The sequence below is a fragment of the Geodermatophilus sp. SYSU D01045 genome (assembly GCF_054050295.1).
In genome coordinates this window covers 113678-221355 of record NZ_JBJGZB010000005.1, presented here as the reverse complement: position 1 = coordinate 221355, position 107678 = coordinate 113678, and the positions used below count along the sequence as shown (strand labels likewise).

The following is a 107678-nucleotide window of genomic DNA, read 5'->3' as shown; positions in this document are numbered from 1 at the left end:
CCCCCCCCCCCCCCCCCCCCCCCCCCCCCCCCCCCCCCCCCCCCCCCCCCCCCCCCCCCCCCCCCCCCCCCCCCCCCCCCGGGTGTGTCCCGATCCCCAGCAGCCGCCGTGCGCGGGTGCCGGGGAGCGGTCAGGGCGTGGAGGGGTCGAGTGTCGGCCACCGGTCCATCGCCCAGGCGAGCCAGGTCGACCGACCGGGTGGCGGGCAGGGGACGTCCTTCCCCGCGATCTCTGCGGCATCGGGCGCCTGGAACCGGTCGCGCCACGAGCGGACGTCGGCCTCGGGCATCGGGAACGTCGCCCGAGGGGTCGTGTCCTGACGGTGCGCGATGCGGGCGAGCTGGGTGGCCAGGTCGACGGGGAGGTACACGACCTGGCAGTGCGCCCCGGCTCCGCCGGCCAGCCAGCGCAGTGCCGACCGCTCGTCCCGGGTCCAGAGTCCGAAGTCGAGGACCACGCTGGTCCCCAGCTGCAGCGTGCGGAGCGCCACCGTGATCAGCCGGCCCTCCAGGACGTCGCGCTTGCCGTCGGCCGTCAGCGACGTGCCGAAGAGGGGGAGGTGCCACTCGTCCGCGGTCAGCCGCAGAGCGCGGTGCGACGTCGCCAGCTCCCGGGCCCTGCTCGTCTTGCCGGCGCCCGGGAGGCCGACCATCAGGAAGAGCGTGGGAACAGCGGGCCCGAGGGGCGGTCCGGACACCTCGTGCTCGTGTGCGGGCATGCGGGACTCCTGGTTGCCGGCAGGGGCCGGGCGCCGTCAGCGAGAACGGCCGGGACGGGTCACGGAGGCGCAGGCGCGCACGGGAGCGACCGTACCGACGGCGGGGACCGGGTCCCGTCGTGCGCCGCCCGTGACCGGGTGCCGTGGGGTGGTCACGCTGCAGGCGACCTCCGGCCACACCGCCGGAGCCGGACGGGACACCCCGGGTCAGAGCCACACGCCGGGCAGGACCCGCCAGATCCGGTCGACGTCGGCCACCCCCGGCTCCTCGCCGTTGCAGGCGACCGCCACCGCGGTGTGCCGGTCCGCCGAGACGCGGAAGGCGCTGCGGAACCCGGCCCAGCTCCCGCCGTGCTCGAGGTCCCCGGCCCGCGTGAGGAAGAGGCCCGCGGCGTAGTCCCGCGCCGCGTTGACCGGGGCGGGGTCGGCGAGCCGGGCCGCGAGCAGGGCCTCGCCCCCGAGCCGGCCGGTGCGGTACTCGTCGGCCCAGCGGACCAGCTCCGACGGCGTCGTGCGGACCGCGCCGTCGCCGACCTGCTCGAACCGCGAGCCGGCCGGCCGCCACGGTCCGGTGGCGGTGTCCTTGACGTGGCCGCGCGCCGAGGACGGGTCGGCAGCGTCCGGGGCGGACGCGGACGGGTCGACCGCCACGGCCAGGTCCAGGGGCTCGAACACGCGGGTGCGGAGGAAGTCCGCCAGGTGCTGCCCGGACGCCGCCCGCACCACCTCGGCCAGCAGCACGTAGTTGGAGTTGGAGTAGGCGAAGCCCTCCGCCGGCGGCAGCTCCGGGTGGGCGGCGATCGCCGCGACCGCCTGCTCCTGCGTGGTCCGGTCGGTGACGGCGATCCCGGCCGCCTCGAAGTCGGCGAGGTAGTCGGGGATGCCGCTGGTGTGGTGCACCAGCTGGTCGAGGGTCACCGTGTCCGCCCAGGCCGGGAGGCCAGGGAGCCACCGGGAGACGGGGTCCTCCAGCGACAGGACCCCGTCCTGCTCGAGCAGGAGCACGGCCGTGGCGGTGAACTGCTTGCCCACCGACGCGACGTCGAACGTGGTCTCCGGGGTGAGCGGGCGTCCCGTCGCCGTGTCGGCCAGGCCCCGGGCGCCGGCCCAGACCACCTCGCCGTCGATCCCGACCGCCGCCGAGCAGCCCGGCTCGTCGGCCGCGAGGACCTCCTCGAGCAGCGCGTCGCTGCGGGCGACCCGTTCCTCGGGGCCGGGCGGGGTCGTCGCCGCGGCCCCGTCCCCGCCCGTCCCGTCGGAGGAGGTGCACGCCGCGAGGACCCCGGCGGCGGCCACGAGGGCCGCGACCCTCAGGAGCGGTGGTGGAGCCCCCGGGGCTGCGGGGCGAGCCGCCAGCCCGCCGCACCCGTGAGGGCGATCGCGGCGGCGACGGCGACGTACAGCCAGGCCGCCGGCCGGTCCCACGCGACGTCGCCGCGGTGCAGCAGGACGACCACGAGCTCCAGGACGCCGAACACGGTGTAGGCGATCGCCGCGGTGCGCAGCCGCTCGAGGTCGCCGGCCAGCGCGGCCAGCGCCGTGGCGACGCCGAAGGCGACCAGCCAGGCGCCCACCACCCGCGCGGTGAGCGGCGTGAGCGTCCAGGGCCACAGCGTCGTCGCCGACGACGGCGCGACCGAGATCGCGGCGCCGACCGCCAGCAGCACCAGCGACTCCACCGCCAGCGCGGTCCGCAGCACGACCGGCACCGGCCGGACGCGCGGCGGGTCGGTGCCCGGCGCCCGCTCCTGGACGGGCAGGACGACGAGCATCGCCAGCGGGATGACCACGTAGACGGCGGTCCAGAACCAGGCGGCACCGCGGGCGAGGAGCGGCGCCGCGGCGAACTCGGCCTGGAAGTGGAACCGGTCGACGTGCACCAGCGTGGCGACCAGCGTCAGCAGGGTGAACACCAGGATGGTGAGCACCGGCACCCGGCTGTGCGCCCACACCGGGTCGCGCAGCGACAGCACCACGAGGGTGAAGCCGGCCGCGTAGCCCGCGCCGAGGAAGGCCGCGGTCGCCGGCGGCTGGATGGTCCAGGCGAAGCTCTCGCTGGTCCGCGTCGACAGCACGAACAGCGCGACGAAGCCGAGCGCGGTGAGGACGCTGAAGGCCACCAGCAGCGCCCGCATGGCCGGCAGCAGCTCGCGCCGGCCGGTCGAGGGCCGCACCGCCGTGGGGACAGGGTCCACCGCGGACCTCCGTGGTTCCTCGGCCCCCGTGCGCGCCCCATTGGAGCACCGGCCCCGGGGGACTGTCACCGGACTTCCTCCCCGTGCCGGTACCGCCCTCGGGACCTTGGCCTCTACGGCCGACCGGCCCGCCGTGCCGATGCTCGACGCGGCAGTGCTCCACCCGTGCAGCGGCCCGGTGGGCGCCCAGCAGCCGGGCTCCGCTGCCGGCGACGGACCAGCGAGGCGTGCTCCATGACCCGACCGGTCTCCCCTCCCCCGGGCGGACGGGCGTGACCGCCGGCGTCGCGCTGTCGGCCGAGACCCGGCTGGCCCGGCTGCTCGAGCGGCTGCTCACCGCCGCCGAGGCGTCGCTGGCGGCCGGCGACCTCGAGCCCGCGCGCGCCACCGCCGAGGAGGTACGCGCCGTCGACCCCGGGAACCGGCGTGCCGCCCTCCTCCTGCAGCGGGTGGCCGGCCGCCAGGTCGGCGCCGTCGGCGAGCGGGCGCTGATGACCCTGCTCTTCTCCGACCTGGTCGGGTCCGCGCAGCTGTCCGAGCAGGTGGAGCCCGAGCAGCTGCGGGACCTGTTCGCCTTCTACCGCGCGGCGGCCCGCGACGCCGTCGACCGGTACGGCGGCACCCTCATGCACTACTCCGGCGACGGCGTCCTCGCCGGGTTCGGCCACCCGGTCCCGCACGAGGACGACGCCCGGCGGGCGGTGCTGGCGGGACTGGACCTGGTCGTCGCGCTGCACGACGCCCGGGCGCGGCTGGCCGACCGGTTCGGGGTGGCGCTCGAGGTCCGGGTGGGGATCCACACCGGGCGGGTGGTGGTCAGCGACCTGGTCGACGACGGCGCCGTCGCCGAGCGGGACTCCGTCGTCGGCCTGGTGCCCAACCTCGCCGCGCGGGTCCAGAAGGCCGCGGACCCCGGCACGGTGGTGATCAGCGACGTCACCCAGCAGCTGGTCGACGCCGACTTCTACCTGCAGTCGCTCGGCGAGCGCCGGCTCAAGGGGATCAGCCGCCCGGTCGAGGTCTTCCGCGTCGACCGGCCCCGCTACGCCGCGGCCCGCTTCCAGTCCGAGCGGTACCGCAAGGCCGGGCTGGTCGGCCGGGACGGACCCCGCGCCCGGCTGCTCGAGGCGTGGGACGCCGTGCGGCAGGGCGACGCCGGCGCCGCGTTCCTGGTGGCCGGCGAGCCCGGCATCGGCAAGTCGCGGCTGGCGGCGGAGGTCCTCGACCGGGTGGAGTCCAGCGGCGGCCGGGTGGTCGGCGCCGCCTGCCTGCCGTACCACGCGAACGTCTCGCTCTGGCCGATCGCGCGGATGATCGAGCGGCTGGTGAGCCGGGCGGGCGAGGGCGGGGACCGGCTGCGCCCGCTGGTCGCGCACCTGGAGTCCCTCGGGCTGGACCCGGCGGTGGTCGTCCCGCTGGTCGGCCCGCTGGCCGGGCTGCCCGAGACGCCCGAGTACCCGGCGCCCGAGCTGGACCCGGGTGCACTCCTCGACGAGACCCTCGACCGGCTCGTGGACTGGATGGCCGCGAGCGCCGCCCGCCGCCCGCACCTGCTCGTCGTCGAGGACCTGCACTGGGCCGACCCCTCCACCGTGGACCTGCTCGGCCGCCTCGCCGCGCGCCGCCCGCCCGGCCTGCTGATGGTCACGACCAGCCGGGACGAGACCGTCGTCCCGTGGCGGGACGCCGTCGAGGTGCTCCCGCTCGGCCGGCTGGACGCCCGGGCGGCCGACCGGCTGGTCGGCAACCTCACCACCGGCCGGGACCTCGACGGCGCGGTGCGGGCCGCGATCGTCGAGCACGCCGAGGGGATCCCGCTGTTCGTCGAGGAGCTGACCCGCGCCGGCCTCGACGCGCAGCGCTCCGAGCCGATCCCGCTGCGGCTGCAGGAGCTGCTGACCTGGCGGCTCAAGGCGCCGGGGGTCGACCTGCGGGTGGTGCAGACCGCGGCCACGATCGGGCCCACCTTCGACCCGGCCACCGTCGCGGCGGCGGTCGGCGACCCGGACGCCGTGGCCGAGCAGGTCCGGGTGCTGGCCGACCTCGGCGTCGTCGAGCCGGCGGGGCTCGCGTCGGGGACGTATCGCTTCCGCCACGCGCTGATGCGCGACGCCGCCTACGAGACCCAGGTGCTCGACGTGCGCCGCCGGACCCACGCCGCCGTGGCCGAGGCGCTGGCCGCGCGCGGCGCCGAGCCGGCGCTCGTGGCCCAGCACCTGGACCTGGCCGGTGCGGCGATGCCCGCCGAGGGCCGCTACCTGGAGGCCGCGCAGGCCGAGCAGGCCCGGGGTGCCCACGCCGAGGCCGTGCGGCTGCTCTCCCGGGCCCTGGAACTGCTCGAGCCCCTCGCCCCGTCCGAGGAGCGCGACCTGGCCGAGCTCACCGCGCGGATGCTGCGCGGGTTCTCGGTCAGCGCGATGCGCGGCTTCTCCTCCCTCGACGTCGAGGCCGACTACCGGCCGGCGCAGGAGCTCGCCGCGCGGCTCGGCCGCCCGGAGGCGCTGCCCGCGCTGATCGCGCTGTGGGCGTACTGGCTCACCAGCGGGCGGCTGACCACGGGGCGCGGCGTGCTCGACCAGCTGACCGCGATGGTCCGCGAGCCCGCCTTCGCCGCCTTCGGGCCGGAGGTGGACGCGGTCACGGGCGTCCACGAGTTCCACCGGGGGCACCTCGTCGCGGCCCAGGAGCACCTGGAGCGGGCGCTGGCCGGCTTCGCCGCCCGCCCCGCCGGAGGACCGGTCTCCCCCCTCTGGCCGCTGCCCAACGAGCCGGTCTCGGGCGTGACCGCCGCCCTCGCCGCCGTGCTCACCGCGCGCGGCGAGGTGGGCGAGGGCGAGCGCCTGCAGGAGCGGGCCCTCCGCCTGGCCGAGGCGATGGACTCCCCGCACGCGCCGTACAGCCACGCCTTCGCCCGGGTGGGCTGGGGCGCCTGGGTCCGCCGCCTGCTCGGTGACGAGGAGGGGACCCGGCGCCTGGGTCAGGAGGCCGCCGCCATCGGCCGGGAGCACGGCTACGCCTACTGGACGGCGCTCGGCTCCGCCTGGGCCGCCACCGACAGGCCCGGCGGCCCGCCGGACCGGGGGTTCCTCGAGCAGGCCCTCGAGGCCCTGGCGGTCATCGGCCAGCGGGCCTTCGTCGCCTGCCACCTGGCCCTCCTCGCCCGGCTGGACGAGGAGGCCGGCGAGCCGGACCGGGCCGACGAGCACCTGGCCGCGGCGTTCGCCGCGGCCCGGGACAGCGGCGAGGACCTGCACCTGCCGGAGCTCCTGCGCCAGCGGGCCCGGTCCACCCTGACCCGCGGCGGGGACCCCGCGGCGGCGGCGGCCGACCTGACCGAGGCGCTGTGGACGGCGACGGCGCAGAGCGCCCGGCTGTCCCGGCTGCGCGCCGCCCTCGACCTCGCCCGCCTGCCCGCGGAGGTCCGGCCCGGGGACTGGCGGGCCCTCCTCGCGGAGGCGCGGGCGGACGTGCCGGCCTCGACGACGACCGCCGAGACGGTGGCGGCCGACGAGCTGCTGGCCGGCCGGCCGGCGCTCAGCGGCGGCGCGGCAGCACGACCCGCGCCCGGGTGACGCCGTCCTCGGAGGTCAGCGTCAGCCGGCCGCGGTGCTTCTGGGCGACCACCGCCAGCGACGTCGCCAGGCCCAGCCCGGTGCCCGAGCCGACCGGCTTGGTGGTGAAGAACGGGTCGAAGGCGCGCGCGAGCACCTCCGGGGGCACCGGCGGCCCGGTGTCCTCGACGTCGACCACCACGGCGTCGTCCTCCCCGCGGGTCCGCACCGTCACGGTGCCGTCCCGGTCCACCGCGGCGAGCGCGTTGTCGAGCAGGTTGGTCCACACCAGCGCCAGGTCCGCGGCCCAGCCCTGCACCGTCTGCGGCCGCGGGTCGAGGTCCAGGACGACCCGCACGCCGGGCGGCACCGCGTGGCGCAGCAGCACCAGCGCCTGCTCCAGGCTCGCGTGCACGTCGACGTCGGCCAGCGACTGGTCGGAGGAGTAGGCCAGCGGGCGCACCCCGGACACGATGCGGGACAGCTGGTCGGCGCCGGCCGAGACCTCCTCCAACAGGGCGGCGACCTCGGCCGAGCGGGCCAGCCAGCGCACCGCCGGGCCGCGCTCGGCGGCGGGCAGCCCGGCCAGCGCGCCGGCCAGGCCCGCCGGGTCGACGCCCAGGCGCACCAGGTCCGCGGCGACCGACCACCCGCGGTCGACCTCCGCCGCGGCGAGGACGTCGGCGAGCGCCCGCTCCGCGTCGCCGCGGGCGAGCGGGTCCTCCGGGACGGGCACCGCCCCGGTGAGCGCGCGGAGCGGCGCGTCCGGGGCGTCGTCGCCGGAGAGCAGCGCCCGCAGCCGTGCGGCGCCGCGCTGGACGGCGGCCGCCGGGTTGTTCAGCTCGTGCAGCAGGCCCGCCGAGAGGGCACCCAGCGCGGCCATCCGCTCGTGCTGGCGGACCAGGCCCTCCTCCCGGTCCAGCCGCCGGGTGGCCGCGACCAGCATCGCCCGGGCCGACGCGGGGTGGGTGAGCAGCCGGTCCAGCGCCTCGGCGCCGATCCGCTGGACCCGGCTGCGGGTCCGCGCCCGCACGGTCGCCGAGCGGGGCCGGCGGTGGGCCAGGCCGAGCTCCCCGACCAGGTCGCCGGTGCCGCACACGTTGAGCAGGACCTCCGAGCCGCCGACGTTGCGGCTGACCTCCAGGTCGCCGTCCAGGACGACGTACATCGCCTCCGGCGGCGAGCCCTCGGCCATGAGCACCTCGCCGGGGGCCAGCTCGACGGCGCGGCTGGTGGCGGCCAGCGCGGCGAGGTCCTCCTCCGGGAGGTGCTCGAACAGCCGCGAGCGCCGCAGCGCCGCCGCGACGTCCCGGTCCGGGGTGACGGTCACCCCGCGCCCAGCCGCTGGTGGGCGAAGCGGACCGCCATCGCGCCCTCCCCCACGGCCGCGGCGATCCGGTTGCCCGACCCGTGGCGGACGTCGCCGGCGGCGAACACCCCGGGCACGGAGGTCTCCAGCGGCAGCGGCGGGACCGGCAGCGGCCACTCCGGCGTCGGGCCGAGGTCCCCGCCGGTGAGCACGAACCCCCCGGCGTCGCGGCGGACCAGGCCGTCCAGCCACGCGGTGCGGGGTGCCTGCCCGATGAAGACGAACAGCGCGTCGGCCGCCACCTCGCGCTCCGCGGTGCCGGTGCGCAGCCGCAGCCCCTCCAGCCGCCGGGTGCCCAGCGCCCCGGCCACCTCGGTGTGGTACTCGACCGCGATCTTGTCCGAGGCGGCGATCCGGTCGAGCAGGTAGCGGGACATGGAGGCGGCGAGGTCCCCGCCGCGGACCAGCAGCGTGACCGAGGAGGCGAACGTGGCGAGGAACAGAGCGGCCTGGCCGGCGGAGTTGCCGCCGCCGACGACGAACACGTGCCCGCCCGCGTGGTCGACGCCCTCGGCGCGCCCCGCGCCGTAGTAGACGCCGATGCCGGTGAGCCCGGCGGCGCCGGGGACGTCGAGGGTGCGGTACTCGACGCCGGTGGCGACGACCAGCGTGCCGGCGCTGACCTCGCCGCCGTCCTCCAGCCGCACCACCGTGTACGGGTCGGCCCGGTGCACGCCCACCACCTCGGCGGGCACCAGGATCTCGGCGCCGAAGCGGACGGCCTGCTCGCGGGCCCGCAGCGTGAGGTCGGCGCCGGAGAGCCCGACCGGGAAGCCGAGGTAGTTCTCGATCCGGCTGCTGGTGCCGGCCTGCCCGCCGGGCGCGTTGCACTCCAGGACCAGCGTGGCCAGCCCCTCGGAGGCGCCGTAGACCGCGGCGGCCAGGCCGGCGGGTCCCGCACCCACCACCACGAGGTCGTAGGCCGCGCGCTCGGCCCGCGCCCGCAACCCGATCCGCGCCGCGACCTCGTGCAGGTCCGGCTGCACCAGCACCTCGCCGTCGTCGAGCACCAGCGCCGGCAGCGAGCCGGCGTCGACCCCCGCCACCTCGAGCAGCTCCCGCGCCTGCGGGTCGGCCTCGACGTCGAGCCAGCGGTAGGGCACCAGGTTGCGGGTGAGGAACTCGCGGACCGCGTGGCTGGACCGGGACCAGCGGTCGCCGACCAGACGGAGGTTGGCCGCCGGCGGGGGGCGGCGCCAGGTCTGCAGCAGGTCGTCGAGCACCGGGTACAGCCGCTCCTCCGGCGGGTCCCAGGGCTTGAGCAGGTAGTGCTGCACGTCGGCGTCGTTGATCGCCTTGATGGCGGCGTCGGTGTCGGCGTAGGCGGTGAGCAGCACCCGCCGGGCGTCGGGGTACAGCCGGCGGCTGGCCGCGAGCAGCTCGACGCCGCTCATCCCGGGCATCCGCTGGTCGACCAGGAGCAGCGCGACCGGCTCCTCGCGCAGCCGCAGGCGGCGCAGCAGGTCCAGCGCCTGGTCCCCGGAGGAGGCCGCGTACACCTGGTACCGCTCGCCGTACCGCTCCCGCAGGTCGCGCTCGACCGCGGCCAGCACGGGGGCGTCGTCGTCGACGGCGAGCAGGGCGGGCCGGCTCACGGCGCGTCCCGGAGGACGGGTTCCGCGGGCGCGCGGCGGCTGGTGACCGGGCCGGACGGTGCGTCCACGGGCCCACCTCCCGGCGGCGTGGCTGGTGGCCGTAGGGCGCGGAGTCTAGGGCGACCGGTCGGTGCCCGACCAGCGCCGCCGCCGTCCGGTCAGGTCACGGTGAACGTGCCGTGCATGCTCGGGTGCGGATCGCACATGTAGCGGTACTCGCCGGGCTCCAGGGTGACCACCCAGGTGGTCTCGCCGGTGTCGCGCACGCCCGTCTTCTCGTCGACCGCGCCGTCGCCGCCGTCGAGGTGGAAGTCGTGGACGCCGCTGTGGTCGGTGACGACGACGTTGTACCGGCCGGCCGGCAGTTCGGTCACCGGCGCGCCGGCCTCGTCGACCAGGGCGATCTCGAAGGCGTCCGGCGAGTCCTCGGTCCCGACGCTGCCCTGCAGCGTCGGGGCGCCGGCCACCGTGGTGGCCGCGGCCTCCGTGTCGTCCTCCCCGGAGCCGCCGCACGCGGCCGACAGGAGGAGCACCGTCAGGAGAGCTGCTGCTGGAGCCCTCATCGCCATCACCGGGCACCCCGCCCGGCACCGGGGCGGTCCTGCGTCCCGACGTGGTGCCGTGCGCAGTCGCAACGGTAGTACGCCCGCGACCGCCCGAGGGACGACGGCGTCCCGCCTCCGCCGGCGCGCGGCGGGCCACACTGTGGCCCGCCGCGTGCCCTGCCCCGATGCGCAGAGGAGCCAGCGATGCCCGGTCCCGGCGCGTCCCGGACGGGCGGCCCGACGGCACAGGTGCCGACGCCTCCCCCCGGACCGGCGGCGCCGGGACCGGCCGCCCGCGGCGGGGGCGCCTCCGAGGAGGAGGTCACCGGCTACGAGCGGTCCCCCAGCGACGTGCTGCGCACCGGGGTCCTGACGCTGGTCACGCTGCTGCTGGTGCCGGTGGCCGCGTGGTCGCGCGAGGCGGCGGCCGCGCTCGACGCCGGCCTGGTGGCGCGGCTGTCCGCGGCCGCGCCGACCCTCGAGCGGTTCCTGACCGGGGCCGTGACCGTGCTGCTGGCGCTGTCGCTGGCCGCGGCGGGCACCGCCCCACTGCTGCTCCGCCGCCCCCGCCTGTTCGGGTACCTGCTCGCCGGCGGCGCCACCGCGGCGCTCCTCGCACGCCCGGTCGAGGCCTTGCTCGGCGGGCGGCCGGCCGGCCTGCGCGGCGCGCTGGGGGTGGACGGCCTGGCCGTGGCCGCCGCCGCGTTCGTCGTGCTGGCCCCGTTCGTGTCCCGGCGGTGGCGGCGGGCCGGGGCCCTGGTCCTCGCGGCCACCGCGCTGCTGCAGCTGCTCGCGCCCCGGACGTCGCCGGCCACCCTGGCGGTGTCCCTGGCGCTCGGCGCGGCCGCGGGCTCCGCGACCCTGCTGGCGTTCGGCCGTCCCCTCGCCCGGCCGACCCGGGCGGCCGTGGCCGCGGCCCTGGCCGGCGGCGGCCTGGACCCCGTCGAGGTGGCGCCGGCGGTGGTCGACGCCCGCGGCTCGGTGCCCTGGACCGCGCGGCTGCGGAACGGGGACCGCGTGTTCGCCAAGGTCATGGGCGCCGAGAACCGGGCGGCGGACCTGCTGTTCCGCGCCTACCGGTTCCTCCGGCTCAAGGACGTCGGTGACGAGCGCCCCTTCTCCTCGCTGCGCCGCACCGTGGAGCACGAGGCGATGGTGTCGCTGCTGGTCCGGGACGCCGGTGGGCGGACGCCCCGCCTCCGGACCATCGCCCCCGTCGGACGCGACTCGTGGCTGCTGTCCTACGACCTCGTCGACGGCGCGACGCTGGACCGGGTGCCCGACGCGGCCGTGACCACGCAGGTGCTCCGCGGCATCTGGGAGCAGGTGGCCGTGCTGCGCCGGCACGGGGTGGCGCACCGCGACCTGCGCCGCGCCAACGTCCTGCTCGACCCGTCGGGCCGGCCCTGGCTCATCGACTGGGGGTTCAGCGAGGCCGCCGCCGCCCCCGGTCTGCTCGACGCCGACGTCGCCCAGCTGCTGGTCGCCCTCGCGCTGCAGGTCGGTGTGGACCCCGCGGTGGACACCGCGGTCGCCGGGCTCGGGCCGGAGGCGGTGGCCGCGGCGCTGCCCCGGCTGCAGCCGGACTCGCTGAGCGGCGCCACGCGCGACGCGCTCCGGCACGACCGGCACCTGGCCGCCCGGCTGCGCGCCGCCGTCAGCGAGCGGTGCGGCGTCCCGGAGCCGCGGCTGGTGGACCTGGAGCGCGTCCGTCCCCGGACGCTGCTCGTCGTCGGCGTGCTCGCCCTCGCCTGCTACCTGCTGCTCCCACAGCTCGGCGACGTCGCCGGCATGGCCGAGCGGGTGCGGGACGCGGACTGGGCGTGGGTGCCGCCGGTCCTCGCGACGTCGCTGCTGACGTACGTGGGCGCGGCGGCGAGCCTCGCGGGGGCGGTGGCCGTGCGGCTGCGGGCGGTCCCGACCTTCGTCGCGCAGCTGGCCTCCTCGTTCGCCGGCCGGCTGGTGCCCGCGGGGCTGGGCGGGATGGCGTTGAACGTGCGCTACCTGCAGCGCTGCGGTCTCGACGTCGCGGTCGCCACGTCCGGCGTCGGGCTCAGCTACGCGGCCGGGACCGTCGTCCACGTGGTGTTGCTGGTGGGGTTCGGGATCTGGGCGGGCCGGTCGCTGCCGGATCTCGCCCGGCCGGTCGAGTCGCCGGCCGTCGTGTGGGGCGCCCTCGCGGTGCTCGTCCTCACCGTCGCCGCCGCGGCGGTCCCGGCCGTCCGGCGGTTCACGGCCGCGCGGCTGGTGCCGCCGCTGCGTCGCTCGGCCCACGGCCTGGCCGGCGCGCTGCGCAGCCCCGGCCGGGTGGTGCTGCTGCTGGGCGGCTCGGCGCTGACGACGCTCGGCTATCTGTCCTGCCTGTACCTGTCCACGCGGGCGCTGGGCGGCGACGTGGGCGCGGTCGCCGTGGGTGCGGTGTACCTCGCCGGTGCCGCCGTCGCCGCGGTGGCGCCCACGCCCGGCGGGCTCGGCGCGCTCGAGGCCGCGCTCATCGCCGGGCTGGTCGGCGTCGGGATGGACCACACGGTGGCCGTCCCCGCCGTCTTCCTCTACCGGATCGCCACCTTCTGGCTGCCGATCCTGCCCGGCTGGGCCGCGTTCGCGTGGCTGCGCCGGGAGCACTACGTGTAGGCCCTCAGAGGCCGAGCGCGCCGGAGGCGGGGTCGGCCCACCGGCTGGAGTCGTCGTAGGTGCGGACGACGAGCGACCGCCACCGGCCGGTGCGGCTGATCTCCTTCTCCGGCACGCCGCGGGCGTAGGCGGTCGTGGCGAAGCCGCGACGCAGCGAGTGCGGGGACAGCCCCTCGGTGGGCACCCCGGCCCGCTCGGCCGCGCGCTCCAGGACCAGGGCGACGCTGCGGGTGGTGAGCGCGCCGGCGCCCAGCCGCGGGGCCCGCCCCTTCCCCACCGACCGGAACAGGGGGCCGGAGGTCACACCCTGCTCCGCCAGGGCGGCCAGCCAGGCCCGGGCGGCGCGCACCGGGCAGGTGGCCGCGCGCACCCCCGGCGCGAGGGCGAGGGTCTCCCCCGCGCCCTCCTGGTCGGTCTTGGAGTACCGGAGGAGGACGTCGAGGCCGCCGTGCCCGCCCGGGGTGAGGTCCTCGACCCGCAGCCCGACCAGGTCGGAGGCGCGCAGGCCCAGGGCGTAGCCGACCAGGACCAGCGCCCGGTCGCGGACGCCGGCGAGGGTGCCGGGCAGGTCCTCGACCAGGGCCCGGACGGTCGCGGTGTCCAGCGCACGGGCCCGCCGCGGCCGGACGCCGGCGCGGGCGGCGGTGCGGCGGATGCCGCTCAGCGTGCGGCGCACCCCCTCGCTGTCGCCGGGCGCGGGGTGCCCGGCGGTGCGGGAGGCGTCGTTGAGGGCGGAGAGCCGGCGGGCGACGTAGCGCGGGCTGTGCCCGTCGTCGGCCATCGCGGCGAGCCAGGCGGCGACGGCCAGCGGGTCGGCCGGCAGCGCGGACGGCAGCGACCGGCTCCGGCACCAGGCGGCCCACGCGGCGAGGTCGCGGGCGTAGGCGGTCCGGGTCGATCCGGCCAGCGATGCGGCGAGGTAGGTGCCGACCGCCGTCAGGTCCGTCGTCGGGACGACGCTCCCCCGGTGTCCGTCCCCGGGGCGCGGATCGGCCGGTGAGGCCATGCGGGGCACCTCCGTCGGCTGCCGGATTCCACTTCGCAGAGTAGGGGCTTCTCGGAAGTGATGCCGTCTTGCTCGCTCGTCGGACAGATACATGGATGGGCGCCGTCCATCTATCGTTTCTGGGTATGGCGACGCCCTCCGGCGAGACGGTCCCCATGACGTGCGCCTATCCCGGCTGCCCGGCGCCACCGCGGCCGCGCACCCCCGGGCGCAGCGGCCCGTCGCCGCGGTTCTGCGAGCGGCCCGACCACAACCCCGAGTCCGCCCGTCAGGCCCGCGCGCGGGCGGCCGGCTCGGCGACCGCCCGGCTGGCGGCGACCACCGCCGCCCTCGTCCAGGACCTGCCGCCCGAGGGCCGGGTCCGGCAGCTGGTGGGCCGCTGGGCGGAGGTGACCCGCGAGGCCGCCCGGACCGCCGAGGCCCAGGCCGCGCTGCTCGCCGCGACGGCGGAGGCGCTGGAGCAGTACCGCGACGAGGCGTCCGTGGAGGCCCGGCTCGCCCGCGCCTCGGCCGACGTCGACGCCGCGCACGCCGCCCGCCTCGACGCCGAGGAGCACACCCGCGCCGCCGAGGCGCAGCGCGCCGACGCCGAGGAGGCGCGCCGGGCGGCCGAGCGCGACGCCGCGGCCGCCCGCGCCGACGCCGACGACCGGATCGCCGCCGCGGAAGCGGAGGCCGCACACCGGGTCGGGCGGGCGGACGGGGCACGCCGGGCGGCCGAGGCCGCCCGGGAGGAGGCGGAGGCGGCGCGCGACCGGGCCGATGCGGAGCGCGCCGCCGCCCGCGCGGAGGCCGAGGAGGCCGCGGGCCGGCAGCGAGCGGCCGAGCGGGAGGCGGAGGCGGCGCGGGAGGACGGGCGCCGGGCCCGCGAGGCCGCCACCCGGGAGCACGACGCGCTCGTCGAGGCCCGCGCGCGGTGGGACGTCACCGAGCGCGCGCTGACCACCGACCTGCAGGTGCGGACGCGGGAGCGCGACGCGGCGGCGGCCGCCCGGGACGAGGCGCGCGCCGCCGCCGCGACCGCCCGGGAGCAGGCCCGCGACGCCGAGCGGGACCGGGACGCCGCCCGGCGCGCCGAGCGGGACGCCCGGACCCTCGCGCGGGAGGCGGCCGACCGCGCGGCCGCGGCCGAGGGCGACCTGCGCGAGGCGCTGACCGGGGCAGCGCGCGGCGCGGAACGCGCGGAGGCCGCCACCCGCCGCGCCGCCGAGGCCGAGGCCGCGGCGCGGCGGACCGCGGAGCAGCTCGGCGCGCTGACCGCCGAGGTCGAGGAGCTGCGCGCGCGACTCGCCGGACGGACCGAGGAGAGCGACGGGGACCAGGGACCTCGGACCGGTCCGCCCGGTCCCGGTGGCGCGTAGCCTCCCCGGACACGGAGCCGCGCGGGCAGCTGTCGTCGGGGAGCCCGCGTCCCGGCTCCGCTCCCCCGGCCGAGCACCCGGCCCCATCTCCCGTCCCGGTGGACCGCCGGGCGGCGACCGAGGGACCCGCGCCATGAGCGACCAGCTGCCGTACCCGGACACCACCGCACTCCCGGTCCCCGGAGGGCCGACGGCCGGCGTCGCCGGCCCGAGCACGGACGAGCTCGCCGACCTCGAGGAGGACCGGCGCCTGCTGCAGGACCTCGAGTACGCCGAGCTGGGCGGCGAGGGCTGAGGCCGGCGCCGTCAGGGCCGGGCGCGCAGCCCCTGGAACGTCGTCCGGACCAGCGCGTCGGCCAGCGCGTCGGCCGACAGGCTGCCGCCGGGGCGGTACCACTCGGTGAGCGAGTTGACGGTGCCGAACAGCAGCCGGCTGGTGACGGCGGGGTCGACGTCGGGGCGCACGTCGCCCTCCTCCTCCGCGGCGCGCACCAGGTCGGTGACGATCCGGTCGAACTCGCGGCGGCGCTGCAGCGCGGCCTGCTCGACCGGGGAGTTGCCGCGCACCCGCAGCAGCAGGGTGACGAACGGCAGCTCGGCGGCCAGCACCCGCACCGACCCGCGCACGACGTGCTCGAGCCGGTCGATCGCCCGGCCGGTGCGCGCGCCGGGCTCCTCGGTGACGGCGAACAGCGCGTCGAGCGCCCGGTCCAGCGCCAGCCGCAGCAGCTCGACCTTGCCGGGCACGTGGTGGTAGATCGCCGACTTGGTGACGCCGAGCCGGCCGGCCAGCTCGTCCATGCTGGTGGCGTCGTAGCCGCGTTCGTTGAACACCGCCACCGCGACGTCGAGCAGCGAGTCCAGCGAGTGCCCGGGGCGGCCCCGGCGGGCCCGCGCGAGTTCCGTCACGGACGGTCGCGGTTGTCGGTCATGCGCTGCAGTTTGCCCATCGAGCGCGGCAGCGTCTCCGGGTCGACGACGAGCACCTCGATGCTGCACCCCACGGTGTCCTTGACGCCCGTGGCGACCTCCGCGGCCGCGGCCTCCCGGCGCTCCGGCGGGCAGTCCGGGCGCGCCTCGACCCGGCAGACCAGGTGGTCCATCCGGCCGCGGGTGACCAGTTCGAGGGCGAAGTGCGGCGACAGGCCCGGCGTCCGCAGCACGACCTCCTCGATCTGCGTGGGGAACAGGTTCACGCCGCGCAGGACGACCATGTCGTCGGTGCGGCCGGTGACCTTCTGCATCCGCCGCATGCCCGGCCGGGCGGTCCCCGGCAGCAGGCGGGTGAGGTCGCGGGTCCGGTACCGGACGACCGGCATGGCCTCCTTGGTGAGCGAGGTGAACACCAGCTCGCCCTCCTCGCCCTCGGGCAGCACCTCGCCGGTGATCGGGTCGATGACCTCCGGGTAGAAGTGGTCCTCCCACACGTGCAGGCCGTCCTTGGTCTCCACGCACTCCTGGGCGACGCCGGGACCCATCACCTCGGACAGCCCGTAGATGTCGACGGCGTGGATGCCGGCGCGCTCCTCCATCTCCCGGCGCATCTGCTCGGTCCACGGCTCGGCGCCGAAGACGCCGATCTCGAGACTCGAGGCCCGCGGGTCCAGCCCCTGCTTCTCGAACTCGTCGAGGACGGTGAGCATGTAGCTCGGCGTCACCATGACCACCCGGGGCGCGAAGTCGGTGATCAGCTGCACCTGGCGCGGCGTCATGCCGCCGGAGACCGGGACGACCGTGCAGCCCAGCGCCTCGGCGCCGTAGTGGGCGCCGAGACCGCCGGTGAACAGGCCGTAGCCGTAGGCGTTGTGCAGCACGTCGCCCGGCCGTCCGCCGGCGGCGCGGATGGAGCGGGCCATGACCGCCGCCCACGTCGCCAGGTCGCGGTCGGTGTAGCCGACGACGGTCGGCTTGCCGGTCGTCCCCGACGAGGCGTGCACGCGGCGCACCTGCTCGCGCGGGACGGCGAACATGCCGAACGGGTAGTTCTCGCGCAGGTCGGCCTTGCTCGTCGTCGGGAAGCGGGCGAGGTCGGCGAGCTCCCGGCAGTCGTCGGGGTGCACGCCGGCGGCGTCGAAGGCGCGGCGGTAGTGCGGCACGTTGTCGTAGGCGTGCCGCAGCGACCAGCGCAGCCGCTCGAGCTGCAGCGCCCGCAGCTCGTCGGCGCCCATGCGCTCGGCGGGGTCGAGCGTCGCGGGGTCGGGGGTCTCGCCCAGCCGCTGCGCCGTGGTCGTCGTCGATGCCGCCATGACTGCCGTCCTCGTTCCGCGCTTGTCTCTCCCGGTGCCGTGGGTCACACTATTCCTGACCGCTTGGTCAGTAAATGGGAGGAAGTCAATGGCCGCACCCGTCGTGGACCGCGCCGCCGTCGACGAGACCGCGTTGCAGGAGCAGTTCGAGGCGACGATCGCCGCCGACCACCGGATCGAGCCGCGCGACTGGATGCCCGAGGGCTACCGGCGGACGCTGGTGCGCCAGATCGCCCAGCACGCGCACTCGGAGATCATCGGGATGCAGCCCGAGGGCGACTGGCTGCTCGCCGCCCCGAGCCTGCGCCGCAAGGCGATCCTGCTGGCCAAGGTGCAGGACGAGGCCGGCCACGGGATGTACCTGTACGCGGCGGCCGAGACGCTCGGCGCCGACCGGGCCGACCTCACCGACAAGCTGATCGAGTCCAGGCAGAAGTACAGCTCGATCTTCAACTACCCGACGCTGACCTACGCCGACGTCGGCGTGATCGGCTGGCTGGTCGACGGCGCGGCGATCTGCAACCAGGTGCCGCTGTGCCGCTCCTCCTACGGGCCCTACGCCCGGGCGATGATCCGCATCTGCAAGGAGGAGTCCTTCCACCAGCGGCAGGGCTACGAGCTGCTGATGACGATGATGCGCGGCACCGACGAGCAGCGGGCGATGGTGCAGGACGCCGTCGACCGGTGGTGGTGGCCCTCGCTGATGATGTTCGGCCCGCCCGACGACGACAGCCCCAACACCGCGCAGTCGATGGCGTGGGGCATCAAGCGGCACACCAACGACGAGCTGCGGCAGCGCTTCGTGGACATGACCGTGCCGCAGGCGCTGGCCCTCGGCGTCACGCTGCCCGACCCCGACCTGGCCCTCGACGAGGAGACCGGGCACTGGCGGTACGGCCCGATCGACTGGTCGGAGCTCAAGCGGGTGATCAGCGGGGACGGGCCGATGAACGCCGTGCGGATCGCCCGCCGCCGCGCCGCCCGCGACGACAACGCGTGGGTGACCGAGGCGGCCACCGCCTACGCGGAGAAGCACCGTGTCCACTGATCTCACCGCCGAGGGCGGGCACGGCGCGGTCCCCACCGGTCCGGAGGTGCCCACGACGCCGGCGCCCTCGGTCAGCCGCCGCGACTGGCCGCTGTACGAGGTGTTCGTGCGCGGCAAGCGGGGCCTCAACCACGTGCACGTCGGCTCGCTGCACGCACCCGACGACGAGATGGCCGTGCACGCCGCCCGCGACCTCTACACCCGCCGCAACGAGGGCGTGAGCATCTGGGTGGTCAGGGCCGCCGACATCACCGCGTCGAGCCCCGACGAGAAGGACCCGATGTTCGCCCCGAGCGGCGACAAGGTCTACCGCCACCCGACGTTCTACGAGATCCCGGAGAACGTCCCCCACATGTGAGCGGGCCACCATGGCCGCTGTCGCGCCATCGGCTCCCCGGGAGGGACAGGTCGTGCACGAGGAGACCGTCTACGACGCGCTGACCAACGCGCACGACGACGCCGGGCACTGGGCGTTCGGCACCGGGTTCGACGACCCGCTGGCCGGGGTGGACACCACCGTCCCCGACGGCGTCGACCCCGCCGACCTGGGCGCCTACTGCCTGATGCTCGGCGACGACGCGCTGGTGCTCGCCCAGCGGCTGACCCAGTGGATCACCGCCGCGCCCGAGCTCGAGGAGGAGGTCGCGTTCGGCAACGTCGGCCTGGACCTGCTCGGCCAGGCCCGGCTGCTGCTGGCCCGCGCCGGGTCGGCCGGCGTCCTCGGCCGGTCCCGCGAGCGGGCGACGGCGTCGATCCCCGACGAGGACGCGCTCGCCTACTTCCGCGACCCCGGCGAGTTCCGCTGCACCGGCCTGGTCGCGGCGGAGAACGGCGACTTCGCGCGCACGATGGTCCGGCTGCTCGCGGCGTCGGCCGTCCGGCTGGCGGTGTCCGCCCGGCTGCGGGACTCCCGCGACCCGGTGCTCGCCGCGATCGCCGCCAAGGGCGTGCACGAGCTGACCTACCACCGCGACCACGCCGCCCGCTGGGTGCTGCGCCTGGGCGACGGGACGGCCGAGTCGCACCGCCGCGCGCAGGCCGGCGTCGACGCCGTCTGGCCGCACCTCGCCGACCTGTTCACCGCCACCGACGTCGAGACCCGGCTGGTCGCCGCCGGGGTCGCGGTCGACCCGGCCGCCGTCCGCGACGAGGTGCGCGGCGTGCTCACCACCGTGCTGGAACGGGCGACGCTGACGGTGCCGGCCTGGCCGGCCGACGCCGCCCCGCGCGGCCGGGCCGGCGTCCACGGCCCGGAGCTGACCGAGCTGCTCGGCACCCTGCAGGGCCTCGCCCGGCAGCACCCGGCGGCCACCTGGTGACGGAGATGGCCATCGCTGCCGGCCCCGACCCGCGGGCGGTCGCCGAGACCGTCACCGACCCCGAGCTGCCCACGCTCACGCTCGCCGACCTCGGCGTGCTGCGCGACGTGCGCGTGCACGAGGACACCGTGGTCGTCGACATCACCCCGACCTACACCGGCTGCCCCGCGATGGGCGTCATGCGCGCGGACCTGCTGCACGCGCTGCACGCCGCCGGGTTCGACGACGTCGAGGTGCGCACCGTGCTCTCCCCCGCCTGGTCCACCGACTGGATCACCGAGGAGGGCCGCCGCAAGCTCGCCGCGGCCGGCATCGCCCCTCCCGGCAGGGCGCCGGTCCGCCCCGAGGGGCCGGTCCCGCTGCAGCTCGGCCCGACCCGCCGGACGGCGGCCTGCCCGCTGTGCGGCTCCCCCGACACCGTCGAGATCAGCGAGTTCGGCGCGACGGCGTGCAAGGCGCTGCGCCGCTGCCGGGCCTGCGGCGAGCCGTTCGAGCACGTGAAGGAGATCTGAGTGAGCGCACCGGCCCGCCGCCGTCCGCGGTTCCACCCGCTCCGGGTCGCGAGCGTCGAGCGGCTCACCGACGACGCGGTCGCGGTCACCTTCGACGTCCCCGAGGACCTCGCCGACGACTACGCGTTCCGGCCGGGCCAGGCGCTCACCCTGCGGCGGGTCGACGGCGACCGCGACGAGCGCCGCTCCTACTCGATCTGCGCGCCGGTGGGCGCCCCGCCGCGGGTCGGCGTCCGCGAGGTGCCCGGCGGCTTCTTCTCCTCCTGGCTGGTGCACGAGGTGCGCCCCGGCGACGCGATCGAGGTGCTGCCGCCGTCGGGCACCTTCACCGCCGACCTGTCGCAGCCGGCCGACCACGTGTTCGTCGTCGCCGGCTCCGGGATCACCCCCGCGCTGAGCCTGGCGAGCACCGTGCTGCGCGACGGCGCGTCGACCGTCACCGTGTTCTACGGCAACCGGCGCACCAACACGGTCATGTTCGCCGACGAGCTCGCCGACCTGAAGGACCGCTTCGGCCCCCGGCTGCAGCTGGTGCACGTGCTCTCCCGCGAGCCGCGCGACACCGAGCTGACCAGCGGCCGGCTCGACGGCGACCGGCTGCGCACGCTGGTCGGCGCCCTCGTGGACGCCCCGCACGTGGACCACTGGTGGCTGTGCGGCCCGCACGGGATGGTCACCGACGCCCGCGCGCTGCTGGCCGAGCTCGGCGTCCCGGACGAGCGGGTGCACCAGGAGCTGTTCTACGTCGACGAGGTCCCGCCCGAGCCGGTGCGCGGCGACGAGGAGACCGTCGCCGGCCCGAGCGCCCAGGTCACCGTGGTCCTCGACGGCCGCTCGACGACGCTGGCGCTGCCCCGCGACGTCCCGGTGCTGGACTCCGCGCAGCGGGTGCGCTCGGACCTGCCGTTCGCCTGCAAGGGCGGCGTCTGCGGCACCTGCCGCGCGCGGGTCACCGACGGCGAGGTGGAGATGCGGCGCAACTACGCGCTGGAGCCCGCCGAGGTCGACGCCGGCTACGTCCTGACCTGCCAGACGCTGCCGCGGTCGGACGCCGTCACCGTCGACTTCGACGCCTGACGCCCGTGCGCCCGGTCGCCGTCGGCGAGACCGCGGTCCTCGACGTCGTCGTCACCGCGGCGATGACCGTCGACTTCGACGAGCTGGGGCCGGTGCACCCGGTGTACGCGACCTACGCGATGGCGAAGCACTTCGAGGAGGCCGGCCGGAAGCTGCTGCTCGGCCACCTCGAGCCGGGTGAGGCCGGCGTCGGCACCGCGGTGTCGGTCGAGCACCGGGCACCGGCGTGGGTGGGCGACCGCGTGCGGGTGACCGCCCGCTGCACCGGGGTCCGCGGCAACCGGCTCACCTGCGCGTGCGTCGCGGTGGACGCCGCCGGCCGGGAGCTCGGCCGCGGCACGACCGAGCAGGCGGTCCTGCCCGAGGAGGCCCTGGCGGCGCGGCTCCGGACCCCGGCGCGGGACCGGAGCCCGTCCGGGCCCGGTGGTGCCTCCCGAGATCAGGAGGGTGACTCCGGGTCCTGACATGCCAGGGCAGGCCCTTCGTCCCTGCTGCCTCGTGGTGACCGCGTCCAGGGTGGAGGCCGTCCCGGGGGGGTCCGGATCGCGCCCGCGCGGCGTTCGACCCACCGCATCCGTGACGCCGTCGTCGGTCCGCTCCAGGAGGACGTGTGATGCCCACACAGACCACCGACCTGTTCCTCCTCGAGGACCTCGAGGACGCCGGGAGGACGAGTCGGCTCGCGCAGGCCGACCTGGACGCGCTCCGCGCCGTCGCGCAGTGGATCCGGGCCTTCGTGGCGAACCCCCACGAGGACCTCGGCCGCCCCGGGCCCGTGTGTCCCTTCGTGCCCGGAGCCCTGTCGCGCAGGACGCTGTGGCTCGCTCCCGAGCGGATCGCCGACCGGGACGGGTCACGGGTCGTCGAACTCCTGGACGGCTACAGGAGACGGTTCCTGGAGACCGACCCCACGGACGGCGACGAAGTGGAGCAGAAGGTGATCGTCGTCGTCTTCCCGGACCTGCCGGCGGACCGTGCGGGGAGCGTCTTCGACGACGCCCTGCGGCAGATCGCCGTCCCGGCGTACACCCAGGACGGGATCGTGTTCGGCCCGTTCCACCCGGGCAACGAGGGGACCGCGATCCACAACGCCGACTTCCGCCCGTTCCGGTCGCCCGTGCCGTTCGTGTTCGTGCGGCAGGGGGTCGTCGGCGACTGGAAGTTCTTCCTGGACGACCACGACTGGCTCGACCGCTGGGCGCAGCGCTTCGGACCGTCCGCGGTGCACGCTCTCGCCGAGCAGCTGCGCCGGTTGCCGTGGCGCGAGCTGGGTGAGCAGGGCCCGTCCCGGGGACCTGCGCGCGCAGTGACACCCGAGCCGAGGAGCGGGACGTAGGCCGGACGAGGGGTCCGGCGTCGGGAACCGGCGCCGGCCCGTGCCGACGGCACCCTGACGCCCGGGGCCGGAGCCGCCCCGAGGGCCCGGGCAGCGCCGCACGCGAGGCGCTGGACGGGCGCTACTCGTCCCCGCGGCGCACCAGGTGCACCGCCGCCTCCTCGGCCGACGCCGCCCCGCCGTCGATGCCGAGGTCCTCGCCCAGCAGCTCGTCCTCCCGGTCGACCACGCCGTCGTCGCCGACCTCGGCCAGCCGGCCCGCGCGGGCGTCGCCGACCTCGTCGTCGAGCAGCTCGCCGTCGCTGCCCGTGAGGTCACCGAGGCCGTCGCCGTCCTCGTCGTCCCAGGACCGGTCGGGCAGCTCCCGGGCGAGCCGCCCGGCGAGGCCCTCGCCGGTGGCCTCCTCCCGCTCGGTGGTGCCCCACTCGTCGACGCCCCAGGGCCGCTCCGGCGGCGACCAGCCGGTGTCCAGGTCACGCGGGCGGCGGGGGTCCTCGAGGGTGTCCTCGGCCTCGAGCAGGCCGGTGGCCTCCTCGGGGTCGGTGCCGTCGGTGCCGTACAGGTCGCGGTCCACGGTGGGCTCCTCGGGTGCGGGCGGGACGGACGGCGCTGTCCGGGGCGAGCTCACCCTGCCACCGTGCCGGGCCGGGCGGGAGGGCCGCGCGTGTGACCGAACGAGCAGTCCCACCTGCGACCACGCCGTCACCCACCGGCGGACACTGGAGGCAGCCGACCTCCAGGGAGACCGCCGTGGACACCTCGATGACCACGCTGCACGAGCACTACGTCCGGCGGGTCAACGCCGCCGTCGCCGAGGACCGCACCGACCTCGTCCGCGACCTCTACGAGGAGTACTTCGAGGAGGCGCTGCGGCGCCTGCTCGAGACCAGCACCGCCGTCTGACGCTCAACCCGCGTCGGCCCAGGACCGCACGACCGCGACGTCCAGCGGGAAGTCCAGCGGGAACCCCCCGAACAGCAGCCGCCCGGCGGTGACCGCGGCGGCCCGGACCTCCGCGACGACGGCGTCGGCGAGGCCGGCCGGGGTGTGCACGACGACCTCGTCGTGCAGGAAGAACGCCAGGTGCGGCCGCTCCTCCAGCCGGCCCCCGCCGAGCTGCCACAGCCGGTTGCGCAGGTCGGCCAGCCAGCACAGCGCCCACTCCGCCCCGGTGCCCTGCACCACGAAGTTGCGGGTGAACCGCCCCCACGCGCGGCGGGCGCGGTCGGAGTCGCGGCCGCGGGGCTCGGGCGCCTCGCCGAGGTCGGCGTCCCGCTCGGCCCACGCGGCACCCGGCGGCGGGGAGCCGCGCCCGAGCAGCGTGGACACGACCGCGCCGCGCTCCCCCGCCCGCGCCGCCTCCTCCACCAGCCCGATCGCCCGCGGGTAGCGGCGCGCCAGTCGCGGCACCATCCGCCCGCTCTCGCCGCGGGTGCCGCCGTACAGCGCGCCCAGCACCCCGACCTTGGCCTCGGCGCGGGTGGCCACCACCCCGGCGTCGACCATGCCGGCGTACAGGTCCCGCGAGCGGGCCGCGGCGGCCAGCGCGGTGTCGCCGCTCATGCCGGCCAGCACCCGCGGCTCGAGCTGGGCGACGTCGGCCACCACCAGCTCCCACCCGTCGTCGGCCACCGCGGCCGGGCGCACCTGCACCGGCACCGACAGCGCGCCCCCGCCCGAGGATGCCCACCGGCCGGTGACCACCCCGCCGGGCAGGTACACCGGGCGGAACCGCCCGCCACGCACCCAGGCGTCCAGCCAGCTCCAGCCGTTGGCCGCCAGCAGCCGGGCCAGCCGCTTGTACTCCAGCAGCGGCGCGACGACCGGGTGCTCGACCCGCTCCAGCGTCCAGGAGCGGGTGTCCTCGACCGGCAGGCCGGCGGCCTGCAGCGCCCGCAGCAGCGCGGCCGGCGAGTCCGGGTTGAGCTCGGGGACGCCGAGCGCGGCGCGGACCTCCCCGGCCAGCGCCTCCAGCGCCGCCGGCCGCAGGCCCGCGGGCGGGCGCGGGCCGAGCAGCCCGGCGAGCAGGCGGTCGTGGACGTCGGCCCGCCACGGCATCCCGGCGTGCGTCATCTCCGCGGCGGCGAGCGCGCCGGAGGACTCGGCGGCCAGGAGCAGGCCCAGCCGCGCGCGCTGCGGGGACGCGGCGAGCACGGCCTGCTGGCGGCGGTCCTCGGCGACCGGGTCGAGGGCGTCGGCGGGGTCGGCGAGGTCGAACAGCGCCGGGTCGTCCGCGGTCACCGGCTCCAGCGCCGCCCAGCCCGGGTCCGCCGCCGGGCCGGGGCCGGCGTACGGCGAGCCGCGCAGGACGTCGGCGCACAGCCGCAGGTCGGTGCAGCGCGCCACGCGGACGCCGGCGGCCAGTAGCCCCGGGTACCAGCGCGTGGTGTCGTCCCAGACCCACCGGACGCCGCCCCGCTCGCGCTCCCGCACCAGCGCCACGAGCCCGTCCGCGGGGACCTCGGCGACGGCGCCGTCGGCCTCGTGCACCGCCACCGCGTCCCCGCGGCGGCGCAGCAGGACCCGGTCCACCGCCGCAGTCTGCCCGACCGGGCCGACGGTCCCGCGGACCGCCGCGGAGGTCAGGACCGGTCGCCGGCACCCTCCGCGGCCACCTGGGCGGGCGCGCCGTCGGCGGACCCGGGTCCCAGCGACTGCTCGCCGAGCAGCACCGCGGCGGCCTCGACCGTGGGTGGTTCCTGGGCCGGGGCGGACCCGGCCCCGGCCGCCGGGGTCCTGGGTGGCGGGGCCGGCCGGGTCACCGGGGCCCTGGAGTCCAGCACCGGCACGGCCGTCGGGTCGGCGTGACCCCAGGCCCGCTCCACCTCGCCGATCAGCGCCTCCAGGTAGGACCGCAGCTGCGTCCGGCACGCCTGGCCGAACGCCTGCAGGTAGGCCACCTGCTCCTGCAGCTCCTCGGCGGTGCGGGCGTCGCCCGCGGCGGCCGGCGCGCCGCCCTCGGCGACGATCCGGGCCGCGGCCTCGTGGGCGGCCTGGATCATCGCGCCGACCTTCTCGCGCGCGGACTGCAGCTGCTCGTCGTACTGCTGCTGCGCCTCGCTGACCATCACCCGGCTGAACGTCTCCGCCTCCGCCACGTACTGGTCCGCGGTCTGCTGGGCGACCGCGAGCAGGCTCACCGCCTGCGCCGTCGGCTCCTCCCGGGGCCTCTCCTCGCCCACCTGGGCCTGCAGCTCCTGCACCCGGCCGCGCAGCTCGACCTTCTCCGCGTGCAGGCGGGCCAGCTCGTCGCCCACCCGGTCCAGGAACCGGTCGACCTCGGTGTTGCTGTAGCCCGGGTTCAGCATCGACGACCGGGGGAACCGCACCTCGCGCACGTCCGCGGGCGTCAGCCGCCGGCCGCCGGGGGCCACCTGCTCGGTCGTCATGACGTCACCTCTCCATCGACATCGGGTCCGGGACGGCTGGGGGCGAACACCTCGGTGCGGATGCGGCCCCGGGGCAGGCCGTGCCGCAGCAGCCGCTCGACGGTGTCCTCGACCATCGGCCGGGGACCGGCGACGTAGGCCTCCCGACTGCCCCACGGCCCGGAGTGCGCCACCACCTCGCCGACGTCGCCGTGCGCCCACTGCGAGTCCCCGTCCTCGGAGACGGCGACGGTCACGGTGAGCCAGGGGTTCTCCCGCTCGAGCCGCTCCAGGTCCGCCCGGTCGTACAGGTCGCTCTCGGCGCGGACGCCGACGAAGAGGTCCACCCGCCGAGGCGTGCCGTTCCGGGCGACGTGGTCGACGATCGCCTTGAGCGGCGCCAGCCCCGTCCCCCCTGCCACCAGCAGCAGGTCGCGATCGGAGTCGGGGTCGAACTGCATGTGGTCCACCGGGGGCCCGAGCCGCAGGACGTCCCCGACGTCGACCTGCCGCACGAGGGCGGTGCTGACCGGCCCGCCGGCCTGCGCCCTGGCGTGGATCTCCAGCTCGCCGTCGGGCCGGCAGGCGTTGGCCGGCGAGTAGTAGCGCCACAGCCGCGGCCGCAGCTCGGTCTCCAGGGAGATCGACTCCCCGGGGCGGTAGGACAGCGGGACCTTCGTCCGCAGTCGCAGGACGGCGGTGTCGACGGTGCGCCGCTCGTGCGCCACGACCTCGGCGTCCCACCACGGCGGCTCGTCGGCCGTCTCGTCGGCGGCCGCGACCATCACCGAGGCGACCAGCTCGTAGGCCGCCGTCCAGTCCGCGGCCAGCGCGTCGTCCCAGTCCTCGTCGAAGTGCGCGAGCGTGGCCAGCAGGCTCGCTCCCACCGCGGGGTAGTGCTCGGCCACCGTCCCGAACTTGCGGTGGTCGCGCCCGAGCTGCTGCAGGATCGGCACGAGCGAGTCGAGGTCGTCGACCCGTGCCACCACCTCGCCGAGCGCGGCGAAGAGCCGGTCCCGCTGGTGTGCCATCGAGACCGGGAACATCTGCCGGGTCTCGGGATGGGCGAGGAACAGGTGCGAGTAGAACCAGAGCGGCGCCTCGTCCCCGGCGGCCGCGGCCTTGGCGAAGCTCGCTCGCATGGCTGGGATGTCCACGATCGCCCCCCGTGGGCCGTCGGCTCGGCCGTGTGACCTGGCGCACACTAGCGAGGCCTCCGGGCGGCGGCTAGACCTCTCCGGCACCGCTCCGGTCGATTTCCCGAGCCGCTCCTGGCAGGGTCGGTCGCGGGGGCGCGCCGGTGGGGCACCCTCCCCCGCGGACGGCGACGACGGGCGGGCGCGGACACGGGGAGCCCAGCAGGCCACTGCTCGCCCGTCGGCCGGCCGAGGAGGACCGCATGCTGTCTGACCGCTCCCGTCCCGTGATCGAGGCGACCCTGCCCGTGGTCGCCGACAACGTCCAGGAGATCGCCCGGCGCTTCTACAGGCACCTGTTCGGCGCGCACCCCGAGTTGTTCGACGGCGTCTTCAACCGCGGCAACCAGGCCACCGGAGAGCAGCAGGTCGCGCTGGCCGGCTCCGTCGCCGTGTTCGCCAGCACCCTGGTGAAGACACCGGAGCAGCTCCCCGAGCAGCTGCTGTCGCGGATCGCGCACAAGCACGTCTCGCTCGGGATCACCCCGGCCCAGTACGACGTCGTCCACGAGCACCTGTTCTGGGCGATCGCCGACGTGCTCGGGGACGCGGTCACCCCCGAGGTGGCCGCGGCCTGGGACGAGGTCTACTGGCTGATGGCCTACGCGCTGATCCACCAGGAGCGCGGTCTCTACAGCGCCCGGGGGGTGCGCCCGGAGACGGTGTGGCGGGAGTGGGAGGTCGCCGAGAAGGTCCAGGAGACCGCCGAGGTCGTCACCTTCCGGGTGCGGCGGGTCGACGACCGGCTGGTCAAGACGTCGCTGCCCGGCCAGTACGTCACCGTGCAGGTGCCGCTGCCCGACGGCGTCCGCCAGCCGCGCCAGTACAGCCTCACCCGCGCCGACGACGGCGAGCACCGCCACTTCTCGGTCAAGAGGGTGCGTGGCGGGGAGAAGCCGGACGGCGAGGTCTCCAACCACCTGTGCGACCGGGTGCGGGTCGGCGACCGGCTGACGCTGTCGGCGCCCTTCGGGGACGTCGTCCTCGACGACTCCGGCCGCCCCGTCGTGTTCGCCAGCGCCGGCATCGGCATCGCCCCGATGGCCGGGATGCTGTCCCACCTGGCCGCGGCCGGCTCCTCGCTGCCCGTCACGCTGCTGCACGCCGACCTCGACGAGGCCTCCTTCGCGCTGCGCGCCCAGGTGCTCGACGACGTCGCCCGGCTGCCGAACGCGACGGCGCACGTCTGGTTCGAGCGGGGCGCGCGGACCTCGCTGCCCGTCGACGGCGTGCACGAGGGGACCATGGACCTCGACGACGTCGAGCTGCCCGAGGACGCCACCTACTACCTGTGCGGGCCGTTGCCGTTCATGCGCGTGCTCCGCAGCGCCCTGGTCGACCAGGGGGTCGCTCCCCGCGACGTCCAGTACGAGGTCTTCGGCCCCGACCTGTGGCAGGCCGACTTCGCCTCCGAGCCGGCGCCCGGAGCCCTGGCGGAGCCGGCGGGGGCGGCCCGGTAGCCCGGGCGGCCGGGCACACCGGGCCGGTGCCCCCGACCGCTGCCGCCGCCCGCCGCGGGGTGGTCCGCCTGCTCAACACCTCCGCCGGGCGGGTGCTCTGCCTGGCCGGTGTGGTCGACGCGGACGCCGTCGAGGCGTTCTGGCGCTGCTACGGCCTGGAGCCGGTGCGCGTCGACGTCGTCGACGCCCGCTCGGTGACCGCGCTGTCGGCCTCGGGCCGCGAGCTCGTCGCCGACGTCCTGGAGGCGGCGGCGTGGCGCGGACGGGAGGTCGTGCTGCGCCCGTCCGAGCCGGTGCGGCGGTCCCTGGCCGGGCGGCCGGCCTGACGCGACGAGCGTCACGGCCCGCGTTCACCTCCGTGTCACGCGCGGCGGGGACCGTGGGAGACGGCCGCACCCGCGGCCGACGGACGACGACGTCCCCCCGGATCGATCTCGAGGAGACGCCATGAGCACGACCACGCCCACGACGACCCGCCGCACCCTGCGCACCTGGCTGCGGCGCTTCGACGCCTACACGCTGCAGGTGTTCAACGCCGGGACGCCCGCGCGGCCCGGGACCCGCTGAGGCACCGGGGCGGGGAGGCCCGGCCTCCCCGCCCCGCCGGTCACGCCCGCCGGCCCGCCGCCCCCTCGAGGATGCGGTGCGGGTCGGTGGCCGCGGCCAGCGCGGCCAGCCGCTCCCGGACGGCGGGCGTCGGCGTGCGGGCCAGCACGTCGGGCGCCGTCCCCCAGCCGTGCGCGGGGGCACGGCCGCCGAGGTCGCCGTCGAGCGCGGCGGCCAACTCCTCGGCGCAGGCGCGGGTGGCCGCCCGGTCCTCGGCGCCGGCGCCGCCCGCCACCCGCACCGCCAGCCGGGCGTCCCGGTGACAGACGGCGCTGGGCCGCTGCGGCACCCAGCCGAGCGCGCCGCCGAGCAGCCGCACCTCGACCGTGCGCGGCCGGCTCCCGCCCGCCGCGCGCAGCAGCCCCGCGACCGCGCCGTCGGAGAGGCGGTCGAGCAGCAGCGAGGACTCCACGCCGTCGTCGAGCGCGGGCGTGGCCAGGCCCGCCGGCCCGCGCGGCGCCAGGTCGGCCGCCCCGGGCGGTGCGGCCGCGCGCAGGACGTCGAGCAGCCCGTCGCCGTCGTCGGCCTCGCCGGCCCAGGCGAACCGGACGGCGACCGACCCCTCGCCCCGCGCCGGCCGGGTCAGCACCAGCGCGGTGCCCGCCTGCGGGGGCAGCGCCGCCGACCAGGTCCGCCACGCGTCGGCCACCCGCGCGCCGTCGGCCGCGGGCCAGCGCAGCTCGCCGCCGTACCGCGGCCCGGCGGCGAGCAGGTCCAGCTCCACGGCGGTGACGACGCCGAGTGCCGCGCCGCCGCCGCGGACGCCCCAGTACAGGTCGGCGCCGTCGGTGGGGGTCACCCGGCGCAGCACGCCGTCGCCGGTGACCACCTCCACCGCCCGCACCCGGTCCCCGGCCAGGCCGTAGGTCCGGGCCAGCGGGCCGACGCCGCCGCCGGTGACGGTGTCCGCGACCCGCTCGGCGGCCGAGGCCCCGGTGATCGGGGTCAGCCCGTGCCCGGCGGCCCGCTCGGCCAGGTCCCGCCAGCGCACCCCGGCGCCGACCCGCGCCCAGCCGGCGGGCGACACGGTCACCTCGCCCAGCCCCGCGGGGTCCACCAGCAGCGCGCGGGCGTCGTCGCCGGCCCGGCCGGGCGCGCGGACGGCCACGGCCACCCCGTGCCGGCCGGCCAGCCGCAGCGCGGCCACGACGTCGGCGTCCTCCGCGACCCGCACCACCGCCCCGTCGGCGAGCACGGCCGCCGGCGAGAGGCGGGCGCTCAGTGCGGCGGTCAGGTCGGGCGGTAGAACAGCCGGCCGCGGGTCCGCGGTGCGGGGCGGGGGCGGCGAGGGGACGGACAGGGTGCTCACGGGGCGTCTCCAGGTGCGGGGGTCGGTGCACCCGGAGGGTGGTCGGCGGTCCTTGGTGTCCCCTTGGCGACCGCTTGGGCAGCAGGTCACGCGCGCGACCGGGAGGTCACCGGCAGGTCACGGGGCGTCGCGGACACTCCCGCGGGCGGGTCCGGGCCCCTAGCCTGCCCGCCGATGACCGGCACCTCGTACCGCGTGCTCGGACCCGTGGAGGTCTGGCGCGACGGACAGCTCCTCGCGCCCCAGTCCCCCCGCCACCGCGCCGTCCTGGCCGCACTGCTGGTCGACGCCGGGCGGACCGTCCCCGTCGACCTGCTCGTCGACCGCGTGTGGAGCGGCCAGCCGCCCACCGCCGTGGCGGCCACCCTGCAGTCGATCGTGTCCCGGCTGCGCCGGGAGCTCGAGCCCGACGTCACCGGCGGCCGCTGGACGCTGCTGGTCACCCGCGAGCCCGGCTACCGGCTCGCGGTCGCCCCCGAGGACGTCGACGCGGTCCGCTTCGCCCAGCTGCTGCGCACGGCCCGGGACCTCGCCGCCCGCGGGGACGCCGAGGGCGCCCGCGCCGCGGTGGCCGAGGGGCTGGCGCTGTGGCGCGGCCCCGCCTACGCCGACGTCGCGGCCACCTTCGCCGCCGAGGAGTCCGAGCGGCTCGAGCAGCTGCGGCTGGCGGCCCGGGAACTGGCCGCCGAGCTGGACCTGCGGCTGGGCCGGCACGCCGAGATCGTCGACGACGTCCGGGAACTGCTGCGCGCCGAGCCGCTGCGCGAGGGCCTGCGCGCCTCCCTGATGCTCGCCCTGTACCGCTGCGGCCGGCAGGCCGAGGCGCTCGAGGTCTACGACGAGGGGCGCCGGCTGCTCGCCGACGGGCTGGGCGTCGACCCGGGCCGGCCGCTGCAGTCCCTGTACGAGCAGATCCTGCGCCAGGACCCGGCGCTGGCCGGGCCCGCGCCGGCACCCGCCCCGGCCCCCGCGCCGGAGGCCGTGCCGGCTCCCCCGGCTCCCCCGGCGCCTCCGGCGGTGCGTGCCCTGGGCCCCCTTCCGGTCCCGCTCACCGCCTTCGTCGGCCGCACCGCCGAGCTCGGCCGGCTGGCCGCCGCGCTGTCCGGGCAGCGGCTGGTCACGCTGGTCGGGCCCGGCGGCAGCGGCAAGACCCGGCTGGCGCTGGAGGCCGCGCACCGCCGGCCGGCCGGGTCGCCGCCGGCCGCGCTGGTCGAGCTGGCCGGCGTCGAGGACCCCGAGCTGGTCGCCGGGCAGGTGGCCACCGTACTGGGCGTGACGCTGGCCGGCGGGGACCCGCTGGGCGCCGTCGCCACCGCCCTGCAGGACCGGCCGCTGCTGCTGGTGCTGGACAACTGCGAGCACGTCGTCGACGCCGCCGCCGCGGTGTGCGCCGCGCTGCTCCCCCGCTGCCCCGAGCTGCAGGTGCTGGCCACCTCCCGGGAGCCGCTCGGGCTGCCCGGCGAGGCGGTGCTGCCCTGCGGTCCCATGCCCGCCGACGCGCCCGGCAGCGACGCCGAGCGGCTGTTCCTCGACCGCGCCCGGCTGGCCGCCCCGCACCTGGCCGACCCCTCCGCGGAGGACCTGGGCCACGTCCGCGACCTGGTCGCCGCCCTCGACGGCCTGCCGCTGGCGGTGGAGCTGGCCGCCGCCTGCCTCACCACCCTCCCGCTGGCCGAGGTCGCCGGCCGGGTCGACGACCGGTTCGCCCTGCTGTCGGGCGGCTGGCGCACCGCGGTGCCGCACCAGCGCACGCTCGCGGCCACCGTGCAGTGGAGCGTCGACCTGCTCGCGCCCGCCGAGCTCGCCGTCTTCCAGGCGGTCTCGGTGCTGCCCGGCACCTTCGGCCCGGACCTGGTCGAGGCGGTGGCCGGGCCGGAGGTCGACGGCCGGGCGCTGGAGCTGCTGCGGGTGCTGGTGGCCAAGTCGCTGGTCGAGCTCGACCACGCGGCCGGGCGCTACCGGATGCTCGAGACGCTGCGGCAGTACGCCGAGCAGGCGCTGGACGAGGCCGCGTCGCGGCGGCTGCGCGACCGGCTGACCGGCTTCGCCGTCGCGCTCACCGAGCGGCTGGAGCCGACGCTGCGCAGCCCGCTGTGGACCGGGAGCGCCCGCCGGCTCGACGCCGAGCAGCCGGCGCTGCGGGCGGCGCTCGGGCACGCGCTGGCCACCGGGCAGGGCGAGGCCGCGCTGCGGATCGGCGGGGCGCTGGGCTGGTACTGGTACCGCCGCGGCCACGTGCAGGAGGGCCGCCGCTGGCTGGCCGCCGCGCTCGACAGCACCCCCGGCGCGCCCGCCGGCGTGCGCAGCGGCGCGCTGCTCGCCGACGCGCTGCTGGCCTACCTGTCCGGCGACGTGCCCTCGCTGTGGGCGCGGACCAGCGAGATCGCCGAGACCGCCGACGACGCCGACCCGGTGCTGCCCCTCGCCCTCGTCCTGCGCGGCTTCGTGCGGGCGCTGCTCGGCCAGCCCGACCCCGACGGCGAGGTCGCGGCGGACATCGCCCGCGGCCTGGCGCTGGCGCAGGCCTCGGGCATCGAGTGGGTGCAGGTCGAGATCGCCATGACCCTCGGCCAGTTCTCGCGGGCCGCCGGCGACCTCGACGGCGCGCTGGAGCACCTCGGCCGCGCCGAGCAGCTCGCGCTGCGCCTGGGCCACTCCTGGGCGCACTCCTCGGTGCTGTGGATCCGGGCCAAGGCGCTCACCGACGTCGGCCGGGCCGCCGAGGCGCTGGCCGACCTGTGGGCGATGGTCGAGCTGACCCACCGCGAGGGCGACGCCACCGGCACCCTCGCCGGGCTGTTGGCCGCCGTCGGCGCGGTCACCGCGTCGGGCCGGCCGCGCACCGCGGCGGTGCTGCTCGGCGCGGTGCAGGCCGTCGCCCGGCAGGTCGGCTACGACCCGCTGCGGATGGACCCGCTGGACGGGCAGCGCTACGTCACCGCCACCCGCGAGGCCCTCGACGAGGTCGAGTACGACACCGCGCTGGCCGAGGGCGCGGTCCTCGACCGCGGCGAGGCGGTGGCGATGGTGGGCCGGCTCGCCGCGGAGACCCGCACCGCGGACCCGGTCGCCTAGCCGTCGGGTGGCCGCAGCCCGGCGTACAGCCGGGCGAGGTCGGGCAGCTGGAAGTGCGCGTTCAGCCCGCTCGGGTTGGGCAGCACCCACGTCTCGGCGCCGCCGACCGACACCGGCTGGCGGCCCCAGCCCGCGCGGGGCGCGCCGGTGGCCAGCCGCCAGGCGGTGAGCCCGAGGACCGCCAGCACCCGCGGGCGGCAGCGCGCGACCAGGCCGGCCAGCGCCGCGACGCCCGCGCGCAACTCCTCGGCGGTGAGCTCGGCCGCCGTCCGCGTGGGCCGGTCGGCGAGGTTGGTCACCCCCAGCCCGTAGCGGGGCAGGTCGCGGTCCTCCTCCGGCGCCAGCCGGCGGGGGGTGAGCCCCGCCAGGTGCAGCGCGGGCCAGAACCGGTTGCCGGGGCGGGCGAAGTGGTGGCCGCGCTCGGCCGACAGCAGCGAGGGGTTGATCCCGCAGAACAGGACGTCCAGGCCGGGGGCGACGACGTCGGGCAGCGGCTTGCCCGCTCCCCCCGGCGCGGACCGGGTCACCCCGTCCCTCCGCCGAGCCAGTCGACCGCCTCCCGGGCGACCTCGGGTGGGACGACGTGCCCGCCGCCGAACTCCCGGTAGGTGACGTCGTACCCGTCGTCGCGGAGGGCGGGGACGATCTCGCGGCTGGTCCGCTCGACCGGCAGGACGTCGTCGCCGGTCCCGTGGGACACGAAGACCGCCGGCCGCCCGCTGCGCGTCGCCGGCGGGACGAACCCCGGGGAGAAGGCGACGACCCTCCGGAACAGCCCGCCGTTGGCCAGCCCCAGCCCCAGCGCGTAGGACGCGCCGTCGGAGAAGCCGGCGACGGCGACCCGGGCGGGGTCGACCGGCACCCGGGCGAGGACGGCGGTCAGCGCGCGGTCGATCCCCGCGACGTCGGGCCCGTGGCCGCGCTGGACGGCGTCCCAGGTCGAGCCCCGGGAGGCGGGGGCCAGCAGCACCAGCCCGCGCTCGTCGGCGAGGGACCGCAGCAGCCCGAGCCCGGCCCCGGCGTCACCCCCCGCGCCGTGCAGGACGACGACGAGCGGCGCCGGGCCGGCGACCCCGGCGGCGGGGACGTGCAGCAGGGAGTCGCGCGTCTCCTGGAGGCCGAGGGCGGCGGTGCCCGGGGGCGGGGGCGGGAGGTCCGGTGGAGCGGTCGGGCGTGCGGTCAGGACGGCGGCCCCGTCGGCGTCGACCGCTCCGGGCAGCCGGACCGCGCAGCCGGTCAGGAGGGCCGCCCCGGCGACCCGGCCCGCCGCCAGGAGCAGCCGCCGGCGCGTGAGCGCGGTGCACGGGTGCCACTCAGGCGCTGACCTCCTCGTGGGTGTTCACCCCCGGGATCCGGCGGACCGACCCCCAGCCGAAGCGGGCCCACGCCACCAGCAGCGCCGCACCGACCAGGGACCCGAGGGTGTCACGGACGAGGTCGCCGTTGGTGTCGTCGTTGCCCTCCGACAGCCGCGTGCCGAACCACGCGTCGGACCGCCACTCGTACACCTCCCACAGCGCGCCGATCGTGACGCCGAGCGCCGTCGTGACGACCGCGATCCCGACGTAGTGGCGCAGGTGGGTCTCGTCGCGGGGGTCGGGGACGACGTCGAGGCGGGCGAGCGCGATGTAGACGACGGGCGCGGTGAGCAGCGGCAGCGTGACGTGCACCAGGTCGTCGAAGCGGACGAACCGGTCGTAGAGGCCCAGCGTCTCGCCGAACCCCTGCAGGACCATCCCGGCGGTCAGTGCGAGGTCGTACACCCGCGGCAGGTCGACCAGCCGCGCCAGGACGGTGACCGCCCCCAGGAACAGCAGGACCGCCGCGTCCCCCGCCCGCCCCGCCACCGCGTAGGCGACCCCGCCGGCGAGCAGCAGCAGCCGCAGGACGTCGATGCCGTCCCGGAGCACGGGCGTCCAGTCCCCCATCACGAGCCGGCGCGCGTCCACGTCCCCGCCCTACCCGGCCCGGCACGGGGACCCTCCGCCGGCCCGCCGGCGGAGGTCCGGGCGGGGCGTGGCACCGCCCCGGGGCGGCCCGCTCACCGCGGGGGGTCGGCCTCCGAGCCCACCGCGTCGTCGACCGAGGTCTCCCCGGCCGTGCGCCCTCCCCCGGCGTGCGCGACGTCCGGGCCGACGCTGGCCTGCGAGCCCTCCTCGTCCGGGCCGGCCTGGGGGGTGGGGTCGGTCTCGCTCATCGCTCCTCCTCGGGTGCGTGTCGTCCCGTCCCGTACCCCGCCGGCGGCGGGCCACGCCGCCGGTGGGGTACCGGGCCGGGTCAGTGCAGGCGCAGCACCGCCATCGCCCGGGCGGCCATCTCCGCCTCGCCGAGCGCGTTCGGGTGCACGACCACCGCGTTGGTGCCCTGCAGCACCGGCTCGACCCAGCGGACGCCGATCGGCGCGCAGGCGTCGTGCCCGGCCGAGGCGCGGGACAGGTCGACGTAGGTGACGCCGGTGGCCGCGGCCGCGCGCCGGACGGCGTCGTCGAGGGTGGTCTGCAGGGAGTGCAGGTAGGGGACGTCGCCCTCGGCGATCGGCATCCGGTCGAAGCAGCCGCCGGTCGGCGGGAGGATCGCGGGGTAGCCGAGGATCGCGACCCGGGCGCGCGGCGCGGCCTCGCGCACCGCCGTCAGCGCCTGCACCAGCGCCGGGTAGGTGGTGGTGCGGACGGTGTCCTCGAACGAGGTGCCGTAGGTGTCGCGGCACGGGCTGCCGCGGCCCAGCGTCAGCAGCCCGGCGGTGCCGCAGCGCAGGATCGACTCGATGAACACCCCGCTGTCGTTGCCGCCGATGGTCATCGTGACCAGCTGGGTGTCCGGGGACAGCGCCGCGAGCTGGGGCGGCACGCCGGGGTGCTGGGCGGTGGTGAGGTCGGAGGTGTCCGCGCCGCCGCAGGTGACGTCGGTCAGCTGCGCGCCGGTGGCCTGCGCGATCACCTGCGGGTAGTTGCGGGTGGAGCGCAGGCACTGCGGCGCGGCGGTCGGGTCCGGCGGCAGCACGCCGGAGGCCGCGCTGTAGGAGTCGCCGAGCGCGACGTAGCGCAGCGGTCCCGGGGGCGCGGCCGCGGCCGGGGGGACGACGAGCAGGACGCCGGCGAGCGCGGCGAGCAGGACGGTCAGCAGTCGGCGCACGGACCACTCCATCGGGGCCGGGGGCAGGTCGCCGGGCTCAACGACGCCGGCCCGGCCGGGTGACGGCGGTCACCCGGCCCCGGCGGCGGCGAGCGGCTCCACCCGGTGCGCCCGCACCCACGCCGCCGGGTCGCGGCGGCGCAGGACCAGCGGCAGGACGGCGTCGCGGACGGTGCGGCCCACGGCCGGCGGCGGCGTCGCGCTGCTCCGGCGGAACGCCTGGGCGACGACCCGCTCCGCGCGCGCCCGCCGCCGCTCCTCGAAGACGCGCAGGGCGTCGCCGACCGGCAGGTCCCGCAGGCACGAGGCGAGGACGACGGCGTCCTCCATCGCCAGCGACGAGCCCTGCCCCGCGGCCGGCGAGGTCGCGTGCGCGGCGTCCCCGATCAGGACCGTGCGGCCGCGGGACCAGCGGCGCAGGGTGGGGACGTCGTACGTCGTCCACCCGCGCAGCGGCCCGGGGGTGGCCGCCACCAGGTCCGCCAGCGGGGACCGGTCGCTCCCGTACAGGTCGTGGAGCAGGGCCCGCCAGCGCGCGTCGGGCGTGCCGGCGACCTCCCCGTCGGCCGGCTCGCGGGTCAGCGGCGGGTTGGCGAACCACCAGGTGCCGCCGTCCGGCGCGGCGAGGTACCCGGCGAAGGCGCGGCGGCCGAACACCATGGTCAGCCGGCCCACCTCGGCGCCGTCCGGCACGTGCGCGGAGTACCCGGCGGTGTTGAGCACCGGCACGAAGCGGGGCGGCGGGGCGGCGGGGTCGACCAGCGTGCGCACCGTCGACCGGACGCCGTCCGCACCGACCAGCAGGTCCGCGGTCTCGGTGCGGCCGTCGGCGAACTCCGCGGTGACGCCGCTGCCGGTGTCGCGCACCCCGGTGAGGCGGGAGCCGTAGCGGACCTCGATGCCGCGCCCGACCGCCTCCGCGTGCAGCGCCCGGTAGAGGTCCGAGCGGCGCAGCGAGACGCCGGTGCCGCGCCTGCCCGACGGGTCCCCGGTGGGGAGGGCGGCCAGGACCCGGCCGGTCCCGCTGCGGAACTCGATGGTGGGCGTCGGGAAGCCCGCCGCGCGGACGGCGTCCTCGGCGCCCACCGCCGCGAGCGCGTCGAGGCCGTTGACCTGCACACCCAGCCACGCGCCGACGTCGCCTGCGGGAGCCGGGTGCGCCTCGTGCACCGTCGCCCCGATCCCCACCCGCTGCAGCGCCATGGCCGCCACCGGCCCCGCCACCCCGCCGCCGACCACGATCGCGCGCGTCATGCCCGGCATCCCCCCACACCCGGCGGCGCGCGCCAACCCCCTGACGCCCTCCCGTCCGCCGGCACCACCGGCACCGGGCCGGGCCCGGGCGGGACCTCCGTGGCCGCCGCCCGGTCCGCCGGGCACCCCGGCGGGGGCACGCGGCGGAGGTCCCGGCGGTCAGGTCGTCGGCACCGTGACCGGGGACTCCGGCTGCCGCGGGGCCGGGACGACCGGCACGGTGGCGACCTCCGGCGCGGGCGCCGGGCGGGCGGGCCGGCGGGCGAAGCCCGGGGCGAAGACGTCGGGCAGCACGAACACGACGCGCTGCGGCTGCTCGGGCCCGGCGTCCAGCAGGGCGCGGATCCGGCCCAGCTCGTCCTCCGCGGCCCGGGCGTCGTCCCAGACCTCGTAGACCATCACCGACCGGGGTTGCCGGACGTGCCGGCGCGAGAGGCAGCGCGGCGGCCGGTCCGCGTCCTCCGGGAGGGCCCGGCGCAGCACCTCGTACTGCTCCGGGTCGACGTCGTTCCACCGCAGGTGCAGGACGAGGAGAGACACGGTTCCCCCTGGTGGTCGGGCCGGTGGTGGTGCGGCACGGACGCTAGGGACGGCGGATCGGCACCGTCTGTACGCACATCTGCGTATCCGGCGGGGTGCGGCACCCCCTTGACGGCGTGCGGATCTCCGTTGACGCCGGCCCGCAGGGGCGGCCACGCTCGTCCTGCGCAGAGGGCTGCACACGCGACCGACGCGGGACCCGCGGGGTCCGCGCAGGATCGTCGGAGGCCGGCCATGGAGCCTGTGGTCCGGGAGCTGACCGACCTGGTGGTGGGCACGCTCGACGGCATGGTCGGCCCCCGGCTGCCCGCCGGCCCGGTGTTCGCCGTCCTGTGCCCCCGCCTGGAGGCGTCCGCCGCGGTGCTGCAGCGCACCGACTGGCGCACCGGGGCCACCGAGATCACCGCCACCGGCCTGGGCCCCGGTCAGCTCGAGCTGCTGGTCGACGCCACGCACCGCATGCGCTCGGTGCACCCCCTGCTGACCGCCGCCGCGGCCGGGGACCTCACGCCCGCGACCGCGCAGGAGGCGGCCGGCGGCTGGCAGAGCTGGCGCCGGTCCCCCGCCCGCGGCGTCATCGCCTCGGTGTGCGGCTGGGACCAGGTGGTCAGCCTGCCGCTGCGGGGCGGGCCGGCCGAGGTCTGCGGGTTCGCCTTCGGCCGGCCCCGCCGCGACTTCACCGCGGCCGACCTCGCGCTGCTCGGCGACGTCGCGCCGGTGCTGCGCGCGCTGGACCGGCACGTGCGGACGGTGCGGGCCTGGCAGGACGGCGCCGGGGACGGTCACGAGCCGGCCCGCGCCGCGGGCCTCACCTGCCGGGAGACGGCCGTCCTGGTGTGCCTCGCGGAGGGGCTGACGGCCACCGCGACGGCGCACCGGCTGGGCTGCTCGACCCGCACGGTCACCACGCACGCCGCGCGGCTGTACCGGAAGCTCGGCGTCCACGACCGGCTCACCGCGGTCCTCGAGGCGCAGCGCCGGGGCATCCTGGCCGCGCCGGCGGCGCTGTCCGGCTGAACGGGGTCACCGCGGTGTCCGCCAGGGCAGGAGCCGGGGGTCCAGGGGCGCCCCGAACCAGGAGGCCATCCACCGCATCCGCGCGGCGGTCGGCGACGGCGGACGGGCCGGCGTCGGGGTCGGGCTCGCGGTCATGGCGTCCTCCCTCGGAGCGGCTGCCGGACCAGGCTCCGGCCGGCGGCGGCGGCGTCGCGTCGGGGGAAACCCGCGACCTGGTGGGCCGGGCGGCGGAGCTCGCGCACCTCGACCGGCTCCTCGACGACGCCCGCGCGGGCCGGCCGGGCCTGCTGGTCGTCGAGGGCGAGGCCGGCGTCGGGAAGACCGCCCTGCTGCAGGCGGCGGCCGCGCGGGCCGGCGGGTGGACGGTGCTGCGCGCCCGCGGGATCGAGTCGGAGGCGACGCTGCCGCAGGCCGTCCTCCTGGAGCTGCTCGGCCCGCTGCGCCCCCTGCTGCCGGAGGTCCCGCCCGGGCAGGCGGCGGCACTCGCCGCGGCGCTGGGCTGGGGGCCGGCCGACGTCCCGGGCGAGCGGCACCTGGTCGCGGCGGGCACCCTCTCGCTGCTGGCGGCGGCCGCGGCGGCCGCTCCCCTGCTCGTCGTGGTCGACGACCTGCAGTGGGCCGACGCGGAGTCCGCGACCGCGCTGCTGTTCGCCGCGCGCCGGGTGCACGGGGACCGGGTCGCGGTGCTGGTGGCGCGGCGGCCGGGACCCGGCCCGCTGCCCGGCGCCGCCGTCCTCCCGGTCGCCGCCCTGCCCGACGACGCCGCCCGCGCACTGCTCGCCGACGCGGTCGCCCCCGCCGTGGCGCGCCGGCTGGTCGACCGCCTCGGCGGGGTCCCGCTGGCGCTCCTGGAGGTGGCCGCGGCCCTGTCGCCGGCCCAGCGGGCGGGCACCGAGCCGCTGCCCGCGGACCTGCCGGCCGGCCCGGCGCTGGCCGGGGCGCTCGAGCCGGAGCTGGCCGCGCTGCCGGCCGGGGCGCGGGAGGCGGTGCTGCTGCTGGCCGCGGCCCACGACGGCAGCGCCGCCGCCGTGGCCGCGGCGCTCGCCCGGTCGGGCACCGACCCCGCCGCGGCCCTGGACGCGGCGGAGGAGCGGGGCGTCGTCGTGCGCGACGGGGACGCCCTGGCGTTCCGGCACCCGCTGCTGCGCAGCCTGGTGTGGCACCGCGCGACGCCCGCCGAGCGCCGGCGGGCGCACCGCCTGCTGGCCGACAGCGTCCGGACCGGCGACGACCTCGCGGCGGTGTGGCACCGCGCCCTGGCCGCCGCCGGGCCCGACGAGGCGCTGGCCGGCGAGCTGGCCGCCGCAGCCGGCCGGGCCCGGGCGCGGCGCGGGTACGCGGCGTCGTCGGCGGCGCTGGAGCGCGCGGCCGCGCTGACCGGGGACGCCACCCGTGCCGCGGGGCTGCTGGCGGCCGCCGTCCGGGACGCCGCCGTCGGCGGGGACGCCGCCCGCGCGCGGGCGCTGGCCGGCGCCGTCCTGCGCGCCGAGGCGCCGGCGTCCGCGCGGGCGGAGGTCCTGCACGTGCTGGGCCGGGTCGAGCAGGACACCGGCTCGGTGCCGGCCGCGGGCGACCTGCTGCGCGCGGCGGCCGACCTCGCCACCGGCCGCACCGCCGCCTGGGTGCTCACCGACCTCGCCGTCGTGCAGCACCGGCTCGGGGACGTGGCGGGGATGCAGGCGACGGCGCGGCGGATCGCGGCCGCCGCGGAGCCCGGCGACCCGCTGCAGCAGGTGCTCGCGGCGTGGGTCACCGGGATCGCCGCCCTGCACGCCGGCGACCCCGACCGCGGCCGGTCCGACCTGCGCCGGGCGCTGGCGGGGATGGAGGCGGGGCCGGAGCCGCGGGCGGAGCCCCGGCTGCTGCCGCTGCTCGTCCTCGCGGTGGGCTGGCTGCCCGACCCGTTCGCCGCCGTCCCGGTCGTGGAGCGCCGCCTGCGCGAGGCCCGGGAGGTCGGGGCGCTGGGCGTGCTGGTCGCCGTCCTGTCGATGACCGCCCACGGCCGGGCGGAGCTGCTGGGCGACCACCCGGGCGCCTACGCCGACGCCGGCGAGGCGGTCGAGCTCGCCGAGCAGCTGGGCTACGTCGCCGACGCCGCGCCGGCCCTGGAGCTGCTGGCCTCGGAGGCCGCGATGCGCGGGCGGCACGCGGAGGCGGCGGCGCACCTGGAGCGTGCCCGCGCGCTGGTCACCCGCGCCGGCACCGCCGCCGTGGCGGCGCACCTGCCCCTCGCCGAGGCGTTCTGCGCGCTCTGCCGCGGCGACCTGGCCGCGGTGGCCCGGCCGCTGGAGGCACGGCTGGCGGCCGACGGCGGGACCGGCGCGCTCGGCGAGCCGCTGGGTGTGGCGCCGCTGCTGGTCGAGGCCTGGACCGGGCTCGGGCGGGTCGCCGAGGCCGCGGAGCTGGCCGGGGAGTACGAGCGGGTGTCCCGGTCGCCGCTGCCGCCCACGGCCGCGCTGGTGGCCCGCTGCCGGGCCCTGACCTGCCCCGACGACGAGGCCGCGGCGGCGCTGTTCGAGCGGTCGCTCGCCGCCCACGCGCTCGCGCCCGACCCCTTCGAGACCCCGCGCACGCGGCTGCTGTTCGGGGCGCAGCTGCGCCGGTCGGGGCAGCGGACGCGGGCGCGCGAGCAGCTGGCCGCGGCGGCCGACGCCTTCGCCGCGCTGGACCTCACCGCCTGGGCGCAGCGGGCCGAGGACGAGCTGCGGGCCACCGGGCGGACCGCGCGCCCGCGCCGGCCGCTGCCCGAGGAGCCCCTCACCGCGCAGGAGACGCGGATCGCCGTCCTGGCAGCGCGGGGCGCCTCGAACGCGGAGGTCGCCGCGGCGCTGTTCCTCAGCCCGAAGACCGTGGAGCACCACCTGAGCAGCGTCTACCGCAAGCGCGGGCTGCGCTCCCGCGTCGGGCTGGCGACCCTGTTCCCGCCCGGGGGCTGAGCGCGGGTCAGCCCGCCCGGTCGAGGCGGCCGGCCAGCCGGTCGACGAACCGGTCGACCGGGCGCGGCTGCTCGCCGGGCGGCAGCGGCTCGGCGGGGGTGAGCACCCACAGGACGGCGTAGAGCACCAGGCCGGCGCCGCCGGCGAGGGTCAGGGCGACGGCGGCGGCGCGCCACAGCACCGCGTCGACGCCGGTGTAGGCGGCCAGGCCGCCGCAGACGCCGCCGAGCATGCGGTCGGTGGAGCTGCGCCGCAGCGGAGGCCGGGTTCCGGTGTACGAGGTCGGGATCGTCATGGCACGAGGCTCCCGCCGCCGGGCCCCGCGGCGCATCGGGGAAGGCCCGGAACGGCACCCGGACCCGACCCTGGTCAGCCCGCGGCGACCTTCGGGGCGACCTCGGTGCCGAGCAGCTCGATGCCGCGCAGCAGGTCCTCGTGGGCCAGGCGCGGGTTGGTCATCTGGACGGAGACCCGGTCCACCCCGCCGAGCTGGGCGGAGATCCGCAGCAGCTTCTCGGCCACGGTGTCGGGATCGCCCGTGAAGAAGGCGCCGTCGGGCCCGCTGGTGGCGTCGAACTGGGCGCGGGTGGGCGCCCGGAAGCCGCGCTCGCGGGAGACCTTGGTGAACATCTCGTGCCAGCCCGGGTAGATCGTGTCCGCGGCGGCCTGCGTGCTGTCGGCGACGTAGCCGAACACGTGCAGGCCCACCTGCAGCCGCTCCGGCGCGTGCCCGGCCTGCGCGCCGGCCTGCCGGTAGAGGTCGACCAGCGGCGCGAACTGGCGGGGTTCGCCGCCGATGATCGCGACCATGAGCGGCAGGCCGAGCAGCCCGGCGCGCACGAACGACGTCGGGGTGCCGCCCACGCCCACCCAGACCGGCAGCGGGTCCTGCAGCGGCCGCGGGTACACGCCCTGGCCGGTGAGTGCCGGGCGGTGCCGGCCGGACCAGGTGACGTGCTCGGACTCGCGGATGCGCAGCAGCAGGTCCAGCTTCTCGTCGAACAGCTCGTCGTAGTCGGCCAGCGACAGGCCGAACAGCGGGAACGCCTCGGTGAACGAGCCGCGGCCGACGACGAGGTCGATGCGCCCGCGGCTGATGAGGTCGAGGGTGGCGAACTGCTGGAAGACCCGGACGGGGTCGGCCGCCGACAGCACCGCGACGGCGCTGCCCAGCCGGATCCGCTCGGTGCGGGCGGCGGCCGCGGCCAGGATCACCGGCGGCGCGGAGTCGTAGTACTCGGGCCGGTGGTGCTCGCCGATGCCGAAGGAGTACAGCCCGACCCGGTCGGCCAGCTCGATCTCCTCCAGCAGGTGGGCCATCCGCTCCTCGGGGCCCACGAGCCGGCCCGTCCGCGGGTCGGTCACCGCCGCCACGAAACTGTCGACGCCGAGGTGCACGGCGGTCCTCCTCCCGGGGCGGGCGCCCCTGCCGTCGAGACGCCGTTCGTCAAGCGCTCAACGACAGTGAACCAGCCGCCCCGCACCCGCCGCACGCGCGAGCGCCCCTCCGGCCTCGTGGCCGGAGGGGCGCTCGCGTGCAGGGTTCCTAGGCGGCGGTGGTCGCCCGGTCGTCGGTGCGGGGGCGGGGCGCCGCGGGGCGGTTCTCGGCGCCGGCGCGCAGGCCGGCGAGGTGCCAGGCGGTGCAGTCGGGGCAGCTGGCGATCCAGACGTGCCGGGGGTGGCGGAAGCAGGCGGCTCGGTCGGCCGGAGAGCTGGACATGGTGCGGGTACTCCCTGCCGCCGGTCTGACGGCGGCTCGTGACTCGTGGGACGGGTGGTGCAACACGGACGGACCGCTCCCCCATCCGCGTGTGTGGGAGGACACGTGACAGCCCGCGTACCTGCGCGTTCGGCGAGATGTGACGACGGGCACGTCACCCTTTGGCGGCGGGATGGTCACTCTCGACGACCGTGAATGCCGATCCTGGGCGCATGTCCGCTCGACTCGTCGCCGCCGGCAACGCCGCCGCGCAGCAGCCGTGGTCCCGGCCCGTCCTCCTGCCGGCGACCGAGGAGCAGCCGTGGTGGCGCTCGGCCGTCGTCTACCAGGTCTACCTGCGCTCGTTCGCCGACGGCAACGGCGACGGCATCGGTGACCTCGCCGGCCTGCGCGCCCGCCTGCCCTACCTGTCGTGGCTCGGCGTCGACGCGCTGTGGATCAACCCGCACTACCCCTCGGGCGGTGCCGACGGCGGCTACGACGTCGTCGACTACCGGGCGGTGGACCCCGAGTACGGCGACGTGTCCGACGTCGAGGCGCTGGTCGCCGACGCCCGGCAGCTCGGCCTGCGCGTCGTGCTCGACGTCGTCCCCAACCACACCTCCGACCGGCACCCCTGGTTCCAGGCGGCGCTGGCCGACCCCGACTGCCCCGAGGCCTCCCGGTACCACTTCGCGCCGCCGTCGGAGGAGCCGCCCAACAACTGGCGCTCGCTGTTCGGCGGGCCGGCCTGGTCGCGCACCCCGGACGGCCGCTGGTACCTGCACCTGTTCGCCCCCGAGCAGCCCGACCTCAACTGGCGCGACCCGGTCGTGGCCGAGGACTTCGAGCGCACCCTGCGCTTCTGGCTCGACCGCGGGGTGAGCGGCTTCCGCGTCGACGTCGCCTACGGGCTCCACAAGGACGCCGGGCTGCGCGACAACCCGGGCGAGTACTCCCCGACCCTGTTCGGCCACGGCCCCGAGCAGGCCATGACGTGGAACCAGCCCGAGGTGCACGACGTGTGGCGCCGCTGGCGGGCGGTCTGCGACGAGTACCCGGACACCATGCTCGTCGGCGAGGTGTGCCTCGCCGACCTCGACGAGGTCGCCCTCTACTCGCGGCCCGACGAGCTGCACCAGTCGCTGTCGTTCCGGCTGCTCAAGTCGACCTGGGACACCCCGGCCTTCGCCGAGGCGATCAGCAGCGCGCTGGACGCCTTCGGGCGGGTGGGCGCCCCGGTGTCGTGGGTGCTCGGCAACCACGACAAGGACCGCATGGTGACCCGCTTCGGCGGCGGCGAGACGGGCCTGGCCCGGGCGCGCGCGGCGGCCCTGCTGCTGCTCGCGCTGCCCGGCTCGGCCTACGTCTACGCCGGCGACGAGCTGGGCCTGCCGCAGGCGCACGTCCCCGACGAGGCCAAGCAGGACCCGATCTTCTTCCGCAGCAACGGCGAGCGCGCCGGCCGCGACGGCTGCCGCGTCCCGATGCCGTGGAACGCCACCACCGGCGTCGGCTTCTCCGCCGACCGCGCCGCGAGGCCGTGGCTGCCGGTGCCCGCGGAGTGGAAGCGGCACGCCGTCTCCCGGCAGACCCGCGACTCCGGCTCGGTGCTGCACCTCTACCGGCAGGCGCTGGCCGTGCGCGCCGAGCACCCGGCGCTGGGCACCGGCGAGGCCACCGTGAGCACCCGCGGCGACGTCCTCACGGTGCGCTGCACCGGCGGCGGGCGCACCGTCCGCTGCGTGGTCAACATGGGCGCCGACACCGTGCTGGTCCGCTCCCGCGGCCAGGTGCTGCTCGAGTCCGGTCCCGGGGTGCACACCTCGGCCCGCTCGGTGGCGCTGCCGCCGGACACCGCCGTCTGGATCGCTGGAGACTGACGGCGTGAGCCCGGAGCTCTGCCCCTGCGGATCCGGCCTGCCCTACGCGGAGTGCTGCGGGCGGCTGCACGACGGGACGGCGGCCGCCGCCACCGCGGAGCAGCTCATGCGCTCCCGGTACAGCGCCTTCGCCGTCGGCGACGCCGCCTACCTGCGGGAGACGTGGGACCCGGCCACCCGGCCGCGGTCGTCGACGCTGGACCCGGCGGTGCGCTGGACCGGCCTGGAGGTGCTGGCCACCACCGGCGGCGGCCTGTTCGACGCCGAGGGCACGGTGACCTTCCGCGCGCACTCGCGCGCCGGCGGGCACGAGCACGTGCAGGCCGAGCGCAGCCGGTTCCGGCGCGCCGGCGGCCGCTGGGTCTACGTGGACGGCGACCCCGCCTGAGGCCTCCGCAGCCACCGGTCCAGCCAGCGCAGCGTGCGGTCGACGACCTGCTCCAGCGCGCCGGGCTCGGGGAACAGGTGGGTCGCCCCGGGGACGACGGCCAGCTCGGCCGGCCCGCCCAGCCGCGCGGCGGCGTCCCGGTTGAGCGCGAGCACCTGCTCGTCGGCGCCACCGACGACGAGCAGCGTGGGCGCCCGCACCCGGGTCAGCGCCTCCCCGGCCAGGTCCGGCCGGCCGCCGCGGGACACCACCGCTCCCACCCGGCCGGGCCGGTCGGCGGCGGTGCGGAGGGCCGCCGCCGCCCCGGTGCTCGCCCCGAAGGTGGCCAGGGGGAGCCCGGCGGTCGCCTCCGCGCGGTCCAGCAGGTCGGCGGCAGCGGTCAGCCGGCCGGCCAGCAGGCCGACGTCGAAGCGCAGCTCGCGGGTGCGGGCGTCGACCTCCTCCTCGGCGGGCGTGAGCAGGTCCAGCAGCAGGGTGGCCCAGCCCGCCCGCTGGAGCGCTTCGGCCACCTGCCGGTTGCGCGGGCTGCGCCGGCTGCTGCCGCTGCCGTGGGCGAACAGCACCACCCCGCGGGCCGCGGCCGGCACGGCGAGGTCGCCGGCCAGCACCGCCCCGGGCGCGGGCACCTCGACGGGGACCTCACCGGGCATCGACGTCCCTCCCCGGACGACGGCTCCGGGGTACCCGGCGGGGACCGGCCCGACGCGCGGGTCCGGGCCCGGGTGTGGCGGGGAGCGGGCGGGTGTGGTGGTCTGCCGCGGTGCCCGCGCCCGCTGCCGACGTCGTCGTCGCGGGGGCCGGGCCGGCCGGGCTGTCGGTGGCCGCCGCCTGCGCCGCCGCGGGGCTGCGGACGGTGCTGGTGGCGCCGTCGGTCCGCCCGTGGCCGGCCACCTACTGCCTGTGGGCCGACGAGCTGGCGGCCGCGGCGGACCCGCTCGGGCTCGACCCGGCCGCCGCCGCGGCCGCGTACTCCCCCACCGTCGTGCGCACCGTGGCCGGCGGCGAGCGCCGGCTGGCCCGCGGCTACGCGCGGCTGCGCAACGACGTCGTCACCGCCGCCCTGCTCGACCGGCTGCACGCCGGCGGCGGCGCGGTGGTGACCGGCCGGCTGGCGGCGGTCGAGTCCGGGGAGGCCGGAGCCGGGGAGGCCGGGGCCGGGGGGGCCGGAGCCGGGGAGGTCGCCGTCCTCGCCGACGGGCGCCGGCTGGCCGCGCGGGCGGTGCTCGACGCGCGCGGCGGCGGGCCGGGGACGGCGCAGCAGCGGGCAGCGCAACAACGGGCATGGGGCGAGGTGGTGGCCGGCCCCGTCGACGACGTCGTCCCGCCCGGCGGCGCGCTGCTCATGGACTGGACGGCGCTGGCCGACCCCGCCGCGCCGCCGGCGTTCCTCTACGGCCTCGGCCTCGACGACGGCACCGTGCTGCTCGAGGCGACCTCGCTGGCCGCCCGCCCGCCGGTGCCGCTGCCGGACCTGCGGGCGCGGCTGGACCGGTTCCTCGCCGCCCGCGGCCTGCGCCCGGCCGGGGAGCCCGAGCGGGTGGCGATCCCGCTGGACGCCCCGCCGCGGGCCGCCGGGCCGGGGACCCCGCTCGGCTCCGCGGCCGGCCTGGTGCACCCGGCCACCGGGTACAGCGTCGCGTCCTCGCTGCGGCTGGGTCCGCGGGTGGCGGCCGCCCTCGCGGCCGGCGGGGACGCGCGCGCGGTGGTGCGGCGGGCCCGCCCCCGGACGACGGCGGCGCTGCTGGGCCTGGGCCTGGAGGTGCTGCTGCCGCTGGACACCCGCGCCACCGATGCCTTCTTCGCCGCGTTCTTCGCGCTGCCCGAGCGGGCCTGGGCGGCCTACCTGGACGTCGGCTCGCCGCCGGCCGCCGTCGCCGCGGCGATGGCCCGGGTGTTCGCCGCGCTGCCCGGCCCGCAGCGGGCGCGGCTGCTGCGGGGGGTGGCCGGCGGGTCGGCCCGCGGCCTCAGGCGGGGGTGGGCGGCGGCGTCGGGTCGATGACCGCGGCGTGCTCGGGCAGCACGCCGGTGCGCCGGCGCTGGCGCAGCAGGTACCACGCCAGGCCGACCGCGACGATCGCGCCGATGAACACCGGCGCGGCCCACTGCAGGTACCAGTGCGGCTCGCCGGTGGCGTTGTAGACCTCCCGCCGCGGCCAGGCCAGGTTGACCGCCATCCCGGCGCCCCACAGCACCGCGAGCACGTTGACCGGCAGCCCCAGGCGGCCGAGGGAGAAGCGGCCCGGCGCCGGCCGGGGCCAGCGCCCGCGCAGCCGGGCGACCAGCATCGGCCCGGTCACCAGCAGGTAGGCCAGGTAGATCATCACCACGGCGATGCTGGTCAGCGCGGTGAACACCTGCGGCTGGCGCACGTTGAGCAGCAGCACGCCGACGGCGAGCAGCCCGACCAGGACGGCGGGCACCACCGGCGTGCGGCGCCGCGGGTCGACGTGCGCGAGCCGGGCGGAAGCGGGCAGCGCGTTGTCGCGGGCCATGGCGAAGGTCATCCGGATGGCCGCGGTGTGCACCGCGAGGCAGCAGACGGTGACCGCGACGACGATGCAGACGAGGAACGCCTTCCCCAGGCCGGTGCCGGCCACCGACAGCAGCACGTACTGCAGGCCCCCGCTGCTGGAGGACAGCTGCGGGTCGGTCAGGTCGGGGGCGGCCATCAGCCCGAACAGCAGGATCAGCCCGCCGAGCACGAAGGACGCGGTGATCGCCCGCAGGATCGCCCGCGGTGCGGTGCGGCCCGGGTCGACCGTCTCCTCGCCGAGCGAGCTGGCGGTGTCGAAGCCGTACATGACGTAGCCCGACGCGAGCGCCGCGACGAGGAAGGCGCCGAGGTAGCCCAGCGGCTGGCCCTCGCCCCGGCCGCCGGTGTCGAACAGCACCTCCTGCGGCCCGCGGGTGATCGCGGTGGCCAGGACGACGACGATCAGCACCGCGGCCACCAGCTCGATGAACACCCCGGCGCTGTTGATCCGCGCCATCAGCCGCACGCCGAACGCGTTGACCAGCGTGGTGAACGTGATCAGCAGGCCGCCCAGCACGACGGCGTTGACGGCGACGTCGTAGGTCCCGGTCCCGTCGCCCACCAGTTGGAAGCCGGACCACAGCTGCGGCAGCGTGATCTGGTAGGCCAGCGCGGTCGCGGCGAGGGTCACGATCGAGGCGGTGAGCATCACCCAGCCGGCCAGCCACGACGTCGTCGCGCTGCCGAGGCGCTTGGTCCAGTTGTAGAGCGACCCGGCCACGGGGTAGCGGGCGGCGAGCTCGGCGAAGCACAGCGCGACCATGAGCTGCCCGACGAAGACCATCGGCCACGACCACACGTACGCCGGGCCGCCGGCGCCGAAGCCGAAGTAGAAGAGCTGGAACGTCCCGGTGAGGATCGAGATGTAGCTGACGCCGGCGGCGAAGCTGGAGAACCGGCCGATGCTGCGGTCCAGGTGCTGCCGGTAGCCGAACTCCGCGAGCTGGGGTTCGCCGTCGTCGGTGGGGCGCACGGGGGGCCTTCCGGGTGGGGGGTGGGGGCGCTCCACTGTGGCCGACGGCGCGGCCCCCGGCCAGCCGGGGACCGGGCCGCCGTCGGGCTCAGCCGGCCGAGGGCTGCGGGGCGAACTGCGCCCGGGCCGCCGCGGCGGCGCCCTCCACCTCCTCGGCGCCGGCCGTCCCCGACGCCGTCACCGTGTCCACCCACGCGTCGACCGACGCGGCGGTGAAGCGGCGCACGTCCTCGCCGGCCTCCCACGCGACCGGGTCGCCGACGTCCTCGCCGCGCAGGTGCAGCGCCAGGCCGAGCAGCGCGACGTCCCAGCCCGGGCCGACGAACAGCGCGCCGGCGCCGCTGCCCGCGAACGCCAGGGGGACGGTGTGCTCGAGCGCCAGGACGGTGCCCTCCCCCGCCGGGGTCAGCGAGACGGTGACGACGCTGACCGGCCCGCCCCAGGTGAGGACCAGGGTCGAGGGCGGCGTGCACTCGCGGATCTCGCCGTCGGCGTTGCCCTCGACGGCGAAGGTGCCGCCCTCGCGGAGGTCGCCGGTGACCGGGGCGAACCAGCGGGCCAGGCGGGCCGGGTCGGTGACCGCCTCCCACACGTCCTCGGGCGCGGCCGGGTACCGGCGGCGCACGGTGACGGCGACCAGTTCGTCGTCGTCCCCGCCACGGCGGGCGACCTCCCGGGCGGTGTCGGCGATCTCGGCCAGCAGGTCTCTCACGGTTCCTCCTCGGGTGGACTGTCCTGGAACTGGGTCTCGCGCGTGCGGCGCTCGCGCTTCCCCCGCGCGAGCTCGGTGGCGAGTGCGTCGAGGTGCCGGTCCCAGGTGCGGCGGAACCGCTCGAGCCACCGGTCGACGTCCTGCAGCGGCGCGGGCTCGACGGCGTACAGCCGCCGCGCTCCCTCCGCGCGGACCCGGGCGAAGCCGTTCTCCCGCAGCACCCGCAGGTGCCCGGACACGGCCGGCTGGGTGATCCCGAACTCCCGGCGGACGACGGCGGTGACCTCCCCGGCCGACAGCTCGCCGTCGGCGAGCAGCTCGAGGATCCGCCGCCGGACCGGGTCGCCCAGGACGTCGAACGCGTGCACGGGAGGAGTGTTCAGCCTCCGCTGATATCAGTCAAGACCGATCACTCAGCCGAAGGTGAGCACCTCCGCGACCGGCCGGCGGTTGGTCGCCGGGCTGCGGTCCCCGGACGGGTACCCGAGCCGCATCAGCATCTGCGGGTGGCCGACCAGCGACAGCCGCGAGCGCAGCTGCGCGCGGGTGGCCGGCCAGTCCAGCGCCTGGGTCAGCGGGGAGGCCGCGAGCCCGGCGGCGGTCACCTCGAGCAGCACCCGGCCGAGCGCCCGCCCGGCGGTGAGCCAGGCCTGCCGGTCGTCGCCGTCGGTGCCCATGAGCACGACGGTCGGACGCTCGACCGGCGGCGGCGGGGCGTCGGGGTCGAGGTCGGGGACGTGCGGCCGGCCGGCGGGACGGGAGCCCACCACGAAGTCGCGGACCAGCCAGTTCGACGGCCGGGTCGACGGGTCCTCCCCGGGCACCGCCCCGACCGGGATCCCGTCGGGAGCGGTCGGGTCCGTGCGCATCCACCGCTGCAGCTCGGCGAGGTACTCGGGCTCGCGCTGCTCGACCTCCTCGGCACGGGACAGCAGGAAGGTCGTGGTGACCTCCTCGTCCTCCCCGCTGATCCGCTTCACCCACACCCGGAACGCGCCGGCGGTGGCCTGCAGCCGGTCGACCACCTCGGCCGGGACGGCCTGCGGCAGGAACGGCGCGCGCTCGGTGTGCCGGGCGCCGATGGCGTCGGCCAGGGCGCGGTCGGCCTCGTCCGGGGTGCGGCCGCCGGTGACGGTGACGACGGCCAGCAGGTCGGGGTCGGCGGGGTCGGGCAGCTCCTCGACGGCGGTGTCGTGCCCGGCGGCCGCGAGCGCGACGACGGCGAACTCGACGGCGACGCCGCAGCTGACCACGCGTTGCCGGCCGCTGGGGTCGAGGGCGTGCAGCGCCCGCGCCGGATCGGTGCGGACCTCCAGCCGGTCGCCGGACGCGGTGAACCGCCACGGCTGCGTGTTGTGGATCGAGGGGGCCCGGGTCGCGGCCTCCACCACACGCGTCCACTCCTGCTGGTCCACCGTCGGCCTCCCGTCGTCCGTGCGTCCCGTGCAGGACCTGCCTACCCCATCCCCGCAGGTCACACCGCGCTGACCGCCGGGGCCCGCCGGAGCCGCCCGGCGAGGAGGACGACGACGCCGCGGCCGGTGACCGCCGCCATCGTCAGGGCCATCGCGAGGCCGCCGAGGACGCCGATCGCGGCGACCAGCAGGGGGTCCTGCCCTGGCTGCCACAGCGGTGTGGTGAGGGCGGTGAACACGAGCAGGCCGGCGAGCCAGGCCAGCGCGGTGCACCCGATCCAGCGGCCGGCGCGGGGCACGTGCCGGCGCAGCACCGTCCACTGGGCGGCGCCGATGACGGTGAGCAGCAGCGCCGCCGCGACCAGCGCCAGGGGCACCTGCACGGCGAGCGGCAGGCCGAGCACCCCGGACGCCCAGGTGCTCGGCGCCGCCCCGAGGAACCACGCCACGACGGCGGCCGCGGCGGTGCGCGCCGTCCAGTCGCGGCGGGACAGGCCGGGCAGCACCGGGGCGAGCACGGCGGCCTGCGCCGCGCCGAGCAGGGCTCCCTCGGCCGCGCCGGCGGCGACGAGCACCGCGAGCGCAGCGGGGCCGGGCAGGTCGGCGGCGCCGAGCAGCACCGCGGTCACCGGCACCAGGAACCCCAGGGCCTCGCCGGCGGTGACCACGAGCAGCCAGCGCCGCCACAGCGCGGTCGGGGTGGTCACCCGCGCAGCGTGCCGGGCGGACGCGCGCGTTCCGTAGGGCCGGAGGTCCCCGCCCGCCGGGCCCGCCGGCCAGTACCCTCCCGGCCGGTGAGCGCCCCTCCGTCCGACCCCGGCCCCGTGGCGGCGCTGCTGCGCCGGTGGCGGACGGCGGCCGCGCTCACCCAGGAGGAGCTCGCCGCCCGGTCCGGGCTCACCGCCAAGGCGGTGAGCGCGCTGGAGCGGGGCGAGCGGCGCCGTCCCCACCCGCACACCGTGCGCGCCCTCGCCGACGCCCTCGGCCTCGACGTCGCCGACCGCGCCGCCCTGACCGCCGCCGCCCGCCCGGTCGGCGGCGGGCCCGCGGCGGGCACCCTCCTGCCGCCCGCGGCACCGGTGTTCGGCCGCGAGGACGACCTCGCCGAGGTGGCCGGGCTGCTGCGGTCGGGCACCGCCCGGCTGGTCACGCTCACCGGCCCCGGTGGGGTGGGCAAGACGACGCTGGCGCTGGCCGTGGCGCGGGAGGTGGCGGCCGCGTTCCCCGACGGCGTCACGGTGGTCGAGCTCGCCCCGGTGCGCGAGCCGCGGCTGGTGCTGCCCACGCTGGCCCGCGCGCTCGGCGGCCGGCAGCTGGCCGGGCCGGTCGCCGACGCGGTGGCCGCCCGGATCGGCGACCGGCGGCACCTCGTGGTCCTCGACAACGTGGAGCACGTGCTCGACGCCGCGCCCGAGGTCGCCGGGCTCCTCGGGCGCTGCCCGGGCCTCGCGGTGCTGGCCACCAGCCGGGCGCCGCTGCGGGTGCGGGCGGAGCGGGAGCGTCCGCTCGCACCCCTCCCGCTGCCGGCGGGCACCGGCGCCGCGGCCGTGGCCGCCTCCCCCGCCGCCCAGGTGTTCCTCGACCGGGCGGCGGCCGCCGGGCGCCCGGTCGTCCTCACCGACGCCACGGCCGCCGACGTCGCCGCGATCTGCCGGCGCCTCGACGGGCTGCCCCTCGCCCTGGAGCTGGCCGCCGCGCACGCCCGGTACCTGCCGCCGGCGGCGCTGCTCGGGCGGCTGGACGAGGCGCTCGGGTCGGGCGGCTCCCGGGACCTGCCCGAGCGGCAGCGCACGATGCGGGCCGCGCTGGACTGGAGCCACGACCTGCTGACCGCCGCCGAGCAGCGGCTGCTGCGCCGGCTGGCGGTGTTCGCCGGCAGCTTCTCCCTCGACGCCGCGCGGGCGGTGTCCGGCGACGGCGACGTGCTGCCCGCGCTGGGCGGCCTGGTCGAGCAGTCCCTCGTCGTCGCCGAGGAGGGGCCCGAGGCCCGCTACCGGCTGCTGGAGCCGGTGCGGCAGTACGCCGCCGCCCGACTCGCCGACGCCGGGGAGACCGAGCTCGCCGCGGACCGCGCGACGGCCGCCGTCCTCGACCTCGCCGCCGGCGCCGAGGCCGGGCTGACCGGCCCCGCGCAGGGCGCCTGGCTGGACCGGCTGGAGCGCGACCACGGCAACCTGAGCGCGGCGCTCGGCCGGCTGGTCGCCGCCGGCCGGTCCGCCGACGCCGCCCGGCTGGTGCGGGCGACCTGGCTGTACTGGGCGGTGCGCGGCGACGTCGCCGAGGGCCTGGGCTGGGTCACCCGGGTCGACCGCGCGGGCCTGGAGCCGGTCGACGACGCCCGCCTGCTGCTCGCCCTCGCCGCGCTGCGCTACGCGGCCGGCGACGTCCCCGGGACCGCGGACGCGGCGGCCGGCGCCGCGGCGGCCGCCGGACGGGCCGGGGCCGGGGACCTGCGCGCGCTGGCGCTGGTGCTCACCGGCTCGGCGGCGGTGTTCCGCGGCGACCTCGGCGCCGCCGGGCGGGACCTCGCCGAGGCGCTGCGGCTGGCCGGGGAGACTGGGGAGGCGTGGGCCCGGGTGCACGCCGTCATCGCGCAGGGGCAGCTGCTGCTGCAGGCGGGCGACCTCGCCGCCGGGACGGCGAGGCTGGCCGACGCCGAGCGGCTGGCCCGCGGGCTGGGCAGCCCGTTCAGCCTGGCGACGCTGCTCAACGTGCAGGCCTCGCTGGCCGCGCTCGCCGGCGACGAGGACGGCGCCCTCGACCGGTGGGCGGAGGCGGCCGGCCTCGCCGCCGCGGTCCGCACCTCGTGGACGCTGGCCTACACGCTGCCCGGGCTGGCCGCCGTCGCCGCCGCCCGCGGGCTGCCGGAGCTCGCGGCGCAGCTGTTCGCGGCGGGTTCGGCGACGGCGGAGGCGGCGGCGGTGGCGGTGGCGTTCCCGCCCGACGTCGCGCTGGCCGCCCAGGAGCTGCCGGCGGTGCGGGCGGCGCTGGGCGAGGAGGCGTTCGCCCGGGCCTGGGACGCCGGCCGGCTGCTGCGCCCGGAGGACGTCCCGGCCCTGGCCGAGGCGATCAGGCGGGCCCGCGCACCTCGCTGACGTAGCGGCGGTAGCGCCGGGCGAAGACCGTCCGCAGCAGCACGCGGACCGGGAACGGGACGACGTGCAGCATCATCGTCCGCTCGTCGGGGTCGCACTCCTCCAGCAGCGCGCCGAACAGCAGCGGCAGGTCCCGCACCGGCATCTCGCCCTTGCCGTGCTCGCCGAGCTGCGCCCACTCCGCCCGGGTGACGTGCCGCTGCGCCAGCGGCAGGATCTCGCGCTCCTCCTCGGCCAGGTGCTCGGCCAGGACGGCGCCCAGCGCCGCGACGGTGGACGCCACCTCCTCGGCGACCGCCGGCCGCGCCTCCACCTCCCAGCGGTCCAGCGCCGGGCCGAGCGCGTCGATCAGCCGCTCGACCTCGGCGTGCTGGGCCTCCATGCGGTGGACGACGGCGGCGTCGGGCGGGCAGCGCTCCAGCAGCTTCGGCCAGAGCAGGTCGTCCTCGGCGGTGTGGTGCAGGTGCAGGCCGAGCAGCACCATCCGGGCGTGCCGGGCGAGGACGGCGGCGCGGGCGGTGTCGCCGGGGCCGACGGCGCGCACGAGCCCGGGGAGCAGGCCGAACTCGCGGCGGAAGGCGCGGTGGACGACGTACATGTCGCGGACGTCGGCCATCGGGACGGTGGGGGCGGGAGCGGTGTTCGTCATGGCGGCGAGCCTGTCGGCGGGGCCGCGCCGATCCCACCCACAGCGCACCCACACCGCCCCCACGGTCCGCCCGTGGCGGCGGTGTGGGGGTCAGCTCTCGGAGGCGTGGTGGTGGAAGCGCCGCCACGGGTGCCGGCGGGCCGTCGGGGGCTCGGGGTGCCGCGCCTCCTCCGGCGGCGGCCCCGCGGACTCCGCCGCCGCGCCGGCCTGGGCGGCCCGGCGGGGGGTCGGCGGCCGGGTGCTGTCGGCCAGCCGCTCGCGGCTGAGCTGGTGCTGCAGGCCGAGCGGGTCGCAGCGGTGGCCGCGCGCGGCGACGTCGTGCTGCGCCTCCCACTGCGCCATGAGCTTCTCGTCGAGCGACATCTCGCGGCGCACCGGCTCCTCGGGCGGGCGGGCGGTCGGGTCCATGGTTCCCCCTCTCACCCCCGGGGCCGTCCCCCGGGGGACGTAGGCGTCAGGGCCGGGCGGCGGCGCCGGACCCCACGGTCTCGGCCGGGCCGGGGCGCACCGCGTCGGGCCGCACGACGGTCACCGGGCAGGGCGCCGCGCGCAGCACCGAGGACGCGACCGAGCCGAGCAGCCGCCCGCGGGCGCCGCCCCTCCCCCGCGTCCCGAGGACCAGCAGCTCGGCGCCCTCGGTCGCGGCCAGCAGCGCGTCGACCGGCGCCCGGTGCACCGCGCGGCAGGTCACCGCGACCTCCGGCGGCACGCCGGCCGCGGCGACGTCGTCGGCGAGGGCCCGCTCCACGGCCCGCTCCCAGTCGGCCAACGGCGGCACGTAGGCGGGCTCCCAGGTGTCCGGGCGGGGTGCGGTCGGCACGCTCCACGCGCGCACCGCGGTCAGCGGCATGCCGGTGCGGGCGGCCATCCGGCCCGCCCAGGCGAGCGCGGCCCGCGCGCACGCCGAGCCGTCCACCCCGACGACCACGCCGCCAGCGACGCCACCGGGCCCGGCTCCCGAGGTCACGGCACAGCCCCCCTCAGCACCGGTCACCGGTGGCCGGCGCAGACCCATGACACGCCGCACCGGCGCCCGGCGGCAGGGTCGGAGGTCCCGGCCGGCGGACGCGACCGGCCGGTCTCCGGACCCCCGGAGGTCAGACCTCCTCGGTCTCCAGGTCCCCCGCCGCGCGCTGCGCCCAGCCCCCCACCACGACCGCCACGACCAGCGCGGCCAGGGCGCCGACGACCACGGACGCCGGCAGCTCCAGCAGCGCGTCGAGCAGGGCCACGGCCGCGGCGAGCAGCGGCCACCACCAGCCGCGCCGGACGTCCCCCGTCATCGCCGAGGCGGTGACGCTCGCGGCGACCAGGTAGACCGCCACCCCGCCGGCCACCAGCAACCGGGTCCCCGCCGGCACCTCGCCGGCCGCGGCCTCCTTGACCGCGAGCTCGAGGCCCGCGCCGACCGTGGCCAGCGCGAGCGTCAGCGGCAGGTGCCCGAAGACGTAGGCGTCGTGGGCGTGGGCGCCGTTGTGCTCCCCCGCCTCGCCCAGCAGTCGCTTGGCGCGGGCGCCGGCGAGGTCGAAGTAGCTCCACCACAGCGCGGCGGCGAGGACGAAGGCCAGCACCGCCACCGGCAGCGCCGAGCCCGACCAGCCGGCGTCGTACAAGCCGTGCGCGACCGCGGCGACCGGCTCGCCGAGCACGAGGATGACGAACAGCGCGAACCTCTCGGGCAGGTGCTCGACGTGCAGCGGCAGGTCGGCCGAGGACCGCGTCGCCAGCAGCGGGACCAGCGCCTCGGCCAGCACCGCGGCGGCCCACAGCGCGAACGCGGCCGGCCGGGGCACCGCGAGCGACACCGCCCAGAGCACCGCGCCCGCGGCGGTCCCGGCCAGGTAGAGCCGGGTGATCGGCCGTGCGTCCGGCACGTGCCGGTGGGCGCGGTGGTACTGCAGGAGCAGCATCGCGCGCAGCAGGAGCTGGCAGACGACGAAGACGGCGAACCGCTCGCCGGTCGCCTCCGACGCCGAGGCCGCCAGCCCGACGACGGCGGCCATGCTCCCGAGCTTGTAGAGGCGGTAGACGACGTCGTCGTGGTCGAAGCGGTTGGCGTAGAGCGTCGAGCTGACCCAGGACCACCAGACGGTCGTGAACAGCCCGGCGAAGACGAGGAACCCGTGCAGGGTCACGTCCTCGCGCAGCGCGATCGCGAGCTCGGCGACCACCAGGACGAAGGCCAGGTCGAAGAACAGCTCGAGCCGCGAGGCGGACCGGTCGTCGTCGGTGCGCAGGGACGGCGGCCGGACGGCGTCCCGGCCGGTGAGGGCGCCGAGCAGTCGCCGGGCCGGGGCCTGGTCAGGCACGTGTCCCCCTGATGGGGTCAGGGCGCGGGGGCCGCGTCCTCGGCCGGCGCCGACCGGCTCAGCTTGCGCCAGACCCAGCTCTGCGGCACCCGCTGGCCGGTGACCAGGTAGTCGGCGACGCCGTCGATGAACATCGTGGCCTCCACCTCCCGGTGCACCGCGGCGCGGCCGGCGAACAGCAGCTCGTCGCCGGGCTCGAGCACCGTCCCGGGGTCGGGGGTCAGCACCGCCTCGTCGCCGCGCAGCAGCAGCAGCGGCACGGCCAGCAGGGTCTGGTCGCGGTCGGCCGGGTCGCGCAGCAGGTCGGCGAGCCGGAAGCACCCCCCGGCCAGCCGGGGGTGCAGCGCCGGGGCGTCCTCCGGGGTCAGCCGCACCTTCCACAGCGCCTCCAGGTGGGCGCCGCACGCGTCCAGCAACCGCTCGACGACGCCTGCCGACCACTCGTCGCTCCGCCCGGGCAACTCGCGCAGGAACCGCCACAGCAGCGGGGTGCTCAGCCGGGCGTAGGCGTCGTGCGCGACCACCTCGGTGGGCACCAGCAGCGCGTCGACCTCCATCGCGGCGAACAGGGCGGCATCGGCGGGCTGGTTCTGGCGGGCGGCGACGAACAGCGAGGGGTTGACCCGCCGCGCCTCGGCCACCAGGGAGAGGTTGGTGGTGTCGTTGTCGGTGCCGGCCACCAGCCCGACCGCCGTGGCCAGGTCCGTCCGCCGGATGACGTCGGGATCGGCGGCGTCGCCCTCCACGACGCCGTCGCCCGGCGTCGTGTCCACGACGGTGACCTCCAGGCCCTCGGCGCCCAGGTCGGCGGCGAAGTGCCGGCCGAACCGGCCGTAGCCGCACACCACCCACCGGCCCGGCGCGGGCGCCTTGCCCCGCGGCGGCAGCTCGGCGCCCGGCCCGCTCTCCAGCCAGGTCGTGAGCTGGTAGGACGCCGGGGTCCGCAGCGCCAGCCGCAGGTGGTCGCCGAACCGGTCGAAGGGGTTGATGACCGTCGGCGAGCCGAACCGGCTCATCCGCTCGGCGACCGCGGACGACGTCGTGCGGGTGACCACCGTGAGCTCCGGGCGCAGCAGGGCGGCGGCCATGGCGACGGCGAGGTTGGCCTCGTCGTCGCCGGTCACGGCCAGCACGCCCTCGCACCACGGGTGCCCGAGGCCCGCGACGCCGAGCACGTGCGGGTCGCGCGCGTCGCCCACCACGCCGGGGACGTCCCCCCGGTGCGGCGCGATCTCCAGGACGTCGATGCGGCTCTCGGCGATGTCGACCACGGTGAACCGGCGGCCCAGCGCGTCCAGCGACAGCCCGAGCGCCTCCCCGGCCTGCCCGTAGCCGCAGATGAGCAGGAACGGCTCGCGCAGCCGGGTGACCTTGCGGGACACGTGCCGCAGCGCCAGCGCCTGGCGGAACGCGCGGTCCTGCAGCAGCGCCAGCAGCGAGCCGATGGCGTAGGCCCAGCCGACGACGGTCAGGTAGATCGCGCCGGTCACCCACATCCGCTGCGCGTAGCTGAACGCGTACGGGATCTCGCCGAAGCCGATCGTGGTCGCGGTGTAGCTCATGACGTAGAAGGCGTCGAACAGGCTCAGCCGCGCCGGCTGCCCGTCCGTGTCCACGCCGGGGACCAGCGACAGCCCGAGCACGCTGACGGCGAAGATGACGATCAGCGTGATCAGCGGCGCGCGCATCCGCCGGAGGACGGTGAACACCGTCGCCGAGCCCTCCGCGCGCGGCACCACCGGCGCCCGGCGGCGGATGCGCCGGCCGCGGGTGGTGACGGGGGGCGGTGGCGCGGTCTCCACGGCGGCCCGCCTCAGTGCCGCTGGAAGGACACGGTCTCGACGACGAGCAGCACCACCGAGACCACGTTGGCCAGCAGCGCGCCGCCGGACAGCGACACCATGCTCGCCGTCGTCACGTCGGTCAGCCCCTCGGCGGAGACGTGCACCGCCCAGGCCCAGGTGATGGTCGCCGCCACCAGCTGCAGGTCGGCGACCAGGCTGGTGGCCAGGTGCACCGCGCCGATCTGGGTGCGGTCGCCGAACTTGAGGACCGTGGCGACCAGGCTGACCACCAGCGCGGCGAACAGCTCGTAGACGTTGTGCACCGCCGGGTCGTCGATGTCGCCGAGGAAGAACCCGAAGTTCAGCGTCGCGGCGAGCAGCACGAAGAACCCGAAGACGACCTTCTCGAGGTTCACGCGGCGACCACCTCCTCTCGGCGCGGACGACGCTAACGGGATCACGGCACGCGCACCTCCCGGAGTCGTACCGCACTGTCACCATCGCCGCGTGCTGCTCGCCGACGTCGTCGCCGCCTCCGCGGCCGTGACCGCCACCCGCTCGCGCACCACCAAGGCGCAGGCCATCGCGGGGGCGCTGCGCGCCGCCGGACCGGACGAGGCCGGGCCGGTGGCCGCGTGGCTGGCCGGCGAGCTGCCGCAGGGCCGGGTCGGCGTCGGCTGGCGCACGCTGGCGCGGACCGCCCCGCCGGCCGCCGCCACGCCGTCCCTCACCGTCGCCGCCGTCGACCGCGCGCTCACCGCGCTGGCCGGCACCGCCGGCAGCGGCGCGGCCGCCCGCCGCGAGGCCCTGCTGACCGAGCTGCTCACCGCCGCCACCGCCGACGAGCAGCACCTCCTCGTCCGGCTGCTCGGCGGGGAGCTGCGGCAGGGCGCGCTGGAGGGCGTGGTGCTGGACGCGATCGCCGCCGCGGCCGGCGTCCCGGCAGCGGCGGTCCGGCGGGCGATGATGCTGGCCGGCCGGCTCGACGAGACCGCCGTCCTCGCCCTCGCCGGCGGGGAGGACGCCCTCGCCGCCGTCACGCTGCGGGTGGGGCGACCGGTGCGGCCGATGCTGGCCAGCCCCGGCTCCTCCCTCGACGCCGCGCTCGCCGACCTCGGCCCCGCGGTCACCGTGGAGCACAAGCTCGACGGCGCCCGCATCCAGGTGCACCGCGACGGCGACGACGTCCGGGTCTGGACCCGCACGCTGCGCGAGGTCACCGGCGCCGTGCCGGAGCTGGTCGAGCGGGTGCGCGCACTCCCCTGCCGCACCGCCGTCCTCGACGGCGAGACCCTCGCCCTCGACGACGACGGCCGCCCGCGCGCGTTCCAGGACACGATGAGCCGTTTCGGCAGCGACGGTGCCGATGCGAGCGTGCTGCTGAGCCCGTTCCTGTTCGACGTGCTGCACCTCGACGGCCGCGACCTGCTCGACGAGCCGCTCGACGTCCGCCTCGACGCGCTGGCCGGCCTGCTCGCCGACGACGCGCACGCGCCGCTGCGCATGCCCGGGGTGCGCCGGCCGACGCCGGAGCAGGCCGCCGCCGTGCTCGACGACGCCCTGTCCGCCGGGCACGAGGGCGTGGTGGTCAAGGCGCTGGACGCGCCGTACGCCGCCGGACGGCGCGGCCGCGCGTGGCAGAAGGTCAAGCCGGTGCACACCCTCGACCTCGTTGTCCTCGCCGCGGAGTGGGGGTACGGCCGGCGCACCGGCACGCTGTCCAACATCTGGCTCGGCGCCCGCGACCCCGAGGGCGGCGAGCCGGTCATGGTCGGCAAGACGTTCAAGGGCATGACCGACGAGCTGCTGGACTGGCAGACCCGCACCTTCCCCGCGCTCGCCCGCGCCGAGCACCCGTGGGGCGTGGAGCTGCGGCCGGAGCTCGTCGTCGAGGTCGCCCTCGACGGCGCCCAGCGCAGCCCGCGTTACCCCGGCGGGCTGGCGCTGCGGTTCGCCCGGGTGCTGCGGTACCGGCCGGACAAGACCCCCGGCCAGGCCGACGACCTCGACGCGGTGCGCGCCCTGCTCGCCGGCGGCTGAGCCGTCCGAGCCGTCCGAGCCGTCCAAGCCGGACGGCAGCCGGTCGCAAGCCCCCGTGCCGAGGCTGCTCCGCGTGATCCCGACCCGCTGCCTCCCCGCCCTGCTGGCCGCCGGCGCCCTCGTGCTCGCCGGCTGCTCCGCCGCCCCCGACGACACCGCCGCCGCGGCCGCGCCCACCGCGTTCGACGAGGTCCTCGGCACCGTGGTGCTCGACGCGCAGGCCGGCCCGCCCGAGGGGGACGCGCCGCGCACGCGGGTGCTCGACGCCGCCGCGCTGCCCGATGGCCGCGCCCACGTGCTCACCGCCGGTGCGACCGTGCGGCTGGTCGAGGTCGTCCGCGGCGACGCCGGCCCGGCCGCCGGCGACGCCGTCGAGCTGCCCGGCCTGGGCGGGGGCGCCGAGCTGGAGGTCACCGCCGACGGGGACGTGCTCGTCGTCGGCAGCGACGACGAGGGGCCGGTGCTCCTGACCGTCGCGGACGGCGGGGTGACCGAGCGGCGGGTCGACGACGAGGGGCGGGTGCTCGCCTCGGCCCTCTCCCCGGACGGCGGCACCGTCTACGTCAGCCTGGCGCCGGAGGAGGAGACGGGCACGCCGGCCCGGCTGCTCGCCGTCGACGCCGCCACCGGCGAGGTCATCGGCTCTGTCCCGCTGGGCGCCGGGCTCGACCCGCGGGCGCGCACGGCACGGCTCCTCCCGCGCCCGGACGGCGGCGTGGTGGCGCACATCAGCAACCCCGCGCCCGGCGGCGCCCAGGACTGGGTGGCCGAGTACGACGCCGACCTCGGCACGGTGACCGCTCCCTTCGGTGTCGTCGCGGCCCTCGGGGTGGACGGGCGCACCGAGGTCTCGGTCGGCGTGGCCGACGACGGCGACGTCGTGGTGCTGACCGAGGTGCGCGACGGGCGCCGGGTGTCGCGCTTCTCCGCCGGCGAGCTGCTCGGGACCGTGGACGCGGACTTCACCGGCCCGGTGGACGCCGTCGTCGCCGGGCCGCCGGCCGGCCTGGTCACGCTCGCGTGGGGGCGGGGCGGCGCCGACCCGGTGCTCGTGACGTTGGACCCGGCCACGGGCGAGCTCGGCCGGCCGCTGGCCACGTGCGACACCCTCGGCGGGCACGACGCGCTCGCCGTCGCCCCCGACGGGACCTGGGCGGTCGCGGCCGGCCCGTGCGGGGACGACGACGTGGTCGCGCTCCTCGTCGGGTGACCCCGGGGCCGGGTGGTTCACTGCACCGGTCGGGCGGGTGGACGGAGGGCGGGGACGGTGGCACAGCCGGTCGGCGGGGGTCCGGTGCCCGGTGGGCTGGTCGCCCTGCTCGACGTCGCCGAGGCCGCGCCCGGCCGGTTCCGCGGCGCCGCGCGCGGCGTGCCGGCCGACCGCGCCTTCGGCGGGGCGGTGGTCGCCCAGGCGCTGCTCGCGGCCACGGCGACCGTCCCGGACGACCGGGCGGTGCACTCGCTGCACGCCTACTTCGTCCGCGCCGGCGACCCGGCCGCACCCACCGACCTGGAGGTCACCCGGGTGCGCGACGGCGGCAGCTACACCACCCGGGAGGTCACCGCCGTCCAGCACGGGGAGACGATCCTGGTGCTGACGGCGTCCTTCGCACGGCCCGAGACCGGCCCCGAGCACCAGGTGCCCACCCTGGACGCCCCGCCGCCCGAGTCGCTGGCCGCGCCGGCCGACGCGCTGGCCGGCGCCCCCTCCTCCGTCCTCGCGTGGCTGGCGTGGCTGGACGCCCGGCACCCGTTCGACTTCCGTTTCGACGGCGGGCCGCCCCGGATCGCCGCCGGCCGGGGCGAGCCCGCGCCGCCGCGGCAGCGGTTCTGGTTCCGCTCCCGCGAGGCGCTGCCCGACGACCCGTGGCTGCACGCCTGTGCGCTCGCCTACGCCACCGACATGCTGCTGCTCGCCGTCGCGGTCGCCCCGCACGCGGCGGGGATCGGCGACCCCGGCCTGGTGACGGCGAGCCTCGACCACGCCGTCTGGTTCCACGGCCCGGCCCGCGCCGACACCTGGCTGTGCTTCGAGCAGGAGAGCGCCTGGTCCGCGGGCGGCCGCGCGCTGTGCTCCGGGCGGGTGTTCGACCGCGAGGGCCGGCTGGTGCTCACCGTCGTCCAGGAGGGCGTGCTCCGCCGGCGCCGGACCTGAGCGGCTGCCGGCGCAGGAGCACCGGCGCGCCTCCCCCCGTCCCGGCGCGATGTCTGCTGTGATGGGCGCCACAGCGGTTCGCACGCCCCGCGGAGGTGCCGATGGCCGGCTGCCCGGCGAGCGCCCCCGGGCTCACCCGACCGGGTGGGGACGTCCCGTCCGCCCTGTCGCGGCGGACCCCCGCTGCCGATGGGGAGTCGTGACCAGTCTCGCCGTCCGTCCGGGCGCCGGCGCCGTGCCCGGGGGCTCCCCGCGCCCGCCGGACCCGCTCGCGGTCCTGCTCACGACGCTCGACGAGCTGGAGACCCTCGCCCGCTTCGACTCCGAGGCGACCGCGCAGCGCGCCGAGGCCGCCGCGGGATCCGCCCGCGAGCTCGGCCGCCCCGACCTCGAGCAACGGGCGCGGCTGGCGGCCGCCGACCTGCTGCGCCGGCGCGGCTCGGTGGCCGAGGCCGGGCGGACCACGCAGGAGGTGCACCGCTGGGCCACCGAGGCCCGGTCCCGGCACCTGCTCGCCCGCAGCTCCTTCGTCCTCACCGCCGTCTTCCAGGAGCTCGGCGACCTCGCCGGCGCGCTGGAGCACGCCGTGCAGGGCGTGGACCTGCTCGACGACGACGCCCTCCCGGCCCTGCGGGTCGACCACCTGGTCCGGCTGGCCGACGTCCTGGGCCTGTCCCGCGACCCCGCCGCCCCCGAGCGCTACGCCGCCGTCCTCCGGCTGGCCGAGGACCTCGGCGACGTCGACCGGCAGCTGCGCATCCTCAACAACCGCGCCTACACCGACACCCTCGCCGGCCGGTTCACCGACGCCCTGCACTTCAGCACCCGGCTGCAGGACCTGGCCGCCGCGCACGGCGTCCCGCTCGACGTCGGCCGGCTCGACACCGTCGCCCGCGCGCTCATGGGCCTGGACCGGCTGGAGGAGGCCGAGGAGGCGCTGCTGCCGGGCCTGACGCCGGAGGTCCTCGACAGCTCCCACGACGGCGACGCCGGGGCCGACTTCCTGCTCACCCTCGCCGAGGTGCAGCGCCGCCGCGGCGCCGTCGACGCCGCCCAGCGGACCCTCGACGAGTGCGTGCGCCGCTGCCGGGAGCACGGGCTGACCTCCATCCGGGTGCGCGCCCGCGCCGAGCAGGCCGAGCTGCACGCCGCCGCCGGCGACCACCGCTCCGCCTTCGAGGAGCACAAGCGCTACTGCGCCGAGCTCATGGAGCAGCAGTCCTCCCAGCGCGAGTCCCGTGCCCGCACGCTGCAGGCGATGTACGAGACCACCGAGGCCCGCCGGCAGAGCCGCCGCTGGCGCGAGCTGTCCCTGCGCGACCCGCTGACCGGCCTGCACAACCGCCGGCACGTCGACGACGAGCTGCCGCGGCTGCTGGCCGACGGCGCGCTGGTGTGGGTGGCGCTGCTGGACCTGGACCACTTCAAGCGGGTCAACGACACCTGCTCGCACGCCGTCGGGGACGAGGTGCTGCGCACCGTCGCGGGGATCGTGCAGGGCCTCCCGGCCCCGGGCACCGGCTGCCTGGTCGCCCGCCTGGGCGGCGAGGAGTTCCTCGTGGTCCTCGCCGGCGCCGACACCGCGGCCGCGGCCCGGTACCTGGAGGACGTCCGCGGCGCCGTGGCCGGCCACGCGTGGGGCCCGCTCACCGGGGACCTGCCGGTGACCGTGAGCATCGGCGCCGCGAGCACCAGCGAGGTCATCGACCGGACGCCGGCCCAGCTGCTCGGCCGGGCCGACGCCCGCCTCTACCGCGCCAAGCGCGAGGGCCGCGACCGCGTCGTCGTCGGCGACTGATCAAGGACCCCCTTGCCCCCCACCGCTCGCGAGCTCGCGGCGGGCCCCTGCAAGGGGGCCTGACCGAGCTGTGCGATGCGGTGCGTCGACCCACGCGGTCGACGCCGGACCGGACGCGCGGCACGCTGCACGGGTGACCGTCGACCCGACGCCGATCAGCCGCTTCCCCGTCGCCGATCCCGCCGACCTGCCGCCGGACCTCGCCGAGCGCCACGCCGAGGTGGAGGGGAAGTCGGGGTTCCTGCCCAACGTCTTCGCGGCGCTGGCCTGGCGGCCGGCCGAGGAGCGGGCGTTCCTCGCGATGCACGACGCGCTGATGGACAAGGACACCCCGGGCCTGTCGACCGGCGAGCGGGAGCTGATCGTCGTCGCGACCAGCGCGGCCAACGACTGCGCGTACTGCGTCGTGGCGCACGGGGCGATCGCGCGCATCCGCACCCGCGCCCCGTACCTGGCCGACCTGGTCGCCGTCGACTGGCGCAAGGCCCCGCTCGACGACCGGATGCGGACCGTCCTCGACGTCGCCGTCCGGCTGGCCACCGACCCCGCCGCCGTGACCGCCGCCGACCTCGACGGGCTGCGCGCGCACGGCCTGACCGAGGACGACGTCTGGGACGTGGGCGCGATCACCGCCTTCTTCGCGCTGTCCAACCGGCTCGCGCACTTCGCCGCGATCCCGCCCAACCCGGAGTTCCACCTCATGGGCCGGCTCCCCCGGTGACCCCGCGGGGGCCGACTACCGTGGCCGCGTGAGCGGCGCGGACAGCGGGACCGACGACCCGTCGGGCATCGCCGACGCCGACTTCGACCGGCTGGTCGTCCTGGTCCGCACGCTGCTCGACGTCCCCACCGCGCTGGTGACGCTCGTGGAGCCCGACCGCCAGGTGTTCCCCGGCGCGGTCGGGCTGCCCCCGGAGTGGCAGGCCCGGCGCAGCACCCCGCTGAGCCACTCGTTCTGCCAGTACGTGCGGGCCACCGCGCGGCCGCTGGTGGTCCGCGACGCCCGCGAGGTGGAGGTCCTGGCGGCCAACCGGGCGATCGACGACCTCGGGGTGGTCGCCTACTGCGGGGTGCCGCTGGTCGGTCCGGACGGCGACGTCGTGGGCGCGGTCTGCGCCATCGACTCCCGCCCCCGCGACTGGACCGACGCCGACGTCGCGGTGCTCACCCAGGTCGCCGGGCTGGCCGCCTCCGAGCTGCGGCTGCGCGCGCTGACCCGGGACGCCGAGGCCGCCCGCCGGGCCGCCGAGCGGGTCGGCGAGCAGACGAGGCTGCTGCTGCGGTTCGCCGAGACGCTGGCCGACGCGGTCACCCTCGACGACGTCGCCGCGGCCGTCACCGGCGCCGCCGCCGAGGCCCTGGGCACCTCGTGGACCTGCCTGGCCCTCGTCGACCCCGCGACCCGCCGGCTGCGGCTGGTGCCGGGCTCCGCCGGGGACGACGCCCCCGTCCACGACGCTTCCGTGCACGACGCCTCCGTGCACGACGCCTCCGTGCACGACGCCTCCGTCGACGGCGCCTCCCTCCCCCTGGGCGCCGAGGTCCCGCCGGCGGTCGCGCTGGCCACCGGGCGCGCGGTGTTCCTCCCCGACCCGGCCACCGCCGCCGAGCGGTTCCCGCACACGCGGCCGCCGCGGCCGGCCGGGGCATCGGCGCACCTGCCGCTGCCGGTCGCCGGCGCGCTGCCGGGGACGCTGAGCCTGGCCTGGGACGAGCCGCACAGGTTCGGCCCGGTCGAGCAGGGCCTGGTCCTGGCCCTGGCGCAGTACACCGCCCAGGCCGTCGGCCGCGCGGTGCTGCTCGCCCGGCAGGAGTCGGTGGCCACCACCCTGCAGCGCGCGCTGCTCGGTGAGCTGCCCGCCCCGGCCGGGCTGGAGCTGGCCGCCCGCTACCTGCCCAGCAGCGCCGGCGCGCAGGTCGGCGGGGACTGGTGGGACGCCTTCGACGACTCCGACGGCGCCACCGTGCTGGTGATCGGCGACGTCAACGGTCACGACGTCGCGGCCGCGGCCACCATGGGCCAGCTGCGGGCGATGCTGCGCGGCTTCGCGTTCGAGGGCGGCGAGCCGCCGGCGAGGGCGCTGGACCGGCTCGACGCCGCCGTCGCCGGCCTGCGCACCGGCGCCCTGGCCACGGCGCTGGTCGGCCGCGTCGACCTCGGCGACGACGGCGGCCGGGTGATGTCCTGGAGCAACGCCGGGCACCCGCCGCCGCTGCTGCGGCACGCCGACGGCCGGGTCGAGGTGCTCGCTCCCACCCCCGACCTGCTCGTGGGCCTGGACGCCACCCGGGCGCGGGGCACCCACCGCATCGCCCTGGAGCCGGGCAGCACGGTGCTGCTCTACACCGACGGCCTGGTCGAGCGCCGGCGCACCGACCTGGACGACGGCATCGCCCAGCTCACCGCCGCCGTCGCCGCGGACGGCGCCGGTTCGCTGGACGACCTGCTCGACCGGCTGCTCGAGGGCGTGCGGGGCTCCACCGACGACGACGTCGCGCTGCTCGCCGTCCGCGTGCACTGACGGCGGGGTCCTGGAACCCGGCCGGAACACGGAGGCCCTACGGTGTCCCGATCCGGCCCGCCCGGGCCGCCCGAGGAGGTCATCCGTGCGCTCCCGCCCCCGGTACCGCCGGGCCGCCGTGGCCCTCGTCGCCGCCGCGTCCGTGGTCGCCGCCGCCGGCCCCGCTGCCGCGGCTCCCGGCGCCCCCGGCACCCCGCGCTACGCCGACGGCAGCACGTCCGGCGGGGACCCGTACTTCCCGGCCGCGGGCAACGGCGGCTACGACGTGCAGCACTACGACCTGGACCTGTCCTGGTACGCCGACGGCCGGCTGGACGGCACGGCCGTCGTCACCCTCACCGCCACCCAGGACCTGGCGAGCTTCTCGCTCGACCTGCGCGGGCTGACCGCCTCCTCGGTGCTGGTCGACGGCAAGCCGGCCCGGTTCACCCAGCTGCCCGTCGACGCCGAGGGCCGTGGCGGCGAGCTGGTGGTCACCGTCGCGCCGAAGCTCGGGGCCGGCACGACACACGAGGTCACCGTGGTCTACAGCGGCACCCCGGGGCGGCCCACCGACGTCGAGGGGGCGTTCTACGGCTGGGTGACCGTCGACGACGGCGTCCTGGTCGCCAACGAGCCCGAGGGTGCGCCGACCTGGTTCCCGGTGAACGACGTCCCGACCGACAAGGCCACCTACGACTTCCGGATCACCGTCCCCGAGGGCAAGACCGCGGTGGCCAACGGCGAGCCGGTGGGCGCGCCGGTCACCTCCGGCGGCCGGACGACCTTCACCTGGCACGCCGGCGACCCGATGGCGAGCTATCTCGCGACGGCGTCGATCGGCGACTACTCCTCGACGACGCGGACCGGCCCCGACGGGCTGCCGATCCTGGACTTCGTCGACGACGGCGTGGCCGGCTCGGCGACCGACGCGGTCCTCGACCTGCAGCCGGCGATGATCGACTACTTCGAGGACCTCTACGGGCCCTATCCGTTCAGCTCGTTCGGGTCGATCGTCGACGACAGCGAGGACCTCGGGTACGCCCTGGAGACCCAGACCCGGCCGGTGTACTCCGGCGTCCCGGACGCGAGCACCGTCGCCCACGAGCTGGCGCACCAGTGGGTCGGCAACAGCGTGAGCCCGGAGACCTGGCGGGACATCTGGCTCAACGAGGGCTTCGCCACCTACTCCGAGTGGCTGTGGGAGGAGGCGTCGGGCGGCCGCACCGCGCAGCAGCAGTTCGAGGCGGTCTACAACCGCTCCGCGACGAGCTCCTTCTGGCGCACCGTGGTGAGCGACCCGGGGGCCACCGGCCTGTTCGCGGCCGCGGTCTACGACCGGGGGGCGGCCACGCTGCACGCGCTGCGCACCCGGATCGGCGACGCCGCCTTCTTCGACCTGCTGCACCGTTGGACCACCGCCAACGCCGGCGGCAACGTCACCACCGCCGACTTCGTGGCGCTCGCCGAGCAGGTCAGCGGGCAGGAGCTCGACGCCTTCTTCACCGACTGGGTCGTCGACCCGGACAAGCCCGCCCTGAACTGACCCACCGGGGGCGGGCAGGATCGGCTCCGTGCCCGCCCCCGGTACCGCGCTCGAGCGCCTCGGCTTCCTCACCATCGGCCTGTTCGACCCCGCCGACCCGGCCGCGGGCCACGAGACGACGCTGCGGACGGTCGAGCTCGGCGAGCGGCTCGGCTTCGACAGCGCCTGGCTGCGCCACCGGCACCTGCAGCACGGCATCTCCTCACCGGTCGCCGTCCTCGCCGCGGCCACCCAGCGGACCCGGCGGATCGAGCTCGGCACCGCGGTCACCCCGCTCGGCTGGGAGAACCCGCTGCGGCTGGCGGAGGACCTCGCCACCGTCGACGTCCTCTCCGGCGGCCGGCTCAACCCCGGGGTCAGCGTCGGCCCGCCGATGCACTGGGACGACGTCCGGGGCGCGCTCTACCCGGACACCGCCGACGTCGAGGACTTCTCCTACACCCGGGTGGAGCGGCTGCTGCGGCTGGTCGCCGGCGAGCCCGCGGCGTCGTTCGCCGGGCGGGAGGGCGTCGTCGAGGAGTGGTCGGACCGGGTGCAGCCGCACTCCCCCGGCCTGCGCGACCGGCTCTGGTACGGCGGCGCGAGCACCCGCTCCGCCCGGTGGGCCGGGCAGGCGGGCATGCACTTCCTCACCAGCAGCGTGGTCCGCGCCGAGGGCGGCTCGACCGACTTCGCGCAGATCCAGGCCGGCCAGGTGCGCGCCTTCCGCGAGGCGGACCCCGCCGGGCGGGTGTCACAGGGCCTGGTGGTCATCCCGACCGACAGCGCCACCGCCGGCCAGCGGGAGCGGTACGCCGCCTACGTCGAGGCCCGCAGCCCGCGGGTGGGGGTCCCCCAGGGACCGGGGAAGCTGCTGTTCGCCCCCGACCTGCTCGGCACCTCCGAACAGATCGCCGAGGCCCTGTACGCGCACGCCGGCTTCCGCGAGGTCACCGAGGTCGTGTTCGCGCTGCCGTTCAGCTTCGCCGAGGCCGACCACGAGCAGATCCTCACCGACACGGCCGAGCGCCTGGGCCCGCTGCTCGGCTGGTCCCCGGCCGCCTGAGCGCTCAGCGCGGCACGGACACCGACCAGGCGGCCGGGACCACCCGCCAGGTGCGCGCACCCACCGGCGGCAGCAGGTCCCCGTCGGCGTCCAGGCCGGCCGGCTCGCCGGACACGGTGACCTCCCGCCCGCGCACGACGACGACGTCGTCCCGCTCCGGGTGCCGGCCGCCGAGCAGCGCGACGGCGAAGGCGGCCCGCGCGGCGGGGCCGGTGGCCGCGCTGACCACGACGTCGGCCAGGCCGTCGCCGGGGTCGGCGCCGGGCGCGAGCGCCGTCCCGCCGCCGATCGTGGGCCCGTTGCACACGCCGACCATGAGCAGCGGCGTCCCCCCGTCGGCCGCCCAGCCGGCGGGCGCGGTGACGACGGCGCCGTCGACGGTCACCCGCAGCCGGTGCTCCGCGCCGGCGATCCCCGCGACCGCCGCACCGACGGGATAGGCCAGCACGCCGAGCCGGTCCTTGAGTCCCACGGCCTCGTCCGCGGCGCGGACGCCGATCCCGGCGTGCACCGCGTTGACCACCACACCCCCGGCGTCGTCGCGCAGCAGGTCCAGCCGGCGCGGGCCGCCGTCGAGGACGCAGCGCGCGGCGGCGGCCGGGTCGTCGGGGAGCCCGAGCGCGCCGGCCAGGTCGTTGCCGGTGCCCAGCGGCACGACGCCGAGCGGGTCGGCGGGGTCGAGGGCGCCGGCGTGGTCCAGGGCGGCGACGACCGCGTGCACCGAGCCGTCGCCGCCGGCGACCACGAGCCGGCGCCCGTCCCGTCCGGCGAGCACCCGGCCGAGGTCGCCCGCGTCCGCGGTCGCCGCGACCTCGACGTCGGCACCGGCGCGCAGCACGTCCAGCGCCGGGTCCAGCCCGTCGGCACTCCCCGCCGATCCGTTCACCACCAGCAGCACCCGCACGGGGAGCACCCTCCCAGCCCGCGCGGACCCCGGCCGCCCGCGGGCAGGATCGGCACCGTGACGAGTGACGCCGACGCCGTGGTCGCGGGCCTGCGCTCGCGCGGCAGCCTGAAGTGGACCCGCTACCCCGACGCGCTGGGCGCCTGGGTGGCCGAGTCCGACCTCGGCACCGCCCCCGCGGTCACCGCCGCGCTGCAGGACGCCGTCGCCCGCGGCCTGTTCGGCTACCTGCCGGACTGGCTCGCCGCCGACATGGCGCGGGCGACCGCCGGCTTCCTGCGCGACCGGCACGGCTGGGAGGTGCCGGAGGAGCGGATCCGGCCGATGGCCGACGTGCTGGCCGGGCTGTCCGCGGCGATCACCCACCTGTCCCGGCCCGGATCCCCGGTGGTCCTGCCGACCCCCGCCTACATGCCCTTCCTCGAGGTGCCGCCGGCGCTGGGCCGGGAGGTGCTCGAGGTGCCGATGGCCCGCGACGGCGACCGGTTCGTCTACGACCTCGACGCGCTCGACGCCGCCTTCCGCGCCGGCGGGGACCTGCTCGTGCTGTGCAACCCGCACAACCCGATCGGCCGGGTGCTCGAGCCCGCGGAGATGCTCGCCGTCGCCGAGGTGGTCGACCGGCACGGCGGCCGGGTGTTCTCCGACGAGGTGCACGCGCCGCTGGTCTTCCCCGGCGCCCGGCACGTGCCCTACGCGTCGCTGTCGGACACCACCGCCGCGCACACGCTCAGCGCCACCAGCGCGTCCAAGGCGTGGGACCTCGCCGGCCTCAAGTGCGCGCAGCTGGTGCTGTCCAACGACGCCGACGCCGCGCTGTGGGCGCGGGTCGGGCACGAGGTGGAGCACGGCTGCTCGACGCTGGGCGCGGTCGCCAACACCGCCGCCTACCGGGACGGCGTCGGCTGGCTGGAGGAGACGATCGCCGTCCTCGACCGGCACCGCCGGCTGCTCGCCGACCTCGTCGCGACGCACCTGCCCGGCGTCCGCTACCGCCCGCCGGAGGGCACCTACCTGGCCTGGCTGGAGGGCCTCCCGGCCGACGCCCCCGGCGACCTGCTGCTCGAGCGGGCCGGGGTGGCGGTGGTCGACGGCGCCCGCTGCGGCGAGGCCGGCCGGGGCGCGGTCCGGCTGAACCTGGCCACCCCCGAGCCGGTGCTGACCGCGATCGTCGGGCGGATGGCGGGCGTGCTGGCCCGCTAGGAGGGCGGCTCCCCGGCGGCCACCCGGTACACCCGGTACTCCACCCGCGCCCCGGGCAGCAGGCGCCCCTCTCCCACGAACACCGTCTGGTTGACCCACGCGTAGCGCTCGTCGCCGGTCTCGAGCCGGAGGGTGGTGATGAAGTACTGGTCGCCGAAGTCCGTCGGGGTGTCCCCGCCCTGCATGAGCGCCAGGACGGCCGGGGTGAGCTCCCAGATCCCCCCGTACTGGACGTAGACGTGGGCGCCGTCGACGGTCCGCATCGTGGTGCGCACGTCGAGCCGGCCGAAGCCGTCGGGGCCGACCAGCATCCAGTCCGCGCCACCGCCGACGATCGTGCCCTTGAGGCGGTCCCCCGAGATCTCGCCGCCGGTGATGGTCGCCTCGAGGCGGTTCCCGTAGGGCCCCGGACCGACCGGGTGGGGCTCGACGTTCGCGTGGTAGTCGAACTCCGGCACCAGATGGGGCATGCCGTCCCTCCCCCCGGGACGGGGCGGGCCGGGAGCCCGCCCCGGGCCCGGACGGCCCGCCGCCCCGACCGGACGGTCAAGGAACCCGCGCGCCCCCGGGCGTTCCGGACACGGCGCGTGCACGCGGACCCCCGGCTGCGTCACCGGCGGGTGTCGGCCTCCACCGCCTCGAACGCCTTGCGGGCGGCGATGAGCACCGGGTCCCACACCGGCGCGAACGGCGGCGCGTAGGACAGGTCCAGGGACAGGACCTCGTCGACGGTCATCTCGTTCCAGATGCAGATGGCCAGCGCGTCGATCCGCTTGGCCGCGCCCTCCTCGCCGACCACCTGGGCGCCGAGCAGCCGGCCGCTGCGCCGCTCGGCGATCATCTTGACCCGGATCGGGGACGCGTTCGGCATGTAGCCGGCGGTGGTAGTGGAGTCGACGGCGGCGGTGACGAACGCGTAGCCGGCGTCCTCGGCCTCCCGCTCCGACAGCCCGGTGCGCGCGGCCTCGACCGTGCAGATCTTGGTGATCGCCGTCCCGATGACGCCAGGGAAGGTGGCGTAGCCGCCGCCGATGTTGATGCCGGCCACCCGGCCCTGCTTGTTCGCGTGCGTGCCGAGCGCGACGACGACCCGCTGCTTCGACAGCCGGTGCACCGACTCCACGCAGTCGCCGGCCGCCCACACCCCGGGCACCTGCGTGCGCATCCGCTGGTCGACGGCGACGCCCCCGGAGGTGCCGAGCGGGATGCCCGACTCCCTCGCCAGCCGCACGTTCGGCCGCACCCCGAGGCCGAGGACGACGAGGTCCGCGGGCAGCTCGCGGCCGCTCTCGGTGACCACCGCGCGCGCCCGCCCGTCGCGGTCGACGTCGATGCCCGCGACGCCGTCGCACAGGACCAGGTCGACGCCCTCGCTGCGGACGCCGTCGGCGAGGAACCGGCCGACGTCGGGGTCGAAGGTGCCCACCGGGGTGGCCGACTTGTCGACGACGGTGACCTCGAGCCCGCGCACCCGGCACGCCTCGGCGATCTCCAGCCCGATGTAGCCGCCGCCGACGACGACCACCCGCTGCACCCGCCCGCTGTCGAGCTCGGCCCGCAGCGCGACGCCGTCGTCGAGCACCTGGACGCCGTACACGCCCTTCGCGTCGATGCCCTCGACCGGCGGGCGCATCGGCACGCTGCCCGTGGCGTAGACGAGGTCGTCGTAGGGCTCGGTGCCCTGGGTGCCGGCGTCGAGGTCGCGCCAGTGGACGACGCCCTTGTCGGTGTCGATGCCGACGACCTCGGTGCGCGTGCGGACGTCGATTCCGGCGGCGCGGTGCTGCTCGGGCGTGCGGGCGACCAGCTGCGCCTCGCTGTCGACGGTGCCGGAGATCCAGTACGGGATGCCGCACGCGGAGTAGGAGGTCGCGCGGCCGCGCTCGAACACGACGACGTCGAGGTCGGGCCGCCGCTTCCTGGCCTGGGACGCCGCGCTGCCGCCGGCGGCGTCCCCTCCGATGACGACGAGACGGGTGCTCATCCCGGCAGGCTAGGACTCAGCGGCCCTCCAGGCTCACCGCGACGGTGGCGGCGAGCTCGCGGACCGCCTCGAGGTCGTCCTTCGTCGGGGCGCCGGTGAGCGACAGGGGTGCCGCGACCTGCTTCCACCGCAGGGCGCCGGTGATCGTGCCGATGGCCCTCAGCGCGCCGGCGGTGTCGTCGCCGCCGTGCACCCAGACGCCGAAGGGCAGGCCGACCGTGGCGTCCAGGCACGGGTAGTAGACCGTGTCGAAGAAGTGCTTGAGCGCGCCGCTCATGTAGCCGATGTTGGCCGGGGTGCCGAGCAGGACGCCGTCGGCGGCGAGCAGGTCCGCGGGCCCGGCCGACAGCGCCGGCCGCTCGACCAGCTCGGCCTCCTCGACCATCGCCACGCCCTCGCGGGCCGCCTCGAGCACCGCCTGCAGGTTCGGCGAGGGCGTGTGGTGGACGACGAGCAGCCGCGGCATGCCGCCATCCTGCCCACGCCGGTCGGTCGCCGCCGACGGCCGCGACCACGAGGCGCGACGGCTCGTAGGTCCCCACCCGCTGACCCTGCCGCCGGTCGCCGACCTCCGGCTGTCCCGGGCCGGCGGAGACCGCAGCAGGTCGACACCGGGCACGCCTGGTCGCCGAGGTGCGGACGAGGGCCGCCGTCGGCGAGGGCTCGACCGCCGCCTCCCGCATCCCGGGAGACAGCGACGACGACGCTGCGTGGACGCGTCCGGTGGTGCTCGACGCGCCGAGCCCACGTCCCGCAGGATCGCGGGCATGGCGGACAACCCCCGGATCGGGCCCATCGAGCGGACCACGAAGCGGACGTGGGACGAGTGGCTCCGGTTCCTGGACGGTGTCGGCGCGCGGGACCTCGACCACCAGCAGATCGCGCTGCACGTCTACGAGGAGCTCGGCGACGGCTTCGAGCAGCGCGGCTGGTGGACCCAGTCGGTGACGGTCGCCTACGAGCACCACATCGGCCGCCGCGTCCCGGGCCAGCGCTCCGACGGCACCTTCCAGACCAGCGTCAGCCGGGCCACGCCGCTCGGCATGGCCGAGCTCATGGAGCGGTGGCGGGCGTTCGCCGACGGCGACGCGGCCGTGCAGGAGGTCGTCGCCGGCGGCGATCTCCGGGTCAGCGGCACCGACCGGCGCATCACCTGGCGGACGAAGGCGGCCGACGGTTCCTCGGTCGTCGTCACCAGCGAGCCGAAGAGGAACGGGACGGCGTCGCTCGTGGCGACCCAGATGGGCCTGCCCACCCTCGAGGCCAACGAGGCTGCCCGCGAGCGGTGGACGGGGATCGTCGAGCGGTTCCTGGCGGGCGCGCAGCCGGGCCGCTGACCCGGGGAGGCGGCACGCGAGACGCCCCTCCACGCGGCGCCTGACCGCTAGCCTCCCGCCGCCATCGGCGCGGCGGACGGAGGAACGTGGGCCTCAGGATCGGTACGGGGGTGCTGGCGGCCCTGGTCGCCGGCGCGTCACTCGGCGCGGTCAGCCGCGCGCTCATGTCCCTGGTCAGCCTCGCGGCCAGCGGGTCGAGCACGTTCTCGTGGAGCGGGACGTCCTTCGTCCTGCTGCTCCACGTGCTGGTCGCGGTCCCGGGCGGCGCGGTGGCCGGGCTGACGGTGCACCGGCTGCGCTGGCTGCTGCCGGTCGCCGGGGCGCTGTTCCTCTGCCTGCCGGCCGTCGGGGTGGCCGCGGCGGAGGTCGGCGCGACGGCGGGGTTCGGCGCCCTCCAGTGGCTCGGTGTCGTGAGCTTCGGTTCCGCCGTGTTCGCCACCATCGGGCTGTTGCCCGTGCTCACCGTCCGGCTGACCGACCGGTGGCTCGGCCGCCGTCGCGCCGTCGACCGCGGGGGATCCGGAACCGCGCCCGAGGGCACCGCTCCGGCGGCTCTCGGCACCTGAGCCCGGGCTCCGGGGCGTGGCCGCACGCCGCCGGCGTCACTAGCGTGGCGCGATGGCCATCGAGGTCCACCCGGCGACGCGGGAGCGGTTCGACGACGTCGCGACGGTGCTCGGCCCGCGGACCCCGGACGCGAACGTCTGCTGGTGCCTGAGCCACCGGCTCGACTCGCGCACCAACCGGGAGCTCGTCGGGCCCGCCCGGCGGGAGTACGTCCGCGAGCTCACCGGGCGCCCGGTCGCGCCGGGGGTGCTCGCCTACGACGACGGCGAGGTCGCCGGCTGGGCCGCGGTCGCGCCGCGGTCGGAGCTGCCCTTCGAGCGGTCGCGGAAGATCCCGCACGTCGACGACCTGCCGGTGTGGTCGCTGTGGTGCGTGCGCGTGCGTCCGGGGCACCGCGGGAAGGGCATCGCGCACGCCCTGCTCCGAGGGGCGGTCGAGTACGCGGCGGCGAACGGCGCCCCCGCCGTCGAGGGCTATCCCGCCGACAGCGGGGACGAGCGGGTCGACACGACCATGGCCTACGTCGGCACCCGGCGGCTGTTCGAGCGGGCGGGGTTCACCAAGGCCGCGGACACCGACGCCGTCGCCGGCGGCTTCCCCCGCGTCCTCGTGCGCCGCGCCCTCCCCTGACCCGGGACGTCACCGGTCGTCACAGCCGGTCGACGATCGGGCGGCCCACGCCGACCGCGACCGCCGGCGGTGCGCAGGACGGTGTCCGGTGTCCACGGGCGCACGAGGCTGGTCCCCAGGAGCGACGTCCACGGAGCCGGCTGTCGGGAGTGGGCCATGACCAGGGTGGCGATCGTGACCGGAGGCGCCTCGGGGATCGGGCGGGCGCTGGGAGCGGCGCTGGTGCGCCGGGGTGACCGGGTGGTCCTCGCGGACGTCGAGGGTGCGGCCGCGACCGAGGCCGCGGAGCGGCTCGCGGCCCTCGGCCCGGGGACGGCCTCGGCGGCTGCCGTCGACGTGCGGGACGCGGACGCGGTCGGCGCCCTGGTGACCGACACGGCCGGGCGGCACGGGCGGCTGGACCTGATGTTCAACAACGCCGGCCTGGGCATCCACGGGCCCGTCGAAGAGCTGTCCCCGGCCCACTGGGACCGGGCGATCGACGTCAACCTGCGCGGGGTGGTGCACGGCGTCCGGGCCGCCTATCCCCTGATGCTGCGCCAGGGTTCCGGGCACATCGTCAACACCGCGTCGCTCGCCGGCCTGCTGCCGAACCCGGGGGCCGCTCCGTACGGCACGACGAAGTGGGCGGTGGTGGGGTTGTCGCTGGCACTGCGCGTCGAGGCCGCGCCCCGGGGGGTGCGGGTCAGCGTGGTGTGTCCCGGCGTCGTCGACACCCCGCTGCTGGACAAGGGGATGCCGCCGGACCTCCCACGTGTCCCCACCGCGGAGGCCACCGACGTCCGCGGGGTGCTCACCAGGGCCAGCGGGGGGCACGTGCAGAGCGCCGACGCGCTGGCCGCGGACGTGCTGCGCGGGGTGGACCGCAACCGGGCGGTCATCGTCGCACCCCGGTGGGCGCGGGTCATGTGGCGCCTGATGCGCCTGTCTCCCTCGCTGGTCATGCGCCTCGAGCAGGGGATGATGGCCCGCGAGATGGGCCCGCCACGGACGGTCCCCGAGGCGGTGCCGGCACCCAGGACGGAGCCCGCGGAGGGTGCCCGCGCCCCCGGCTGACGTGGTGGAGCGCTCGCTCCACTACGCTGCGGTACCTCGTCCACGGAGGAGGTACCGATGCCCCGGCCCCGGCTCCACGCGCCCGACGCGGTCCTCGACGCCGCCGAGGAGCTGCTCGTCGACCGCGGCCGCGCGCAACTGACCGTCCGCGCGCTGGCCGCCCGGTCGGGGGCCTCGAACGGCAGCATCTACCACGCCTTCGGCTCGCTGGAGACCGTCGCCGGGGCCGCCTGGCTGCGCCGCGCGCGGCAGTTCCTCGACCAGCAGCAGGCGGCCGTCGCGGAGGCCGGCCGGGACGCCCGCCGGGCGGTGCAGGCCGCCGCGGACGCCCCGGCCCGGCTCGCCGAGCAGGACCTGCGGGCGGCGCGGCTGCTGGTGGGGCTGCAGCGCGACGACGTGATCACCGCCGCCGTCGCCTCGGACGTCGCCGACGGCCTGCGCGCCCTGGACGCCGCCCTGCTCGACACGCTGCGCCGGCTCGCCCGCTCGCTCTGGGACCGCGACGACGCCGCCGCCGTCGGTGCCGTCACCACCTGCGTCGTGCGCCTGCCCGCCGCGCTGCTGTTCCCCGGGATCCGCGCCGGGCGGGTCCACCCGCACACCCGCACCCAGCTCGCCGCCGCCGTCGGCGCGGTCGTCGACTGCGGTCCCCCGGCCTGAGTCGCCCTCCCCCACCCCCACCACGGACCCAGGAGCCTCCCGTGCCCACGCTCGACCGCCACGACGACGTCTTCGTGCTCGACCTCGGCGACGACGAGAACCGCTTCTCCCCCGACTGGCTCACCGCCGTCGACAGCGCCCTGGACGAGGTCGAGGGCGCCCCCGGCCCCCGGGCTCTGGTCACCACGGCCACGGGCAAGTTCTTCTCCAACGGCCTGGACCTCGCCTGGCTGGCCGACCACGCCGACCAGCGCGACGCCTACGTCGCCCGCGTCCAGCGGCTGTTCGCCCGGGTGCTGGCGCTGCCGGTGGTCGGCGTCGCGGCGGTCCAGGGCCACGCCTTCGCCGCCGGGGCGATGCTCGCGCTCGCGCACGACCAGCGGGTCATGCGCGCCGACCGCGGCTTCTGGTGCCTGCCGGAGATCGACATCGACCTCCCGTTCAGCCCCGGCATGTCCGCGCTGGTCCAGGCCCGGCTGACCCCGCAGACGGCGCACGTGGCGATGACCACCGGCCGCCGCTACGGCGGCACGGACGCCCTCGCGGCGGCGATCGTCGACAGCGCCGTCGCCGAGGAGGACGTCCGCCCGGCCGCCGTCGAGATCGCCGCCGCGCACGCCGGGAAGGCCGGCCCGACCCTGGGCACCATCAAGTCCCGCCTGTACGCCCCGGCCCTGGCCCTGTTGCGGGACGCGGTGACCCCCCGCGGCTGAGCACCGTCAGGGCGGCCGGCCGCTCAGTCGAAGACGACGAGCCCGCGGATGTTCTTGCCGGCCTTCATGTCGTCGAAGCCCTCGGCGACCTGGTCCAGCGAGTAGGTCCGCGTGACGAGCTCGTCGAGCTTGAGCGTCCCGGCCACGTACTGGCTCAGCAGGCTGGGGATGTCCCACCGGGGGTTGCAGCCGCCGAACAGCGCGCCCTGCAGCCGCTTCTGGAACACCGTGAACATCGTGTGGTTGATCGGGATGCCGCCCGCCTGGCGCATGCTCCCGGTGCCGGTGAGCACGACCGTGCCGGCCTTGCGGATGGAGGCCACCGCCTCGGCGATGTGGTCGCCGGTGACGACACCGACCGCCACGACGGTCGCGTCGGCGCCCTGGCCGTTCGTCATGGACCGGGCGAGCTCCGTGGCCTCGGCCATGGTCCCGGCCGTGTGCGTCGCGCCGAGCTGCTTGGCGGTCTCGCGCTTGAACTCGACCGGGTCGACGGCGATGACCGCCCGCGCGCCGATGGCCCGGGCGGCCTGCACGCTGTTGATCCCGATCCCGCCGACGCCCATGACGATGACCACGTCGCCGTCGCGGGCGTCGGACAGGTTGGTGACCGACCCCCATCCGGTGGGGACGCCGCAGCCGACGAGCGCGGCCTTGTCGAGCGGCACGTCGGGGTCGATCTTCACCGCCGACCGCGCGTCGACGACGGTGTGCTCGCTCAGCGCGGCGAGGCCGTAGGCCTGGCCCACCGGCCTGCCCTGGTAGGACATCCGGAAGCTGGTCGGGTCCTCGATCCGGGCCCCGCTGAACAGCCGCGCGCCGAGGTCGCAGAGGTTCTGCCGGCCGGTCGAGCACATCCGGCACCGTCCGCAGACCGCGACGAAGCTCAGCACCACGTGGTCACCCTCGGCCCACCCGGGGGTGTGGGGACCGACGCCGACGACGACGCCGGCGCCCTCGTGGCCACCGGCGAGGGGCAGCCGGAGGGGCGGGGCACTCCCCGGCGGGACGTCGTGGTCGTCGGTGTGGCACAGCCCGACGGCGGCCATCCGCACGAGCAGCTCACCCTCGCGCGGCTCGTCGAGGTCGACCTCGGTGACCTCGTACCGGCCGGGCTGGGTGTGGAGTACGGCACTGCGGGTCTTCACGACGGCTCCTCGCGGGCATCCGGGCAGGTGACGAGGGTCACACTGAGGTACCGGACAGTATCGGAGGACGCCCGGTTTGCGGAATCCGTCAGCGCCGGATCGCGGCCAGCAGGTCCGCGCGAGCGGTGGCCAGCGACGGGCCGTACCAGGTCAGCGCCCGCCCGGAGACCAGCACCGACCGCACCCCGGGGAACGCCTCGGGGCCGTCGTCGGCGGTGAAGAGGTAGGGCTCGTCGGGCAGCAGGACGACGTCGGGCCGCGCGGCCAGGACGTCGTCGACCGACACGTGCGGGTAGCGGTCGACCCCCGCACCGAAGACGTTGACCAGCCCGAGACGGGCCAGCACGTCACCGGTGAAGGTGCGCGGGCCGACCACCATCCACGGGTCCCGCCACACCGGGACGGCGCAGCGCAGCGGCGGCTCCGGCGCCGGCTCCGCCCACGCGCGGGCGGCGTCCGTCAGCCAGCCGGGCTCGGGGACGCCCAGCGCCTCGGCGAACAGCCGCCGCATCGAGGCCAGCGCCTCGTCCACCGACTCGATCACCGTCACCCACACCGCGACGCCCGCCGCGCGCAGCCGCTCGACGTCCAGGCGCCGGTTCTCCTCCCGGTTGCAGACGACGAGGTCGGGCGCCAGCGCCGCGATCGCCGCCCGGTCGGGGTTCTTGGTGCCGCGGACGCGCGGCACGTCGAGGTCCGCGGGGTGGGTGCACCAGTCGGTGGCGCCGACCAGCCGCTCGGGCACGGTCACCGCCAGCGCCTCGGTCAGCGAGGGCACCAGCGACACCACCCGCCGGGCCGGCCCGGCCAGCGGCACCGGCTCCCCGAGGTCATCGGTGGTGACGTGCTGGAACGGCCCCGCTGCAGGGGCCCGCCACGAGCGCAGCGAGTGGTGGGGGGCAGCGGGGTCCTCCATCAGACGTTGCGGCGGTACTGGCCGCCCACCTCGAAGAACGCGTCCGAGATCTGGCCGAGCGAGCACACCCGGACGGCGTCCATGAGCGCGTCGAAGACGTTGCCGCCCGACGTCGCCGCCTCCTGCAGCCGGGCGAGCGCCGCCGGCGCCTCGTCGGCGTGCCGGGCGTGGAAGTCGGCCAGCCGGTCCAGCTGGGACTGCTTCTCCGCCTCGGTGGCGCGGGCCAGCTCCAGCTCCTTGGGCGGTTCGGAGCCCGAGCGGGGGCCGAGGAAGGTGTTGACGCCGACGATCGGCAGCGAGCCGTCGTGCTTGCGGTGCTCGTAGAGCATCGACTCGTCCTGGATCCGGCCGCGCTGGTAGCCGGTCTCCATCGCGCCCAGCACGCCGCCGCGCTCGGCGATCCGGTCGAACTCGGCCAGCACCGCCTCCTCGACCAGGTCGGTGAGCTCCTCGACGATCGCCGACCCCTGCAGCGGGTTCTCGTTGCCGGCCAGCCCCCACTCGCGGTCGATGATCATCTGGATGGCCAGCGCCCGGCGGACCGAGTGCTCCGACGGCGTCGTCACCGCCTCGTCGTAGGCGTTGGTGTGCAGGCTGTTGGCGTTGTCGTAGATCGCGCACAGCGCCTGCAGGGTGGTGCGGATGTCGTTGAAGTCCATCTCCTGCGCGTGCAGCGACCGGCCCGACGTCTGCACGTGGTACTTGAGCTGCTGCGAGCGCGCGCCGGCGCCGTAGCGGTCGCGCATCGCGACCGCCCAGATCCGCCGCGCGACCCGGCCGATCACCGTGTACTCGGCGTCCATCCCGTTGGAGAAGAAGAAGCTCAGGTTGGGCGCGAAGTCGTCGATCGCCATGCCGCGGGCGAGGTAGGCCTCGACGTAGGTGAAGCCGTTGGCGAGGGTGAAGGCGAGCTGGCTGATGGGGTTGGCCCCGGCCTCGGCGATGTGGTAGCCGGAGATCGAGACCGAGTAGAAGTTGCGCACCCGGTGCTGGATGAACCACTCCTGGATGTCGGCCATGCAGCGCAGCGCGAACTCGGTCGAGAAGATGCAGGTGTTCTGGCCCTGGTCCTCCTTGAGGATGTCGGCCTGCACCGTGCCGCGGACGGTGGCCAGCACCCAGGCGCGGATCTCCTCGGCCTCGGCGGCGTCGGGCTCGCGGCCCTCCTCCTCGCGGAAGCGGTCCAGCCGCTGCTCGATCGCGGTGTTCATGAACATCGCCAGGATCGCCGGGGCGGGGCCGTTGATCGTCATCGACACCGACGTCGTGGGCGCGCACAGGTCGAACCCGTCGTAGAGCACCCGCATGTCCTCGAGCGTGGCGATCGAGACGCCGGAGGTGCCGACCTTGCCGTAGACGTCGGGCCGCGGCTGCGGGTCACGGCCGTAGAGGGTCACCGAGTCGAACGCCGTCGACAGCCGGGTGGCCTCGTTGCCGGCCGACAGCACCCGGAACCGCCGGTTGGTGCGGAACGCGTCGCCCTCGCCGGCGAACATCCGCGCCGGGGCCTCGCCGGAGCGCTTGAACGGGAAGACGCCGGCCGTGTACGGGAACGCGCCGGGCAGGTTCTCCCGCCGCAGGAACCGCAGCAGGCCGGCGGCGTCGGAGGTCCGGGGCAGCGCCACCCGCGGCACCTCGGTCCCGCTGAGCGTCTGGCGCTTCAGCGGGGTGCGGATCTCCTTCCCGCGCACCGTGTAGACGAACTCGTCGCCGGAGTACTGCTCCACCCGCGCCGGCCACTCCTCCAGCAGCGTGCGCACCTCGGGCAGCAGCTCCCGGTCGGCGGCCTCCGCCGCCGCCCTCGCCGCCTCGGCGGCGTCCCCGTCCAGCACGTCGGCCGCGGTGGTCAGGTGCTCCCGCCGCCGGACGACGGCGGCCTGCTCCTCGGTCACCCGGTGGTGCGCCCGCACCGCCTCGGCCACCTCGGCCAGGTACCGCGACCGCGACGACGGGACGACGCTGGCCAGCCCGGTCGAGGCGCGCACGTCCACCCGCGGCAGCACACCGGTGCCCGCGGGCAGGCCCTTCTCCACGAGCAGGCCGAGCAGGTGCTGGTAGAGCGCGGTGACGCCGTCGTCGTCGAAGCGGGCGGCGCTGGTGCCGAACACCGGCATCTGCTCCCACGGGACGCCGAACGCCTCGCGGTTGCGGACCATCTGGCGGGCGACGTCGCGGCGGGCGTCCTCGGCGCCGCGCCGCTCGAACTTGTTGATCGCGACGACGTCGGCGAGGTCGAGCATGTCGATCTTCTCGAGCTGCGACGCGGCGCCGAACTCCGGCGTCATGACGTAGAGCGAGACGTCGCTGAACGGCACGATCGCCGCGTCGCCCTGCCCGATGCCCGGCGTCTCCACGATGACCAGGTCGAACCCGGCGGCCTTCACCGCGGCGAGGACGTCGTCGAGGTGCGCCGGCACCTGCGCGCCGGCGGTGCGGGTGGCCATCGAGCGGAAGAAGGTGTGCGACCCGTCGCCGGACTCCAGCGCGTTCATCCGGATCCGGTCGCCGAGCAGCGCGCCGCCACCGCGGCGGCGGCTGGGGTCGATCGCCACGACGGCGACCCGCAGCTTGTCCTCCTGGTCGCGGCGCAGCCGGCGCAGCAGCTCGTCGGTGAGCGAGGACTTGCCCGACCCGCCGGTGCCGGTGATGCCGAGGACCGGCACGGTGCGGGTCGCGGCGGCCTCGCGGACGCGGGCGGCGAGCGCCTCGTCGGCGCCGGCCTCCAGCACGCTGATCGCCCGGGCCAGCGCCCGCGGGTCGCCGGTGAGCAGCGCGTCGACGTCGGGACCCTCGGCCGTCAGGTCGACGTCGCAGGCGCGCACCAGCTCGTTGATCATCCCGGGCAGACCGAGCCGCGCGCCGTCCTCGGGGCTGAACACCCGCACCCCGCGCTCGGCGAGCAGGGCGATCTCCTCGGACACGATGACGCCCCCGCCACCGCCGAAGACCTGCACGTGGCCCGCCCCGGCGTCGGCCAGCCGCTCCTTGAGGTAGCTGAAGTACTCGACGTGCCCGCCCTGGTAGCTGGAGATCGCGACGCCCTGCACGTCCTCCTCGACGGCGGCCCGCACCACCTCGTCGACGCCACGGTCGTGGCCGAGGTGCACCACCTCCGCGCCCTGGCTCTGCAGCAGCCGCCGCATCACGTTGATCGCCGCGTCGTGCCCGTCGAACAGGCTGGCCGCGGTGACGAAGCGGACGGGGTGGACGGGCACGTGCAGCTCCGCAGACGCCATGGCTGCACGGTAGGCGCGATTTAGTAGGACGCCCAACCATCTCGGCGTGTCCCACACGGGGCGTCGCGGACCGGCCCGGTGACGTCGGCCCGGTGGGAGGCTGACCGGCACGCGCGGGAACCCCTCGTCAGGTCCCGGCCGTCGTGTCAGGGTGCCCGCCGTCCCCGAACCGAACGGAGCAGCACCCCCATGGCCTTCCGCAACCTGATGGCGAAGCTCGGCGCCGGCAACGCGAGCGTCGACGCCGTCCTCGACCGCCCCGTGACCACCCCCGGCGGCACCGTCACCGGCACCGTGCACCTCACCGGCGGGCAGGTCGCCCAGGAGATCAACGAGATCCGGGTGTCCCTGCAGGCCACCGTCGAGGTCGAGAGCGGCGACAACGAGTGGAAGGAGAACGTCACCTTCGGCACCGCGCCGATCGCCGGCGACGGCCGGATCGAGGCGGGCGCGAAGGCGGCGATCCCGTTCAGCTTCCCGGTGCCCTGGCAGTGCCCCTTCACGACGCTCGACGGCTGGACGCTGCGCGGCGTGAAGATCGGCCTGCGCACCAAGGTCGACATCCCCGGCGCCGTCGACCCCGGCGACCTCGACGCGGTGACGGTCGAGCCGCTGCCGGTCCAGCGCACCGTCGTCCGGGCGCTCGACGGCCTGGGCTTCCGCTTCCGCGGCGCGGACGTCGAGAAGGGCCGGCTGGCCGGCAGCGACCTGCCCTTCTACCAGGAGGTCGAGTTCGCGCCGCCGTCGTCGCTGCGCGGGCGCGTCAACGAGCTCGAGGTGACCTTCCTGGCCGGCCCGCACGGCGTCGAGGTCGTGCTCGAGGTGGACCGGCGCGGTGGGCTGCTCACCGAGGGCCGCGACGTGGGCGGCCGGCTGCAGTTCGGCCACCACGACACCGACGTCTCCGCGGTGGCCGCGCAGCTCGACGCCGCCGTCCGCCAGCTCGGCGCCCGGCGCGGCTGGCTCTGAGCACCCCCGACCGGGACACGGCGGCCGCGCGCCTGCGGGACCTCCCGCGGCGCGCGGCCGGCCGCCCCGACCTGCGCCAGGCCGCCGTCGCCGTCTGCGTCACCTGCACCGGCGACGTCCCGGCCCTGCTGGTCACCCGCCGCGCGGCCGGGCTGCGGGCGCACGCCGGGCAGTGGGCGCTGCCCGGCGGCCGGCTCGACCCGGGCGAGACCCCGGTGCAGGCCGCGCTGCGCGAGCTGGAGGAGGAGGTCGGGCTGGTCCGCGGGGCGGACGACGTCCTCGGCCTGCTCGACGACTACGTGACCCGCTCCGGCTACGTCATGACCCCGGTGGTCGTGTGGGCCGGGGACGCCGGGGAGCTGCGCCCGGCCGAGGCCGAGGTGGCCGCGGCGTACCAGGTGCCGCTGGCCGACCTGGACGTCGAGCCGGTGCTGGTGTCCATCCCCGAGTCCGACGCGCCGGTCATCCGGCTGCCGCTGCTCGGCGGCTGGGTGCACGCCCCGACCGCCGCGGTCGTGTACCAGTTCTGCCAGGTGGTGTGCCGCGGGCGGCACACCCGCGTGGCGCACCTCGAGCAGCCGGTCTTCGCCTGGCGCTAGCGCGTCCGGTCCGGCGTCAGCGGCGGTGCCAGCGAGCCGCGCCGTAGGAGGCGAGCCCCAGCACGATCCCCGACAGGACGGCGCTGCGCCGGGCCACGTCGCCCTCGACGCGGGAGGTCCACACCGCGGCGGCGTCCAGCGCGGTGAGCAGCAGCGTCACCTCGGTGGTGCGCCGCGCCTGCGGTGCCGGGGTCACCAGCAGCGCGGCGCCCATCGCGATGTTGCGGGCCGCGCCCAGGCGCACCAGCAGCGGCAGCGCGACGTCGTCCCGCGCCGCGTCGGGGCGCACCCCGAGCGTCTCGGCGATCCACCGGGGCGCGAACAGCGCCGCCGTCCCGATCCACACCGACAGCGACCCGACGGTCCTGCGGGTGACGTCCCAGTCGTGACTGCTCACGGGCGGCCCTTGCCCGCGAACGCCCTGCTCGAACCGGCGGTGAGCACCAGCACGACGGCGAGGAACGGCAGCGTCGCCCAGCTGGCCACCACGTCGCTGAGCGTCGCCACGGTGAACGCCGCCGCCGACGGGGCGCCCAGCGGGCCGACGACGTGCTCGAGACCGAGCGCGGCGACAGACGCGGGCACGGTCAGCAGCGCCGACACCGCGCCGCCGAGCACCACGCCGGCGACCACCGCGGCCGGCGAGGTGCGCACCGCCCGCAGCGCGGTCGCCGTCCCCCGGGCGAGCGCGCCGACGGGCCGGACCCGGCCGGTGCCGGGCAGGTCGGTGAGCGCGCCGGTCAGCCACAGCTGGGCGAGCAGGCCGGTGGCGAAGCCGACGACGTCGACCAGCAGCGCGTGCGCGACGCTCGGGTCCCGGTACACGAGCAGCTGGCGCAGCACGTCGGGGACGGTGTTGACCAGCGTGACCGCGAGCGAGAGGGCGTAGACCCGCCCGGCGTGCCGGCGCAGCAGCGCCAGGGTCTCCCGGACGACCGCGGAGACGCTCACGCGCGGGTCGCGACGGCCTGGATCCAGCGGTCGCCGGCCGCCCGCCGCAGCCGCCCCGGCGGCACCTCCAGCCCGTGCGCGCGCAGCTCGGCCAGCAGCTGCTCCGTGGAGAACCGGTCGGCCGGGTGGCGGGAGACCGCGCGCAGCCACGGCGCGTCCACGAACCGCGCGGTCATCTCGGTGAGCGCCAGCTGCCCGCCCGGGCGCAGCACCCGCGCGACCTCGGCGACGGCGGCCCGCCAGTCCCGGACGTGGTGCAGGGCGTGGAAGTCGACGACGAGGTCGGTGCTCGCGTCGTCGACCGGGAGCGCGGTGGCGTCCCCGACGCGGAAGGCCACCCGGTCGGCGAGGTCGGCGCAGGCGATGCGGGCGCGGCCCACGCTGGCCGGGTGGAGGTCGAACGCGGTCACCTGCGTGGCGCCGAGCCGCTCGACGGCGACCCGCGCGCCCAGGCCGCGGCGGCCGGTGCCGATCTCGACGACGCGCTCGCCGCGGGCGCCCAGCCGGCGCAGGATGCGTCCCTCGACCCGCAGGCCGATCTCGTACCGGAGGCGGGAGTCGACCCACAGGCGGTTGGCGTCGACGTAGGTCGGGGGCACGGTGCTGCTCCCGCGCGCGGCAGTCATGCCGGGCGGCTACCCACGTCGCGGGCGAGCGCACCGTAGACGTCGCGGGCGTGGTCGAAGACGAGGAAGTGCCCCTCGCCGGCGTGCCAGTGCGCGGTGACCGACGGCAGCATCCCGGCCAGCACCCGGCCGAGCGCGACCGGCACCTGCCAGTCCTGGGTGCCGTGCCAGAGGTGGACGTGTTGACGCACCTCCCCGACCGGGAAGCCCCAGGGCCGGAACAGCAGCGCCCGGTCCTCGGCCAGCACCCCGGCGCCCTGGCGCAGCCCCTCGGTGAACGTGCGCGCGAGCACCCGCCGCACCGCGGGCCGGCCGATCACCCGCCGGTCGGCGGGGTTCAGCCGCAGCTGCAGGTAGCGGGGCAGCAGCTGCGGGCGGACCGTCAGCGGCGCGAACACCGGCCGCAGCAGCGCCGCCGTCGCCGGGGACGGGCGGTGCGCGGCCGCGCGGACCGACGTCGGCAGCCAGCCCGGCCACGGCCACGGGACGTCCGGCGGCGGGGCGCCGCCGAGGATGCCGACGGCGGTCACCCGGTCGGGCAGGGCGTGCGCGCAGGCCAGCGCGTAGGCGGCGCCGCCGGACAGCGACAGGACGGCGAACCGGTCGATGCCGAGGGCGTCGAGCAGCTGGACGACGTCGTCGGGCCAGTCGGTCACCCGCCGGCCGGGCTGGGGGTCGGAGGCGCCGAAGCCGGGCCGGTCGGGGACGACGAACCGCACACCCCACCGCCGGTAGGCGGCGGGGTCCTCGACGTGCCGCTCGAACCGGGAACTGGGCGAGCCGTGGCAGCCGAGCACCGGCCGGCCGTCGGGGTCGCCCCACTCGGCGTAGGCCATGGTGCGGCCGTCGCGCAGCTGCAGCCGGCCCTCGCGGGGCCCGTCGGCGAGGTGGGTGCTCCCGGGGTGCATGCCCGGGGGCTACCCGGCGGGCGGGCGGGTCAGGCGCGGCGGCCGAGCAGCGCCAGGACCCGCGCCGGCCGGTCGGCGCCCTCCGGTGCGTCCACCCGCCGGCAGATGCCGTCCGTGTAGAGGGCGTCGCCCCAGCTCCGGGCGCCGGACTCGATGCGGTCGAGCTCGGCGGCCGTCAGCGTCGCGTCCTGGCCGGTGGCGCGGGCGAGGTCCCAGCGGTGCACGACCATGTCCCACACGTAGAACTGCGCCAGGGTCTCGCCCACCGTCGTGGGGCCGGAGAAGCCGTCGTACCCGGCGTCGGCCACGGCCGGGTCGGCGACGGCGGCGAGCACCCGGGCGGCGTGCCCGCGCAGGGCCGCGGCGGGGTCGGTGGCGACGTCGGGCGCGGGGCCGAGGTCGATGCCCCGGCCGGTGAGGAACTCGCGCTGGGTGTCCACGAGGTGGGTCACCAGGTCGCGGGCGGTCCAGTCCTCGCACGGCGTGGCGGCGTCCCACCCGGCGGCGGGCACGGCGTCGGCGACGGCGAGCAGCGGCTCCAGGACGGCGGCGTAGTCGGCGGCGATCGGCGTGGTGGTCGTCGTGTCCATGGCCCGAGCCTGGCCGCGTGCGGCAGCCTGCGTCTTGATGGAACCCGACAGCGCCGCCGTCCACCGCCGCGACACCATCGAGCGGGCGCACCTGCGCGACCCGCGCGACGCCTCGCACGTCATGTACCGGCACGAGGCCACCGGCCCGCTCGCGGCGCTGGTGCAGCGGTTCTGGATCCCGGTCTGGTCGGTGCCGCCCGGGGACGAGGCGGTGCAGCGGGTGCTGCAGTACCCGGTCTGCCTGGTCGTCGTCGCGCCGGACTACGCCCGCTTCTACGGCGTCGTGTCGGGGCTGTCGACGACGACGCTCACCGGCGACGGCTGGGCGGTCGGCGTCATGCTCACCCCCGCCGCCGGTGCGCTGGTGGCCGGCGGGCCGGTGGCGGCGTACACCGACCGGCACGTCGACGTCGGCGAGGTGCTCGGCGCCGACGGCGCCCGGCTGGCCGCGCGGGTGCGCGCGGCGATGGCCGCCGACCCGCACTCCCCCGCGGCGCACGCGGAGGCGAGGGCCGCCTACGACGACGCGCTGCACCGGTTCCTGCCGGTCGACGAGGAGGGCGCGCTGGTCGACCGGCTGGTGGCGCTGGTCGAGTCGCGGCCGGACCTCACCCGGGTCGACCAGCTGTGTGCCGAGACGGGGCTGTCCGAGCGGGCGCTGCAGCGGCTGGTGTCCCGCCGGCTGGGCCTGACGCCCAAGTGGCTGGTGCAGCGGCGGCGGCTGCAGGAGGCCGCCGGCCGGCTGCGCGACCGGACGGCGACGCTGGCCGGGGTGGCGGCCGACCTGGGCTACGCCGACCAGCCGCACCTGACCCGCGACTTCGCCCGGGTCACCGGGATGACACCGGGCGAGTTCGCCGCGCGGTACGCGCAGTAGGGGCAGAGTGCGCTACGCGCAGTAGGGGCAGAGCACGGGGGCTATCCCGTCGTCGTCTGCCGCTCCGGCTCGATCCAGACGATGACCCGCTCGGTCCTGATGTTCTCCGGCGGGTAGGGCCGGCCGTCGTACTTCTGCGACAGCTCGTCGATCTGCGCCCGCGCCTCGGGGCCGGTGGTCGTGTCGGTCACCCGGCCGCGCACCTCGGCGTAGCGGTAGGGGTCGGACTCGTCCCGGATGGCCAGGGTCACCCGGGCGTCGCGCCGGAGGTTCTCGAACTTGCGCCGCCCGGTCTCGGTGTTGACGAACAGCCGCTCCCCGTCGGTGCCGACCCAGATGTACTGCGTCTGGATGCGCCCGCTGGGCAGCAGCGTGCTGATCGCCGCGTAGTTGGGGCCCTCCGCGAGCTCGCGGGTGACCGGGTGGAGCGCGGGGCCGTCCTGGGTGTCTGCCACCGTGGGTGACTACCCCGACCCGTTCCGGCGCACGCCGTCCGTGTTGCGGGCCCCGACCCGGCAGCCCACCGTGGGGCGACCGCCGTCCCCTCCCCGTCCTGGAGCTGCCATGGCCTCCCTGTCGAGGGACCCGGGCGCCGCCCCGACCGACGGCGACCGCCCGCCCCCTCGACAGCGGCGTGACCGCACGCTGCCCGACGACGCCACCGGCGCCGGCCCCCGCCACCGGGACGCCGAAGCCGGGCTGCGCCGGCTGACCGAGAGCTCGAAGCGGTAGCCGCGGCGGGCTGGCCGGCCGACGCCGCGGCGCTGGCCGCCGAGCAGGACCGGCTCGCCGCGCTGCGCCCGCCGCCGTGGTCCCCACCTGCCGGGGCGCTCGCCGGTGCGGTGGCCGCGGTCGAGGACGGGGAGGACCTGGTCGCGGCCGGGGTGCTGGGCGACGCGGCCGCCGTCGTCCGGGGACCGGCGACGGGCCCGTACACGCCGGCGCTGCTCGCGCTGCGGGAGGGGCCGCTGCTGGCCGCCGCGGTGGCCGCGCTGCCCCGCCGGCCCGACGTCCTGCTGGTCGCCGCGGCCGGGCGGGACCACCCGCGGCGGGCCGGGCTGGCGCTGCACCTGGGCGCCGTGCTGGACCTGCCGAGCGTCGGCGTCACCGCCCGGCCGCTGGCCGCCCTCGGCGACCCGCCCGGGCCGGCGCGCGGGGACTCCGCTCCCCTGCTGCTCGACGGCGAGGAGGTGGCGCGGGCGGTGCGCGTGGTACCCGGCGTGCGCCCGGTCGTGGCCTCCGCCGGCTGGCGCACCGGCCCGGCGACCGCGGCCGCCGTCGTCCTGGCGACGACGGCCGGGGTCCGCACGCCGGAGCCGCTGCGCGCGGCCCGCCGGGTGGCCCGGCTCAGCCGCGGTCGGCCGGGGTGAGGCCCTCGACCACCGCGGCCATGTCCACCGCGCCCGGGTCGTCGAGCCGGCCGGCGGCGGCCTCCATCGTCTCGAGCACCGCGGCGGTGAGCCGGTCGGGAACCCCGCCGGCCTGTAGCGCCGCGCGGATGAGCCGGGCGTCCTTGGCCGCGCCGGTGAGGCCGAAGCTCGGCGGGTAGTCGCCGGCCAGCATCAGCCGGCCCTTGAGGTGGGCGTAGGCGGAGTCGACCGGCCCGCCCTCGATCGCGTCGAGGAAGCGCTGCGGGTCCTGGCCGAGGGCGCGGGCCAGCGCGATCGCCTGCGCGGTGCCGGCGGTGAGCATGAACAGCCACGAGTTGCAGGCGAGCTTGAGCCGGCTGCCGGCGCCGGCCTCGCCGAGCCACAGGGTCTTCGAGCCGAGCGCGCCGAACACCGGCGCCAGCCGCTCGCGCGCCTCCTCCGGGCCGCTGGCCAGCAGGGTCAGCGCGCCCTTCGCGGCCGGTTCCCTGGTGCCGAGGACCGGGCAGTCGACGAGCACGAGGCCCAGCTCGCGCGCCGCCTCGACGGTGCGGTCGGCGCCCTCGACGCCGACCGTCGAGCACTGCAGCCACGTCGTCCCGGCGGCGGGCGCGGCCTGCCGGACGACGTCGAGCACCGCGTCGGCGTCGAGCAGCATCGTGAGGACGACGTCGGCGCCGTCGACGGCCTCGGCCGACGAGCCGAACGCCTCCGCGCCGGTGCCGGTGAGCGCCTCGGCCTTGGCGGGGTCCCGGTTCCACGTCCGCACGGGCAGCCCGGCCCGCCGCAGCGAGGTGACCATCCCCGCGCCCATCGTCCCGGTGCCCAGCACCGCCACCGTCGGTCCGGCCACGCCGTCCTCCTCCGTCGTCGTCCCGGGGCCCTCAGCCGTGCGAGGCGTGGCCGTGGCTGTGCACGCCGTCGGGACCGTGCCGCTCGTCGGGCGCCGGGCCGCCGTCGTCGGCGGCCTGCTCCACCCCGTCGTCGTGGCCGCGGTTGCGCCGGAGGTCGACCACGCCGAGGACCAGGGCGGCAGCGGCGCCGAGCACGGACACGGCCAACCCGGCCGCGGCCGCCGTCGGGTAGTCGCCGGACGCCGACAGCACGAGGTAGAAGAGCCCGGGCAGCGCCGCGGTGCCGACGGCCGCGCCGAAGCGCTGCGCCGTCTGCAGGCCCCCGCCGGCCGACCCGGCCATGGACACCGGCACGTCGCGCAGGGTCATCGTGATGTTGGGCGAGATGACGAACCCGCCCCCGATGCCGCCGACCAGCAGCGCCGGCGCGACCGCCCACCCGGCCGCCGACGGCGGGACCAGCAGCAGGACGACCGCCGCCGCCGCGAGGCCGAGGATGACGCCCGAGAGGCCGAACACCGTCAGCCTCCGGCCGTGCCGCTCCACCAGCCGCCCGGCCACGACCGCCGCCGACGCCGACCCGAGGGCGAACGGCGTCACCGCCAGCCCCGACTGCAGCGGCGTGTAGTCCAGCCCGGTCTGGAAGAACAGGGCGAACACCAGCCAGATGCCGCTGAACCCGACGAAGTAGACGGTGCCCAGCGCCGCGCCGATGCCATAGCCGCGGGTCTGCGTGACCAGCCGCGGGTCGAACACCGGCTGCCCGGCGCGGGCCACCACCCGCCGCTCCCACGCGACGAACACCGCGAGCAGCGCCGCCCCGACGAGGAACAGCCACCACAGCTGCGCCAGCCCGCCGGACTCCGCCTGCACCAGCGGGAACAGCACGGCCAGCGCCCCGGCGCCGAGCAGCAGCACCCCGACGACGTCGATCCGCCCGCGGCCGCCGCTGCCGCCGCGGGGCAGCAGCCGCAGGGCGAGCGCGAACGCGACGACGCCGATCGGCACGTTGACGTAGAACAGCCACCGCCAGCCGCCGGGTCCGTCGGCCAGACCGAGGATGGCGCCGCCGACCACCGGGCCGACGGCGGTCGAGATCCCGACCGTGGCGCCGAACAGGCCGAACGCCCGCCCGCGCTCGGCGCCGCGGAACAGCTGCTGGATCAGCGCGGAGTTCTGCGGCGCCAGGCACCCGGCCGCCAGCCCCTGCACCAGCCGGGCGGCCACCAGCCAGCCCACCGACGGCGCCGCGCCGGCCGCGGCGCTGGAGAGCACGAACCCGGCCAGCCCGAGCAGGAACAGCCGCCGGCGGCCGAACGCGTCGCCCAGCCGGCCGGCGGGGACCAGCATCAGCCCGAAGGTCAGCGCGTACCCGGACACCACCCACTGCACGGTCGCGGGCGTCGCCCCGAGGTCGGACTGCAGCGAGGGCAGCGCGACGGACACGATGCTGACGTCGAGCAGGCTCATGAAGCCGACGACGAGGGTCACCGACAGCGCGGTCCACCGCTTCGGGTCCGGCCGGTACCCCTCCTCGGTGGCGGCCTGCGACGGGGCGTCGGTGGATGCGCGTGGCGGCACGGGGAGGCCTCTTCCGGTGGTGCAGCGGGGGGCGCGACCGCCGTCCGGCACGGCCGTGCCGTGCTGCCCTACCCGGTCGTGCCCCACCGACACCCGCGCGTGCCGGTGGTCGAGGTCAGTCGAGGACGGCGGTGGCGTCCACCTCGATCAGCAGGTCGGGCTCGGCGAGCGCCGCCACGGGCAGCAGGGTGACCGGCCGGGTCAGGTCGCGGCCGAGCCGGGCCGACGCCCGCGCCACACCCTCGCCGAGCGCGGGCAGCGCCTCCGGCGACCAGCCGACGACGTACAGGACGAGCTTGGCGACGTCGTCGAACGTGCCGCCGGCGGCCTCCAGCGCGGTGGCCACGTTGAGGAACGCCTGCTCGGTCTGCGCGGCGAGGTCGCCGGGGCCGACGGGCTCGCCCGCGGCGGTGCGGGCGACCTGGCCGGCCAGGTACACGGTGCGGCGGCCGGTGGCGACGGCCACCTGGCGGTAGACGCCGGGGACGGGCAGGCCGGGCGGGTCGATCAGCTGGACGGTCACGGCTCCTCCTCGGGGGTGGTGGGAGCCAGAACATAGCGGCGCTATGCGACAGTTCCGGGATGCCGAGGAGCCCCGACCCCGCCGTCCGCCGGCTGCTGGTCGAGCGGGCGGCGCGGATGCTCGCCGGCCGCGAGCCGGTCACGCTGCGCGCGCTGGTCGAGGGCACCGGCGCCTCGACGATGGCTGTGTACACGCACTTCGGCGGCATGCCGGGGCTGTGGAGCGCGGTCCGTCAGGAGGGCTTCACCCGGCTCGCGGCCCGGCTGGACGCCGTCGCCCGCACCGCCGACCCGGTGCACGACCTGGCCGCGCTCGGCGTCGCCTACACGCGCAACGCCCTGGACGCCCCGGAGCTGTACCGGGCGATGTTCGACGCCCGCGCCGACCTGGCCGACGCCGGAGCCGCCGACGCGACGTTCCGGCGGCTGGTGGACGCCGCCGCCCGCGCCCGCGACGAGGGCCGGCTGGCCGCGGGCACCGACCCGCGCGCCCTGGCGACGCGGTACTGGGCGGCCGGGCACGGCCTCGTGTCGCTGGTGGTGCAGGGCGTGCTGCCCGCCGGGGTCCTCGTGCCGCAGGCCGTCGAGACCGCCGTCGCCCTGCTCACCGCCGCCGGCGACGACCCCGCCCGCTGCCGGGCGTCGGTGGAGCGCGCCTGGTCGGCCAGCTGACACAGCGCAAGAACGGTCGGGCCACGCGGCCGCCCGGGTCGCCAGACTCGACGCGTGACACCGCCCGGCCGCGACCGCCTCCGCGAACTGCTCGACGCCGTCCTCGACGAGGACAACCGCACGCTCTCGGACATGGCCGGCGACGCCTACGCCTCGCCGTTCCACTTCAGCCGGCAGGTGTCCGGCGGCGCCGGGGAGTCACCGGTCGCGCTGCGCCGCCGGGTGGTGCTCGAGCGCGCGGCCTGGCAGCTGCGCCAGGGCGCGAGCGTCACCGACGCCGCGTTCGCCGCGGGCTACGAGTCGGTCGAGGGCTTCAGCCGGGCGTTCGCGCGGGCCTACGGCCGCAGCCCCGGCTCGGCCGACCCGGGCAGCGCCGCGAGGGACGGGCACTGGCTGCCGGCACCCAACGGCATCCACTTCCACCCGCCGGCGTCGCTGTGGGTGGCCGACGAGCCCGCGCGCCGCGGCGGCGACGAGGTGACCGCGCTGCTGGTGCACCACGGTGTCGAGGACACCCGCGGCCTGCTCGAGCTGGCCAAGGGCCTGCCCGAGGAGGAGTACCGCCGGGTGCGGGCGCCGGGCCTGACGGTCCTCGCCTGGGACGGCGCCGAGGAGACGCTCGCCGCCGTCCTCGACACCCTCGTCTGGTCGCTGGAGGTGTGGGTCGCCTCCATCGAGGGCGGGGAGCACCCCGCCCGCGGCGCCGACGACCCGGCCGCGCTGATCGACCGGCACGACGTCGTCGCGCCGCGCTGGCTGGCCGCCGTCCGCGAGATCGCCCGCCGCGGCGCCTGGGGCGACCGGCTGGTCGACGCGCTGTGCGAGCCGCCGGAGAGCTTCGTCCTCGGCAGCGTCGTCGCGCACGTCCTCACCTTCTCCGCGCACCGCCGGCTGCTCGCCCGGCACTGGCTGCGCGACGCCGGCGTAGCGGTCGACGCCGGCGACCCGATCGAGTGGCTCTCCCGGAGGGACCGATGACCCGCACCGTCTACTACACCGCCACGACCCTCGACGGCTTCATCGCCGGCCCCGGCCACTCCCTGGACTGGCTGCTCACGCGGGAGGCCGACCACGAGGGCGCGATGGGCTACAAGGCGTTCGAGAAGACCGTCGGCTCGCTGGTCATGGGCGCCTCGACGTACGAGTGGGTGCGCGAGCACGGCGGCCCGGACGCCTGGACCTACGACCAGCCCGCCTGGGTGCTCACCCACCGGCAGCTGACGCCGTACGAGGGAGCGGACATCCGCTTCACCAGCGCGGACACCCCCGAGGAGCTGCGCGCGCTGCACGGCGAGATGGTCGCGGCCGCCGGGGACCTCGACGTGTGGGTGGTCGGCGGCGGGCCGGTGGCCGCGCAGTTCGCCGGGGCGGGGCTGCTGGACGAGCTCGTCGTCTCGATCGCGCCGGTCACCCTGGGCGCCGGGATGCCGCTGCTGCCGGCGCACGTCGAGCTGGTCACCCGGGAGGTCGCGCAGAACGGCGAGTTCGCCGTCGTGCGCTACGACGTCGTCCGCCCCGGCTCCTGACCCGGTCGAGGTGTCGACACATCGACGAGGCGACGTCGCGACAGCTCGACGAGGCGAGGTCGCGACCTGCCGACTCCTCGACCCGTCGACCGGCCGGCTCGGTCTCGCTCGACGCGGTGTCGGCAGTGGATGACGCCGGGCGCGGCCACCACGCGGAGCGGGGTGATCCGCACCGCCGGGCCGGGACGGGCGAACAGCGGCAGCCCGTCGCCGGCGACCACCGGCACGACGTGCAGCTGCACCTCGTCGACCAGCACCTCGTCGACCAGGCCCGCGGCGAGGCACTGCCGGGCGACGTCGGCCCCGCCGGGGCCGCTCACCAGCCGTCGACGGGGACCGCTACGTCCGGCAGCACGCGCGCCGGGGAGGGAGGACCGGGCCGCGTGCCGGACCGGGCGGTCAGGCGGCGCGGATCACCGAGACGTCGAACTCGACCTGGATGCGGTCGCTGACCAGCCACCCGCCCGTCTCCAGGGCCGTGTTCCAGGTCAGGCCCCACTCGCTGCGCTTGATCGCCAGCGCGCCCTCGAAGCCGACCCGGGTGTTGCCGAACGGGTCCTTCGCCGAGCCGGTCATCGTGAACTCCACGGTCACCGGCCGGGTGACGTCGCGGATGGTGAGGTCGCCGGTCACCTCGAAGGTGTCGTCGTCGACCTGCTCGACGTCGGTGGAGGTGAACACCATCTCCGGGAACCGCTCGACGTCGAGGAAGTCCGGCGAGCGCAGGTGCGCGTCCCGGTCGGCCTGGCCGGTGTCGATGCTCGCGGTCCTGATCCGGATCGACACGCTGCTCGCACCCGGCTTCTGCACGTCGAGGTGCGCCTCGCCGGCGAACTCGGTGAACGAGCCGCGGACGGTCGTCACCATCGCGTGCCGCGCCCGGATGCCGATCCGGGTGTGCGCCACGTCGATGGTGTAGTCGCCCGTGACGTCGGCCAGCGCAGCCGTCGCCGCGTCGAAGTCGGTGGGGTCGCTCTCTGCTGCCCGGTGCTTCGCCACGTGTCCGTCCTTCCCCCTCGCTGACACACCATCCTCGCCGATCCCGCCGACGGTGCCACCGCCGGGCCCCGGGACCGGGCCGCGGACGGCCTCAGCGGCCCGGGCGGAACGGGTTGCGGCCCGGCCGGAACAACGTCTCCTGGGTCAGGCTCGCGGCCAGGACGCCGTCGCGGGTGGTCACCGACCCGGTGTACCACCCGCGCCCGCCGGACACCGTGTGCGGCACCAGGTCCACGAGCACCCAGTCGTCCAGCCGGGCCGTCCGGTGGAACCACACCGCGTGGTCCAGCGTCGGGCCGGGCGCCGCCTCGTCCTCGGGCAGCGCCGACAGCCCGGTGCCGATGTCGGACAGGTAGGTGAGCGCGCAGGCGTGCACCAGCGGGTCGTCGGGCAGCGCGACGGTGGACCGCGACCAGAACCGGGTCGGCCAGGAGGCGGCCGGGTGGGGCTGGGAGGGGCGGCGGCCGTCCATCGTGAACAGCCGGGGCAGCGCGAACGGCTCGCACTCCGCGGGGTCCTCGGCCCCCGGCGCCGCGGCCACCTGGACGTCGGGCCCGGCGGTGGGTGCCTGGAACGACGCCGACATCGACAGCACCACCTCCCCGCCCTGCACCGCGACCACCCGGCGCGCGGAGAACGACCCGCCGTCCCGGTCGCGGTCGACGCGGAAGACGGTCGGGCGGGCGGCGTCGCCGCTGCGGAGGAAGTAGCCGTGCAGCGAGTGCGGCAGCCGGTCGGGCGCCACCGTGCGGCCGGCGGCGAGCAGCGCCTGCGCCGCGACCTGCCCGCCGTAGAGGGGGAACGGGTCGGTGAACACCAGCGTGCTGCGGTAGAGGTCCCGGTCGATCTCCTCGAGCGTCAGGACGTCGAGCAGGCTGGGCTCTCCCGCGGTCGGACTCACGGCCGCCGAACGTAACCGGGCCCGGGACCGCCTGGTGAGGCGGCCCCGGGCCCGGGAGCGGAGGGGTCAGAGCAGCTCGAGGATGGTCGCGTTGGCCTGGCCGCCGCCCTCGCACATCGTCTGCAGGCCGTAGCGGATGCCGTTGTCCCGCATGTGGTGCACCAGCGTCGTCATGATCCGCGCACCGGAGCCGCCGAGCGGGTGCCCCAGCGCGATGGCGCCGCCGTTGGGGTTGAGCGACTTCTCGTCGGCGCCGAGGTCGGCCAGCCAGGCCAGCGGCACCGGCGCGAACGCCTCGTTGACCTCGAAGACGCCGATCTGGTCGATCGACAGCCCCGACCTCGCCAGCGCCTTCTGCGTGGCCGGGATCGGCGCGGTGAGCATGACCACCGGGTCGGCGCCGGCGAGCACGGCGGTGTGCACCCGGGCGATCGGGCGCAGGCCCAGCTCGGCGGCCTTCTCGCTCGTGGTCATGAGCAGCGCGGCCGAGCCGTCGGAGATCTGCGAGGAGTTGCCGGCGGTGATGACGCCGTCCTCCGTGAAGGCGGTCTTGAGCGTGCCCAGCTTCTCCACCGACGACTCGCGGATGCCCTCGTCCTGGCTGACGACGGTGCCGTCGGGCGTGGTCACCGGGGCGATCTGGGCGTCGAAGCGGCCCTCCGCGCGGGCGGCGGCGGCCTTCTCGTGCGAGGCCACGGAGAACTCGTCGCAGCGCTGCCGCGACAGGCCCCACCGCTCGGCGATCGTCTCCGCGCCCAGGCCCTGGTTGATCTTCGCGCCGCCGTAGCGCTCGAAGAACCGGGTGCCGAACGGGTTGGCGTCCTGCCGGGCGCTGCCCATCGGCACCCGCGACATCGACTCGACGCCGCCGGCCACGACGACGTCGTACTGCCCGGACACCAGGCCCGCGGCGGCGAAGTGCACCGACTGCTGCGAGGAACCACACTGCCGGTCGACGGTCACGCCGGTGACCGTCTCCGGCCAGCCCGCGGCCAGCGCCGCCGTCCGGGCGATGTCGAAGGTCTGCTCGCCGACCTGGGACACGCAGCCCCAGATGACGTCCTCGATCTCGGCCGGGTCGATGCCGGCCCGCTCGGCCAGCGACGTGAGGACGTGCGCGGACAGGTCGACCGGGTGCACCCCGGACAGCCCGCCGTTGCGCTTGCCCACGGGCGTGCGCACCGCCTCGACGATCACCGCGTCACGCATGTCTGCTCCCTCCGACCGGGTGTGGTGCCCGGCACACTAACCCGCGCTCCCGGCGGGCTCCGACGCCCGGGCGGGGCGCCGCGCCAGGACTCCCGCCGCGACGGCCGCGAGCAGTGCCGCGGTGACCCAGCCGAGCCCGCTGCCGGCCAGCGGCAGCCCCGTCCCGCCGGAGGCCCGGACGACGAGCAGGACGGCGGCCACGCCGAGGGCGGTGCCGAGCTGCGCGGCGGTGTTGACCGCGCCGGCCGCCGTCCCCTGCAGCTCCGGGCCGACGTCGGTGCCCAGCGAGGTCGCGGCCACCGACGACAGCCCGATGCCCAGCCCCGCGACGGCGACCGCGGCCGACACCACCCACGTGCCCACGTCCGCGCCGAGCAGCGCCAGGTCACCGGCGGCGATGACGGCCAGCCCCGCCGCGGCGGCGACCCGCGCCGGCGACCGCCGCAGCACCCGCGTGGCCAGGCCCGCCCCGGCGACGACGCACAGGCTGAACGGCACCAGCGCCAGCCCCGCGGCGGTCGCGCCGAGGCCGCCGGCGTCCTGCAGGTGCAGCGTCGCGACGGTGACCGCCGAGCTGGTGGTCGCGGTGTTCGCCGCCGAGGCGAGCACGCCGCGGCGCAGGCGGGGGTGCGCGACGGCGGCCCGGGGCAGCAGCGGGTCGGGCGAGCGCCGCTCGACGGCGGGCAGGCCCGCGGCGGCGGCGAGCCCGGCGAGCAGGAGCGCGACGCCGGCGGTCCGGGAGGCACCGTCCTCGAGCAGCGACGCGCCGGCCACGACCGCCGCCACCGCGGCCGTGAGCACCCCGGCGCCGGCCAGGTCGAGCGCTCCGCCGGTGCGGCGCGGGGTCGGCGGCGCCGTGCGGCGCACCGCGGCCAGGAGCAGCGCGGCCAGCGGCACCTGCACCCAGAACAGCACCCGCCAGCCGGCCAGGTCCGTGAGCACGCCGCCGAGCACCAGCCCGCTCGCGCCGGCGGCCGCGCCGGTCGCGCTCCAGGCGGCCAGCGCCCGCCGCCGCGCGCTCCCCTCCTCCGTCGCGGCGGTCAGCAGGCGCAGCGCGGTCGGCACCGACAGCGCGGCCGCGGCCCCCAGGGCGCCGCGCGCCACCACCAGCACGCCGGCCGACGGCGCGACCGCGGCCAGCAGCGACGCCGCGCCGAAGCCGGCCAGCCCGGTCCCCAGGACCCGCGCGTGGCCGTACCGGTCGCCCAGGCGTGCGGCCGGCATGAGCAGTGCCCCGAACAGGACCGCGTAGACGGTCACCACCGGCGCGGCCGCCGAGGGCGGCGCCCCGAGGTCGGCCAGCACCGTGGGCAGGGCGGCGACGACCAGCGTGGTGCCGAGGACGTCGACGAACTGCACCGCGCACAGGGTCGGGACCGCTGCGGGACCTGCCATGCCGGGGCGGGTACCCGCTTCTTCATCGATGAAGCCCTCGGCGACGCCGATCCGTCCCGGAGAAGGCACGGCCGCCCCGTGTCCTGGGCCCCACAGGAGCGCCGTGCGCCCCTAACCTCCGCCGCGTGAGCCGAGACCGCCCCGAGCACGGCAGCCCCGAGGGCCGGCCGATCCCCCCGCGGCTCGACCCGCGCGCCGGTCGCCCGGCCCGCGACCGCACCGCCGGTGCCGCCCGGACTCCCGGCGCCCGCGGGAACCCGGCGCCTTGCCGCCGCTCCTCCCGGGGCGCCGTCGTGGCCCGCGTCGTCGCCGCCGTCGTGTCGGTGGTCGTGCTGGCCGGGAGCGGGTGGGGCTGGTACCTGGGCCGGCTCGCCGACGCGGCGGTCGACCGCACCGACGCGATCCCGGCCGACGGCAACGCCGAGTCCGGCGGCATGCCCGAGGCGATGAACCTGCTGCTGGTCGGCAACGACAGCCGGGCCGACCTCACGCCCGAGCAGCTCGCCGAGCTCAACGCCGGCGTCGACTCCGGCACGAACACCGACACGATGATCCTGGTGCACGTCCCGGCCGACGGGTCGGGCGCCTCCTTCGTCTCGTTCCCCCGCGACGCCTGGGTGGAGATCCCAGGCCACGGGACGGACAAGCTCAACGCCGCCTACGCCTACGGCGCCGCCGAGGTCGACGACGACGCGCCGGAGTCCGAGAAGCAGGCCGCCGGCGCGCAGCTGCTGATCCAGACGATCAACGGGCTGAGCGGGCTGCAGATCGACCACTACGCCGAGGTGGACCTGCTCGGCTTCTTCGAGCTCACCAGCGTCGTCGGCGGCGTGGAGGTCAACCTCTGCCACGCGGTCGACGACTCGCAGTACTCCGGCGCGGTGTTCCCCGCCGGGGAGCAGACGATCTCCGGCGCCGACGCGCTGAAGTTCGTCCGCCAGCGGCACGGCGTCCGGCCGGACGGCACCGCCGCCCTCCCCCGCGGCGACCTCGACCGGATCGTCCGCCAGCAGGTCTTCATCGGCGGCGTGCTCCGCAAGATCCTCTCCCAGGACGTGCTGCTCGACCTCGGCAAGCAGCGGGAGCTCGTCCGGGCGGTGTCGGAGTCGCTGACCGTCGACGAGGACCTCGACCTGCTCGACCTCGCGCAGCAGATGCAGTCGGTGACGGCCGGGGACATCCAGTTCCAGACCGTCCCCATCGCCGATCCGAACGCGGAGAACGGGGACGGCGCCTCGATCGTGGAGCTGGCCGACGAGGACACGCTGCGCGCGTTCTTCGCGGGTCTGTCCGCCGAGCCCGAGGCGCCGGCCCCGGAGGCCCCGGCGCCGCCGGCGACGGTCGACCCGTCGGAGGTCTCGGTCGAGGTCTACAACGGCTCCGGGATCTCCGGGATCGCCGCGGAGGCCACGGCCGACCTGGAGGCCGCGGGCTTTCCCGTGACGAGCACCGGCAACGCCGACAGCAGCGACCACGGGACGACGACGATCCGGCACGCCCCCGGCGACGAGGCGCTCGCCGCCACGCTCGCCGTGCAGGTCCCGGGCGCCGTCACCGAGGTCACCGACGACGCCACCTCCGGGACCGTCCAGCTGATCCTGGGTTCGGACTTCACCGGCATCGGCCAGGCCACCGCCCCGCCGGCGGGCACCGGCGACACGGCCGCGCCCGCCGAGGAGCCCCGGACGGCGGCCGACACCGGCTGCATCAACTAGGGCCCGCGGCCCGTGCGGGCCACCGCCTCGGGGACCACCACACGCCGGTGGCCCTCTCGACGCCGCCTCGAGAGGGCGGGGGAGGCGTGTCCACCGCGGAGCACCCGTCCTGCAGCGGCCTGCGCGGGAGGCAGGCGGCCGCAGAATGGCCGCGTGCCCGCCGACCACACGCGCCCGGTGACGCTGCGGGACGTGGCCGCCGAGGTCGGCGTCTCGGCGAAGACGGTGTCCAACGCCTTCTCCCGGCCCGACCAGCTCTCCGCCGCGCTGCGCGAGCGGGTCCTGGCCGCCGCGCGCCGGCTCGGCTACCCCGGCCCCAATCCCCTGGCCGCGGGCCTGCGCCGCGGCCGGGTGGGCGCGATCGGCGTCGCCTACGACAACGGGCTGTCCTACGCCTTCGACGACCCGGTGGCGGTCGCGCTGCTGGCCGGGGTCACCGAGGTCGCCGAGCCCGCCGGGTCGGGGCTGCTGCTGGTCCCCGGCTCGACCGACCCCGCCCGGCGCCTGACCGCGGTGACCGACGCCGTCGTGGACGGGCTGGTCGTCTCCTCGGTCGGCGACGAGGACCCGCTGCTCGCGGCGGCCATCGCCCGCGGGCTCCCGCTGGCCGTCGTCGACCAGCCCCGCCCGGACCGGCTGGCCGCGCTCGGGGCGCCGGCGGCGCCGTGGGTGGGCGTCGACGACCGCGCCGCCGCGGCCGCCGTCGCTGCGCACCTGCTCGAGATGGGGCACCGGCGGCTCGCCGTCGTGTCCTTCGGCATGCACGGCGACCCGATCCGGCCCGGGCTCGCCGACCTCGCCACCCAGGAGGCGGCCACCTACGCCGTCACCCGCGACCGGCTGGCCGGCCACCGCGACGCCGCGGAGCGGGCCGGGCTCGACTGGGCCGCCGTCCCGGTGTTCCACGGCGGGGACAGCACACCCGACGTCGGGGAGGCCGGCGCCGACGCCGTCCTCGCCACCGACCCCCGGCCAACCGCGCTGCTGTGCCTGAGCGACCGGCTGGCCGAGGGCGCCCTGCGCGCGGCGGCCCGGCGCGGGCTGCGCGTGCCCCAGGACCTGTCCGTGACCGGTTTCGACGACGCGACGACGGCGGCCGGCCTCGGCCTGACCACCGTGCGCCAGCCGACCCGGGAGAAGGGGCGGGCGGCCGGGCAGGCCCTGCTGGACCTGCTCGCCGGCCGGCCCGCCCCGCCGCCGCGCACCCTGCCCGCCGAGCTGGTGGTGCGGACCTCGACCGGCCCGGTCGGCTAGCGGCCGCGCCAGACGGGCGCGCGGCGCTCGGCGAAGGCGGTCGCGCCCTCGCGGGCGTCCTCGGAGGAGAACACCGGCTCGACCAGCGCCTGCTGCCTGGCCCAGCCCTCCTCGGCGGTCCAGTCCGCGGTGCCGCGGGCGATCTCCTTGGTGGCGGCGACCGCCAGCGGGCCGTTGGCGGCGATGACGCCGGCCAGCTCGACGGCGGCCTCCAGCGCCCCGCCCTCGGCGACCACGCGGTTGACCAGCCCGACCGCCGCCGCCCGCTCGGCGTCGATCGGCTGGCCGGTCAGCAGCATCTCCATCGCCACCGCCTGCGGGACGCGCCGCGGCAGGAACAGCGCGGCGCCGGCGGCGGCCACCAGCGAGCGGGTCACCTCGGGCACGCCGAAGCGCGCCGAGGCCCCGGCGACGACGAGGTCGCAGGCCAGCACCAGCTCGAACCCGCCGGCCAGCGCCCAGCCCTCGACGGCGGCGACCAGCGGCTTGCGCGGCGGCGTCTGGGTGATCCCGCACAGCCCGCGCCCCTCGATCGCCGGCCGCTCGCCGCGCAGGAACGCCTTGAGGTCCATGCCGGCGGAGAACGTCCCGCCGGCGCCGGTCAGCACACCGGCGCGCAGGTCGCCGTCGGCGTCCAGCTCGTCCACGGCCGCGGCGACGCCGCGGGCCACCGCGCCGTCGAGGGCGTTCTTCGCCTCCGGCCGGTTGATCGTGATGACCTGGACGGCGCCGCGGCGCTCGACCAGCACGGGCTCGGTCACGGTCCCTCCTCCTCCGCGGCGCACCGCGGCTCGTGCGCTCCCGTCATCGGGGGCGCGACCACTCCTCCAGGACGGCGGCGGCGTCGGCCGGGCCGGTGGTCACCGGCGCGGCGGGGGCGGCCGGGGTGCGCGAGAAGCGCGGCGCGGGAGCGGCCTGCTGCACGCCGTCGACCTCGACGAGCGTGCCGCGGGCGGCCAGGTGCGGGTGCGCGGCCGCCTCCCCCGTCGTGAGCACCGGGGTGACGCAGGCGTCGGTGCCGTCGAAGACGAGCTCCCAGTGCTCCCGCGGGTGGGCGGCGAACGCGGCGGTGAACAGCTCCCGCAGCCGCGGCCAGCCGCGCGGGTCGGTCTGCGCGGGCAGGTCGTCCCCGGCCAGCCCGAGCCCCTCCAGCAGCGCCGCGTAGAACTGCGGCTCCAGCGCGCCGACGGCGACGAACCGGCCGTCGGCGCAGGCGTAGACGTCGTAGTAGGGCGCGCCGCCGTCCAGGACGTTGGTGCCCGGCCGGTCGGACCACAGCCCCATGCCGCGCATCGACCACAGCACCTGGGAGATGAGCGCGACGCCGTCGACCATGGCGGCGTCGACCACCTGGCCGCGGCCCGAGCGGGACCGCTCGTGCAGCGCGGCGAGGATGCCGACCAGCACCAGCATGGAGCCGCCGCCGTAGTCGGCGACCAGGTTCATCGGCGGCCGCGGCACCTGCCCGGGCCGGCCGAGCGCGGCGAGCGTGCCGGTCAGCCCGAGGTAGTTGACGTCGTGGCCGACCCGGTCGGCCCACGGCCCGTCCTGGCCCCAGCCGGTCATCCGCGCGTAGACCAGCCCGGGGTTGCGCTCGAGGCACGCGTCGGGGCCGAGCCCCAGCCGCTCGGCGACGCCGGGGCGGAAGACGTCGAGGAACACGTCGGCGTGCCCGGCCAGGCCGAGCACCAGGTCGCGGCCCTCGGGCGCCTTGACGTCGACGCCGAGCGAGCGCCGGCCGCGCATGACGACGTCGCGGGCGGCGCCGCCGAGCGACAGGCCACCGGAGGGCCGCTCCACCCGGACGACGTCGGCGCCGAGGTCGGCCAGCACCATCGCGGCATGCGGGCCGGGCCCGATGCCGCCGAGCTCGACGACCCGCAGGCCGGCCAGCGGGCCGCTCGCGCCCCCGCTCACGCCGCGGCCCGCAGGTGCCGGTCCAGGAAGCGCAGGATGCGCGCCCAGGCGTCCTCGGCCGAGGGGCCGTGGTAGCCGACGCCGAGCACCTTCTCCAGCGCCGTGAACGGCCCCGCGTTGTGCCGGTTGAGGAACGAGTGCCCGGCGTCCGGGTACTCCTTCACGTCGTGCTCGACGCCGAGGTCGGTGAGCACCCGGCCCAGCCGGCCCGCCGCGCCGCGCAGCGCCCGGTCGCGGCCGCCGAAGCCGGCCACCACCGGGCAGGCGCCCTTGAGCACGCTCTCGGCGTCCTTCGGCAGGGGGCCGTAGTTGGGCGCGGCGACGTCGAAACCGCGGGTGGCGCCGAGCAGCGCGAACTGCCCGCCCATGCAGAAGCCGAGGACGCCGATCCGGCCGGTGCAGTCGTCGCGGCCGGCGAGGAACCGGCGGGCCGCCTCGAGGTCCCCGAAGGCCGGGCCCTCGCCGCGGCTCAGCGACCGGAACGTCGAGCGCAGGCAGCGCACCGCGCCGCCGGCGGTGAACAGGTCGGGCGCGACGGCGAGGTAGCCGGCGGCGGCCAGCCGGTCGGCGTGCTGGCGGACGTCGTCGGTGAGCCCGAAGACCTCGTGCACGACCACGACGCCGGGCCAGGGCCCCTCCCCCACCGGCGGCACGGCGAGGTGGGCGGACAGCTCCGGGGCGCTCGCGGCACCGGGGATGACGGTGGTGGGCAGAGGGGCCTCCCGGGTCGCAGCAGCACGGGCGCCGCCGACGCTAGCCCGCGGGTGTGGCGGCCGTCTCACCGGGCCGATCACGGCCCGTCGGCGTCGCGGTGACCTCGCGCGGCCCGCCGACCTCGTGTCCCGCGGCGCAGCGCAGCCCGAGCGCCACCGGCGCGCCGCAGTCCCGGTGGGTGAGCGCCAGCGGCGGGACGCCGTCCCCGGCCAGCCACCGGTCCCCCCACTGCATCAGCGCGACGAGCG

At 77.4% G+C, this 107678-nt stretch carries 108 protein-coding genes (1 of these 108 cut by a window edge); 46 read left to right on the top strand and 62 right to left on the bottom strand.

Annotation, left to right across the window (positions count from 1 at the left end):
* Nucleotides 1-130: 130 nt before the first annotated feature.
* From ACI798_RS06500 to ACI798_RS06490, 3 genes are all read right to left on the bottom strand, one after another.
* Nucleotides 131-652, bottom strand: coding sequence for an AAA family ATPase (locus ACI798_RS06500; protein ID WP_456939368.1), 522 nt, complete (start codon nucleotides 650-652; stop codon nucleotides 131-133).
* Between the two features lie 273 nt (nucleotides 653-925).
* The gene (locus ACI798_RS06495; protein ID WP_456939369.1) at nucleotides 926-2014 is read right to left on the bottom strand and encodes a serine hydrolase domain-containing protein; all 1089 of its coding nucleotides are present in this window, start codon (nucleotides 2012-2014) and stop codon (nucleotides 926-928) included.
* Between the two features lie 14 nt (nucleotides 2015-2028).
* Entirely contained in the window at nucleotides 2029-2913 is an 885-nt protein-coding gene (locus ACI798_RS06490; protein ID WP_456939370.1) for a hypothetical protein, read from the bottom strand.
* A 272-nt stretch (nucleotides 2914-3185) separates the two neighbouring features.
* Between ACI798_RS06490 and ACI798_RS06485 the strand changes: the two genes are divergently transcribed.
* The gene (locus tag ACI798_RS06485; protein WP_457047510.1) at nucleotides 3186-6485 is read left to right on the top strand and encodes an ATP-binding protein; all 3300 of its coding nucleotides are present in this window, start codon (nucleotides 3186-3188) and stop codon (nucleotides 6483-6485) included.
* On the opposite strand, the gene ACI798_RS06480 is transcribed toward ACI798_RS06485, so the two are convergent.
* The 3 genes from ACI798_RS06480 to ACI798_RS06470 form a co-directional block, all read right to left on the bottom strand.
* On the bottom strand, nucleotides 6448-7794 hold the full coding sequence (locus tag ACI798_RS06480) for a sensor histidine kinase (protein ID WP_456939372.1): 1347 nt from the start codon (nucleotides 7792-7794) through the stop codon (nucleotides 6448-6450). The two genes, ACI798_RS06485 and ACI798_RS06480, sit on opposite strands and share 38 nt — an antisense overlap.
* On the bottom strand, nucleotides 7791-9428 hold the full coding sequence (locus tag ACI798_RS06475) for an FAD-dependent oxidoreductase (RefSeq protein WP_456939373.1): 1638 nt from the start codon (nucleotides 9426-9428) through the stop codon (nucleotides 7791-7793). Before ACI798_RS06475 ends, ACI798_RS06480 begins: the two co-directional genes overlap by 4 nt.
* 158 nt (nucleotides 9429-9586) lie before the next feature.
* The gene (locus ACI798_RS06470) at nucleotides 9587-9961 is read right to left on the bottom strand and encodes a cupredoxin domain-containing protein (RefSeq protein WP_456939374.1); all 375 of its coding nucleotides are present in this window, start codon (nucleotides 9959-9961) and stop codon (nucleotides 9587-9589) included.
* Between the two features lie 216 nt (nucleotides 9962-10177).
* Between ACI798_RS06470 and ACI798_RS06465 the strand changes: the two genes are divergently transcribed.
* A complete protein-coding gene (locus tag ACI798_RS06465; RefSeq protein ID WP_457047509.1) occupies nucleotides 10178-12607 on the top strand; it encodes a flippase-like domain-containing protein in 2430 nt (809 codons plus the stop codon).
* A 4-nt stretch (nucleotides 12608-12611) separates the two neighbouring features.
* On the opposite strand, the gene ACI798_RS06460 is transcribed toward ACI798_RS06465, so the two are convergent.
* Nucleotides 12612-13613: a site-specific integrase gene (locus ACI798_RS06460; RefSeq protein ID WP_457047508.1), complete on the bottom strand. Its 1002-nt coding sequence runs from the start codon at nucleotides 13611-13613 to the stop codon at nucleotides 12612-12614.
* 125 nt (nucleotides 13614-13738) lie between these two features.
* Between ACI798_RS06460 and ACI798_RS06455 the strand changes: the two genes are divergently transcribed.
* Nucleotides 13739-14974 (top strand): hypothetical protein, encoded by a 1236-nt coding sequence (locus ACI798_RS06455; protein ID WP_457047507.1) that lies wholly within the window; start codon nucleotides 13739-13741, stop codon nucleotides 14972-14974.
* Between the two features lie 133 nt (nucleotides 14975-15107).
* The gene (locus ACI798_RS06450) at nucleotides 15108-15269 is read left to right on the top strand and encodes a hypothetical protein (RefSeq protein WP_456939378.1); all 162 of its coding nucleotides are present in this window, start codon (nucleotides 15108-15110) and stop codon (nucleotides 15267-15269) included.
* An 11-nt stretch (nucleotides 15270-15280) separates the two neighbouring features.
* Here the strand turns inward: ACI798_RS06450 and ACI798_RS06445 are convergent, their stop codons facing one another.
* Both ACI798_RS06445 and paaK read right to left on the bottom strand, forming a co-directional pair.
* Nucleotides 15281-15883, bottom strand: a complete 603-nt coding sequence (locus ACI798_RS06445; RefSeq protein WP_456939379.1) for a TetR/AcrR family transcriptional regulator — start codon at nucleotides 15881-15883, stop codon at nucleotides 15281-15283.
* Entirely contained in the window at nucleotides 15880-17220 is a 1341-nt protein-coding gene (paaK, locus tag ACI798_RS06440) for a phenylacetate--CoA ligase PaaK (protein WP_456939380.1), read from the bottom strand. Before paaK ends, ACI798_RS06445 begins: the two co-directional genes overlap by 4 nt.
* Nucleotides 17221-17308: 88 nt before the next feature.
* Here paaK and paaA point away from each other — a divergent pair, with 88 nt between their 5' ends.
* The 7 genes from paaA to ACI798_RS06405 all read left to right on the top strand — a co-directional run bounded on the left by paaA (nucleotide 17309) and on the right by ACI798_RS06405 (nucleotide 22512).
* Complete coding sequence (paaA, locus tag ACI798_RS06435) at nucleotides 17309-18268, top strand: 1,2-phenylacetyl-CoA epoxidase subunit PaaA (protein WP_457047506.1); 960 nt, start codon at nucleotides 17309-17311, stop codon at nucleotides 18266-18268.
* Nucleotides 18258-18626 (top strand): 1,2-phenylacetyl-CoA epoxidase subunit PaaB, encoded by a 369-nt coding sequence (gene paaB / locus ACI798_RS06430; protein WP_457047505.1) that lies wholly within the window; start codon nucleotides 18258-18260, stop codon nucleotides 18624-18626. The genes paaA and paaB overlap by 11 nt, the downstream gene beginning before the upstream one ends.
* Nucleotides 18627-18678: 52 nt before the next feature.
* Nucleotides 18679-19587 (top strand): 1,2-phenylacetyl-CoA epoxidase subunit PaaC, encoded by a 909-nt coding sequence (paaC, locus tag ACI798_RS06425; RefSeq protein ID WP_457047504.1) that lies wholly within the window; start codon nucleotides 18679-18681, stop codon nucleotides 19585-19587.
* Nucleotides 19588-19592: 5 nt separating this feature from the next.
* Nucleotides 19593-20099 carry a 1,2-phenylacetyl-CoA epoxidase subunit PaaD gene (gene paaD / locus ACI798_RS06420; protein WP_456939384.1) on the top strand — a complete coding sequence of 169 codons (507 nt, stop codon included), beginning with the start codon at nucleotides 19593-19595 and terminating at the stop codon, nucleotides 20097-20099.
* Nucleotides 20100-21176, top strand: a complete 1077-nt coding sequence (gene paaE, locus ACI798_RS06415) for a 1,2-phenylacetyl-CoA epoxidase subunit PaaE (RefSeq protein ID WP_456939385.1) — start codon at nucleotides 20100-20102, stop codon at nucleotides 21174-21176.
* 5 nt (nucleotides 21177-21181) lie between these two features.
* Nucleotides 21182-21640 carry a thioesterase family protein gene (locus ACI798_RS06410; protein ID WP_456939386.1) on the top strand — a complete coding sequence of 153 codons (459 nt, stop codon included), beginning with the start codon at nucleotides 21182-21184 and terminating at the stop codon, nucleotides 21638-21640.
* 149 nt (nucleotides 21641-21789) lie between these two features.
* Complete coding sequence (locus ACI798_RS06405; RefSeq protein ID WP_457047503.1) at nucleotides 21790-22512, top strand: DUF6875 domain-containing protein; 723 nt, start codon at nucleotides 21790-21792, stop codon at nucleotides 22510-22512.
* Nucleotides 22513-22633: 121 nt separating this feature from the next.
* On the opposite strand, the gene ACI798_RS06400 is transcribed toward ACI798_RS06405, so the two are convergent.
* Nucleotides 22634-23086 carry a DUF5709 domain-containing protein gene (locus tag ACI798_RS06400; RefSeq protein WP_457047502.1) on the bottom strand — a complete coding sequence of 151 codons (453 nt, stop codon included), beginning with the start codon at nucleotides 23084-23086 and terminating at the stop codon, nucleotides 22634-22636.
* A gap of 176 nt (nucleotides 23087-23262) precedes the next feature.
* On the opposite strand from ACI798_RS06400, the gene ACI798_RS06395 reads away from it, so the two are divergent.
* Nucleotides 23263-23415, top strand: coding sequence for a hypothetical protein (locus tag ACI798_RS06395; protein ID WP_456939389.1), 153 nt, complete (start codon nucleotides 23263-23265; stop codon nucleotides 23413-23415).
* A gap of 3 nt (nucleotides 23416-23418) precedes the next feature.
* On the opposite strand, the gene ACI798_RS06390 is transcribed toward ACI798_RS06395, so the two are convergent.
* Genes ACI798_RS06390 through ACI798_RS06380 form a run of 3 tightly spaced genes read right to left on the bottom strand, consistent with a single transcriptional unit; the run spans nucleotide 23419 to nucleotide 27022 of the window.
* Complete coding sequence (locus tag ACI798_RS06390) at nucleotides 23419-25044, bottom strand: bifunctional 3'-5' exonuclease/DNA polymerase (protein ID WP_456939390.1); 1626 nt, start codon at nucleotides 25042-25044, stop codon at nucleotides 23419-23421.
* Between the two features lie 50 nt (nucleotides 25045-25094).
* Nucleotides 25095-25901, bottom strand: a complete 807-nt coding sequence (locus ACI798_RS06385; protein ID WP_456939391.1) for a DivIVA domain-containing protein — start codon at nucleotides 25899-25901, stop codon at nucleotides 25095-25097.
* Nucleotides 25898-27022, bottom strand: coding sequence for a globin domain-containing protein (locus ACI798_RS06380; protein WP_456939392.1), 1125 nt, complete (start codon nucleotides 27020-27022; stop codon nucleotides 25898-25900). The genes ACI798_RS06385 and ACI798_RS06380 overlap by 4 nt, the downstream gene beginning before the upstream one ends.
* Nucleotides 27023-27279: 257 nt before the next feature.
* Here ACI798_RS06380 and ACI798_RS06375 point away from each other — a divergent pair, with 257 nt between their 5' ends.
* Together ACI798_RS06375 and ACI798_RS06370 are read left to right on the top strand one after the other, a co-directional pair.
* Entirely contained in the window at nucleotides 27280-28536 is a 1257-nt protein-coding gene (locus ACI798_RS06375; RefSeq protein ID WP_456939393.1) for a globin domain-containing protein, read from the top strand.
* A 26-nt stretch (nucleotides 28537-28562) separates the two neighbouring features.
* Nucleotides 28563-28862: a hypothetical protein gene (locus ACI798_RS06370; RefSeq protein WP_456939394.1), complete on the top strand. Its 300-nt coding sequence runs from the start codon at nucleotides 28563-28565 to the stop codon at nucleotides 28860-28862.
* Between the two features lie 281 nt (nucleotides 28863-29143).
* Here ACI798_RS06370 and ACI798_RS06365 read toward each other — a convergent pair whose 3' ends face one another.
* The gene (locus tag ACI798_RS06365) at nucleotides 29144-30451 is read right to left on the bottom strand and encodes an FAD-binding oxidoreductase (protein WP_457047501.1); all 1308 of its coding nucleotides are present in this window, start codon (nucleotides 30449-30451) and stop codon (nucleotides 29144-29146) included.
* Nucleotides 30452-30625: 174 nt separating this feature from the next.
* Between ACI798_RS06365 and ACI798_RS06360 the strand changes: the two genes are divergently transcribed.
* On the top strand, nucleotides 30626-33526 hold the full coding sequence (locus ACI798_RS06360; RefSeq protein ID WP_456939396.1) for a BTAD domain-containing putative transcriptional regulator: 2901 nt from the start codon (nucleotides 30626-30628) through the stop codon (nucleotides 33524-33526).
* On the opposite strand, the gene mug is transcribed toward ACI798_RS06360, so the two are convergent.
* From mug to ACI798_RS06325, 7 genes are all read right to left on the bottom strand, one after another.
* Nucleotides 33523-34053 (bottom strand): G/U mismatch-specific DNA glycosylase, encoded by a 531-nt coding sequence (mug, locus tag ACI798_RS06355; RefSeq protein ID WP_456939397.1) that lies wholly within the window; start codon nucleotides 34051-34053, stop codon nucleotides 33523-33525. The genes ACI798_RS06360 and mug overlap by 4 nt on opposite strands.
* Nucleotides 34050-34496: an alpha/beta hydrolase gene (locus tag ACI798_RS06350; RefSeq protein ID WP_456939398.1), complete on the bottom strand. Its 447-nt coding sequence runs from the start codon at nucleotides 34494-34496 to the stop codon at nucleotides 34050-34052. Before ACI798_RS06350 ends, mug begins: the two co-directional genes overlap by 4 nt.
* Before the next feature lie 343 nt (nucleotides 34497-34839).
* Nucleotides 34840-35475, bottom strand: coding sequence for a hypothetical protein (locus tag ACI798_RS06345; RefSeq protein WP_456939399.1), 636 nt, complete (start codon nucleotides 35473-35475; stop codon nucleotides 34840-34842).
* Between the two features lie 92 nt (nucleotides 35476-35567).
* Nucleotides 35568-35723, bottom strand: coding sequence for a hypothetical protein (locus ACI798_RS06340; RefSeq protein WP_456939400.1), 156 nt, complete (start codon nucleotides 35721-35723; stop codon nucleotides 35568-35570).
* Nucleotides 35724-35803: 80 nt separating this feature from the next.
* Complete coding sequence (locus tag ACI798_RS06335; protein ID WP_457047500.1) at nucleotides 35804-36658, bottom strand: SGNH/GDSL hydrolase family protein; 855 nt, start codon at nucleotides 36656-36658, stop codon at nucleotides 35804-35806.
* A gap of 69 nt (nucleotides 36659-36727) precedes the next feature.
* Nucleotides 36728-37912: an FAD-dependent oxidoreductase gene (locus tag ACI798_RS06330; protein WP_457047499.1), complete on the bottom strand. Its 1185-nt coding sequence runs from the start codon at nucleotides 37910-37912 to the stop codon at nucleotides 36728-36730.
* 159 nt (nucleotides 37913-38071) lie between these two features.
* Nucleotides 38072-38452 (bottom strand): hypothetical protein, encoded by a 381-nt coding sequence (locus tag ACI798_RS06325; RefSeq protein ID WP_456939403.1) that lies wholly within the window; start codon nucleotides 38450-38452, stop codon nucleotides 38072-38074.
* A gap of 234 nt (nucleotides 38453-38686) precedes the next feature.
* Between ACI798_RS06325 and ACI798_RS06320 the strand changes: the two genes are divergently transcribed.
* A complete protein-coding gene (locus tag ACI798_RS06320; RefSeq protein ID WP_456939404.1) occupies nucleotides 38687-39469 on the top strand; it encodes a helix-turn-helix transcriptional regulator in 783 nt (260 codons plus the stop codon).
* 6 nt (nucleotides 39470-39475) lie between these two features.
* Here the strand turns inward: ACI798_RS06320 and ACI798_RS06315 are convergent, their stop codons facing one another.
* Nucleotides 39476-39604: a hypothetical protein gene (locus ACI798_RS06315; RefSeq protein WP_456939405.1), complete on the bottom strand. Its 129-nt coding sequence runs from the start codon at nucleotides 39602-39604 to the stop codon at nucleotides 39476-39478.
* An 80-nt stretch (nucleotides 39605-39684) separates the two neighbouring features.
* On the opposite strand from ACI798_RS06315, the gene ACI798_RS06310 reads away from it, so the two are divergent.
* Entirely contained in the window at nucleotides 39685-42405 is a 2721-nt protein-coding gene (locus ACI798_RS06310) for an AAA family ATPase (RefSeq protein ID WP_457047498.1), read from the top strand.
* A 7-nt stretch (nucleotides 42406-42412) separates the two neighbouring features.
* Here the strand turns inward: ACI798_RS06310 and ACI798_RS06305 are convergent, their stop codons facing one another.
* The 3 genes from ACI798_RS06305 to ACI798_RS06295 form a co-directional block, all read right to left on the bottom strand.
* Nucleotides 42413-42700 carry a PspC domain-containing protein gene (locus tag ACI798_RS06305; protein WP_456939407.1) on the bottom strand — a complete coding sequence of 96 codons (288 nt, stop codon included), beginning with the start codon at nucleotides 42698-42700 and terminating at the stop codon, nucleotides 42413-42415.
* Between the two features lie 74 nt (nucleotides 42701-42774).
* On the bottom strand, nucleotides 42775-43803 hold the full coding sequence (locus ACI798_RS06300; protein ID WP_456939408.1) for an LLM class flavin-dependent oxidoreductase: 1029 nt from the start codon (nucleotides 43801-43803) through the stop codon (nucleotides 42775-42777).
* Between the two features lie 148 nt (nucleotides 43804-43951).
* On the bottom strand, nucleotides 43952-44125 hold the full coding sequence (locus ACI798_RS06295; protein WP_457047497.1) for a hypothetical protein: 174 nt from the start codon (nucleotides 44123-44125) through the stop codon (nucleotides 43952-43954).
* Between the two features lie 212 nt (nucleotides 44126-44337).
* Between ACI798_RS06295 and ACI798_RS06290 the strand changes: the two genes are divergently transcribed.
* Both ACI798_RS06290 and ACI798_RS06285 read left to right on the top strand, forming a co-directional pair.
* Complete coding sequence (locus ACI798_RS06290) at nucleotides 44338-45987, top strand: glycoside hydrolase family 13 protein (protein ID WP_457047496.1); 1650 nt, start codon at nucleotides 44338-44340, stop codon at nucleotides 45985-45987.
* Nucleotides 45988-45991: 4 nt separating this feature from the next.
* Nucleotides 45992-46375 carry a YchJ family protein gene (locus ACI798_RS06285; protein WP_456939411.1) on the top strand — a complete coding sequence of 128 codons (384 nt, stop codon included), beginning with the start codon at nucleotides 45992-45994 and terminating at the stop codon, nucleotides 46373-46375.
* Here ACI798_RS06285 and ACI798_RS06280 read toward each other — a convergent pair.
* Entirely contained in the window at nucleotides 46351-47025 is a 675-nt protein-coding gene (locus ACI798_RS06280) for a dienelactone hydrolase family protein (protein ID WP_457047495.1), read from the bottom strand. The two genes, ACI798_RS06285 and ACI798_RS06280, sit on opposite strands and share 25 nt — an antisense overlap.
* 110 nt (nucleotides 47026-47135) lie before the next feature.
* On the opposite strand from ACI798_RS06280, the gene ACI798_RS06275 reads away from it, so the two are divergent.
* On the top strand, nucleotides 47136-48374 hold the full coding sequence (locus ACI798_RS06275) for a lycopene cyclase family protein (protein WP_457047494.1): 1239 nt from the start codon (nucleotides 47136-47138) through the stop codon (nucleotides 48372-48374).
* Here the strand turns inward: ACI798_RS06275 and ACI798_RS06270 are convergent.
* The 5 genes from ACI798_RS06270 to ACI798_RS06250 all read right to left on the bottom strand — a co-directional run bounded on the left by ACI798_RS06270 (nucleotide 48340) and on the right by ACI798_RS06250 (nucleotide 52715).
* Nucleotides 48340-49881, bottom strand: coding sequence for an APC family permease (locus ACI798_RS06270; RefSeq protein WP_456939414.1), 1542 nt, complete (start codon nucleotides 49879-49881; stop codon nucleotides 48340-48342). The two genes, ACI798_RS06275 and ACI798_RS06270, sit on opposite strands and share 35 nt — an antisense overlap.
* An 88-nt stretch (nucleotides 49882-49969) precedes the next feature.
* The gene (locus ACI798_RS06265) at nucleotides 49970-50593 is read right to left on the bottom strand and encodes an SRPBCC family protein (protein ID WP_456939415.1); all 624 of its coding nucleotides are present in this window, start codon (nucleotides 50591-50593) and stop codon (nucleotides 49970-49972) included.
* Nucleotides 50590-50961: an ArsR/SmtB family transcription factor gene (locus tag ACI798_RS06260; protein ID WP_457047493.1), complete on the bottom strand. Its 372-nt coding sequence runs from the start codon at nucleotides 50959-50961 to the stop codon at nucleotides 50590-50592. Before ACI798_RS06260 ends, ACI798_RS06265 begins: the two co-directional genes overlap by 4 nt.
* 45 nt (nucleotides 50962-51006) lie before the next feature.
* Entirely contained in the window at nucleotides 51007-52071 is a 1065-nt protein-coding gene (locus ACI798_RS06255) for an Acg family FMN-binding oxidoreductase (protein WP_457047492.1), read from the bottom strand.
* Complete coding sequence (locus ACI798_RS06250; RefSeq protein ID WP_456939418.1) at nucleotides 52068-52715, bottom strand: hypothetical protein; 648 nt, start codon at nucleotides 52713-52715, stop codon at nucleotides 52068-52070. Before ACI798_RS06250 ends, ACI798_RS06255 begins: the two co-directional genes overlap by 4 nt.
* An 87-nt stretch (nucleotides 52716-52802) precedes the next feature.
* On the opposite strand from ACI798_RS06250, the gene ACI798_RS06245 reads away from it, so the two are divergent.
* On the top strand, nucleotides 52803-55103 hold the full coding sequence (locus tag ACI798_RS06245; RefSeq protein WP_456939419.1) for an ATP-binding protein: 2301 nt from the start codon (nucleotides 52803-52805) through the stop codon (nucleotides 55101-55103).
* On the opposite strand, the gene ACI798_RS06240 is transcribed toward ACI798_RS06245, so the two are convergent.
* The 6 genes from ACI798_RS06240 to ACI798_RS06215 all read right to left on the bottom strand — a co-directional run bounded on the left by ACI798_RS06240 (nucleotide 55078) and on the right by ACI798_RS06215 (nucleotide 60261).
* Nucleotides 55078-55752 carry a hemerythrin domain-containing protein gene (locus ACI798_RS06240; RefSeq protein ID WP_456939420.1) on the bottom strand — a complete coding sequence of 225 codons (675 nt, stop codon included), beginning with the start codon at nucleotides 55750-55752 and terminating at the stop codon, nucleotides 55078-55080. The genes ACI798_RS06245 and ACI798_RS06240 overlap by 26 nt on opposite strands.
* A gap of 90 nt (nucleotides 55753-55842) precedes the next feature.
* Nucleotides 55843-56160, bottom strand: a complete 318-nt coding sequence (locus ACI798_RS06235) for a hypothetical protein (RefSeq protein WP_456939421.1) — start codon at nucleotides 56158-56160, stop codon at nucleotides 55843-55845.
* Nucleotides 56161-56206: 46 nt separating this feature from the next.
* Nucleotides 56207-56680 carry a universal stress protein gene (locus ACI798_RS06230; RefSeq protein ID WP_456939422.1) on the bottom strand — a complete coding sequence of 158 codons (474 nt, stop codon included), beginning with the start codon at nucleotides 56678-56680 and terminating at the stop codon, nucleotides 56207-56209.
* A gap of 169 nt (nucleotides 56681-56849) precedes the next feature.
* Nucleotides 56850-58061, bottom strand: coding sequence for a low temperature requirement protein A (locus ACI798_RS06225; RefSeq protein WP_456939423.1), 1212 nt, complete (start codon nucleotides 58059-58061; stop codon nucleotides 56850-56852).
* A gap of 17 nt (nucleotides 58062-58078) precedes the next feature.
* Nucleotides 58079-59863 carry an NAD-binding protein gene (locus ACI798_RS06220; protein ID WP_456939424.1) on the bottom strand — a complete coding sequence of 595 codons (1785 nt, stop codon included), beginning with the start codon at nucleotides 59861-59863 and terminating at the stop codon, nucleotides 58079-58081.
* A gap of 11 nt (nucleotides 59864-59874) precedes the next feature.
* Nucleotides 59875-60261: a DUF6394 family protein gene (locus ACI798_RS06215; protein WP_387993095.1), complete on the bottom strand. Its 387-nt coding sequence runs from the start codon at nucleotides 60259-60261 to the stop codon at nucleotides 59875-59877.
* 91 nt (nucleotides 60262-60352) lie between these two features.
* Between ACI798_RS06215 and ACI798_RS06210 the strand changes: the two genes are divergently transcribed.
* From ACI798_RS06210 to ACI798_RS06175, 8 genes are all read left to right on the top strand, one after another.
* Nucleotides 60353-61885, top strand: a complete 1533-nt coding sequence (locus ACI798_RS06210; RefSeq protein ID WP_457047491.1) for an ATP-dependent DNA ligase — start codon at nucleotides 60353-60355, stop codon at nucleotides 61883-61885.
* 73 nt (nucleotides 61886-61958) lie between these two features.
* Nucleotides 61959-63095 (top strand): YncE family protein, encoded by a 1137-nt coding sequence (locus tag ACI798_RS06205; protein ID WP_456939426.1) that lies wholly within the window; start codon nucleotides 61959-61961, stop codon nucleotides 63093-63095.
* Between the two features lie 57 nt (nucleotides 63096-63152).
* A complete protein-coding gene (locus tag ACI798_RS06200) occupies nucleotides 63153-64040 on the top strand; it encodes an acyl-CoA thioesterase (protein WP_456939427.1) in 888 nt (295 codons plus the stop codon).
* 199 nt (nucleotides 64041-64239) lie between these two features.
* On the top strand, nucleotides 64240-65838 hold the full coding sequence (locus ACI798_RS06195) for a diguanylate cyclase (protein ID WP_456939428.1): 1599 nt from the start codon (nucleotides 64240-64242) through the stop codon (nucleotides 65836-65838).
* A gap of 133 nt (nucleotides 65839-65971) precedes the next feature.
* Complete coding sequence (locus tag ACI798_RS06190) at nucleotides 65972-66559, top strand: peroxidase-related enzyme (protein WP_457047490.1); 588 nt, start codon at nucleotides 65972-65974, stop codon at nucleotides 66557-66559.
* A 28-nt stretch (nucleotides 66560-66587) separates the two neighbouring features.
* Nucleotides 66588-68360 (top strand): GAF domain-containing SpoIIE family protein phosphatase, encoded by a 1773-nt coding sequence (locus ACI798_RS06185; RefSeq protein ID WP_457047489.1) that lies wholly within the window; start codon nucleotides 66588-66590, stop codon nucleotides 68358-68360.
* Nucleotides 68361-68445: 85 nt separating this feature from the next.
* Entirely contained in the window at nucleotides 68446-69885 is a 1440-nt protein-coding gene (locus ACI798_RS06180) for a M1 family metallopeptidase (protein WP_457047488.1), read from the top strand.
* A 28-nt stretch (nucleotides 69886-69913) separates the two neighbouring features.
* Nucleotides 69914-70930, top strand: coding sequence for an LLM class flavin-dependent oxidoreductase (locus ACI798_RS06175; protein ID WP_456939432.1), 1017 nt, complete (start codon nucleotides 69914-69916; stop codon nucleotides 70928-70930).
* Nucleotides 70931-70934: 4 nt separating this feature from the next.
* Here ACI798_RS06175 and ACI798_RS06170 read toward each other — a convergent pair whose 3' ends face one another.
* On the bottom strand, nucleotides 70935-71834 hold the full coding sequence (locus ACI798_RS06170) for a diacylglycerol/lipid kinase family protein (RefSeq protein ID WP_457047487.1): 900 nt from the start codon (nucleotides 71832-71834) through the stop codon (nucleotides 70935-70937).
* A gap of 57 nt (nucleotides 71835-71891) precedes the next feature.
* Here ACI798_RS06170 and ACI798_RS06165 point away from each other — a divergent pair, with 57 nt between their 5' ends.
* On the top strand, nucleotides 71892-73037 hold the full coding sequence (locus ACI798_RS06165; protein ID WP_456939434.1) for a MalY/PatB family protein: 1146 nt from the start codon (nucleotides 71892-71894) through the stop codon (nucleotides 73035-73037).
* Here the strand turns inward: ACI798_RS06165 and ACI798_RS06160 are convergent.
* The 3 genes from ACI798_RS06160 to ACI798_RS06150 form a co-directional block, all read right to left on the bottom strand.
* A complete protein-coding gene (locus ACI798_RS06160; protein ID WP_456939435.1) occupies nucleotides 73034-73507 on the bottom strand; it encodes a DUF3237 domain-containing protein in 474 nt (157 codons plus the stop codon). The two genes, ACI798_RS06165 and ACI798_RS06160, sit on opposite strands and share 4 nt — an antisense overlap.
* A 140-nt stretch (nucleotides 73508-73647) precedes the next feature.
* On the bottom strand, nucleotides 73648-75021 hold the full coding sequence (locus ACI798_RS06155) for an FAD-dependent oxidoreductase (protein WP_456939436.1): 1374 nt from the start codon (nucleotides 75019-75021) through the stop codon (nucleotides 73648-73650).
* 16 nt (nucleotides 75022-75037) lie between these two features.
* On the bottom strand, nucleotides 75038-75487 hold the full coding sequence (locus ACI798_RS06150) for a flavodoxin family protein (protein WP_457047486.1): 450 nt from the start codon (nucleotides 75485-75487) through the stop codon (nucleotides 75038-75040).
* Between the two features lie 301 nt (nucleotides 75488-75788).
* On the opposite strand from ACI798_RS06150, the gene ACI798_RS06145 reads away from it, so the two are divergent.
* The 6 genes from ACI798_RS06145 to ACI798_RS06120 all read left to right on the top strand — a co-directional run bounded on the left by ACI798_RS06145 (nucleotide 75789) and on the right by ACI798_RS06120 (nucleotide 79984).
* Nucleotides 75789-76358: a hypothetical protein gene (locus ACI798_RS06145; RefSeq protein ID WP_456939438.1), complete on the top strand. Its 570-nt coding sequence runs from the start codon at nucleotides 75789-75791 to the stop codon at nucleotides 76356-76358.
* Between the two features lie 86 nt (nucleotides 76359-76444).
* On the top strand, nucleotides 76445-76924 hold the full coding sequence (locus ACI798_RS06140; RefSeq protein ID WP_456939439.1) for a hypothetical protein: 480 nt from the start codon (nucleotides 76445-76447) through the stop codon (nucleotides 76922-76924).
* Nucleotides 76925-76976: 52 nt separating this feature from the next.
* Nucleotides 76977-77555, top strand: a complete 579-nt coding sequence (locus ACI798_RS06135) for a GNAT family N-acetyltransferase (RefSeq protein ID WP_456939440.1) — start codon at nucleotides 76977-76979, stop codon at nucleotides 77553-77555.
* 156 nt (nucleotides 77556-77711) lie between these two features.
* Nucleotides 77712-78611 carry an SDR family NAD(P)-dependent oxidoreductase gene (locus ACI798_RS06130; RefSeq protein WP_456939441.1) on the top strand — a complete coding sequence of 300 codons (900 nt, stop codon included), beginning with the start codon at nucleotides 77712-77714 and terminating at the stop codon, nucleotides 78609-78611.
* A gap of 57 nt (nucleotides 78612-78668) precedes the next feature.
* Complete coding sequence (locus ACI798_RS06125; protein WP_457047485.1) at nucleotides 78669-79271, top strand: helix-turn-helix domain-containing protein; 603 nt, start codon at nucleotides 78669-78671, stop codon at nucleotides 79269-79271.
* A 41-nt stretch (nucleotides 79272-79312) separates the two neighbouring features.
* A complete protein-coding gene (locus ACI798_RS06120) occupies nucleotides 79313-79984 on the top strand; it encodes an enoyl-CoA hydratase-related protein (protein WP_457047484.1) in 672 nt (223 codons plus the stop codon).
* A 23-nt stretch (nucleotides 79985-80007) separates the two neighbouring features.
* On the opposite strand, the gene ACI798_RS06115 is transcribed toward ACI798_RS06120, so the two are convergent.
* From ACI798_RS06115 to icmF, 3 genes are all read right to left on the bottom strand, one after another.
* Nucleotides 80008-81132, bottom strand: a complete 1125-nt coding sequence (locus ACI798_RS06115) for an NDMA-dependent alcohol dehydrogenase (RefSeq protein WP_456939444.1) — start codon at nucleotides 81130-81132, stop codon at nucleotides 80008-80010.
* Nucleotides 81133-81220: 88 nt separating this feature from the next.
* Nucleotides 81221-82048: a helical backbone metal receptor gene (locus ACI798_RS06110; protein ID WP_457047483.1), complete on the bottom strand. Its 828-nt coding sequence runs from the start codon at nucleotides 82046-82048 to the stop codon at nucleotides 81221-81223.
* Nucleotides 82048-85284: a fused isobutyryl-CoA mutase/GTPase IcmF gene (gene icmF, locus ACI798_RS06105; protein ID WP_457047482.1), complete on the bottom strand. Its 3237-nt coding sequence runs from the start codon at nucleotides 85282-85284 to the stop codon at nucleotides 82048-82050. The genes ACI798_RS06110 and icmF overlap by 1 nt, the downstream gene beginning before the upstream one ends.
* Before the next feature lie 189 nt (nucleotides 85285-85473).
* Between icmF and ACI798_RS06100 the strand changes: the two genes are divergently transcribed.
* A complete protein-coding gene (locus ACI798_RS06100; protein ID WP_457047481.1) occupies nucleotides 85474-86253 on the top strand; it encodes a sporulation protein in 780 nt (259 codons plus the stop codon).
* A complete protein-coding gene (locus tag ACI798_RS06095; RefSeq protein ID WP_457047512.1) occupies nucleotides 86244-86852 on the top strand; it encodes an NUDIX hydrolase in 609 nt (202 codons plus the stop codon). Before ACI798_RS06100 ends, ACI798_RS06095 begins: the two co-directional genes overlap by 10 nt.
* Nucleotides 86853-86868: 16 nt before the next feature.
* On the opposite strand, the gene ACI798_RS06090 is transcribed toward ACI798_RS06095, so the two are convergent.
* From ACI798_RS06090 to ACI798_RS06070, 5 genes are read right to left on the bottom strand one after another with little or no spacing between them, the layout of a single operon-like run.
* Entirely contained in the window at nucleotides 86869-87249 is a 381-nt protein-coding gene (locus ACI798_RS06090; protein WP_457047480.1) for a DUF4267 domain-containing protein, read from the bottom strand.
* Entirely contained in the window at nucleotides 87246-87803 is a 558-nt protein-coding gene (locus ACI798_RS06085; protein WP_457047479.1) for a hypothetical protein, read from the bottom strand. The genes ACI798_RS06090 and ACI798_RS06085 overlap by 4 nt, the downstream gene beginning before the upstream one ends.
* Nucleotides 87800-88429 carry a class I SAM-dependent methyltransferase gene (locus ACI798_RS06080; RefSeq protein WP_456939450.1) on the bottom strand — a complete coding sequence of 210 codons (630 nt, stop codon included), beginning with the start codon at nucleotides 88427-88429 and terminating at the stop codon, nucleotides 87800-87802. The genes ACI798_RS06085 and ACI798_RS06080 overlap by 4 nt, the downstream gene beginning before the upstream one ends.
* Nucleotides 88426-89337 carry an alpha/beta fold hydrolase gene (locus tag ACI798_RS06075; protein WP_456939451.1) on the bottom strand — a complete coding sequence of 304 codons (912 nt, stop codon included), beginning with the start codon at nucleotides 89335-89337 and terminating at the stop codon, nucleotides 88426-88428. The genes ACI798_RS06080 and ACI798_RS06075 overlap by 4 nt, the downstream gene beginning before the upstream one ends.
* 29 nt (nucleotides 89338-89366) lie before the next feature.
* Entirely contained in the window at nucleotides 89367-89927 is a 561-nt protein-coding gene (locus tag ACI798_RS06070; RefSeq protein WP_456939452.1) for a TIGR03086 family metal-binding protein, read from the bottom strand.
* 37 nt (nucleotides 89928-89964) lie between these two features.
* Here ACI798_RS06070 and ACI798_RS06065 point away from each other — a divergent pair, with 37 nt between their 5' ends.
* Nucleotides 89965-90804: a helix-turn-helix domain-containing protein gene (locus tag ACI798_RS06065; protein WP_456939453.1), complete on the top strand. Its 840-nt coding sequence runs from the start codon at nucleotides 89965-89967 to the stop codon at nucleotides 90802-90804.
* 41 nt (nucleotides 90805-90845) lie between these two features.
* Here ACI798_RS06065 and ACI798_RS06060 read toward each other — a convergent pair whose 3' ends face one another.
* Nucleotides 90846-91259, bottom strand: coding sequence for a PPOX class F420-dependent oxidoreductase (locus tag ACI798_RS06060; RefSeq protein WP_456939454.1), 414 nt, complete (start codon nucleotides 91257-91259; stop codon nucleotides 90846-90848).
* A gap of 109 nt (nucleotides 91260-91368) precedes the next feature.
* Between ACI798_RS06060 and ACI798_RS06055 the strand changes: the two genes are divergently transcribed.
* Nucleotides 91369-91536 carry a hypothetical protein gene (locus tag ACI798_RS06055; RefSeq protein ID WP_457047478.1) on the top strand — a complete coding sequence of 56 codons (168 nt, stop codon included), beginning with the start codon at nucleotides 91369-91371 and terminating at the stop codon, nucleotides 91534-91536.
* 110 nt (nucleotides 91537-91646) lie between these two features.
* Nucleotides 91647-92174 carry an endonuclease V gene (locus ACI798_RS06050; protein WP_457047477.1) on the top strand — a complete coding sequence of 176 codons (528 nt, stop codon included), beginning with the start codon at nucleotides 91647-91649 and terminating at the stop codon, nucleotides 92172-92174.
* Here the strand turns inward: ACI798_RS06050 and ACI798_RS06045 are convergent.
* The 3 genes from ACI798_RS06045 to ACI798_RS06035 form a co-directional block, all read right to left on the bottom strand.
* On the bottom strand, nucleotides 92152-93024 hold the full coding sequence (locus ACI798_RS06045; protein ID WP_456939457.1) for an NAD(P)-dependent oxidoreductase: 873 nt from the start codon (nucleotides 93022-93024) through the stop codon (nucleotides 92152-92154). The genes ACI798_RS06050 and ACI798_RS06045 overlap by 23 nt on opposite strands.
* A 31-nt stretch (nucleotides 93025-93055) precedes the next feature.
* Complete coding sequence (locus ACI798_RS06040) at nucleotides 93056-94606, bottom strand: MFS transporter (protein WP_456939458.1); 1551 nt, start codon at nucleotides 94604-94606, stop codon at nucleotides 93056-93058.
* A 115-nt stretch (nucleotides 94607-94721) separates the two neighbouring features.
* Nucleotides 94722-95129 (bottom strand): RidA family protein, encoded by a 408-nt coding sequence (locus ACI798_RS06035; RefSeq protein ID WP_456939459.1) that lies wholly within the window; start codon nucleotides 95127-95129, stop codon nucleotides 94722-94724.
* Between the two features lie 59 nt (nucleotides 95130-95188).
* Between ACI798_RS06035 and ACI798_RS06030 the strand changes: the two genes are divergently transcribed.
* The 3 genes from ACI798_RS06030 to ACI798_RS06020 are packed head-to-tail and all read left to right on the top strand — an operon-like array spanning nucleotide 95189 to nucleotide 97326.
* The gene (locus ACI798_RS06030) at nucleotides 95189-95800 is read left to right on the top strand and encodes a TetR/AcrR family transcriptional regulator (protein ID WP_457047476.1); all 612 of its coding nucleotides are present in this window, start codon (nucleotides 95189-95191) and stop codon (nucleotides 95798-95800) included.
* A gap of 54 nt (nucleotides 95801-95854) precedes the next feature.
* Complete coding sequence (locus tag ACI798_RS06025; protein WP_456939461.1) at nucleotides 95855-96778, top strand: helix-turn-helix domain-containing protein; 924 nt, start codon at nucleotides 95855-95857, stop codon at nucleotides 96776-96778.
* Nucleotides 96775-97326 carry a dihydrofolate reductase family protein gene (locus ACI798_RS06020; protein WP_456939462.1) on the top strand — a complete coding sequence of 184 codons (552 nt, stop codon included), beginning with the start codon at nucleotides 96775-96777 and terminating at the stop codon, nucleotides 97324-97326. The genes ACI798_RS06025 and ACI798_RS06020 overlap by 4 nt, the downstream gene beginning before the upstream one ends.
* Here ACI798_RS06020 and ACI798_RS06015 read toward each other — a convergent pair.
* From ACI798_RS06015 to ACI798_RS05995, 5 genes are all read right to left on the bottom strand, one after another.
* Entirely contained in the window at nucleotides 97299-97646 is a 348-nt protein-coding gene (locus ACI798_RS06015; protein ID WP_456939463.1) for a hypothetical protein, read from the bottom strand. The two genes, ACI798_RS06020 and ACI798_RS06015, sit on opposite strands and share 28 nt — an antisense overlap.
* Before the next feature lie 79 nt (nucleotides 97647-97725).
* Nucleotides 97726-98325, bottom strand: a complete 600-nt coding sequence (locus tag ACI798_RS06010) for a YceI family protein (protein ID WP_456939464.1) — start codon at nucleotides 98323-98325, stop codon at nucleotides 97726-97728.
* Nucleotides 98326-98416: 91 nt separating this feature from the next.
* Nucleotides 98417-99226, bottom strand: a complete 810-nt coding sequence (locus tag ACI798_RS06005) for an acyl-CoA thioesterase (protein ID WP_456939465.1) — start codon at nucleotides 99224-99226, stop codon at nucleotides 98417-98419.
* A gap of 66 nt (nucleotides 99227-99292) precedes the next feature.
* Nucleotides 99293-100435: a thiolase family protein gene (locus ACI798_RS06000; protein WP_456939466.1), complete on the bottom strand. Its 1143-nt coding sequence runs from the start codon at nucleotides 100433-100435 to the stop codon at nucleotides 99293-99295.
* A 36-nt stretch (nucleotides 100436-100471) separates the two neighbouring features.
* On the bottom strand, nucleotides 100472-101830 hold the full coding sequence (locus ACI798_RS05995) for an MFS transporter (RefSeq protein ID WP_456939467.1): 1359 nt from the start codon (nucleotides 101828-101830) through the stop codon (nucleotides 100472-100474).
* Between the two features lie 125 nt (nucleotides 101831-101955).
* Here ACI798_RS05995 and ACI798_RS05990 point away from each other — a divergent pair, with 125 nt between their 5' ends.
* On the top strand, nucleotides 101956-103545 hold the full coding sequence (locus tag ACI798_RS05990; RefSeq protein ID WP_456939468.1) for an LCP family protein: 1590 nt from the start codon (nucleotides 101956-101958) through the stop codon (nucleotides 103543-103545).
* A 153-nt stretch (nucleotides 103546-103698) separates the two neighbouring features.
* Nucleotides 103699-104799, top strand: a complete 1101-nt coding sequence (locus ACI798_RS05985) for a LacI family DNA-binding transcriptional regulator (RefSeq protein ID WP_456939469.1) — start codon at nucleotides 103699-103701, stop codon at nucleotides 104797-104799.
* Here ACI798_RS05985 and ACI798_RS05980 read toward each other — a convergent pair.
* The 4 genes from ACI798_RS05980 to ACI798_RS05965 all read right to left on the bottom strand — a co-directional run.
* Complete coding sequence (locus tag ACI798_RS05980) at nucleotides 104796-105560, bottom strand: crotonase/enoyl-CoA hydratase family protein (protein WP_456939470.1); 765 nt, start codon at nucleotides 105558-105560, stop codon at nucleotides 104796-104798. The two genes, ACI798_RS05985 and ACI798_RS05980, sit on opposite strands and share 4 nt — an antisense overlap.
* Before the next feature lie 43 nt (nucleotides 105561-105603).
* A complete protein-coding gene (locus ACI798_RS05975) occupies nucleotides 105604-106716 on the bottom strand; it encodes a CaiB/BaiF CoA transferase family protein (RefSeq protein ID WP_457047475.1) in 1113 nt (370 codons plus the stop codon).
* The gene (locus tag ACI798_RS05970; RefSeq protein WP_456939472.1) at nucleotides 106713-107360 is read right to left on the bottom strand and encodes a dienelactone hydrolase family protein; all 648 of its coding nucleotides are present in this window, start codon (nucleotides 107358-107360) and stop codon (nucleotides 106713-106715) included. Before ACI798_RS05970 ends, ACI798_RS05975 begins: the two co-directional genes overlap by 4 nt.
* 109 nt (nucleotides 107361-107469) lie before the next feature.
* On the bottom strand, nucleotides 107470-107678 hold the 3' portion of the coding sequence (locus tag ACI798_RS05965; RefSeq protein WP_456939473.1) for a winged helix-turn-helix transcriptional regulator. Its footprint extends 292 nt past the window's final position; 209 of the gene's 501 nt are visible here — the last part of the coding sequence; its start codon lies beyond the right edge, outside the window; its stop codon occupies nucleotides 107470-107472.

Bases quoted from the DNA above. Each gene is read 5' to 3' on its own strand.
- ACI798_RS06075 (WP_456939451.1), bottom strand. From the start codon at position 89,337: ATGCACCCCGGGAGCACCCACCTCGCCGACGGGCCCCGCGAGGGCCGG.
- ACI798_RS06405 (WP_457047503.1), top strand. From the start codon at position 21,790: ATGCCCACACAGACCACCGACCTGTTCCTCCTCGAGGACCTCGAGGAC.
- paaK (WP_456939380.1), bottom strand. From the start codon at position 17,220: ATGGCGGCATCGACGACGACCACGGCGCAGCGGCTGGGCGAGACCCCC.
- ACI798_RS06340 (WP_456939400.1), bottom strand. From the start codon at position 35,723: ATGAGCGAGACCGACCCCACCCCCCAGGCCGGCCCGGACGAGGAGGGC.
- ACI798_RS05995 (WP_456939467.1), bottom strand. From the start codon at position 101,830: ATGGCAGGTCCCGCAGCGGTCCCGACCCTGTGCGCGGTGCAGTTCGTC.
- ACI798_RS06380 (WP_456939392.1), bottom strand. From the start codon at position 27,022: ATGCGAGCGAGCTTCGCCAAGGCCGCGGCCGCCGGGGACGAGGCGCCG.
- ACI798_RS06385 (WP_456939391.1), bottom strand. From the start codon at position 25,901: ATGACGACCGAGCAGGTGGCCCCCGGCGGCCGGCGGCTGACGCCCGCG.
- ACI798_RS06290 (WP_457047496.1), top strand. From the start codon at position 44,338: ATGTCCGCTCGACTCGTCGCCGCCGGCAACGCCGCCGCGCAGCAGCCG.
- ACI798_RS06030 (WP_457047476.1), top strand. From the start codon at position 95,189: ATGCCGAGGAGCCCCGACCCCGCCGTCCGCCGGCTGCTGGTCGAGCGG.
- ACI798_RS06100 (WP_457047481.1), top strand. From the start codon at position 85,474: ATGGCCTTCCGCAACCTGATGGCGAAGCTCGGCGCCGGCAACGCGAGC.
- ACI798_RS06070 (WP_456939452.1), bottom strand. From the start codon at position 89,927: ATGGACACGACGACCACCACGCCGATCGCCGCCGACTACGCCGCCGTC.
- ACI798_RS06080 (WP_456939450.1), bottom strand. From the start codon at position 88,429: ATGACTGCCGCGCGCGGGAGCAGCACCGTGCCCCCGACCTACGTCGAC.
- ACI798_RS06280 (WP_457047495.1), bottom strand. From the start codon at position 47,025: ATGCCCGGTGAGGTCCCCGTCGAGGTGCCCGCGCCCGGGGCGGTGCTG.
- ACI798_RS06465 (WP_457047509.1), top strand. From the start codon at position 10,178: ATGCCCGGTCCCGGCGCGTCCCGGACGGGCGGCCCGACGGCACAGGTG.
- ACI798_RS06330 (WP_457047499.1), bottom strand. From the start codon at position 37,912: ATGACGCGCGCGATCGTGGTCGGCGGCGGGGTGGCGGGGCCGGTGGCG.
- ACI798_RS06055 (WP_457047478.1), top strand. From the start codon at position 91,369: ATGGCCTCCCTGTCGAGGGACCCGGGCGCCGCCCCGACCGACGGCGAC.
- ACI798_RS06150 (WP_457047486.1), bottom strand. From the start codon at position 75,487: ATGCCGCGGCTGCTCGTCGTCCACCACACGCCCTCGCCGAACCTGCAG.
- ACI798_RS06130 (WP_456939441.1), top strand. From the start codon at position 77,712: ATGACCAGGGTGGCGATCGTGACCGGAGGCGCCTCGGGGATCGGGCGG.
- ACI798_RS06295 (WP_457047497.1), bottom strand. From the start codon at position 44,125: ATGTCCAGCTCTCCGGCCGACCGAGCCGCCTGCTTCCGCCACCCCCGG.
- paaD (WP_456939384.1), top strand. From the start codon at position 19,593: ATGGCCATCGCTGCCGGCCCCGACCCGCGGGCGGTCGCCGAGACCGTC.
- ACI798_RS06020 (WP_456939462.1), top strand. From the start codon at position 96,775: ATGACCCGCACCGTCTACTACACCGCCACGACCCTCGACGGCTTCATC.
- icmF (WP_457047482.1), bottom strand. From the start codon at position 85,284: ATGGCGTCTGCGGAGCTGCACGTGCCCGTCCACCCCGTCCGCTTCGTC.
- ACI798_RS06240 (WP_456939420.1), bottom strand. From the start codon at position 55,752: ATGACGAACACCGCTCCCGCCCCCACCGTCCCGATGGCCGACGTCCGC.
- ACI798_RS06145 (WP_456939438.1), top strand. From the start codon at position 75,789: ATGGCGGACAACCCCCGGATCGGGCCCATCGAGCGGACCACGAAGCGG.
- ACI798_RS06500 (WP_456939368.1), bottom strand. From the start codon at position 652: ATGGTCGGCCTCCCGGGCGCCGGCAAGACGAGCAGGGCCCGGGAGCTG.
- ACI798_RS06375 (WP_456939393.1), top strand. From the start codon at position 27,280: ATGCTGTCTGACCGCTCCCGTCCCGTGATCGAGGCGACCCTGCCCGTG.
- ACI798_RS06160 (WP_456939435.1), bottom strand. From the start codon at position 73,507: ATGCCCCATCTGGTGCCGGAGTTCGACTACCACGCGAACGTCGAGCCC.
- ACI798_RS06135 (WP_456939440.1), top strand. From the start codon at position 76,977: ATGGCCATCGAGGTCCACCCGGCGACGCGGGAGCGGTTCGACGACGTC.
- ACI798_RS06455 (WP_457047507.1), top strand. From the start codon at position 13,739: ATGGCGACGCCCTCCGGCGAGACGGTCCCCATGACGTGCGCCTATCCC.
- ACI798_RS06235 (WP_456939421.1), bottom strand. From the start codon at position 56,160: ATGGACCCGACCGCCCGCCCGCCCGAGGAGCCGGTGCGCCGCGAGATG.
- ACI798_RS06460 (WP_457047508.1), bottom strand. From the start codon at position 13,613: ATGGCCTCACCGGCCGATCCGCGCCCCGGGGACGGACACCGGGGGAGC.
- ACI798_RS06305 (WP_456939407.1), bottom strand. From the start codon at position 42,700: ATGACGATCCCGACCTCGTACACCGGAACCCGGCCTCCGCTGCGGCGC.
- ACI798_RS06360 (WP_456939396.1), top strand. From the start codon at position 30,626: ATGACCGGCACCTCGTACCGCGTGCTCGGACCCGTGGAGGTCTGGCGC.
- paaA (WP_457047506.1), top strand. From the start codon at position 17,309: ATGGCCGCACCCGTCGTGGACCGCGCCGCCGTCGACGAGACCGCGTTG.
- ACI798_RS06450 (WP_456939378.1), top strand. From the start codon at position 15,108: ATGAGCGACCAGCTGCCGTACCCGGACACCACCGCACTCCCGGTCCCC.
- ACI798_RS06315 (WP_456939405.1), bottom strand. From the start codon at position 39,604: ATGACCGCGAGCCCGACCCCGACGCCGGCCCGTCCGCCGTCGCCGACC.
- ACI798_RS06000 (WP_456939466.1), bottom strand. From the start codon at position 100,435: ATGCGTGACGCGGTGATCGTCGAGGCGGTGCGCACGCCCGTGGGCAAG.
- ACI798_RS06125 (WP_457047485.1), top strand. From the start codon at position 78,669: ATGCCCCGGCCCCGGCTCCACGCGCCCGACGCGGTCCTCGACGCCGCC.
- ACI798_RS06155 (WP_456939436.1), bottom strand. From the start codon at position 75,021: ATGAGCACCCGTCTCGTCGTCATCGGAGGGGACGCCGCCGGCGGCAGC.
- ACI798_RS06065 (WP_456939453.1), top strand. From the start codon at position 89,965: ATGGAACCCGACAGCGCCGCCGTCCACCGCCGCGACACCATCGAGCGG.
- ACI798_RS06110 (WP_457047483.1), bottom strand. From the start codon at position 82,048: ATGGAGGACCCCGCTGCCCCCCACCACTCGCTGCGCTCGTGGCGGGCC.
- ACI798_RS06320 (WP_456939404.1), top strand. From the start codon at position 38,687: ATGGAGCCTGTGGTCCGGGAGCTGACCGACCTGGTGGTGGGCACGCTC.